97 protein-coding genes, 3 pseudogenes and 1 riboswitch (2 of these 101 only partly in view) are annotated in these 114,479 nt (G+C 70.8%); of the genes and pseudogenes, 51 read left to right on the top strand and 49 right to left on the bottom strand.

The annotated features are described in order from the left end of the window. The 7 genes from rsrA to AB0J12_RS04180 all read left to right on the top strand — a co-directional run. Positions 1–213, top strand: partial view of a mycothiol system anti-sigma-R factor gene (gene rsrA / locus AB0J12_RS04210; RefSeq protein ID WP_363262621.1) — the 3' portion only. It extends 90 nt beyond the left edge of the window; the window shows 213 of its 303 coding nt (coding positions 91–303); the start codon falls outside the window, past its left edge; it ends in the stop codon at positions 211–213. A gap of 114 nt (positions 214–327) precedes the next feature. Further along, positions 328–1,635, top strand: coding sequence for an HD-GYP domain-containing protein (locus tag AB0J12_RS04205; RefSeq protein ID WP_363262620.1), 1,308 nt, complete (start codon positions 328–330; stop codon positions 1,633–1,635). A gap of 172 nt (positions 1,636–1,807) precedes the next feature. After that, positions 1,808–3,046, top strand: a complete 1,239-nt coding sequence (locus AB0J12_RS04200; RefSeq protein WP_363262750.1) for an HD domain-containing protein — start codon at positions 1,808–1,810, stop codon at positions 3,044–3,046. 100 nt (positions 3,047–3,146) lie between these two features. Beyond that, the gene (locus tag AB0J12_RS04195; protein ID WP_363262749.1) at positions 3,147–4,127 is read left to right on the top strand and encodes a hypothetical protein; all 981 of its coding nucleotides are present in this window, start codon (positions 3,147–3,149) and stop codon (positions 4,125–4,127) included. 152 nt (positions 4,128–4,279) lie between these two features. Next, positions 4,280–4,930: a peptide deformylase gene (gene def, locus AB0J12_RS04190; RefSeq protein ID WP_363262619.1), complete on the top strand. Its 651-nt coding sequence runs from the start codon at positions 4,280–4,282 to the stop codon at positions 4,928–4,930. Positions 4,931–5,209: 279 nt separating this feature from the next. Further along, entirely contained in the window at positions 5,210–6,307 is a 1,098-nt protein-coding gene (cyc1, locus tag AB0J12_RS04185; protein ID WP_363262618.1) for an epi-isozizaene synthase, read from the top strand. Next, positions 6,304–7,674 carry a cytochrome P450 gene (locus AB0J12_RS04180; RefSeq protein ID WP_363262617.1) on the top strand — a complete coding sequence of 457 codons (1,371 nt, stop codon included), beginning with the start codon at positions 6,304–6,306 and terminating at the stop codon, positions 7,672–7,674. The genes cyc1 and AB0J12_RS04180 overlap by 4 nt, the downstream gene beginning before the upstream one ends. A gap of 4 nt (positions 7,675–7,678) precedes the next feature. On the opposite strand, the gene AB0J12_RS04175 is transcribed toward AB0J12_RS04180, so the two are convergent. After that, entirely contained in the window at positions 7,679–8,644 is a 966-nt protein-coding gene (locus AB0J12_RS04175) for a helix-turn-helix domain-containing protein (protein WP_363262616.1), read from the bottom strand. 93 nt (positions 8,645–8,737) lie between these two features. On the opposite strand from AB0J12_RS04175, the gene AB0J12_RS04170 reads away from it, so the two are divergent. Then, positions 8,738–8,950: a hypothetical protein gene (locus AB0J12_RS04170; RefSeq protein WP_363262615.1), complete on the top strand. Its 213-nt coding sequence runs from the start codon at positions 8,738–8,740 to the stop codon at positions 8,948–8,950. Between the two features lie 50 nt (positions 8,951–9,000). Beyond that, a complete protein-coding gene (locus AB0J12_RS04165; protein WP_363262614.1) occupies positions 9,001–9,789 on the top strand; it encodes a hypothetical protein in 789 nt (262 codons plus the stop codon). 7 nt (positions 9,790–9,796) lie between these two features. Here AB0J12_RS04165 and AB0J12_RS04160 read toward each other — a convergent pair whose 3' ends face one another. From AB0J12_RS04160 to AB0J12_RS04125, 8 genes are all read right to left on the bottom strand, one after another. Further along, positions 9,797–10,810: a ribonucleotide-diphosphate reductase subunit beta gene (locus AB0J12_RS04160; RefSeq protein WP_363262613.1), complete on the bottom strand. Its 1,014-nt coding sequence runs from the start codon at positions 10,808–10,810 to the stop codon at positions 9,797–9,799. Beyond that, positions 10,807–13,170, bottom strand: a complete 2,364-nt coding sequence (locus AB0J12_RS04155) for a ribonucleoside-diphosphate reductase subunit alpha (protein ID WP_363262612.1) — start codon at positions 13,168–13,170, stop codon at positions 10,807–10,809. Before AB0J12_RS04155 ends, AB0J12_RS04160 begins: the two co-directional genes overlap by 4 nt. Before the next feature lie 122 nt (positions 13,171–13,292). Beyond that, positions 13,293–13,425: riboswitch (cobalamin riboswitch) on the bottom strand. Between the two features lie 45 nt (positions 13,426–13,470). Next, positions 13,471–13,977: a GNAT family N-acetyltransferase gene (locus AB0J12_RS04150; protein ID WP_363262611.1), complete on the bottom strand. Its 507-nt coding sequence runs from the start codon at positions 13,975–13,977 to the stop codon at positions 13,471–13,473. Between the two features lie 72 nt (positions 13,978–14,049). Next, positions 14,050–15,681 carry a monocarboxylate uptake permease MctP gene (gene mctP, locus AB0J12_RS04145; protein ID WP_363262610.1) on the bottom strand — a complete coding sequence of 544 codons (1,632 nt, stop codon included), beginning with the start codon at positions 15,679–15,681 and terminating at the stop codon, positions 14,050–14,052. Next, a complete protein-coding gene (locus AB0J12_RS04140; RefSeq protein ID WP_363262609.1) occupies positions 15,678–15,944 on the bottom strand; it encodes a DUF3311 domain-containing protein in 267 nt (88 codons plus the stop codon). The genes mctP and AB0J12_RS04140 overlap by 4 nt, the downstream gene beginning before the upstream one ends. A gap of 150 nt (positions 15,945–16,094) precedes the next feature. Beyond that, on the bottom strand, positions 16,095–16,853 hold the full coding sequence (locus tag AB0J12_RS04135) for a GntR family transcriptional regulator (RefSeq protein WP_363262608.1): 759 nt from the start codon (positions 16,851–16,853) through the stop codon (positions 16,095–16,097). Positions 16,854–17,037: 184 nt separating this feature from the next. Beyond that, positions 17,038–17,823 (bottom strand): glucosamine-6-phosphate deaminase, encoded by a 786-nt coding sequence (nagB, locus tag AB0J12_RS04130; protein WP_363262607.1) that lies wholly within the window; start codon positions 17,821–17,823, stop codon positions 17,038–17,040. A gap of 304 nt (positions 17,824–18,127) precedes the next feature. Further along, positions 18,128–18,880 carry an SDR family oxidoreductase gene (locus AB0J12_RS04125; RefSeq protein ID WP_363262606.1) on the bottom strand — a complete coding sequence of 251 codons (753 nt, stop codon included), beginning with the start codon at positions 18,878–18,880 and terminating at the stop codon, positions 18,128–18,130. A 108-nt stretch (positions 18,881–18,988) separates the two neighbouring features. On the opposite strand from AB0J12_RS04125, the gene AB0J12_RS04120 reads away from it, so the two are divergent. Further along, the gene (locus tag AB0J12_RS04120) at positions 18,989–19,639 is read left to right on the top strand and encodes a TetR/AcrR family transcriptional regulator (protein ID WP_363262605.1); all 651 of its coding nucleotides are present in this window, start codon (positions 18,989–18,991) and stop codon (positions 19,637–19,639) included. 392 nt (positions 19,640–20,031) lie between these two features. After that, positions 20,032–21,507 (top strand): PAS domain-containing sensor histidine kinase, encoded by a 1,476-nt coding sequence (locus tag AB0J12_RS04115; RefSeq protein WP_363262604.1) that lies wholly within the window; start codon positions 20,032–20,034, stop codon positions 21,505–21,507. A gap of 261 nt (positions 21,508–21,768) precedes the next feature. Here the strand turns inward: AB0J12_RS04115 and AB0J12_RS04110 are convergent, their stop codons facing one another. Together AB0J12_RS04110 and AB0J12_RS04105 are read right to left on the bottom strand one after the other, a co-directional pair. Beyond that, positions 21,769–22,026: a WhiB family transcriptional regulator gene (locus tag AB0J12_RS04110; RefSeq protein ID WP_003992873.1), complete on the bottom strand. Its 258-nt coding sequence runs from the start codon at positions 22,024–22,026 to the stop codon at positions 21,769–21,771. 321 nt (positions 22,027–22,347) lie between these two features. Continuing rightward, positions 22,348–23,316 carry a diacylglycerol kinase family protein gene (locus tag AB0J12_RS04105; RefSeq protein ID WP_363262603.1) on the bottom strand — a complete coding sequence of 323 codons (969 nt, stop codon included), beginning with the start codon at positions 23,314–23,316 and terminating at the stop codon, positions 22,348–22,350. Between the two features lie 164 nt (positions 23,317–23,480). Here AB0J12_RS04105 and AB0J12_RS04100 point away from each other — a divergent pair, with 164 nt between their 5' ends. Beyond that, on the top strand, positions 23,481–23,927 hold the full coding sequence (locus AB0J12_RS04100) for a hypothetical protein (RefSeq protein ID WP_363262602.1): 447 nt from the start codon (positions 23,481–23,483) through the stop codon (positions 23,925–23,927). A 64-nt stretch (positions 23,928–23,991) separates the two neighbouring features. Here AB0J12_RS04100 and AB0J12_RS04095 read toward each other — a convergent pair whose 3' ends face one another. From AB0J12_RS04095 to AB0J12_RS04085, 3 genes are all read right to left on the bottom strand, one after another. Next, on the bottom strand, positions 23,992–25,143 hold the full coding sequence (locus tag AB0J12_RS04095) for an RNA polymerase sigma factor SigF (RefSeq protein ID WP_363262601.1): 1,152 nt from the start codon (positions 25,141–25,143) through the stop codon (positions 23,992–23,994). Continuing rightward, complete coding sequence (locus AB0J12_RS04090) at positions 25,140–25,556, bottom strand: anti-sigma regulatory factor (RefSeq protein ID WP_363262600.1); 417 nt, start codon at positions 25,554–25,556, stop codon at positions 25,140–25,142. The genes AB0J12_RS04095 and AB0J12_RS04090 overlap by 4 nt, the downstream gene beginning before the upstream one ends. Positions 25,557–25,883: 327 nt before the next feature. Then, positions 25,884–26,144, bottom strand: coding sequence for a UBP-type zinc finger domain-containing protein (locus tag AB0J12_RS04085; RefSeq protein ID WP_361631102.1), 261 nt, complete (start codon positions 26,142–26,144; stop codon positions 25,884–25,886). Positions 26,145–26,205: 61 nt separating this feature from the next. Between AB0J12_RS04085 and AB0J12_RS04080 the strand changes: the two genes are divergently transcribed. Further along, positions 26,206–27,804, top strand: coding sequence for a Na+/H+ antiporter (locus tag AB0J12_RS04080; RefSeq protein WP_363262598.1), 1,599 nt, complete (start codon positions 26,206–26,208; stop codon positions 27,802–27,804). Between the two features lie 37 nt (positions 27,805–27,841). Here AB0J12_RS04080 and AB0J12_RS04075 read toward each other — a convergent pair whose 3' ends face one another. Further along, on the bottom strand, positions 27,842–28,738 hold the full coding sequence (locus tag AB0J12_RS04075) for a pyridoxal-phosphate dependent enzyme (RefSeq protein WP_363262597.1): 897 nt from the start codon (positions 28,736–28,738) through the stop codon (positions 27,842–27,844). A gap of 50 nt (positions 28,739–28,788) precedes the next feature. Then, positions 28,789–29,378 (bottom strand): annotated as a pseudogene (locus AB0J12_RS04070) (N-acetylmuramoyl-L-alanine amidase). Between the two features lie 294 nt (positions 29,379–29,672). On the opposite strand from AB0J12_RS04070, the gene AB0J12_RS04065 reads away from it, so the two are divergent. The 4 genes from AB0J12_RS04065 to AB0J12_RS04050 all read left to right on the top strand — a co-directional run bounded on the left by AB0J12_RS04065 (position 29,673) and on the right by AB0J12_RS04050 (position 33,661). Beyond that, positions 29,673–31,079: a family 2B encapsulin nanocompartment shell protein gene (locus AB0J12_RS04065; RefSeq protein ID WP_363262596.1), complete on the top strand. Its 1,407-nt coding sequence runs from the start codon at positions 29,673–29,675 to the stop codon at positions 31,077–31,079. Between the two features lie 65 nt (positions 31,080–31,144). Then, positions 31,145–32,200 carry a family 2 encapsulin nanocompartment cargo protein polyprenyl transferase gene (locus AB0J12_RS04060; protein WP_363262748.1) on the top strand — a complete coding sequence of 352 codons (1,056 nt, stop codon included), beginning with the start codon at positions 31,145–31,147 and terminating at the stop codon, positions 32,198–32,200. Between the two features lie 146 nt (positions 32,201–32,346). Continuing rightward, positions 32,347–32,955, top strand: coding sequence for a GNAT family N-acetyltransferase (locus AB0J12_RS04055; RefSeq protein ID WP_363262595.1), 609 nt, complete (start codon positions 32,347–32,349; stop codon positions 32,953–32,955). 370 nt (positions 32,956–33,325) lie between these two features. After that, entirely contained in the window at positions 33,326–33,661 is a 336-nt protein-coding gene (locus AB0J12_RS04050; protein WP_363262594.1) for a DUF952 domain-containing protein, read from the top strand. A 33-nt stretch (positions 33,662–33,694) separates the two neighbouring features. Here AB0J12_RS04050 and AB0J12_RS04045 read toward each other — a convergent pair whose 3' ends face one another. From AB0J12_RS04045 to AB0J12_RS04035, 3 genes are read right to left on the bottom strand one after another with little or no spacing between them, the layout of a single operon-like run. Then, positions 33,695–34,441 carry a VOC family protein gene (locus AB0J12_RS04045; RefSeq protein ID WP_363262593.1) on the bottom strand — a complete coding sequence of 249 codons (747 nt, stop codon included), beginning with the start codon at positions 34,439–34,441 and terminating at the stop codon, positions 33,695–33,697. Between the two features lie 11 nt (positions 34,442–34,452). After that, complete coding sequence (locus AB0J12_RS04040) at positions 34,453–34,863, bottom strand: VOC family protein (protein ID WP_363262592.1); 411 nt, start codon at positions 34,861–34,863, stop codon at positions 34,453–34,455. Between the two features lie 10 nt (positions 34,864–34,873). Continuing rightward, a complete protein-coding gene (locus tag AB0J12_RS04035) occupies positions 34,874–35,266 on the bottom strand; it encodes a helix-turn-helix transcriptional regulator (protein ID WP_363262591.1) in 393 nt (130 codons plus the stop codon). Positions 35,267–35,431: 165 nt separating this feature from the next. On the opposite strand from AB0J12_RS04035, the gene AB0J12_RS04030 reads away from it, so the two are divergent. From AB0J12_RS04030 to AB0J12_RS04005, 6 genes are all read left to right on the top strand, one after another. Continuing rightward, a complete protein-coding gene (locus AB0J12_RS04030) occupies positions 35,432–36,922 on the top strand; it encodes a right-handed parallel beta-helix repeat-containing protein (protein ID WP_363262590.1) in 1,491 nt (496 codons plus the stop codon). 130 nt (positions 36,923–37,052) lie between these two features. Next, positions 37,053–38,114, top strand: a complete 1,062-nt coding sequence (locus AB0J12_RS04025) for a substrate-binding domain-containing protein (RefSeq protein WP_363262589.1) — start codon at positions 37,053–37,055, stop codon at positions 38,112–38,114. 143 nt (positions 38,115–38,257) lie between these two features. Continuing rightward, positions 38,258–39,610 carry a sugar ABC transporter substrate-binding protein gene (locus tag AB0J12_RS04020; RefSeq protein WP_363262588.1) on the top strand — a complete coding sequence of 451 codons (1,353 nt, stop codon included), beginning with the start codon at positions 38,258–38,260 and terminating at the stop codon, positions 39,608–39,610. Continuing rightward, positions 39,610–40,557 carry a sugar ABC transporter permease gene (locus AB0J12_RS04015; RefSeq protein ID WP_363262587.1) on the top strand — a complete coding sequence of 316 codons (948 nt, stop codon included), beginning with the start codon at positions 39,610–39,612 and terminating at the stop codon, positions 40,555–40,557. Before AB0J12_RS04020 ends, AB0J12_RS04015 begins: the two co-directional genes overlap by 1 nt. After that, on the top strand, positions 40,554–41,462 hold the full coding sequence (locus AB0J12_RS04010) for a carbohydrate ABC transporter permease (RefSeq protein WP_363262586.1): 909 nt from the start codon (positions 40,554–40,556) through the stop codon (positions 41,460–41,462). Before AB0J12_RS04015 ends, AB0J12_RS04010 begins: the two co-directional genes overlap by 4 nt. Positions 41,463–41,503: 41 nt before the next feature. Continuing rightward, on the top strand, positions 41,504–42,484 hold the full coding sequence (locus AB0J12_RS04005; RefSeq protein ID WP_363262747.1) for a hydroxyacid dehydrogenase: 981 nt from the start codon (positions 41,504–41,506) through the stop codon (positions 42,482–42,484). 137 nt (positions 42,485–42,621) lie between these two features. On the opposite strand, the gene sodN is transcribed toward AB0J12_RS04005, so the two are convergent. After that, positions 42,622–43,017: a superoxide dismutase, Ni gene (sodN, locus tag AB0J12_RS04000; RefSeq protein ID WP_103781377.1), complete on the bottom strand. Its 396-nt coding sequence runs from the start codon at positions 43,015–43,017 to the stop codon at positions 42,622–42,624. A gap of 145 nt (positions 43,018–43,162) precedes the next feature. Between sodN and sodX the strand changes: the two genes are divergently transcribed. After that, complete coding sequence (gene sodX / locus AB0J12_RS03995) at positions 43,163–43,606, top strand: nickel-type superoxide dismutase maturation protease (RefSeq protein ID WP_363262746.1); 444 nt, start codon at positions 43,163–43,165, stop codon at positions 43,604–43,606. Here the strand turns inward: sodX and AB0J12_RS03990 are convergent. Beyond that, the gene (locus AB0J12_RS03990; RefSeq protein ID WP_363262585.1) at positions 43,510–44,139 is read right to left on the bottom strand and encodes a CGNR zinc finger domain-containing protein; all 630 of its coding nucleotides are present in this window, start codon (positions 44,137–44,139) and stop codon (positions 43,510–43,512) included. The two genes, sodX and AB0J12_RS03990, sit on opposite strands and share 97 nt — an antisense overlap. 176 nt (positions 44,140–44,315) lie before the next feature. Between AB0J12_RS03990 and AB0J12_RS03985 the strand changes: the two are divergent. Beyond that, positions 44,316–44,426: pseudogene (locus tag AB0J12_RS03985) on the top strand (SAM-dependent methyltransferase); the annotation flags it as partial. 83 nt (positions 44,427–44,509) lie between these two features. Here the strand turns inward: AB0J12_RS03985 and AB0J12_RS03980 are convergent. The 3 genes from AB0J12_RS03980 to AB0J12_RS03970 form a co-directional block, all read right to left on the bottom strand. Further along, entirely contained in the window at positions 44,510–45,271 is a 762-nt protein-coding gene (locus AB0J12_RS03980; protein WP_363262745.1) for an amino acid ABC transporter ATP-binding protein, read from the bottom strand. 77 nt (positions 45,272–45,348) lie between these two features. Beyond that, on the bottom strand, positions 45,349–46,287 hold the full coding sequence (locus AB0J12_RS03975; RefSeq protein ID WP_363262584.1) for an amino acid ABC transporter permease: 939 nt from the start codon (positions 46,285–46,287) through the stop codon (positions 45,349–45,351). A gap of 36 nt (positions 46,288–46,323) precedes the next feature. Then, a complete protein-coding gene (locus tag AB0J12_RS03970; RefSeq protein WP_363262583.1) occupies positions 46,324–47,289 on the bottom strand; it encodes an ABC transporter substrate-binding protein in 966 nt (321 codons plus the stop codon). Positions 47,290–47,873: 584 nt separating this feature from the next. Here AB0J12_RS03970 and AB0J12_RS03965 point away from each other — a divergent pair. The 4 genes from AB0J12_RS03965 to AB0J12_RS03950 all read left to right on the top strand — a co-directional run bounded on the left by AB0J12_RS03965 (position 47,874) and on the right by AB0J12_RS03950 (position 51,454). Next, complete coding sequence (locus AB0J12_RS03965; RefSeq protein WP_363262582.1) at positions 47,874–49,097, top strand: NADP-dependent malic enzyme; 1,224 nt, start codon at positions 47,874–47,876, stop codon at positions 49,095–49,097. A 511-nt stretch (positions 49,098–49,608) separates the two neighbouring features. Beyond that, positions 49,609–50,574 (top strand): zinc-binding dehydrogenase, encoded by a 966-nt coding sequence (locus tag AB0J12_RS03960; RefSeq protein WP_363262581.1) that lies wholly within the window; start codon positions 49,609–49,611, stop codon positions 50,572–50,574. A 104-nt stretch (positions 50,575–50,678) separates the two neighbouring features. Continuing rightward, the gene (locus AB0J12_RS03955) at positions 50,679–50,888 is read left to right on the top strand and encodes an HTH domain-containing protein (protein WP_363262580.1); all 210 of its coding nucleotides are present in this window, start codon (positions 50,679–50,681) and stop codon (positions 50,886–50,888) included. After that, on the top strand, positions 50,888–51,454 hold the full coding sequence (locus AB0J12_RS03950) for a Clp protease N-terminal domain-containing protein (RefSeq protein ID WP_363262579.1): 567 nt from the start codon (positions 50,888–50,890) through the stop codon (positions 51,452–51,454). The genes AB0J12_RS03955 and AB0J12_RS03950 overlap by 1 nt, the downstream gene beginning before the upstream one ends. 13 nt (positions 51,455–51,467) lie before the next feature. Here AB0J12_RS03950 and AB0J12_RS03945 read toward each other — a convergent pair whose 3' ends face one another. Together AB0J12_RS03945 and AB0J12_RS03940 are read right to left on the bottom strand one after the other, a co-directional pair. Next, positions 51,468–52,514 carry a helix-turn-helix transcriptional regulator gene (locus tag AB0J12_RS03945; protein ID WP_363262578.1) on the bottom strand — a complete coding sequence of 349 codons (1,047 nt, stop codon included), beginning with the start codon at positions 52,512–52,514 and terminating at the stop codon, positions 51,468–51,470. Position 52,515: 1 nt separating this feature from the next. After that, positions 52,516–53,469 carry a DUF4097 family beta strand repeat-containing protein gene (locus AB0J12_RS03940; protein ID WP_363262577.1) on the bottom strand — a complete coding sequence of 318 codons (954 nt, stop codon included), beginning with the start codon at positions 53,467–53,469 and terminating at the stop codon, positions 52,516–52,518. 130 nt (positions 53,470–53,599) lie between these two features. Between AB0J12_RS03940 and AB0J12_RS03935 the strand changes: the two genes are divergently transcribed. Further along, positions 53,600–54,451: a hypothetical protein gene (locus AB0J12_RS03935; RefSeq protein WP_363262576.1), complete on the top strand. Its 852-nt coding sequence runs from the start codon at positions 53,600–53,602 to the stop codon at positions 54,449–54,451. Positions 54,452–54,515: 64 nt separating this feature from the next. Here AB0J12_RS03935 and AB0J12_RS03930 read toward each other — a convergent pair whose 3' ends face one another. From AB0J12_RS03930 to AB0J12_RS03910, 5 genes are all read right to left on the bottom strand, one after another. After that, positions 54,516–54,695 carry a DUF6104 family protein gene (locus AB0J12_RS03930; protein WP_003992906.1) on the bottom strand — a complete coding sequence of 60 codons (180 nt, stop codon included), beginning with the start codon at positions 54,693–54,695 and terminating at the stop codon, positions 54,516–54,518. Between the two features lie 85 nt (positions 54,696–54,780). Continuing rightward, on the bottom strand, positions 54,781–58,617 hold the full coding sequence (locus AB0J12_RS03925) for a multifunctional oxoglutarate decarboxylase/oxoglutarate dehydrogenase thiamine pyrophosphate-binding subunit/dihydrolipoyllysine-residue succinyltransferase subunit (protein WP_363262575.1): 3,837 nt from the start codon (positions 58,615–58,617) through the stop codon (positions 54,781–54,783). A gap of 291 nt (positions 58,618–58,908) precedes the next feature. Then, positions 58,909–60,018, bottom strand: a complete 1,110-nt coding sequence (locus tag AB0J12_RS03920; RefSeq protein WP_363262573.1) for an ATP-binding protein — start codon at positions 60,016–60,018, stop codon at positions 58,909–58,911. After that, positions 60,015–60,752 (bottom strand): response regulator transcription factor, encoded by a 738-nt coding sequence (locus AB0J12_RS03915; RefSeq protein WP_103781389.1) that lies wholly within the window; start codon positions 60,750–60,752, stop codon positions 60,015–60,017. The genes AB0J12_RS03920 and AB0J12_RS03915 overlap by 4 nt, the downstream gene beginning before the upstream one ends. A 124-nt stretch (positions 60,753–60,876) precedes the next feature. Beyond that, positions 60,877–61,554 carry a spermidine synthase gene (locus AB0J12_RS03910; RefSeq protein WP_363262572.1) on the bottom strand — a complete coding sequence of 226 codons (678 nt, stop codon included), beginning with the start codon at positions 61,552–61,554 and terminating at the stop codon, positions 60,877–60,879. Positions 61,555–61,830: 276 nt separating this feature from the next. Between AB0J12_RS03910 and AB0J12_RS03905 the strand changes: the two genes are divergently transcribed. After that, the gene (locus tag AB0J12_RS03905) at positions 61,831–62,652 is read left to right on the top strand and encodes a rhomboid-like protein (RefSeq protein ID WP_363262571.1); all 822 of its coding nucleotides are present in this window, start codon (positions 61,831–61,833) and stop codon (positions 62,650–62,652) included. A 72-nt stretch (positions 62,653–62,724) separates the two neighbouring features. Here AB0J12_RS03905 and AB0J12_RS03900 read toward each other — a convergent pair whose 3' ends face one another. Next, on the bottom strand, positions 62,725–63,372 hold the full coding sequence (locus AB0J12_RS03900; RefSeq protein WP_363262570.1) for a GNAT family N-acetyltransferase: 648 nt from the start codon (positions 63,370–63,372) through the stop codon (positions 62,725–62,727). Positions 63,373–63,579: 207 nt separating this feature from the next. Between AB0J12_RS03900 and lon the strand changes: the two genes are divergently transcribed. Further along, a complete protein-coding gene (lon, locus tag AB0J12_RS03895; RefSeq protein WP_363262569.1) occupies positions 63,580–65,994 on the top strand; it encodes an endopeptidase La in 2,415 nt (804 codons plus the stop codon). 73 nt (positions 65,995–66,067) lie between these two features. Here lon and AB0J12_RS03890 read toward each other — a convergent pair whose 3' ends face one another. Then, positions 66,068–66,889, bottom strand: a complete 822-nt coding sequence (locus AB0J12_RS03890) for a lysozyme (protein ID WP_363262568.1) — start codon at positions 66,887–66,889, stop codon at positions 66,068–66,070. Positions 66,890–67,133: 244 nt separating this feature from the next. Between AB0J12_RS03890 and AB0J12_RS03885 the strand changes: the two genes are divergently transcribed. After that, a complete protein-coding gene (locus tag AB0J12_RS03885) occupies positions 67,134–67,625 on the top strand; it encodes a MarR family transcriptional regulator (protein ID WP_363262567.1) in 492 nt (163 codons plus the stop codon). Positions 67,626–67,653: 28 nt separating this feature from the next. Here the strand turns inward: AB0J12_RS03885 and AB0J12_RS03880 are convergent, their stop codons facing one another. Next, on the bottom strand, positions 67,654–68,445 hold the full coding sequence (locus AB0J12_RS03880) for a protein phosphatase 2C domain-containing protein (protein WP_363262566.1): 792 nt from the start codon (positions 68,443–68,445) through the stop codon (positions 67,654–67,656). Positions 68,446–68,814: 369 nt separating this feature from the next. Here AB0J12_RS03880 and AB0J12_RS03875 point away from each other — a divergent pair, with 369 nt between their 5' ends. Genes AB0J12_RS03875 through AB0J12_RS03855 form a run of 5 tightly spaced genes read left to right on the top strand, consistent with a single transcriptional unit; the run spans position 68,815 to position 74,465 of the window. Beyond that, positions 68,815–71,631 carry a nitrate- and nitrite sensing domain-containing protein gene (locus AB0J12_RS03875; protein ID WP_363262565.1) on the top strand — a complete coding sequence of 939 codons (2,817 nt, stop codon included), beginning with the start codon at positions 68,815–68,817 and terminating at the stop codon, positions 71,629–71,631. Then, positions 71,628–72,134: a roadblock/LC7 domain-containing protein gene (locus tag AB0J12_RS03870; RefSeq protein ID WP_363262564.1), complete on the top strand. Its 507-nt coding sequence runs from the start codon at positions 71,628–71,630 to the stop codon at positions 72,132–72,134. Before AB0J12_RS03875 ends, AB0J12_RS03870 begins: the two co-directional genes overlap by 4 nt. Positions 72,135–72,139: 5 nt before the next feature. Continuing rightward, positions 72,140–72,553 carry a DUF742 domain-containing protein gene (locus AB0J12_RS03865; protein ID WP_363262744.1) on the top strand — a complete coding sequence of 138 codons (414 nt, stop codon included), beginning with the start codon at positions 72,140–72,142 and terminating at the stop codon, positions 72,551–72,553. Further along, positions 72,534–73,190: an ATP/GTP-binding protein gene (locus AB0J12_RS03860; RefSeq protein WP_363262563.1), complete on the top strand. Its 657-nt coding sequence runs from the start codon at positions 72,534–72,536 to the stop codon at positions 73,188–73,190. Before AB0J12_RS03865 ends, AB0J12_RS03860 begins: the two co-directional genes overlap by 20 nt. A 24-nt stretch (positions 73,191–73,214) precedes the next feature. Next, positions 73,215–74,465, top strand: a complete 1,251-nt coding sequence (locus AB0J12_RS03855; protein WP_363262562.1) for a styrene monooxygenase/indole monooxygenase family protein — start codon at positions 73,215–73,217, stop codon at positions 74,463–74,465. Positions 74,466–74,485: 20 nt separating this feature from the next. Here AB0J12_RS03855 and AB0J12_RS03850 read toward each other — a convergent pair whose 3' ends face one another. From AB0J12_RS03850 to AB0J12_RS03835, 4 genes are all read right to left on the bottom strand, one after another. Beyond that, complete coding sequence (locus tag AB0J12_RS03850) at positions 74,486–75,727, bottom strand: NlpC/P60 family protein (RefSeq protein WP_363262561.1); 1,242 nt, start codon at positions 75,725–75,727, stop codon at positions 74,486–74,488. A gap of 103 nt (positions 75,728–75,830) precedes the next feature. After that, entirely contained in the window at positions 75,831–76,160 is a 330-nt protein-coding gene (locus tag AB0J12_RS03845; RefSeq protein WP_363262560.1) for a hypothetical protein, read from the bottom strand. 10 nt (positions 76,161–76,170) lie between these two features. Next, positions 76,171–76,821 carry a helix-turn-helix domain-containing protein gene (locus tag AB0J12_RS03840; RefSeq protein ID WP_363262559.1) on the bottom strand — a complete coding sequence of 217 codons (651 nt, stop codon included), beginning with the start codon at positions 76,819–76,821 and terminating at the stop codon, positions 76,171–76,173. Positions 76,822–77,466: 645 nt separating this feature from the next. Continuing rightward, complete coding sequence (locus AB0J12_RS03835) at positions 77,467–78,405, bottom strand: diiron oxygenase (RefSeq protein WP_363262558.1); 939 nt, start codon at positions 78,403–78,405, stop codon at positions 77,467–77,469. Positions 78,406–78,573: 168 nt separating this feature from the next. Between AB0J12_RS03835 and AB0J12_RS03830 the strand changes: the two genes are divergently transcribed. Beyond that, positions 78,574–79,689 carry a ferritin-like domain-containing protein gene (locus AB0J12_RS03830; protein WP_363262557.1) on the top strand — a complete coding sequence of 372 codons (1,116 nt, stop codon included), beginning with the start codon at positions 78,574–78,576 and terminating at the stop codon, positions 79,687–79,689. A gap of 30 nt (positions 79,690–79,719) precedes the next feature. Then, complete coding sequence (locus AB0J12_RS03825; RefSeq protein ID WP_363262556.1) at positions 79,720–80,562, top strand: hypothetical protein; 843 nt, start codon at positions 79,720–79,722, stop codon at positions 80,560–80,562. A gap of 1 nt (position 80,563) precedes the next feature. Here AB0J12_RS03825 and AB0J12_RS03820 read toward each other — a convergent pair whose 3' ends face one another. The 7 genes from AB0J12_RS03820 to AB0J12_RS03790 all read right to left on the bottom strand — a co-directional run bounded on the left by AB0J12_RS03820 (position 80,564) and on the right by AB0J12_RS03790 (position 87,975). Beyond that, the gene (locus AB0J12_RS03820; RefSeq protein ID WP_363262555.1) at positions 80,564–81,085 is read right to left on the bottom strand and encodes a DUF3291 domain-containing protein; all 522 of its coding nucleotides are present in this window, start codon (positions 81,083–81,085) and stop codon (positions 80,564–80,566) included. 44 nt (positions 81,086–81,129) lie between these two features. Then, positions 81,130–82,587 (bottom strand): penicillin-binding transpeptidase domain-containing protein, encoded by a 1,458-nt coding sequence (locus AB0J12_RS03815; protein ID WP_363262554.1) that lies wholly within the window; start codon positions 82,585–82,587, stop codon positions 81,130–81,132. Further along, positions 82,584–83,981: an FtsW/RodA/SpoVE family cell cycle protein gene (locus AB0J12_RS03810; RefSeq protein WP_363262553.1), complete on the bottom strand. Its 1,398-nt coding sequence runs from the start codon at positions 83,979–83,981 to the stop codon at positions 82,584–82,586. The genes AB0J12_RS03815 and AB0J12_RS03810 overlap by 4 nt, the downstream gene beginning before the upstream one ends. Before the next feature lie 73 nt (positions 83,982–84,054). After that, complete coding sequence (locus AB0J12_RS03805; RefSeq protein WP_363262552.1) at positions 84,055–84,678, bottom strand: SH3 domain-containing protein; 624 nt, start codon at positions 84,676–84,678, stop codon at positions 84,055–84,057. Between the two features lie 616 nt (positions 84,679–85,294). Next, positions 85,295–86,551, bottom strand: a complete 1,257-nt coding sequence (locus tag AB0J12_RS03800) for a HAMP domain-containing sensor histidine kinase (protein ID WP_363262551.1) — start codon at positions 86,549–86,551, stop codon at positions 85,295–85,297. Beyond that, positions 86,548–87,339, bottom strand: a complete 792-nt coding sequence (locus tag AB0J12_RS03795; protein WP_363262549.1) for a hypothetical protein — start codon at positions 87,337–87,339, stop codon at positions 86,548–86,550. The genes AB0J12_RS03800 and AB0J12_RS03795 overlap by 4 nt, the downstream gene beginning before the upstream one ends. A 129-nt stretch (positions 87,340–87,468) precedes the next feature. Next, on the bottom strand, positions 87,469–87,975 hold the full coding sequence (locus AB0J12_RS03790; RefSeq protein WP_363262548.1) for a dual specificity protein phosphatase family protein: 507 nt from the start codon (positions 87,973–87,975) through the stop codon (positions 87,469–87,471). A gap of 116 nt (positions 87,976–88,091) precedes the next feature. On the opposite strand from AB0J12_RS03790, the gene AB0J12_RS03785 reads away from it, so the two are divergent. Further along, complete coding sequence (locus tag AB0J12_RS03785) at positions 88,092–88,895, top strand: nuclease-related domain-containing protein (RefSeq protein WP_363262546.1); 804 nt, start codon at positions 88,092–88,094, stop codon at positions 88,893–88,895. A gap of 4 nt (positions 88,896–88,899) precedes the next feature. Here the strand turns inward: AB0J12_RS03785 and ligD are convergent, their stop codons facing one another. Then, the gene (ligD, locus tag AB0J12_RS03780; protein ID WP_363262544.1) at positions 88,900–89,781 is read right to left on the bottom strand and encodes a non-homologous end-joining DNA ligase; all 882 of its coding nucleotides are present in this window, start codon (positions 89,779–89,781) and stop codon (positions 88,900–88,902) included. 71 nt (positions 89,782–89,852) lie between these two features. Here ligD and AB0J12_RS03775 point away from each other — a divergent pair, with 71 nt between their 5' ends. After that, on the top strand, positions 89,853–90,899 hold the full coding sequence (locus AB0J12_RS03775; protein WP_363262543.1) for a Ku protein: 1,047 nt from the start codon (positions 89,853–89,855) through the stop codon (positions 90,897–90,899). Positions 90,900–90,939: 40 nt separating this feature from the next. Here AB0J12_RS03775 and AB0J12_RS03770 read toward each other — a convergent pair whose 3' ends face one another. The 3 genes from AB0J12_RS03770 to AB0J12_RS03760 all read right to left on the bottom strand — a co-directional run bounded on the left by AB0J12_RS03770 (position 90,940) and on the right by AB0J12_RS03760 (position 94,745). After that, positions 90,940–92,724 carry a beta-ketoacyl-[acyl-carrier-protein] synthase family protein gene (locus AB0J12_RS03770; RefSeq protein WP_363262542.1) on the bottom strand — a complete coding sequence of 595 codons (1,785 nt, stop codon included), beginning with the start codon at positions 92,722–92,724 and terminating at the stop codon, positions 90,940–90,942. 204 nt (positions 92,725–92,928) lie between these two features. Beyond that, a complete protein-coding gene (locus tag AB0J12_RS03765) occupies positions 92,929–94,248 on the bottom strand; it encodes a hypothetical protein (RefSeq protein WP_363262541.1) in 1,320 nt (439 codons plus the stop codon). A 206-nt stretch (positions 94,249–94,454) separates the two neighbouring features. Then, on the bottom strand, positions 94,455–94,745 hold the full coding sequence (locus AB0J12_RS03760) for a hypothetical protein (protein WP_363262540.1): 291 nt from the start codon (positions 94,743–94,745) through the stop codon (positions 94,455–94,457). A 145-nt stretch (positions 94,746–94,890) separates the two neighbouring features. Between AB0J12_RS03760 and AB0J12_RS03755 the strand changes: the two are divergent. The 9 genes and pseudogenes from AB0J12_RS03755 to AB0J12_RS03715 form a co-directional block, all read left to right on the top strand. Continuing rightward, a pseudogene (locus AB0J12_RS03755) lies at positions 94,891–95,110 on the top strand (site-specific integrase); the annotation flags it as partial. Positions 95,111–95,283: 173 nt separating this feature from the next. Continuing rightward, the gene (locus AB0J12_RS03750) at positions 95,284–95,565 is read left to right on the top strand and encodes a hypothetical protein (RefSeq protein ID WP_363262538.1); all 282 of its coding nucleotides are present in this window, start codon (positions 95,284–95,286) and stop codon (positions 95,563–95,565) included. 336 nt (positions 95,566–95,901) lie between these two features. Continuing rightward, positions 95,902–96,588, top strand: a complete 687-nt coding sequence (locus tag AB0J12_RS03745; protein WP_363262536.1) for a DUF6308 family protein — start codon at positions 95,902–95,904, stop codon at positions 96,586–96,588. Between the two features lie 441 nt (positions 96,589–97,029). After that, positions 97,030–98,856: a DUF262 domain-containing protein gene (locus AB0J12_RS03740; RefSeq protein ID WP_363262535.1), complete on the top strand. Its 1,827-nt coding sequence runs from the start codon at positions 97,030–97,032 to the stop codon at positions 98,854–98,856. Then, a complete protein-coding gene (locus AB0J12_RS03735; protein ID WP_363262534.1) occupies positions 98,856–99,899 on the top strand; it encodes a CBS domain-containing protein in 1,044 nt (347 codons plus the stop codon). Before AB0J12_RS03740 ends, AB0J12_RS03735 begins: the two co-directional genes overlap by 1 nt. A gap of 169 nt (positions 99,900–100,068) precedes the next feature. After that, on the top strand, positions 100,069–101,307 hold the full coding sequence (locus AB0J12_RS03730; RefSeq protein WP_363262533.1) for a serine/threonine-protein kinase: 1,239 nt from the start codon (positions 100,069–100,071) through the stop codon (positions 101,305–101,307). A 141-nt stretch (positions 101,308–101,448) separates the two neighbouring features. Beyond that, positions 101,449–104,664, top strand: coding sequence for a DEAD/DEAH box helicase (locus AB0J12_RS03725; RefSeq protein WP_363262532.1), 3,216 nt, complete (start codon positions 101,449–101,451; stop codon positions 104,662–104,664). Continuing rightward, entirely contained in the window at positions 104,661–110,294 is a 5,634-nt protein-coding gene (locus AB0J12_RS03720) for a hypothetical protein (RefSeq protein WP_363262531.1), read from the top strand. The genes AB0J12_RS03725 and AB0J12_RS03720 overlap by 4 nt, the downstream gene beginning before the upstream one ends. Further along, positions 110,291–114,479: the 5' portion of a DEAD/DEAH box helicase gene (locus AB0J12_RS03715; RefSeq protein WP_363262530.1), read on the top strand. The gene runs 2,633 nt beyond the window's last position; 4,189 of the gene's 6,822 nt are visible here — the first part of the coding sequence; the start codon lies at positions 110,291–110,293; its stop codon lies beyond the right edge, outside the window. The genes AB0J12_RS03720 and AB0J12_RS03715 overlap by 4 nt, the downstream gene beginning before the upstream one ends.

The raw sequence follows: 114,479 nt of genomic DNA, 5'->3' as shown, positions 1-114,479 counted from the left end.
CGCGACAAGTTCAAGCAGCACTTCAAGGAGTGCTCGCCGTGCCTGGAGAAGTACGGCCTGGAAGAGGCCGTGAAGAAGCTGGTCAAGCGGTGCTGCGGGCATGACGACGTACCGATCGACCTGCGCGCCAAGGTCCTGGGCCGGCTGGATCTGATCCGCTCCGGACAGGCCGTGCCCGAGCACGACGTGACGGCCACGCCGCAGGAGTCCTGACCGCCTCGCCGTCACCCGAATGTGCTAATCCGCGGGTCATACGCCCGCGGAGCCCCCTGACACCGCCCTAGGCTCCGAAGACCTGAGGTGGCACGGCCGGGGGGAGGGGCGTTCATGGACACGGTTCCGGCACGAGCGCGCGTGTACGTGGCCGGTGTCGTGGTGTGCGCGCTGCTCTGCCTGCTTCCCCTGGGGTCCCTGACAGCGCCCTGGCCCGCGGTCGTCCTGCTCGCGGCGGTGTACGCCGTCGGAGAGCGCGTCGCCCGCCGTCGCTTCGCCGGAACGTTCTACCCGGTCCTGCTCGCCGGGGCCCTCCTGCTGCCGGCGCCCGCGGCGGCGCTCGTGCCGCTGCCCGGCGCCCTGCTGGCACCGGTCGAGCGGCGTCCCGTGCTGCTGCGCCGGCTCTGGCGCGCCGCCCAGCTCGCCGTCGGGGCCTGGGCGGCGGCCCGGGTGCACGGCGCGCTCGGCGGCCTCGACGCGGTCGCCGACTGCCACTTCCCGTACGTCCTGCTGCCCGCCGGCGCGGCCGTGCTCGCCTTCTGCCTGGTCCTCGTCCTGCTCGACGGGGGCATCCGCGCCCTCGCCGAACGCAGGCCGCTGCGCCGCGCCTGGCACGGCCTGTTCCTGCGCTCCCTCGGCCCGCTCGCCGTGCACGGGCTCGCCGGGCTGATGATGGCCGTCCTCTGGCGCAGCCCCTACGGTCCTGTCGCCGCCCTCCTCGTCCTGCTGCCGATGGGCGTGTCGTGGTGGGTCTTCGCGCAGTACCACCGGCAGCGCGCCGCCCATCAGGCCACGATCCGCGCGCTGGTGCAGGCCGTGGACATCAAGGACGGCTACACCCGCGGCCACAGCGAGCGCGTCGGCCAGGCGTCCATGATGATCGCCCGCGAACTCGGCATGAGCGACGAACGCGTGGAGGTGCTGCGCTTCGCCGGTATCCTGCACGACGTCGGCAAACTCGGCGTCCCCACCCGGCTGCTGCGCAAGGACGGCCCGCTCACCCCTGAGGAACGCCGGATCATCGAACTGCACCCCGAGTACGGCCATGACATCGTGCGCGGCATCTCCTTCCTCGGCGAGGCCCGCTCGGCCGTGCTGCACCACCACGAACGCCTCGACGGCAGCGGGTATCCCTACGGCCTCAGCGGCGGCCAGATCCCCGAGCCGGCCCGTGTGGTGGCGGTCGCCGACGCCTTCGACGCGATGACGTCCACCCGCTCCTACAGCAGGGCCCGGCCGGTCCCGACCGCGCTGACGGAACTGCGGCGGTGCGCGGGCACCCACTTCGACCCGCAGATGGTCGAGGCCCTGGTCCGGGCGGTGGCCCGCCAGGGCTGGCACCCGACGGTCACGGCCGAGGAGACCGCCGCGGGCACGCTGCCCGTCCCGCGTTCCGGGTCGAACCGAGGGGTGCACCGGTGAGGGGACCCGGTCTGTCGTGCGCGTGCCGGGCGGAGGTCCGGCGGGGCACCGGTCTGTCGTGCGCGTGCGGGGCGGTGGCCCGGCAGGGCGCCGGTCTGTCGTGCGTGGGCGGGGCGGTGGCCCGGCGGGGCCGCCGGGCGGGAACGCGCCGGTGAGCGGGCGGCCGGCCCCGGTGACGCTGCTCTGTGTGCATGCCGGTGCCGGGCTGCTGGCGGTCCTCTGTCTCGCCGGCACGCTGCACGCCGGTCTCGTCGACCGGCCCATCGCGCTCGCCTTCGGCGCGCTCGTCGCCGTCGGTGAACTCACCCGCTGGAGCGGCCACCGTCTCCGGGAGCCCGCGCCGCTCGGTGCCGCCGGAGCGCTGTCGTACGCCCTGCTCGGGCAGTGCGCCGGGCGGCCGACCGGGCACGGGGTCGCCCAGGTCGTCGCCGTCATCTGCGCGGCCGCCCTGCTCGGCGCGGTGCCGCACATCGCGCGCGGGCACGGGCCGACGCTCGACGACCTGGCCCGGCGCACCCTGACCGCCGGCTTCGCCGCCGCCTGTTTCCAGCCGCTGTACAACCGGGGCGTCTTCGACGCCTGGATCGGCCCCGCCTACGCCCTGCTGCTGCTCGCCCTGCTGGCGCTGACCGCGCTGTGCGACGCGGTGCTCGCCGCCGCCCTGGCGCACGCGCGCACCCGCTGGCCGTTCGGGCCGCTGCTGCGCGACCAGTTGCGTGCGCTGCCCGGCGTCGGCTCGGCGGTGTGCGCCACCGGGGCGGTGATGGCCCTGGCGGTGGCCGTCGCGGGCCTGTGGGCGCTGCCGGTGTTCTGTCTGCCGCTGCTGCTGACCCAGCTGGCCTTCCGCCGGTACGCGGAGGTGCGCGCCACCTACCGGCAGACCATCGCCTCGCTGGCCCGGGCCACGGAGATCGCCGGGTACACGCCCGCCGGGCACGCCCGCCGCGTCGCCGCGCTCAGCGAGGCGGTCGGGCGGGACCTCGGGCTGAGCGAACCGGAGCTGACGGTGCTGGAGTACGCGGCGCTCATGCACGACATCGGGCAGCTGAGCCTGCTCGACCCGGTCCCGGACGGTGCCACCGCCCACCTGCCGGCCGAGGAGCAGCGGCGGATCGCGCTGCTCGGCGGCGCCGTCGTACGGCAGACCGGGGTGAGCCGGCAGGTCGCCACGGTTGTGGAGCGGCAGGCCGACCCCTGCTGCGAGCAGCCGCTCGCCGCGCGGATCGTGCGGGCGGTCAACGCCTACGAGGAGAAGGCGCGGGGCGCCGGACCGGGCGGGGCGCTGGCCGCCCTGGAGGAACTGCGGCTCGGGACGGCCGGGGACTACGCGCCGGACGTGGTGGAAGCGCTGGCCCGGGTGTTGTCCCGACACCGGTCTGACCCGGCCCCGAGCTGGGTAACCCATGGGTAATGAGCGCCCCTCCCGGCGTACGTGGTTGGATGCGAGGGAGAGGGTGTCCGGGGGCGTGAGCCAGCCCACTTTCCGGAACTGGAACTGGCAGGCGGGAATCGTGAGGATCTTCGGCAAGGGACGGCACCGGCCCTCCGCCTCCTGGCGGCAGGCCACGGACCGCGCGTTCACGCTGATCGGTGACGGCCGGTACGAGGACGCGGGCGCGCTGCTGACACGCGCGGCGGATCTGGAGCCCTGGCTGGCCGAGTCCTGGTTCAACCTTGCCCTGCTGCACAAGTTTCGGCACGACTGGGAGCAGGCCCGGGCCGCGGGTCTGCGGGCCGTGGCGCTGCTGGAGAAGGAGACCGGCGCGCCCGACTGGTGGAACGTCGGTATCGCCGCCACCGCGCTGCAGGACTGGCCGCTGGCCCGCCGCGCCTGGCAGGCGTACGGGCTGCACGTGCCCGGCGGCGCCACCGCGGCCGGCGAGCCCCTCGGCATGGACCTGGGCAGCGCGGCCGTACGGCTCTCTCCGGAGGGCGAGGCCGAGGTGGTGTGGGGCCGGCGGCTCGATCCGGCGCGGATCGAGGTGCTGTCCATTCCGCTGCCGTCGTCCGGGCGGCGCTGGGGCGAGGTCGTCCTGCACGACGGGGTCCCGCACGGTGAGCGGACCACCTCCACCGGGCACGCCTTCCCGGTGTTCGACGAGATCGAGCTGTGGGCGCCCTCGCCGGTGCCGACCTGGGTCGTCCTGATCGAGGCGGCCACCGAGGCCGACCGCGACGCGTTGGAGCAACTCGCCGCGGACGCCGGGTTCGCCGCGGAGGACTGGTCGTCGTCGGTGCGGCTGCTGTGCCGGATGTGCTCGGAGTCGCGGATGCCGTCGGACGAGGGAGACGGTGTCCACCTCGACCCCCACGACCACAGCGAGCCGGGTCACCCCGGCCCGCTCGGGCACCGCACGGACGGGCAGCTGTGGGTGCCGGAGCGGGAGTGCGGCGTGGCTGCGCCGGCTTCCCTGGTGCGGGGGCTCTTGGACGGATGGGTTGCCGACAGTCCGGATTCCCGTGATTGGCGGGATCTCGAGGAGGTCTGCTAGGCCGTCGTCCGGCTGCGGCGCCGTGGTGGCTGGTCGCGCCCGCGCGGGGGAGCCGCATATCGGACACCGCCCCGCGCCCGTACCCGTGCGCCTCCCCGTACCCTGTATCAAGCACCACACCCTGTTTTTGTTGAGGAAGGCTTACGTCGGTCATGGCGCAGCAGGACACCGATCAGCAGCACGTGGGCGTGCTCCCCGTCGACGACGAGGGGTTCGTCGTCGACTCGGAGGACTGTGAGGAGCGCGAGACCGCCTGGCGTGAGCGCGGCACCTCGCGGCCGATCACGGTCGTCGGCAACCCGGTCCTGCACAAGGAGTGCAAGGACGTCACCGACTTCGGCGACGAGCTCCAGCAGCTGGTCGCGGACATGTTCGCCTCGCAGCGCACCGCCGAGGGCGTGGGCCTGGCCGCCAACCAGATCGGCGTGGACCTGAAGGTCTTCGTCTACGACTGCCAGGACGACAACGGCGTGCGGCACGTCGGCGTGGTCTGCAACCCCAAGCTGGTCGAGCTGCCCGCCGACCGGCGCAGCCTGGACGACAGCAACGAGGGCTGCCTGTCCGTGCCGACGGCGTACGCGCCGCTCGCGCGCCCCGACTACGCCGAGGTCACCGGGCAGGACGAGCGGGGCAACCCGATCAAGGTGCGTGGCACCGGCTACTTCGCGCGCTGTTTGCAGCACGAGACCGACCACCTGTACGGCTACCTGTACATCGACCGGCTCTCCAAGCGTGAACGCAAGGACGTGCTGCGGCAGATGGCCGAGAACGAGCCGCGCTACCCGGTCGTCGCGAACGACTGACGCGGCCCACCAGCCCCACCAACGGCGTCCGTTCGGGCCTCACCGCCCGCACGGGCGCCGTTCGTCTGTTCGTCGCACGTTCGATCCTCTGTGCACGTCCCTTGATCGATAAGCAGTCACACAGGGGGAGATTCTCGGCACGTTGGGGTGGTGAATCAAGCAAATCCGTTCCCAGGACGGTCAGTTGTGGTGCTGAATGGAGAGTGCGGGGATACGCGACGGCGCACGCCCGGTACGACAGGAGGGGTGTGCGCGAACGGCGGCTGAGAGGGGTAGTTCGTGCACGCTCTCCCGTACAGCACCACACGCGGCGCCGGTGCGGCGCCGAAGGCGGTGGCGGTGCCGCCATCGCTTACTCTTCCGGTGATCGAGGCGGCGTTTCCCCGGCGGTTGCACCCGTATTGGCCGACGCTGCAGGAGAAGACCCGAACCTGGTTGCTGGAAATGCGGCTCATGCCGGCGGACAAGGTCGAGGAATATGCCGACGGCCTGTGCTACACCGACCTCATGGCGGGCTACTACCTGGGCGCCCCCGACGAGGTGCTCCAGGCCATCGCCGACTACAGCGCCTGGTTCTTCGTCTGGGACGACCGTCACGACCGCGACATCGTGCACCGCAGGCCCGTCGCCTGGCGCCGCCTGAAGAGCCGGCTGCACACTGCCCTGGACGCGCCCCAGGACCATCTGGACGACGAGGATCCGCTGGTCGCGGGGCTGGCGGACAGCGTGGGGCGGTTGTACTCCTTCCTCCCGGGCGGCTGGAACGCCCGCTTCGCCCGGCACTTCCACGCGGTCATCGAGGCCTACGACCGAGAGTTCCACAACCGCACCGAGGGCATCGTTCCGACGGTCGCGGAGTACCTGGCCCTGCGCCGGCTCACCTTCGCGCACCGGATATGGACCGATCTGCTCGAACCGGGCGCCGGCTGTGAACTCCCCGACGCCGTACGAAAGAACAAGGCGTTTTCGCGTCCGGCCCTGCTGAGTCAGGAGTTCGCCGCCTGGTACAACGATCTGTGCTCGCTGCCGAAGGAAATAGCGGGCGACGAGGTGCACAATCTCGGAATCAGTCTCATCACCCACGAGGGACTGACTCTGGAAGAGGCGGTACGCGAAGTCCGGCGCCGTGTGGAGGAATGCATCACGGAATTCCTCGACGCGGAACAGGACGCTTTACGGTTCGCCGACGGACTCGACGACGGAACGGTGCGCGGAAAAGAACTGAGCGCCGCCGTGCGGGCCTGCGTCGGGAACATGCGGAACTGGTTCAGTTCCGTCTACTGGTTCCACCACGAGTCCGGCCGGTACAGGGTCGACAGCTGGGACGACCGGTCCACGCCCCCGTACGTCAACAACGAAGCGGCAGGTGAGAAATGACCGTCGAGTCGGTGAACCCCTCGGTGTCCACGGCCCCCGAACCGGGCGAGCCACCCCTGGCGGGCGGCGGTGTCCCCGTCCTCGGCCACGGCTGGAGACTGGCCCGTGACCCGCTGCAGTTCATGTCCGCCCTGCGCGACCACGGCGACGTCGTCCGCCTCAGGCTGGGCCCCAAGACGCTCTACGCCGTCACCACTCCGGATCTGACCGGCGCCCTCGCGCTCAGCCCCGACTACCACATCGCCGGTCCCCTGTGGGAGTCCCTGGAAGGGCTGCTCGGCAAGGAGGGCGTGGCCACCGCCAACGGCCCCCAGCACCGCCGGCAGCGGCGCACCATCCAGCCCGCGTTCCGGCTCGACGCCATCCCGGCCTACGGGCCGGTCATGGAGGAGGAGGCGCACGCGCTCGTCGAGCGCTGGCGGGACGCCGGGACCATCGACTGCACCGGTGAGTCCTTCCGGGTCGCGGTGCGCATCGCCGCCCGCTGCCTGCTGCGCGGCGACTACATGGACGAGCGCGCCGAGCGGCTGTGCACCGCCCTCGCGGTCGTCTTCCGCGGCATGTACCGGCGGATGGTGGTCCCGCTCGGGCCGCTGTACCGGCTGCCGACGCCGGGCAACCGCGAATTCAATCGGGCGCTGACCGATTTGCATCTCCTGGTCGACGAGATCATCGCCGAGCGACGCGCATCTGGTCAAAAGCCGGACGATTTGCTGACGGCATTGCTGGACGCGAAGGACGAAAACGGCGAGCCCATCGGGGAGCAGGAGATCCACGACCAGGTGGTCGCCATCCTCACCCCCGGCAGCGAAACTGTGGCATCCACCATCATGTGGTTGCTTCAGGCACTTGCCGAGCACCCCGAACACGCCGACAAGGTGCGCGACGAAGTCGAATCCGTCACCGGCGGACGGCCTGTCGCATTCGAGGACGTGCGCAAGCTGCGGCACACCAACAATGTCGTCATCGAGGCCATGCGTTTGCGGCCGGCTGTATGGATATTGACCCGGCGGGCGGTCGTCGACACGGAACTCGGTGGCTATCGCATTCCGGCCGGGGCCGACATCATCTACAGCCCGTACGCCATCCAGCGCGACCCCAAGTCGTACGCCCGCAACCTCGAGTTCGACCCGGACCGCTGGCTTCCGGAGCGGGCCAAGGACGTGCCGAAACACGCCATGAGCCCGTTCAGCACCGGCAACCGCAAGTGCCCCAGCGACCACTTCTCGATGGCGCAGCTGACGCTCGTCACCGCCGCGCTCGCCGCGCGGTACCGCTTCGAGCAGGTGCCCGGCTCGAACGACGCCGTCCGGGTCGGCATCACTCTGCGCCCGCACCGGCTGCTGGTGCGGGCGGTGCCGCGCTGAGCGCTCAGGCGGCCTGCGGGCCGCGGAAGGTACGGCGGTAGGCGTTCGGGGTGGTTCCCAGCGCCCGCGTGAACTGGTGGCGCAGCGCCGCCGCCGTACCGAACCCGGTACGCCAGGCGATCGCGTCCATCGTCTCGTCCGTCGCCTCCAGCAGCCGCTGCGCCAGCAGCACCCGCTGGCGCAGGATCCACCGGTACGGCGTCGTGCCGGTCTCCTGCTGGAAGCGCCGGGCGAAGGTGCGCGGCGCCATGTGGGCCCGCGCGGCGAGCTGTTCGACGGTCACCTCCTGGTCGAGGTGCTGCTCCATCCACGCCAGCACCTCGCCGACGGTGTCGCAGGAGTCCTTCGGCAGCGGGCGCTCGATGTACTGCGCCTGCCCGCCGTCCCGGTGCGGCGGCACGACCATGCGCCGGGCGATCTTGTTGGCGACCTCCGGCCCCTGCTCCTTGCGTACCAGGTGCAGACAGGCGTCGATGCCGGCGGCGGTGCCCGCCGAGGTGATCACGGGGTCCTCGTCGACGTAGAGCACGTCCGGTTCGACGACCGCCCGCGGGTACTGCCGTCGCAGCTCCTCGACGTGGTGCCAGTGCACCGCGCAGCGCCGCCCGTGCAGCAGCCCGGCGGCGCCCAGCACGAACACGCCGGAGCACACGCTCAGCACCCGTGACCCGCGCTCCACCGCTCGTACCAGGGCGTCCAGCAGCGCCGGCGGATAGATGCGGTGCGTGAAGTCGTCGCCGGCCGGGACGGCGATCAGATCCGCCTCCTCCAGCCGGTCCAGGCCGTACGGCGTGGACAAGGTCAGCCCGCCGACGTGCGTGCCCAGCGCCGGGCCCTCGGCGGAGACGACGGCGAAGTCGTACACCGGCAGTCCGTCGTCGCTGCGGTCGAGTCCGAAGACCTCGCACACGACCCCGAGTTCGAAGGGATGCACACCGTCGAGCAGGACGGCGGCCACGTTTTTCAGCATGCTGCCAGTGTGCCTCGCCGGTGGCAGTAATTCGAGGGTCTGCGGCAGTACTGCCACTCACGGTAAGGAGTGTCCCGCGCGAGAGTGGTGTCCATGAACGGAAACCAGATCGAAGGCCTGATCGGAATGCTCTTCACCCTCGGGATCCTGGTCCTCCTCGTCCTGCCGTCCGTGCTCGGCGTCGTGCGCGACCGCCGCATGGACCGGCAGATCCGGGAGGCCGCGCACCCCGCTCCCCGCGCGCAGAGCCCCCGCCGGACCAGCCCGCGCATCCAGGCACACCGCACTGTCCGACCCCGCATGTAACGTCCCGCTGACGCAATCGATCACGGTGATCGAGCGCAGGGGAGGGAAACATGAGCAACGGCATCCGGCGAAGAGCGGCCTGGGCCACGGCGAGCGGCGCCGCGGCCCTCGTGCTCCTCACCGCGACCGGCGCCCACGCCGAGGGGCGGGGGGACATCCGGGTGGTGGGGGCCGTCGTCAACGGCGGTCACCCCGTGGGCATCGGGACCGCGAAGGAGATCACGTTCCCGGTCGTCCTCACCATCCGGGACGACTCCGGGGTGAAGGGCGTCAGCCGCGTCAGCACGATGAACGTGTCGAACGCCTACGGCTTCATCGAGTGGTCCGGCACGACCTGCGCGAAGAAGTCGGCGACCACCTCGGTGTGCACGGCCACCATGAAGGCCACGCCCGCCTGGATGCCGGCGAGCGACGACATCGACACCAACCGGGTCGCCGGCCTCTGGCAGGTCAACGCCACCGTCAAAGCGAACGACGGCGACTACTGGATCTCCGACAACATCGCCCGGTACTCCGTCAAGCGGGCCACGACACTCACCGACGACGCAGCGCCCGAGCCCGTGCGCAAGGGCGGACAGCTGACCGTCACCGGAACGCTCAGCCGGGCGAACCGGGAGAGCCTGAGGTACCAGGGCTACGCCGGGCAGCCGGTCCAGCTCCAGTTCCGCAAGGCCGGCACCACCCGCTACACCACGGTCAAGACCGTGACAACGGGCAGCACCGGCCGGCTCAGCACCACGGTCACCGCCTCCGCGGCCGGCGACTGGCGCTGGTACTGCCCCGGCACGTCGACCACCATGCTCGCCGTGTCGGCCGGGGACACCGTGGTCCTGAAGTAGCCGCGGCTCAGAAGTCCTCGTCCAGGTCGACGGTGCCCTCCACCGCCACCTGGTACGCCGAGGGGCGGCGCTCGAAGAAGTTGGTCAGCTCCTGAACGCCCTGCAGCTCCATGAAGGAGAAGGGGTTCTCCGAACCGTAGACGGGAGCGAAGCCGAGGCGGGTGAGGCGCTGGTCGGCGACGCACTCCAGGTACTGGCGCATCGAGTCGGTGTTCATGCCGGGGAGGCCGTCGCCGCACAGGTCGCGCGCGAACTGCAGCTCGGCCTCCACGGCCTCCTCGAGCATGTCGGTGACCTGCTGCCCGAGCTCCTCGTCGAAGAGGTCCGGCTCCTCCTTGCGGACGGTGTCGACCACGTCGAACGCGAACGACATGTGCATGGTCTCGTCGCGGAACACCCAGTTGGTGCCGGTGGCGAGACCGTGCAGCAGGCCCCGGCTGCGGAACCAGTAGACGTACGCGAAGGCGCCGTAGAAGAACAGGCCCTCGATGCACGCGGCGAAGCAGATCAGGTTCAGCAGGAAGCGGCGCCGGTCGGCCCTGGACTCCAGGCGCTCCAGCTTCTCCACCTCGTTGATCCACTTGAAGCAGAACCCGGCCTTCTCCCGGATGGAGGGGATGTTCTCCACCGCGTCGAAGGCGGCCGCCCGGTCGTCCGGGTCGGGCAGATAGGTGTCCAGCAGCGTCAGATAGAACTGGACGTGCACGGCCTCCTCGAAGAGCTGCCGCGACAGGTACAGGCGCGCCTCGGGGGAGTTGATGTGCTTGTACAGCGTCAGCACCAGATTGTTCGCGACGATCGAGTCGCCCGTCGCGAAGAACGCCACCAGCCGGCCGATGAGGTGCTGCTCCGCCGGCGTCAGCTTCGCGAGGTCGGCGACGTCCGAGTGGAGGTCGACCTCCTCCACGGTCCAGGTGTTCTTGATGGCGTCCCGGTAGCGCTCGTAGAAGTCCGGGTAGCGCATGGGGCGCAGGGTCAGCTCGAAGCCCGGGTCGAGGAGGTTCGTGTTACGGGTGGTCACTGGCAGGCCTCGCAGGACTCGGGGTTTTCCAGGGAGCAGGCGACGGCCTCTTCGGAGGTCACCTGCTGGACGGGAACGGGGACGGTGGCCTGCGCGCGGGCGGCGCGGGCGATGCGCGTCGCCGGGCGCGAGCGCAGGTAGTACGTCGTCTTCAGCCCGGACTTCCAGGCGTAGGCGTACATCGAGGAGAGCTTGCCGATCGTCGGCGTCTCCAGGAACAGGTTGAGGGATTGCGCCTGGTCGAGGAAGGGGGTCCGTGCCGCCGCCATGTCGATCAGACCGCGCTGCGGGATCTCCCACGCGGTGCGGTACAGCTGCCGCACGTCCTCGGGGATCCAGGCGAAGTCCTGCACCGAGCCGCTCGACTCGCGCAGCGCCTCACGGGTGCGGGCGTCCCATACGCCGAGCTTCTTCAGCTCGGCCACCAGGTAGGAGTTCACCTGGAGGAACTCGCCGGACAGCGTCTCGCGCTTGAACAGGTTCGACACCTGCGGCTCGATGCACTCGTACACGCCCGCGATGGAGGCGATGGTGGCGGTCGGCGCGATGGCCAGCAGCAGGCTGTTGCGCATGCCGGTCCCGGCGATCCGCTCCCGCAGCGCCGCCCAGCGCTCCGGCCAGGTCAGCTCCACGTCGTAGTGGTCGGGGTGCAGCACACCCCGCGCGGTGCGGGTCTTCTCCCAGGCCGGCAGCGGGCCGTTGCGCTCGGCGAGGTCGGCGGAGGCCTCGTACGCGGCGAGCATGACCCGCTCCGCGATCCGGGTGGACAGCGCCTTGGCCTCGGGGGAGTCGAACGGCAGCCGCAGCTTGAAGAAGACGTCCTGCAAACCCATCGCGCCCAGGCCCACCGGGCGCCACTTGGCGTTGGAGCGGCCCGCCTGCTCCGTCGGGTAGAAGTTGATGTCGACGACGCGGTCGAGGAAGGTGACGGCGGTGCGGACGGTGGCGTCCAGCCGCTCCCAGTCGATGTCCCCGTCGGCCACGAACGCGCCGAGGTTGACCGAGCCGAGGTTGCACACGGCCGTCTCACCGTCGTCGGTGACCTCCAGGATCTCCGTGCAAAGGTTGGAGGAGTGGACGACGTGGCCCGGCAGCGCGGTCTGGTTGGCGGTGCGGTTGGCGGCGTCCTTGAAGGTCATCCAGCCGTTGCCGGTCTGCGCGAGGGTGCGCATCATGCGGCCGTACAGCTCACGGGCCGGAAGCGTCTTCTTCGCCAGCCCCGCGTCCTCCGCCTTGCGGTACGCGGCGTCGAACTCCTCGCCCCACAGGTCCACCAGCTCCGGCACGTCGGCCGGAGAGAACAGCGACCACGACGCGTCGGCGCCCACCCGGCGCATGAACTCGTCCGGGACCCAGTGCGCGAGGTTCAGGTTGTGCGTACGGCGCGCGTCCTCACCGGTGTTGTCGCGCAGCTCCAGGAACTCCTCCATGTCGGAGTGCCAGGTCTCCAGGTACACCGCGGCCGCGCCCTTGCGCCGCCCGCCCTGGTTCACCGCGGCGACGGAGGCGTCCAGCGTCTTCAGGAACGGCACGATGCCGTTGGAGTGCCCGTTGGTGCCGCGGATCAGCGAACCGCGGCTGCGGATACGGGAGTACGACAGCCCGATGCCGCCGGCGTGCTTGGAGAGCCGGGCGACCTGGTGGTAGCGGTCGTAGATGGAGTCCAGCTCGTCGAGCGGGGAGTCGAGCAGGTAGCAGGACGACATCTGGGGGTGCCGGGTGCCGGAGTTGAAGAGGGTGGGGGAGGAGGGCAGGTAGTCGAGGCGGCTCATGAGCCCGTAGAGCGCCGCGACCTCCTCGGCGGAGCGGACGGTGTCGTCCTCGGCGAGCCCGCTGGCCACCCGCAGCAGGAAGTGCTGGGGCGTCTCGATCACCTTGCGGGTGATCGGGTGCCGCAGCAGATAGCGGCTGTGCAGGGTGCGCAGGCCGAAGTAGCCGAAGCGGTCGTCGGCGTGGGTGTCGATCAGCGCGTCCAGTCGCTCGGCGTGCAGCCGGACGAAGTCGGCGGTCCGGTCCGCGATGAGCCCCTCGCGGTGGCCGACGGCGACCGACCCGGTGAACGACGTGACGCCCTGGGAGGCCGCCTCCGCGCGGATGGTGAGGGTGAGCAGGCGGGCGGCGAGCCGGGAGTAGGCGGGGTCCTCGGAGATGAGTCCGGCGGCGGCCTCCGTGGCCAGCTCCCGCAGCTCCGCCTCGTCGGCGTGCGCCGAGCGGCCGCGCAGCGCGGCGGCGGCGACCCGGCCGGGGTCGGCGTCGGGGAGGTCGGTGGTCAGCTCGGTCAGGGTGCGCAGCAGCGCGGCACCGGGGCCGTCGTGCTCCCGCTGGCCGGCTGAGGCCGGATCGGCTGGCGCGATGGTCACGTGGGGCTCTCCCTCGCTCGGCACGGGGCCTTGCGGAGGGCAGGGGGCAGCACACGAGCGCACGCGGCGTCGCGTCCACCGGCCCATCCCACGAGGCCCGGACGTCAGGACACACCGGCCGGGTGGCCGGGTGCACTGTCGGCAGGTCCTCGGACTGAACCAGCGTGCGCGAAGCACGCATGTACACCGTTGCGGGACAGTTCCGGATTCGCACCGGATTCCCCTGCGGCGACAGCGAGCATGAGCATACATCTAGTGCCGGGCTGTCGTCTCACCCCCAGATGTTGTGTCCCGGTGGCTTCACAGCGTCAGCTCGTAGGTGAGCAGGGTGATGTCGTCGAGTTCCGGCAGGGGATTCCAGTCCCGCTCGGGCGTACGGACGAAGCCCAGCCGTTCGTAGAGGCGGTGGGCGGTGTGCATGGTCCGCTGGGTCGACAGGACGAGCCGACCGCAGCCGTCGACGGCCCGGGCCCGCTCGACGCAGGCCCGTACGAGCGCCTCGCCGACACCCCGGCCGCGGGCCGCGTGGGCGACGGCCAGCATGCGCATCTCGGCCTCGCCGGGACGCGCGATGTCGACCATGGGCCCGCCGGCCGGTACGAAGGTGACGCCGCCGAGGACGGTGTCGTCCGCTGTGGCGGCCAGGACCTCGGCCGCGGCGGCGCGCTTGGCGACGTCGCGCAGCTCGCCGAGGTAGGGGTCGCTCGCGGCGAAGTCCAGGAGCCCGTCCTGGAGATAGGCCTGGGCGGTGATCTCACCGAGGGCGGCGTGTTCGTGGGGTGCGACGGGCCGGATCACGATGTCCATGACGGCGAGTGTGCCCCACGGGTACGACGACGGGCCGCCGGATTTCTCCGGCGGCCCGTCGGGATTCCGCTGTCAGTGACCTACGGCGCCCGCCGTGGCCGGGGGGAGTTCGGTCTGGACGCCCGGGTCGCCGGCGTCCGCCGTGTAGTCCTCCGGGCTGGTCTCGTCGACGCCCTCGGGGGCCTTCACGGCCTTCAGGACGAAGGTGAGGACCACGGTCACCACCACGTTCAGCACGAACGCCGTGAGGCCGATGTAGCCGATCTCGCCGATGCCGGGGATCTCCTTCGCGGAGCCGCCGAAGTGCTTCTGCGTCGGCGAGGCCACCCCGTACGCGGCCAGCGTGCCGTAGACCATGCCGACCGCCCAGCCGGCCAGCAGCGCCCAGCGGTGGAACCAGCGCGTGAACAGGCCGCCGACCAGGGCCGGGAAGGTCTGCAGGATCCAGATGCCGCCCAGCAGCTGGAAGTTGATGGCGACCGTCTTGTCCATGGTGAGGACGAAGACCAGCGCGCCCACCTTCACCAGCAGGGAGACGATCTTGGAGACCTGGGCCTCCTGCTTCGGCGTGGCGTCCTGCTTGATGAAGTCCTTGTAGATGTTGCGGGTGAACAGGTTCGCCGCCGCGATCGACATGATCGCCGCCGGCACCAGCGCGCCGATGCCGATCGCCGCGAACGCGATGCCCGCGAACCAGTCCGGGAACATGTTCTCGAACAACTGCGGAATGGCCAGCTGAGTGTTCTGCACCTTGACGCCGGCCGCGATCGCCATGAAGCCGAGCAGCGCGAGCAGGCCCAGCATCAGGGAGTACAGCGGCAGGATGGTGGTGTTGCGCCGGATCACCTCACGGCTGCGCGAGGACAGCGTCGCGGTGATCGAGTGCGGGTACATGAACAGCGCCAGCGCCGAGCCGAGCGCCAGCGTCGCGTACGTCCACTGGCCGGCCTCCGGCGGGGCGAGCGCGCCGCGCGGCTTGCCGGTGGCCGGGTTGACCTGGCTGAACGCGTGGCCCGCCTTGGCGAAGATGTCGTCGAACCCGCCGAGTTTGATCGGGATGTAGATGATCGCCACGGCGATGACGATGTAGATCAGCGCGTCCTTCACGAACGCGATCAGCGCGGGGGCGCGCAGACCCGACGAGTAGGTGTACGCCGCCAGCACGCCGAACGCGATCAGCAGCGGCAGGTCCTTGACGAACCAGTTGGTGTTCTCGCCGCCGCCGACACCCATCACGTCCAGCACGGCCTGGATGCCGACGAGCTGGAGCGCGATGTACGGCATCGTCGCGAGGATGCCGGTCAACGCCACCGCCAGCGACAGCCCCTTGGAGCCGAAGCGGCCGCGCACGAAATCCGAGGTCGTCACGTATCCGTGCTTGTGCGACACCGACCACAGCCGGGGCAGGAACGTGAAGATCAGCGGGTAGACGAGGATCGTGTACGGCACCGCGAAGAAGCCGGACGCGCCCGCCGCGTAGATCGCCGCGGGCACGGCGACGAACGTGTATGCCGTGTACAGGTCACCGCCGAGCAGGAACCAGGTGATCCAGGTGCCGAACGACCGCCCGCCCAGGCCCCATTCGTCGAGACTGTGCTCGTTCTCGGCCTTGCGCCAGCGCGCGGCCAGGAAGCCGAGCACGGTGACGAGCAGGAAGAAGAAGATGAAGACGCCGAGTGCGACGCCGTTCACGCCGTCCTTCACTTGTCCGCACCGCCCTTCTGGGAAGCACGGGCGCGCTGGTCACGCCGCCACAGCTGGTAGGCGATGACCGTCAGCGCCGTGGAGATGATCACCCACAGCATCTGGTACCAGTAGAAGAAGGGGATCCCGATGAACGCCGGGTCCACCTTCGCGTAACTTCCGACCCACAGCATCGCCACGAAGGGCGCGACAAGGCAGAGGGCGATGACGACGCGCACGGGCGTCACCGTCGCCGGTCTGGACACATCTGGCGCATTCGTCATCGCGCGGTTCCGTCCCCTCACTGATCACCTGTGCAATGCGCAGGAAATCTAGGTCAGGTGCAGCAGGAACGGAACCCCTCGTCCGCATAACGGGCGTTGACGGTCTGGACCGTTATCCGACCGCGACTCCGGCGGAATATGACGGAGCCTTTAAGGCCGCTTCAGGCGCGCCACGAACTTGTAGCGGTCCCCGCGGTAGACCGACCGCACCCACTCCACCGGCTCGCCCTGCCGGTCGAAGGAGTGCCGCGAGAGCATCAGCATCGGCAGGCCGACGTCGGTGCCGAGCAGACCGGCCTCGCGCGGGGTGGCCAGCGAGGTCTCGATGGTCTCCTCGGCCTCGGCGAGATGGACGTCGTAGACCTCGGCCAGCGCGGTGTACAGGGACGTGTACTTCACCAGGGAACGGCGCAGCGCCGGGAAGCGCTTGGCCGAGAGGTGGGTGGTCTCTATGGCCATCGGTTCGCCGTTGGCCATGCGCAGCCGCTCGATGCGCAGCACCCGGCCGCCGGCGGTGATGTCGAGCAGGTCGGCGAGATGGTCGTCGGCGGTGATGTAACCGATGTCCAGCAGCTGGGAGGTGGGCTCCAGGCCCTGGGCGCGCATGTCCTCGGTGTACGACGTCAGCTGCAGCGCCTGCGAGACCTTCGGCTTGGCGACGAACGTGCCCTTGCCCTGGATGCGCTCCAGCCGGCCCTCGACCACCAGCTCCTGCAGCGCCTGGCGGACGGTCGTGCGGGAGGTGTCGAACTCCGCCGCGAGCGTCCGCTCCGGCGGGACCGGGGTGCCGGGCGGCATCGTCTCGGTCATGTCGAGCAGGTGCTTCTTCAGGCGGTAGTACTTGGGCACGCGCGCGGTACGGACGGTGGCGCCACTGTCGTTCTCCGCACTGCTGACGTCGGTGCTCATGCTCTGCCTTCCCGGCTCCGGTGCCGAAGCGGCCGACTCGCCATCGGCCGCGGGCTCACATCGTGGCACGGCTTTGTGCGGTGTGACCTCGGTGGGCGCCTCCGCACGCTCCGTGATCTCCTCTGTATACCGTTGGCACCCTCGCTGGTCTAGTCCAGCGAGGACGCTCGTGCGTCCGCTCCGGTCAGATGCCCTGCCACTCCGGCTTGTTCGCGTAGGTGTGCCGGAAGTAGTCCGCCAGCTTCAGCTTGGACGCCGCCGCCTCGTCCACGACCACCGTCGCGTGCGGGTGCAGCTGCAGCGCGGAGGCCGGGCAGATGGCCGCGACCGGGCCCTCGACGGTCGCGGCCACCGCGTCCGCCTTGCCCTCGCCCGTGGCCAGCAGGACCAGGTGGCGGGCCTCCAGGATGGTGCCGATGCCCTGCGTGATCACGTGGTGCGGTACCTGGTCGATGTCACCGTCGAAGAACCGGGCGTTGTCCACCCGGGTCTGCTCGGTCAGCGTCTTGATCCGCGTACGGGAGGCGAGCGAGGAGCACGGCTCGTTGAACCCGATGTGCCCGTCGGTGCCGATCCCGAGGAGCTGGAGGTCCACCCCGCCGGCCTCGGGCAGCGCCCTGTCGTACGCCTCGCACGCCGCCTGCACGTCCTCGGCGGTGCCGTCCGGGCCGAGGAACCGCTCCATGCCGATCCCGAGCGGCTCCAGCACCTCGCGGCGCAGCACCGAGCGGTAGGACTCGGGGTGCTCTGCGGGCAGCCCCACATACTCGTCGAGCTGGGCGACCCGGGCCCGGCCGGTGTCCACGGCAGCGGAGCGCACCTTGGCCTCCAACGCCCGGTAGATGGGCAGCGGGGTCGAGCCCGTGGCGACGCCCAGCAGGGCGTCGGGCTTGCGCCGCAGCAGCTGCGCCATGGCCTCGGCGATGAGCTCGCCGCCCGCCTCGGCGTCCGGAACGATGACAACTTCCACGCTGGCCTGCCGTTTCGAAGAGGGGACTCGGGGAGGGGCCGGGGTGGCCGGCATCGGGGAGGCACTGGGTGACCCGCCGGGGGCCCGGTGCCCGGAATCGGGCAATGTGGTTTAGACCAATCTAACAGAGGCGGGCACCCGTCTCCCAGGGTCTCCGCACCATTCCCTGCCCGCCACCGCCCGGCAGCACGGGGCACGCCCGCCCGTCGCGCGACCCCCGTGGCGCACCCTCGCCGCCGCCTTCCGAGGCGCGCCCTCGGGGCCCGGGGCCCCGGGGCCCGGGTGCCGGTCAGGTCACGTCAGGTCAGGTCAGGGACCCTCCCGTCGCGTCGAGCCAGTGGCCCGTCACCCAGCGGCCGTCGTCCGAGGCCAGGAAGGCCACCGCGTCGGCGATGTCCGCCGGCGTGCCCACCCGGCCGAGCGCCGAGTACGCGGCGGCGCCCTGCCACGCCTCGTCGCTCGTCCGCAGCCATGCGGCGTTGACGTCGGTGTCGACGATGCCGGGGGCGACCGAGTTGACCGTGATCCCGCGCGCGCCGAGCACCTTGGACAGGTCCCGGGTGAAGACGTCGAGGGCGCCCTTCGTCATCGAGTAGGCCATCAGCTGCGGCATCGCGGCGGTCCGGGCGAGGCCCGAGGATATGTTGATCACCCGCCCGCCGTCCCTGAGCCGGGGCAGCCCGAGCCGGGTGATGAAGTGCGGCGCCTTCACGTTCACCGCGAAGAGGCGGTCGTACTCCTCCCCGTCGATCTCCTCGAACGGGCGGGAGGTCCCGATCCCGGCGTTGTTCACCAGGATGTCCACCCCGTCCGCATGCCGGTCGAACTCGGCCCACAAGCGCTCGGCGTCCCCCGGCATGCCCAGCTCCGCCCGGATGGCGAAGGCCGAGCCGCCCGCCGCCTCGATCGCGGCGACCGCCTCCTCGGCCGCCGTGTCGTTGCTGCCGTAGTGCACCGCCACCCGTGCCCCGTCGCGCGCCAGCCGCTCCGCGACCCCGCGTCCGATGCCCCTGCCGGCCCCCGTCACCAGAGCCGTCCTGCCTGTCAGTACGCCCATGCCGGCGCCCCCTTCGCTCTGTCGCCGCATTTGTCTAGCGGTCGATACAAAAAAGACCGTACACCGGTCCGCTGACATTTCTCTAGTGCCCGCTATAAAATCCCGCCCATGGGTGACCAGCGAACAGACAAGGCGAGCTCCGGCAGCAGCGGTACCGCGGCCCGCACCCCCCGTCCCCGCGGCCGCCCGCGCGCCTTCGACCGCGCGACCGCACTGGAGAAGGCGGTCATGGCCTTCTGGGAGCGGGGCTACGAGGCGACCTCGGTCTCCGACCTGACCCGGGTGATGGGCATCGGCGCCCCCAGCCTGTACGCCGCCTTCGGCGACAAACGCGCGCTCTTCGAGGAGGTCGTGCAGGTCTACGGCGCCACGCACGGCTCCTTCGCGCGGCGCGCACTGGAGGAGGAGCCGACCGCCGAGGCGGCCGTGGCGCGGCTGCTGCGCGAGGCCGCGGCCGAGTTCACCGGCCCGGGCCACCCGCACGGCTGCCTCGTCATCCACGCGGCCACCAACTGCTCGACCCCCGAGGTCGAGGAGGCCCTGCGCCGGCAGCGCGAGGCCAATGTGCTCGCCATCGAGGACCGCATCCGGGCCGATGTCGCCGCCGGCCGGCTGCCGCCGGACACCGAGGCGGGCGTCCTCGCGCGCCATGCCGCCGCCGTGTTCCAGGGCATGTCGCAGCAGGCACGGGACGGGGCGAGCCGGGAGGAACTGGAAGCGCTCGCGGAATTTGCCATGACCGTGTGGCCCCGTTGCTGACCAGGGCGGGCTAGGCTGCGGTGCATCAACTTCACACAGGCTGCGCGAACGATTCGCCCCGGCGCATGGACAGGCCTAGTGGTCTAGTCCAGAATGCGTCAGGACGGCGCGAGCACGACCGAGCGCAGCGATCACAGCCTCCGTCTTCCCCGCACAGGAAGACGGATCGAGGAACCGGAGCTCTCTGCCCTGACTGCCCCGGCTCCTCACCTTCGGCCGACCGGGACCGCACACCCCACGGCCGATGTTGCTCCGGGCTGCGGTGCCGGGAGGGTTGAGGGTCCCTCCCAGGCGCCGCGGCCCGCGGGTGTTTCCGGGCCCGCCCGTCCCACGGCCGCAGGTCCGCGCCGTACATTTCAGGGCCGTACAAACCGCCAGGTACGCTCGCACCCGTGCCCTCCATGAACGAACTGGTCCGCCAGCACACCGCCCTCGACGACTCCGACCTCGAGTGGTTGCACCTGCTGGTGTCGGAGTGGCAGCTGCTCTCCGACCTCTCCTTCGCCGACCTGGTCCTGTGGGTGCCCACCCGCGACGGCACGCGGTACGTCTCGGTCGCGCAGATGCGGCCCAACACCGGCCCCACCTCCTACCAGGACGACATGGTCGGCCACCTCGTCCCGCGCGGCCGCCGGCCCCTGCTGGACGCGGCGCTCGACGAGGGCCGGATCGTGCGCGAGGGCGACCCGGAGTGGCGCGAGGAGGTCCCCGTCCGGGTCGAGTCGATCCCCGTGCGGCGGGAGGGCCGCGTCCTCGGCGTGATCGCCCGCAACACCAATCTGCTCACCGTGCGCACCCCGAGCCGGCTGGAGCTGACCTATCTGCAGAGCGCCTCCGACCTCGCGCAGATGATCGCGGCCGGCTCCTTCCCGTTCCCGAACCAGCAGGTCGACATGGACGCCTCGCCGCGCGTCGGCGACGGCCTGATCCGGCTCGACGCGGACGGCATCGTCCAGTACGCCTCCCCGAACGCGCTCTCGGCCTACCACCGCATGGGCCTCGCCTCCGACCTCGTCGGCCAGCACCTGGGCCGGACCACCGCGGAACTCGCCCCGACCCGGGGGCCGGTGGACGAGGCGCTCGCCAAGGTCGCCAGCGGCTGGGCCCCGCGCGAGTTCGAGATCGAGGCCAGCGACGGGGTCATCCAGTTCCGGGCGATCCCGCTCAAGCCGAAGGGCACGCGCATCGGTTCGCTGGTGCTGCTGCGGGACGTGACGGAACTGCGGCGCCGCGAGCGTGAGTTGATCACCAAGGACGCCACCATCCGGGAGATCCACCACCGGGTGAAGAACAACCTCCAGACGGTCGCGGCCCTGCTGCGGCTGCAGGCCCGGCGCATCGAGTCCGATCGGGGCAGGGAGGCGCTGGAGGAGGCGGTCCGCCGGGTCGGCTCCATCGCCATCGTGCACGAGACGCTGTCCCAGAACCTGGACGAGCGGGTGGAGTTCGACGAGATCGCCGACCGCGTGCTGGCCATGGTCGCGGAGATCTCCCCGGGCAAGGTCACCGGCCGGCGCACCGGCCGCTTCGGCATCCTGGACGCCGAGGTCGCCACGCCCCTGTCGATGGTGCTCACCGAGGTCCTGCAGAACGCCCTGGAGCACGGCTTCCACCAGGGCGACACCGGCACGGTCGAGGTCTCGGCGGTGCGCGGCGGTACGACGAAGGAGGCGCGCCTGCTGGTCACGGTCCAGGACGACGGCATCGGCCTGCCCGAGGGCTTCGATCCGCGCACCGCTGGAAACCTCGGGCTGCAGATCGTCCGCACCCTGGTCGAGGGCGAGCTGGGCGGCACCTTCGACATGGTCCCGGCGCCCGAGGGCGGCACCCAGGTGATCCTCGACATCCCGGTGCGGGCGCAGAAGTAGTACCGGACGGCAGCGGTACGGGCGCGAGCAGCCGACGTCACAGAGAGTGAGTGGCCCTGGTCATGAAGGATAAGTGGCCCGCGCCACGCGGCAGTTGAGGGCCGCGTCACAACGGCCGGCGGACAGCAAAAAGCCCCGGACCGCCATTGGTCCGAGGCTAGTGCTCGACTTCTTCGTTCACTGCGCGCTGCGGCTCGGGGGCGGGAGATGCGCACACGATGTGCGCGCCGCCAAGCTCAGGCTGTCAGCAGGGGTGGGTCGTCAGGCGGAGGCCTGACGGGCCCGGTTGCGGGCGGCGCGGCGCTTCATGGCACGGCGCTCGTCCTCGCTGAGACCACCCCAGACGCCGGAGTCCTGACCGGACTCGAGCGCCCACTGCAGACACTGCTCGATCACCGGGCAGCGACGGCAGACGGCCTTGGCTTCCTCGATCTGCAGCAGCGCAGGACCGGTGTTGCCGATGGGGAAGAAGAGCTCGGGGTCTTCCTCGCGGCAAACGGCGTTGTGACGCCAGTCCATGGCTGCTACCTCTCCTTGGTATGACTGTGCAAGTTGCTTGTGAATGTGAACGCTTTCACGAATCCCTCAACAAGTGAAGGGCCGACCGCCGAGTCTTCCCGGCGTGGTCCTGTGTTTTGGAGAGGGGTTCTGGTGATCAGTGGAGGCCGGTCTTGCGGGCCGTCCCGATCGCCACGTAGAGACTCGCAAACCTCAGCGGCGGATACAACCCCTTCAGGAAAGTTTTTTTTGATTCTTCGGTGTCGACTAGGTCACAGCCGTACTTCCATGGGGTGGATCCTGGCCTAAACGTTCGAGTGAAAGGACTTTAGCCCCTTCTGCTCACACAATCACACGCAGTGCACGGCGTACACCTGTGAACGTCACGCTGGTACGCAGCCCCAGATGGTCACCGTCCATCTGGAGGGGCAACGGCACCTTCGAATGCAAGGTGAAGCGGTCCAGATCGTGCAGTTCGACGGCGTGCTTGCCGCGTGGTCCGCGCTCCGGGGACGAAGTGAGCAACTGGGTGCCATACCGGGCAACCGCGGCCGTGGACAGACGGCTGAGACCGAACACATCGAGCCCCGTGTCGAACGAGGCCCGCGGGGAGGCGTAGATCGGGCGGTTGCCGAGGAACGTCCACGGCGAGGTGTTCGAGACTATGGACAGGACGAGATCCGTGAGCGGCTCCTCACCCTCCCGCTCCAGCGTGATCGCACCGTGCCGGCGATTCGGCTCGCCCAGGAGCTGACGCACCACCTGGCGCACGTACAGCGCGTGTGTCGACTTCTTGCCGCGCTCGCGGTGCTGCTCCACCCGGCCGACCACACCCGCGTCGAAGCCGAGCCCCGCGTTGAAGGTGAACCAGCGCTGCGGCACCGCCTCGTCCTCCGTGCCCGGCGTTCCCGAGGCCAGACCGAGGCCGACCGTGCGCTCGCTGCCCTCGCGCAGCGCGTCCAGCAGGGCGCCGGTCGCCTCGACGGCGTCGTTGGGCAGGCCCAGCGCGCGGGCGAAGACGTTCGTGGAACCGCCGGGCACCACCGCGAGGCCGGGCAGCCGCGCCGGATCGGGGCCGGCGTGCAGCAGGCCGTTGACCACCTCGTTGACCGTGCCGTCGCCGCCGAGCGCCACGACCAGGTCGATGTCGTCCCCGACAGCGGCCTGCCGGCCCAGGTCGCGCGCGTGCCCGCGGTACTGGGTGGTGACCGCCTCCAGCTTCATCTCACTGGCGAGTGCGTGGATGAGCACGTCACGTGTGCGCGCACTGGTAGTGGTTGCCGCCGGGTTGACCACGAGAAGTGCACGCATGACGTGCAGCGTACCTACTGAGCGGTACTCGGACGAGGGCGAGGTAGGGAACAGGTAAGAGGGGGGCGCGCCTCGACGCACCGCTCGCGGGGGCAGTCCTCGATGCGCCACCCGAGGGTGAGGCTCGCCCCGGGGGCGCGATGGGTGAGGGCTACCCTTCAGGGGTGAGCAGTGAGCAGACCCCCACCCCCACGCAGACCCAGGACACCGCCGGCCCGCGCCCGCGGCGTCTGACGTACGCCGCGGTGCTCGCCGGCCTCGAAGGGCTCGCGCTGCTCGTCGGCGGGGTGTGGATGCTCGTCCTCGCGCTGACCGGCGCCCCGGACGACCGGCAGCAGGCCGTGACCGGCGGAGTGACCATCGTCGTCCTCGCGCTGCTGCCGCTGCTGGCCGCGCGCGGACTGCTGGCCCGCCGCAGCTGGAGCCGCGGCCCGGCCGTCATCACGCAGATCATCGCGCTGCCGGTGGCCTACAACCTGATCCACGCCGACGGCGCCGCCATCCCGGCGGGCATCGCGCTCACCGCCGTCGCCGTCGCCGCGCTGGTCCTCCTGGTCAACGGCGAGACGACCCGGGCCCTCGGCATCCGGGGACCGGGCGCGCAGAAGTAACGGCGACGGCCCCCGTGGGCGCTCACGCCCGCACCGGGAGCCGTCACCGACACCGAACCGCTCGTCACTCCTCCACGAGCAGCTTCTCCCGCAGCTGCGCCAGGGTCCTCGCCAGGAGCCGGGACACATGCATCTGGGAGATGCCGACCTCCTGCGCGATCTGCGACTGGGTCATGTTGCCGAAGAAGCGCAGCAGCAGGATCCGCTTCTCGCGCGGCGGGAGGCCCTCCAGCAGCGGCTTGAGCGACTCCCGGTACTCCACGCCCTCCAGCGCCTCGTCCTCGGCGCCCAGGGTGTCGGCGACCGCCGGGGATTCGTCGTCGGTGTCCGGGACGTCCAGCGACAGCGTGGAGTACGCGTTGGCCGACTCCAGGCCCTCCAGGACCTCCTCCTCCGAGATCGCCAGCTTCTCGGCGAGCTCGTGGACCGTGGGCGAGCGGCCGTGCAACTGCGACAGCTCCGCCGTGGCCGTCGTCAGCGACAGCCGCAGCTCCTGCAGCCGGCGCGGCACGCGCACCGCCCAGCCCTTGTCGCGGAAGTGCCGCTTGATCTCGCCGACGACCGTCGGGGTCGCATACGTGGAGAACTCCACGCCGCGGTCCGGGTCGAAGCGGTCGACGGACTTGATCAGCCCGATGGTGGCGACCTGGGTGAGGTCGTCGAGCGGCTCGCCGCGGTTGCGGAAGCGGCGCGCGAGGTGCTCGACGAGCGGCAGGTGCATCCGGACCAGCCTGTTGCGCAGCTCGGCGTACTCCGGGCTGCCCTGATTCAGCGCGCGCAGCTCGATGAACATCGCCCGCGCCCCGCTGCGGTCCTGCGGGCCGTGCGGCGTGATCCGCACCTCGCGCACGGCCTGCCCGTCCGGCGCCTGTTCCTCGGCGTCTCGCTCGTGCTCGCTCATCGTCCCGCCCGTTGCCCTGCCCCGAGCCCCGGCTTCCGCTGGGACAGGGGTGCCCCCGTTCCGCCGGCCCCGGGGATTGCCCCGTCCGGCGCCTTCCCTCTGCCGCGGGCCGCCGTCGGCGGTGCCCCGCAGGCCGGCGTCCACGGCCCCGGCCCGGGAGGACTCGTCCTCCGGATGCGGCCGGGCCTGCTCGGGGATGCCGTCGATGCCGTCCGCCGTACGCCGGGAAGCACCCTGAGCGCCCAGGGCGTTCTCGGGCGGCAGTTCCCTGGTGTCGCGCTCTTCGTCCCGCACCGGCCCGTCCCCGTTCCTCACGCCGGCCCGGGTCCCGCGCCGCGCTGTTTGTAGAGGCTGATCGAAACGGTCTTGTCCTCGTCCACGGCGGAGGAGACCTTGCCCGCGAGGGCGGACAGGACGGTCCAGGCGAACGTGTCCCGCGAGGGGGCGTGCCCGTCCGTGGTCGGCGCCGAGACGGTGACCTCGAGTGAGTCGTCGACGAGCCGGAAGACGCAGGAGAGCACCGAGCCCGGCACGGCCTGCTGCAGCAGGATCGCGCAGGCCTCGTCCACGGCGATGCGCAGGTCCTCGATCTCGTCCAGGGTGAAGTCCAAACGGGCCGCGAGACCGGCCGTGGCCGTCCGCAGCACCGACAGGTAGGCACCCGCAGCCGGCAGCCGGACCTCCACGAAGTCCTGGTTCACCACGGGCTCGCCTGCGATCTGGGACACCCTCACCTCCAAGGTGGTACAAGCTGTTCGGGGCCGAGGGTCGCCCCCCGGGTCAACGCGAAGTGTGGTACTGCGGTGACGCTATCGCGCCCAGAAGTTTCCTGTCCCGGGGCCCCAACCCCTTGCCGTCACTCATAGTAAAGCTCCGGATACGCTCCGTGGCTAGAGGGTGGGCGGGTCCAATTGGGAACAGCGCGCGCCGGATTGACGTACCCAGGCGTCAGACGCTCGAACCGTACCCGGTACGGTCCCTTCCGGTCTCCTCCCGCAGCCCGTTTTCCGCCGGTACCGGGCCGTTCACGGCGGCTTCCACCGATGACCGACCGCTCATACCAGCACGTGGTCGACGAAGCACCAGCGCCAGTCCTCGCCGGGTTCGAAGGTCCGCATCACCGGATGACCGGTTTCCTTGTGGTGCCCGGTGGCGTGCCGGTTCGGCGAGGAGTCGCAGCAGCCCACGTGGCCGCACGTCAGACACAGCCGCAGCTGCACCGGGTGGGTGCCGTCCCGCAGGCACTCCGGACACGTCTCGCTGAGCGGAGTCGGTTCCGGACGCGGCAGCGCGTCGGCGTGCGTGCACTGTTTCATGATTGCCAGGTTACGACGGGCGTGCGGCGAGCGGCGCGGAGAACGAGGGTGGGCGAGGACGATGGACGTGATGCCACTGCTGTTGCTGGTGGCGGGCAGTGCGGCGGTGGCCGCGGCCGCCCGGCGCACCCCGGTGCCGGCGCCGCTGCTGCTGGTCGCGGTCGGCCTCGCGGTGGCGTACGTCCCCGGCATCCCCGACTACCGGCTCGCCCCCGACGTCGTCCTGCCCCTGCTGCTGCCGCCGTTGCTCTACACCTCCGCCGTCGACAGCTCCTACCTGGACCTCAGGGCGCAGATGCGGCCCGTGGCGCTGCTGTCGGTCGGATACGTCCTGTTCGCGACCGTCGTCGTCGGCTGGGCCGCGTACGTCCTGGTGCCCGGCCTGCCGCTGACCGCGGCGCTGGTGCTCGGCGCGGTCGTCGCGCCGCCGGACGCGGTGGCCGCGACGGCGGTGGCCCGCCGGGTCGGGCTGCCCTCCCGGATCACGACCATCCTCCAGGGCGAGTCCCTGCTGAACGACGCCACCGCGATCACCGCCTACAAGGTGGCCCTCGCCGCCGCCGTCGGCGAGGGCGCCTCCTGGGCCGGCGGGATCGGCGAGTTCCTGCTCGCGGCGGTCGGCGGCGTGGTGGTGGGCCTGATCCTGATGGCGCCGATCCACTGGCTGCGCACTCACCTCAAGGAACCCCTGCTGCAGAACACGCTCTCCCTGCTGATCCCGTTCGTCGCGTACGCGGCGGCCGAGCAGGTGCACGCGTCGGGCGTGCTCGCCGTGGTCGTCGTCGCCCTCTACCTCGGCCACCGGAACTGGGAGGTCGACTTCGCCACCCGGCTGCAGGAGGAGGCGGTGTGGAAGATGGTCGCCTTCGTCCTGGAGTCGGCCGTGTTCGCGCTCATCGGCCTGCAACTGCCGGTCGTCCTGCAGGGCCTCGGGGAGTACAAGGGCGTCGACGCCGTCTGGTACGCCGTCGCCCTCTTCCTCGTGGTCGTCGCGGTCCGCTTCCTGTGGGTGTACCCGGCGACCTTCCTGCCCCGGCTGCTGTCGGCGCGCATCCGCGCCCGCGAGGACAACCCGACCTGGCGCGCCCCCGTGGTCATCGCCTGGGCCGGGATGCGCGGCGTGGTCTCGCTGGCCATCGCCTTCTCCATCCCGCTCCACCTGCACGACGGCGAGCAGCCCTTCCCGCACCGCAACCTCGTCCTCTTCCTGACCTTCACCACGGTCATCGGCACCCTCGTGGTGCAGGGCCTGTCCCTGCCGCCGCTGATCCGGCTGCTGAAGTTCCCCGGCCGCGACGCGCAGGCCGAGACCCTCGCCGAGGCCAACGCCCAGGCGCAGGCCTCCCGCGCCGCCGAACGGCGCCTCGACGACCTGTTGGCCGACGAGCGCAACGCGCTGCCGGGACCGCTCGCCGACCGGCTGCGCAGCGTTCTGGAGCGCCGCCGCAACGCCGTGTGGGAACGCCTCGGCCAGGTCAACCCGATCACCGGCGAGACCGCCGACGACACCTACCGGCGGCTGTCCGGCGAGATGATCGGTGCCGAGCGCGAGGTCTTCGTGAAACTGCGCGACGGCCGCTACATCGACGACGAGATGCTGCGCGCCCTGCTGCGCCGGCTGGACCTGGAGGAGGCGGCGGCGTACCGGGAGGCGACCTAGCTAGTCGCCGGCGGCGCGGTGGTCGTGGCCGGGCGCGTCACTCGGGAAACGGGCGGCCGGTGATCACCGCCGCGAGGGTGGTGCCCTTCGGGAACGCGCCCTCCTCGGTGAGGGTGAGGAGTCCGTACAGCATCTTGGCGACATAGAGACGTTCGACGGGCAGCCCGTGGCGGTCTTCGAAGTCGTCGGCGAAGGCGTCGAGCGCGGGGGGCACGCGCGCGTAGCCGCCGAAGTGGAACCGGTCGTCCAGCAGCCAGTCGCCGCGCGGCCCGCCGAAGGCCCGCTCCTGCAGCGCCCGGATGTCGTCGAGCAGGAAGCCCCCCTTGAGGACGGGGACGCCCACCGCGCGCTGCCCGGGGCCCAGCCCGGCGGCCAGCCCGGCCAGCGTGCCGCCGGTGCCGCAGGCGAGCGCGACCACATCGGCCCGCCCGCGCAGCTCCGCCCCGAGCGCGACGCATCCTCGTACGGCCGCCGCGTTGCTGCCTCCCTCGGGGACGACACACGCCTCCCGGGCGTCCACGGCGTCCAGCACCGCGGCAAGAATGTCCGGATCCGTCTTACGGCGATACGTCGACCTGTCGACGAAGTGCAGCCGCATACCGTCGGCGGCGCAGCGGGCGAGGGAGGGGTTGAGGGGGCGCCCGGCCAGCTCCTCGCCGCGGACCACGCCGATCGTCGGGACGCCGACGAGACGGCCCGCTGCGGCCGTGGCCCGCAGGTGGTTGGAGTACGCGCCGCCGAAGGTCACAATCGGCCGGCCTGCCGCCGCGTCCAGGTTCGGGGCGAGCTTGCGCCACTTGTTGCCGATCAGCTCCGGGTGGATCAGATCGTCGCGCTTGAGCAGCAGCCGGACGCCGTGCCGGGCGAGGCGGTCGTCCGCCGCCTCGTCCAGGGGCGAGGGCAGGAGTGGGTGGAGGGCGTCCAGGCTGGTCACGGCACCATTGTCGAACGCCCGTCCCGCCGTCTGCCCGCCGTACCCCGCTCCTACTTCAGCCGGTCGCGGATCCGCTCCCGCAGCCACGCCATCGTGAAGCCCCGCGGGTCCACCTTCCCCGGCTGCCACTCCAGGTGCCCGATGACCGACCGCTGCGTCCATCCGTGCCGGCGGCAGATCGCCGCCGCGGCCTTCTGGATCGCGATCAGCTGAGCCTCGGGCCAGGGGTCCTCGCCGTCGCCGAGGTTCTCGCACTCGAAGCCGTAGAAATGGCGGTTGCCGTCGGTGTTCGCCTCGTTGTCGTGCGGCAGCGCCTTCTCCGCGATCACCGCGCGCAGGACGTCGTCGTCGCCCAGGCCTGCGTGGTTGGGCGGCCGTAACCGACCAGGTGGACCGTGCCGTCCTTGGTGATCACACCGTGGCACAGCGGCCCCGGCAGCCCGGGGTGGCCGTCCCGGCAGATCTCCACCGTGCGCGCGCTGCCCCGGGTCACCGTGTGATGGATCATCACGCCGTGCACCGGTCCCCAGGGACCCTTGTGGTTGCGATGGTGATGCCTCCAGTCGCCGACCTCGACGACTTCCAGGCCCTCGGCTCTCAGCGCGGTGAGAAAGTCGCTCGCGGACAGGGGTGAGGCCATGTCGCCTCCTTCGTGCTGCTGTCCCGGGGCCACGGGGCGCGGCCGCCGTCGTACACCGCTTCTACCGAAACCGGACGAGTTGGACTACATCGCTCGCACGATGTGCGAGCCGATCCGGACACGCCGACTTGAGGCCGGGCGGCTGGGAGGGCTGTTGAGTTTTCCCTTCGGGGAGTGAGCCAACCCCGCTCGTTCGTGTAATAGCACCGGCACGCTCCGTGATGGGAGCCTGGTCACCAGATCGAATGCCTGGCGCGGTTCGGAGCCAGCGCAGCACTGAGAGGGCAATTCTCTATGTCGGTAGGCGAAGAGGTCCGCACGGAAGAGACCAGGCCGCAGCAGAGCCTCGGCACCGCGGCCGCGCGGAACCTGGCCACCACCACCAAGTCCGTTCCGCAGATGCAGGAGATCAGCTCGCGCTGGCTGCTGCGGCTCCTGCCGTGGGTGGACGTGCAGGGCGGCACCTACCGGGTGAACCGGCGGCTGACCTACGCGGTCGGCGACGGCCGCGTCACGTTCGTGAAGACCGGAGACCGCGTCGAGGTCATCCCCGCGGAGCTGGGCGAGCTGCCCGCCCTGCGGGCCTACGAGGACGAGGAGGTGCTGGCGGAACTGGCCCAGCGCTGCCGGCAGCACGAGTTCGCCCCCGGCGAGGTGATCGCCTCCTTCGGCAGCCGGGCCGAGGAGGTGTACCTGCTGGCCCACGGCAGGGTGGAGAAGGTCGGCACCGGCCCGTACGGCGACGACCAGGTCCTCGGCGTGCTCGCCGACGGCGCCTACTTCGGCGAGCAGGCGCTGATGTCCGGCGACGCCATCTGGGAGTACACCGCCCGCGCGGACACCGCCTGCACGGTACTGATCCTCTCCCGCCAGGACGTCGAGCAGGTCGCCGAGCGCGCCGAGTCGCTGCGCGAGCAGCTGCGGCAGGCGCGCTCCGTTCCGGCACAGCGCACCAACAAGTACGGGGAGAAGGAGGTCGAGCTCGAGGCCGGCCACTCCGGCGAGCCGGACATCCCGCACACCTTCGTCGACTACGAGACCCGGCCCCGTGAGTACGAACTGAGCATCGCCCAGACCGTCCTGCGCATCCACTCGCGCGTGGCCGACCTGTACAACCAGCCGATGAACCAGACGGAGCAGCAGCTGCGGCTCACCGTCGAGGCGTTGAAGGAGCGCCAGGAGCACGAACTGGTCAACAACCAGGAGTTCGGGCTGCTCCACAACTGCGAGTACGACCAGCGGATCCAGCCGCACGACGGTGTGCCCAGCCCCGACGACCTGGACGAGCTGCTCAGCCGGCGGCGCGGCACCAAGATGTTCCTCGCCCACCCGCGGGCGATCGCCGCGTTCGGGCGCGAGCTGAACAAGCGCGGGCTGGTCCCGGAGACCATCGACGTGGGCGGCAACCGCATCCCGACCTGGCGGGGCGTGCCCATCTACCCGTGCAACAAGATCCCGGTGACCGAGGCGCGCACCACCTCCATCATCGCGATGCGTCTCGGCGAGCAGGACCAGGGCGTCATCGGTCTGCGGCAGTCGGGCATCCCGGACGAGATCGAGCCGAGCCTGTCGGTGCGGTTCATGGGCATCAACGAACAGGCGATCATCAAGTACCTGGTCACGGCCTACTACTCGGCCGCCGTGCTCGTGCCGGACGCGCTCGGTGTGCTGGAGAACGTCGAGATCGGCCGCTGGCGGTGACCCTCCCCGTCCAGGGGCCCCGTGCCCGCCCCGCCGCCGCGGGGCGGGCACACCCTTCGGCCACACTGCCCGCCCAGGGGGGACCGGCCGGACCGGCCGACACAGCCGAGGCGGCGGCGCTGCTGGAGCAGACGCGGGCCCTGGTCGATCCCGAGCTGCGCGCGGCGATCGGCTCACTGCCGGGGCCCGTGCGGCGCGTCGCGCGCTACCACTTCGGGTGGGAGCAGCCGGACGGCAGCCCGGCGGCGGGTCCCGCGGGCAAGGCCCTGCGTCCCGCGCTCGTGCTGGCGGCAGCCGACGCCCTGGGCGGCACACCGGCCCGGGACAGCGCGGTGCGGGCGGCAGCGGCGGTGGAGCTGGTGCACAACTTCACGCTGCTGCACGACGACGTGATGGACCGGGACGTCACCCGCCGGCACAAGCCGACCGCATGGGCCGTGTTCGGCGACGCCGACGCGATCCTCGCGGGCGACGCGCTCCAGGCGCTCGCGCTCAAGCTGCTCGCCGAGGATCCGCATCCGGCGTCCGCCGCGGCCGCCGCCCGGCTCGCGGCGTGCGTGGTGGAGCTGTGCGCCGGGCAGCACACCGACACCGCGCTGGAGCGGCGATCGCCCGGTGACGTGGACCTCGACGAGGTGCTCGCCATGGCCGAGGCCAAGACAGGGGCGCTGCTGGGGTGTGCGTGTGCCGTCGGTGCGCTGTACGCGGGTGCGGCCGCCGAGGACGTCGACGCACTGGACGCGTTCGGTCGCGAGGCCGGGCTCGCGTTTCAGCTCATCGACGACGTGATCGGGATCTGGGGCGATCCCGGGCGCACCGGCAAGCCGGCCGGTGCGGATCTCACGGCGCGCAAGAAGTCGCTGCCGGTGGTGGCGGCCCTGGTCTCCGGCACCACGGCGGCCGTCCGGCTGGCCGAGCTGTACGGGGCGCCGTTCGAGCCGGACGACGTCGAGTGCACGGTGCTGGCGGTCGAGCGGGCCGGTGGCCGTGACTGGGCGCAGGAGGAGGCCGCCGATCGGATGTCCCGCGCGGTCTGCGCCCTGGCCCGCGCCGTGCCGGAGCCGGAGCGGGCGGGGGGCCTGCTGAGCCTGGCGGAGTTCGTGACCCGGCGCAGTGCGTGACGGGTCGTGGGGGCGAGAGGCCGAGAGGCCGACAGGGCGAGAGGAGGGGATCGAAAGGAACGGACGGAGAGGGGACGGAGAAGGGGCGGACAGAGGATGGATAGGGTCAATCCCCGTAGACGACAGGTGCGTTGAAGGGGGCCGGGATGGGTGTGGCGATACGGCGGGCGGGCACGGGCGACCGGGAGGCGGTCGTACGGCTGCTGGACGAGGCCTTTCGGGACGATCCGGTCAGCGCCTGGGTGTTCCCTGGTGAGGAGTACCGGCGCGGCACCCACCACCGGCTCATGGCGGCGTTCACCGACATCGCTCTCGGTGACGGCTGGATCGACGTCACCGAGGACGGAGCGGCATGCGCGCTGTGGCTGTCCGTGCCGGGCGGGGACCATGACGAGGACGCCGGGGACGACGGTCCCGCCGAGCTGCGCCGGGCCGTGGACCGGGACAACGAGCGGGTGGAGCTGATCGGGCGGCTGACGGCCGGGATCCACCCCGCGGACCGCCCGCACGCCTATCTGTGGATGATCGGCGTCGCGCCGCAGCGGCAGGGTGCGGGACTGGGCACCGCGCTGATCGAGCACGTCCTCGAGCGGTGCGACCGCGAAGGGCGGCCCGCGTATCTGGAGGCCAGCAACGCGCGCAGCCGGGCGCTGTACGAGCGCCTCGGCTTCACGGTCATGGACGGCGTGCTGGACCTGCCCGACGGCCCGAGGATGTGGCCCATGTGGCGCGAGCCCCGCCGCGGGAAGCGCTGAACCGCGCATCGCCCTACGCTGAAGACGTGGGCAGCGACGAACCCGTCTGTCCCGTCTGCGGACAGCGCGTCGAGACGGTGGTCCGGCGCCACAAGACGCTGGGCGCCTGGGTGCCTGGGTGCCTGTGTGGGTGCCCGGGCCCTGCCGCAACGCCGGGTGCCCGGCTTATGCCGAGCCGTCCACCGCGCGGGCGTCCCGCAGCGAGCCTCCGGTCGTCGCCGCCCCGAACGAGGACGGCGACGCCTCCGGCGCGGCCGGGACATCCGGGATATCCGGGGCGTCCGCAGGGGACGAACCCTGACGGCTGTGCAGGGAGGCCGCCCGCCGCGCAGCCGTGGGCGGGAGGCCCTTCACCGCATAGCGTGGGTGCATGACCGACGCGCCGCACATCCTCCACCTCACCGAACGCTCCCTCTGGGAGGCCGCCCGCGCCGAGGGCCGGTACACCCTGTCGACCCGCGGCCGCACGCTGGAGCAGGAGGGGTTCATCCACTGCTCCACCCGGGAGCAGCTCGCGCCGGTGGCCGATTTCCTGTACGGCGGCTACGACGGTCCGGACGAGCTGGTCGTCCTGGTCGTGGACCCGGCACGGCTGGACGTGCCGCTGAAGTACGAGGCCGCCGTACCCGGCGGCGAGGAGTTCCCGCATGTGTACGGGCCCATCCCGGCGGAGGCGGTCGTCTCCGTGGAGCCGTGGCCGGCGTGAGCCCGCGCCCTCACCGAGGGGGCAGTCCGCCCGTCACCGAGGGGGCAGTCCGCCCGTCTCGGGGTCGCGGGCCGTGAGGCAGTACAGGCCGCCCGCCGGATCCCGCATGACCGTCCAGTGGGCGCCTGCGGAGACGACGGTGGCGCCCAGCTGCTCGTGCCGGGCACGGGTCGCCGCCCGGTCGGCGCAGGCCATGTCGAGGTGGGCGGAGGCGGGCCGTTCCTCGCCCAGACGCTGGAGCAGGATGCGGACCGGCAATCCGTCGGGCGGGGCGATCACATGGAACTCGGGGCGGGAGCCGGGCCGGGACGTCCACTGCGGCAGCAGCGCGCCGAAGAAGGCGACTTCGGCGCCGTAGGCCGAGGGCGGCACATCGAGGCACACCTGGTCGAGGCGGCTGCCGTGGACGACGGGCGGGCGCCGGCGCTCGCCGTGCCACGGCACCGCGCAGAACAGCTGCCCGGCGGGGGAGCGCAGCACCGCCCAGCCCTCGTGCTCCGCCTCGACGCGTGCGCCCAGCCGCAGCGCCGACGCCGTGAATCCCGGCACGTCGGCCACGGCGAAGTCGAGGTGGGCGCCGCCCGGGCCCGCCGTGACCCCCTGCGCCTTCAGGCACGCGTCGGCGCCGTCGTCCGGGAGCAGGGTGGTGAACTCCCCCCGCTCACCGCGCGCCGCGGACAGCCGGGTGCCGGTGGCGGCCGTCCAGAACGCGCAGGCGCGGTCCAGGAGTTCGGCCGGGCGGTCGACGAAGGCGTAGGTCCACCGGACGTGCCGGTCCATGGCGGGAATGATCAGCTCTCCGCTCGCTGCATGAACCGCAGCAGATTGCCCGCCGGGTCCCGGAAGGCGCAGTCGCGGACTCCGTAGGGCTGGTCCATCGGTTCCTGGAGGATGTCGGTGCCGGCCTCGCGGACCTTCTCGCACAGGGACTCGCAGTCCGGGGTGGTGAAGATGACCCCGCGCAGCACCCCCTTGGCCAGCAGCCGGGTCAGCGTCTCCCGGTCGGCGGGGGAGGCGTCGGCGGCCGGCGGCTCCAGGACGATCTCCACGTCCGGCTGGAGCGGGGAGCCGACGGTGAGCCAGCGCAGTCCCTCGAACTCCACGTCGTTGCGCAGCTCGAGGCCGAGGACGTCCCGGTAGAAGGCGAGTGCCTTGTCGGGGTCGTCGACGGTGATGAAGCACTGCTTCAGTTTCACATCCATGACGGTCACCCTAGGGTCGGCGCGGTCGCGTGAGCCTGCGCACCACGCAGGGCGGGATCTGCGCGGCCGCCTCGTGCGGACGGGCCCGGTACGCGGTCGGTGTCATGCCCACGAGCTGGGTGAACCGGGAGCTGAACGAGCCCAGGGAGGTGCAGCCGACGGCGAGGCACACCTCGGTCACGCTCAGATCCCCGCGCCGCAGCAGCGCCTTGGCGCGCTCGACCCGGCGGGTCATGAGGTAGCCGTAGGGCGTCTCGCCGTAGGCCTCGCGGAAGCTGCGCTGGAAGTGACCCGGGGACATCAGAGCCGTACGGGCGAGCGCGGAGATGTCCAGGGGCTCGGCGTACTCGCGGTCCATACGGTCGCGTGCCCTGCGCAGCCGCACCAGGTCCTCGGGGGTCACCTGGCCAGCATGCCACGCCGAACCGGCCCCGGACCCACCGATCAGTCGATCGATAATTGAGCGAATAGCGATCGTTTGATACATAACCATTGACGTGATCCGTGTGTCTCCCTAGCTTCGGGCGTCGTCCCGGTCCCCTGAGCCACCAAGAAAGGTGGACGCGTCATGAGGATCACCCCCGCCCGGCTCCGGCGGGCCGTCGTCGCGCTCGTCGTGATGGGTACGGCCGCGCTGCCCGCCGTATCCGCGTCGGCCGCCGGCACCACCACCTACGTCGACTGTTCGCGGGCCACCGCGGGCGACGGCAGCCAGGCCGCCCCCTTCACCAGCCTCGCCCAGGCAAGCGCCCGCGCCTACGGCCCCGGCGACACCCTCGCCCTGGCCGCCGGTACGACCTGCACCGGCACCCTCACGCCCCGCGGCAGCGGCACCGCCGCCGCCCCGGTCACGCTGACCGCGTACGGGTCCGGGGCCCGCCCCGTGATCGACGGCGCCGGCGCGCCCGACGCCGTCTCCTTCACCGACCAGGACCACTGGATCATCCGGGGGTTGAAGATCACCAACCCTGCCCCGACCCTCGCGCGCCGGACCGGCCTGCGTGTCTCCGCGACCGACGGCCACGCGCACTCCGGCTTCGACATCGGTGATCTCGTCGTCGACCGGGTCGCCGGGCAGACGAACAAGAACAGCCCGACGACCGACGACTACGTGCAGTCCGCCGGCATCGTCACCGGCGCGAGCGGCACCGGGTCCGCGCTGAACGACATCCGCGTCCACGACAACGCGGTCGGCAACACCGGCGGCGGGGGTGTGAAGGTCCGGGTCGGCTCGATGGCCCTCAAGGGCACCGGGGTGCTGATCGAGCGGAACACGATCACCGACGTCGGCGGTGACGGTGTCATCGTCAGCTACGCCGAGGCGCCGATGATCCAGTACAACACCGCAGCGGGGGTCGGCAACGGTGTCTATCCGTTCTCCGGCGGGAACTTCGCCGGGATCTGGGTGCTCGGCGACCACAACCCGGTGATGCAGTTCAACGCCGTCCACGACATCACGCGGATGTCCGTCTTCGACAGCGAGTCCTTCGACTGCGACTGGGGCAACACCGGCACCTGCACGGTCCAGTACAACTTCAGCCGCGACAACATCGGCGGCTTCTTCCTCGACTGCGACGGCTGCGGCACCAGCGGCGCGGCGACGCAGGTCATCCGCTACAACGTCTCCGAGAACGACTGCCGTATCGTCCACGCCTCGGGCGGCCGGTCCGCGCTGCGGATGTACAACAACGTCTTCTACTGCCCGGACAAGAAGTTCGACGTCACACTGCCCGCCACCGCTCTGGTGGAGAACAACATCTGGGTCGGGACCGCCGACTCGCGGCTGCCCACCGGCTCCGGGATCTCCTGGCTGTGGAACGTCTTCCAGGGCGTGCCCCGGCCCACCGCCAACGGCATCGTCGGCGACCCGCAGTTCACCGCGCCCGGCACCGGCGGCGACACCCTCACCTCCGCCGCGGGCTACCGGCTGAAGGCGGGCTCCCCGGCGCTCGGCAACGGCGGGGTCGTCCAGGACAACGGCGGCCGTGACTACTGGGGCAACCCGGTCTCCGCGACCGCCAAGCCGCACCGGGGCGCGTACAACGGGCCGGGCCTGTGAGAGGCGTTCTCGGGAGATGAGCGAATTGATCAGATGACCACGATGTGATCGGATACCGTGAGGACGGGAGGTCGTGAGCCCCCGAAGCAGAGGGCGACGGGCGCCACCGCGCCAGGATCAGGAGGACCCGATGGCCGCATCGGCGCAGGAACGCCGTACGCGCATCCTCGAGGTGGTGCGGGAGGCCGGATCCGTCCGGGTCGTGGAGCTGGCCGAGCGCCTGGGCATCCCCGCCGTCACGGTCCGCCGCGATGTGGCCGCGCTGGCCGACGAGGGCCGGCTGGAGCGCACGCACGGGGCGGTCTCGCTGCCGGCGGGCGCGTCGGTGGCCGGGTCCGGTGGGCAGGGGCGGGTGATCGGCATGCTGGTGCCGTCCGTCGGGTCGTACTTCGACGAGGTCGTCGCGGGCGCCAGTGCCGCGGCGACCGCCGCCGGGGCGCGGGTGGTACTCGGCATCGCCCCCTACGAGACGGACAGCGACCACGCCCAGGTGGAGCGGCTGCTGGAGTCGGACGTCGACGGGCTGCTGCTCACCCCCAACTGGTCGGCTCAGGGAGGCCTCGTCGGCAGCGACTGGCTGGGTGGCCTGCCCGTCCCGGCCGTTCTGGTCGAGCGCCGGGCCGCCCCCGCGAGCCCGGCCGCAGGGCTCGACGCGGTCTGCTCGAACCACCGCCACGGTGTGCTCCTCGCCCTGCGCCGGCTGGCCGAGCGCGGCCATACGTCCGTCCTGCTCGCCGCCCGTTCCGACACCCGCACCGCGCACGAGGTGCGCGCCGGGTACGCCATGGCGGTCGAGGGGCTCGGGCTCGCCGACCTGCCGGTGATCGACGTGCCCACACCGGCCGCCGCGCATCCCGCGAGCGCCCATCAGGAGCTGGCCGCGCGGATCGCCGAGGCCGCGGCCTCCGGTGTGCGGGCCGTGCTGGTCCACAACGACCAGGACGCCATCCAGCTGCCGCCGCTGCTGCGCGCCCACGGCCTGACCGTCCCCGACGACCTGGCCCTGGTGTCGTACGACGACGTGTACGCCAACCTCTCCGACCCGCCGCTGACCGCGGTGGCCCCGCCCAAGCGGGCCGTGGGCGCGGAGGCGCTCAGGCTGCTGCTGCGCCGGCTGGAGGAGGGCGACGCGCTGCCCGTGCACCAGATCGAGCTGCTGCCGACGCTCACGGTGCGCGCGTCCTGCGGCTGACGGTGCGGCCCGTGCGGCGCCGGGCACGGCTCTTCGGCAGGCTTGTCTGATCACTTCAGATCATTTGATCGAAGAGTATTGACTCCGATCAAATGGCGCTTGAGGATGTCACTCGATCCCGCCCCGTTCAAGGAGCTGCGCCCATGACTTCCTCCGCCACCTCTCCCAGAGCCACCTCACGCAGAGTCCGCTCCACCGCCCTCGCCGTCGCCACCGCCCTGTCGCTCGCCACGCTCGCCGCCTGCGGGCCGGGCGAGGACGCGGACGCCGGCGCCGCCGGCAAGAACGGTCCGGTGACGATCACGTTCTGGGGCTGGGCCAAGGGCACCAAGGACGTCGTGGATGCCTTCAACGCGGCGCAGCAGGACGTGAAGGTGCAGTTCCAGGAGATCCCTTCCGGCAACGCCGGCGGCTACGCCAAGATCTCCAACGCGGTGAAGGCGGGCAACGCACCCGACGTGTTCAACGTGGAGTACCCGCAGCTGCCGGACTTCGTCAGCCAGGGCGCCGTCAAGGACATCAGCACACTGGTCCCCGCCGGCCTCAAAGCCAAGTACCTGCCGCAGGCCGTGCAGCTGACCACGCTCGGCGGATCGACCTGGGCGCTGCCGCTGGACGCCGCGCCGCAGACCTTCTACTACCGCAAGGACGTCTTCGCCACGGCGCACATCACCGCGCCGCCCAAGACGTGGGCCGAGTTCCGCGCCGACGCCGAGAAGATCAAGAAGGCCGACCCCAAGGCCCGTATCGCCACCTTCTTCCCCGACGACCCCAGCACCTTCGAGGCGATGGCCTGGCAGGCGGGCGCGCAGTGGTTCAAGACCGAGGGCGACTCCTGGAAGGTGAACTTCACCGACTCCGCGACCCGGCAGACCGCCGACTACTGGCAGAAGATGATCGACGACGATCTGATCGACGTCGCCCCGTCCTTCTCCCAGCAGTGGACCGCCGCCCTGCAGAAGGGGCAGACCGTCGGCTACCTCGGCGCCAGCTGGGGTGCCGGCGTGCTCGGCTCCACGCTGCCGGACCAGACCGGCAAGTGGGCGGCCGCGCCGATCCCGACCGCCGACGGCAACCCCGCCGGCGGCATGCTCGGCGGCTCCACCTTCGCCGTGTCCAAGGACAGCAAGAAGGCCGAGGCCGCGGTGAAGTTCGCCGAGTGGGCGACCACCACCGAGGCCGGCATCAAGGCCCGTATCGCCAGTGGCACCTCCTCCGCCTACCCGGCCGCGCCCGCGCTCGTCCCGGTCGCCAAGGGCTCCTTCAAGGGAGCGCTGTTCGCCGGGCAGGACGTCTACACGCTCTTCCAGGACGCCGCGAAGTCCATTCGAACCGACTGGAGCTGGGGCCCGGCCATGGGCGTCACCAACAACTCCCTGAAGGACTCCTTCGCCGGCATCAAGGGCGGCAAGGGCAGCATCTTCGACAGCGTCACGGGCGCCCAGACCGCGACCACCAAGGAACTGGGCAACCGCGGCATCAAGGTGACCGGCTGATGGTCGCCCCGACGCTGCCCCGCGGCAGCGCCCCTGCCTCCCGCCCCGCCCGCCGGCGCGGGAGGCCCGGCGCCCCGGCGGTCCTGCTGCTGCCGTTCTTCCTGCTCTTCACCGCCTGCACGCTCGTCCCCATCGGCAACGCCGTCTACCTGAGCCTCTACCGCGAGCGCCGCTCCGGTCTCGGCTTCGGCGGCGTACGGCGCGTCTTCACCGGCCTCGGCAACTACACCGACGCCCTCGGCGACGCCGCCTTCCGCGACGGCTTCCTCAACCTGGCGCTGTACTGCGCGCTGTACATCCCGCTCATGCTGGGCCTGTCCCTGCTGCTGGCGCTGCTGCTCGACTCCACCCTCGCCCGTGCCCGGCGCTTCTTCCAGCTGGCGCTGTTCCTGCCGCACGCCGTGCCCGGCATCATCGCCGCCCTGGTGTGGATGTACCTGTACACGCCCGGTGTGAGCCCGGTGATCGGCGCCCTGAACTCCGGCGGCATCGAGGCCGACCTGCTCGGCCACCCGGTCCCGGCGGTCGTCAACATCGCGCTGTGGGAGTGGGCCGGCTACAACCTCGTCATCTTCTTCGCCGCGCTCCAGGCCATCCCGCGCGAGGTGCTGGAAGCCTCGGTCGTCGACGGCGCCGGCCCCCTGCGCACCGCGCTGAGCATCAAACTCCCGCTGATCCGGCCCTCGCTCGCCATGGTCGGCCTGTTCACCGTGATCGGCTCGCTCCAGCTGTTCACCGAGCCGACGATCCTGCACGGCGCGGCCCCCGGCGTCGTCACCACCTGGACGCCCAACATGTACGCCTACACCGCGGCCTTCGAACGCAACGACTACGGACTCGCCGCGGCGGCCTCCGTCCTGCTCGCCCTCGCCGCCGCCGTGCTGTCCTTCGTGGTCACCCGGCTGACGGGCGGCCGCGGCGCCAAGCCGAAGGGAGCGAAGGCATGAGCACCGCCGCACCCGTACGGCCGCAGCCGCTGAAGACCCCCGCGCACGACACCCCGGCGCCCGGCCGCAGCCCCTGGTCGCTGTCCAAGGCGGCCGTCAACGGCATCCTGCTGCTGGCCACCGCCTACACCCTCTTCCCGCTGCTGTGGCTGCTGACCGCCGCCGCCAAGAACACCGGCGACCTGCTCGGCGGGCGGACCCTGTCGCCGTCGCGCCGGCACCTCGGCGACAACCTCGCGAACCTCGCAGCGACCGGCGACGGCGTGTACTTCCGCTGGTACCTCAACTCCCTGCTGTACGCCGGTGCCGGCGCGCTGCTGTGCGGGCTGATCTGCGTCGCGGCGGGGTACGCCTTCCACGTCTCGCGTTTTCCCGGCAAGGAGAAGCTCTTCGGCCTCGTGCTGCTCGGCGTGCTGGTGCCGACCACCGCGCTCGCCCTGCCGATGTATCTGCTCGCCTCCAAGACGGGCCTGGTCAACACGTTCTGGGCGGTGTTCCTGCCCTCCCTGGTCAACCCGTTCGGCGTGTACCTGGCCCGTGTCTTCTGCGCCGGATACGTGCCCGGCGAGGTGCTGGAGGCCGCGCGCATGGACGGCGCCGGTGAGCTGCGGATCTTCTGGTCGATCGGGCTGCGGATGGTGATGCCGGGGTTCGTGACGATCTGCCTGTTCCAGTTCACGGCGATCTGGAACAACTTCTTCCTGCCGCTGGTGATGCTGTCCGACACCAAGCTCTTCCCGGTCAGCCTCGGCCTGTACGCCTGGAACACGCAGACGCACTCGTTCCCCGAGTACTACCCGCTCGTGGTGACCGGTTCCCTGCTCGCCGTGATCCCGCTCGTCGTCGCCTTCGTGGCGCTGCAGCGGTTCTGGAAGGCGGGCCTGACCGCGGGGGCCGTCAAGTGACCTTCTTCCCGGACCGCCGCCGCCCGCGAGCCCTGCTCGCCATGCACGCCGACCTGGCGGCCAAGCTCATCGACCCACCGACCCTGACCCGGCTGACCGACCTCGCGGACCTCGACCCCAAGCTGGTCGTCGAGGACTTCACCGAACCCCGGGCGGCGGCCGTGCTCCGGGACACCGAGGTCATCGTCAGCAGCTGGGGCTGCCCGCCGCTGACGGCGGAGGTGCTGGCCGAGGCTCCCCGGCTGCGGGCGGTCGTCCACGCGGCCGGCTCCGTCAAGCACCACATCACCGAGGCCTGCTGGCAACGCGGCCTCCAGGTCACGTCCGCGGCCTGGGCGAACGCCCTGCCGGTCGCGGAGTACACCGTCGCCCTGATCCTGCTCGCGGGCAAACAGCTCCTGCGCATCCGCGACGACTACCGGCGCCGCCGCGCCCCGCACGACTGGCAGGGCGCCTACGCACAGGCCGGCAACCACCGCCGTACGGTCGGCATCGTCGGCGCCTCCCGCATCGGCCGCCGCGTCCTGGACCTGCTGCGCCCGCACGACCTGGACATCCTCCTGTACGACCCCTACGTCCCGCCCGCCGAGGCCAGGGCGCTGGGTGCGCGGGCGGTCGGCCTCGACGAGCTGTGCGCCGCGTCGGACGTGGTCAGCGTGCACGCCCCGGAACTGCCCGAGACCCGGCACCTGATCGACGCGGACCGGCTGGCGCTCATGCACACCGGCGCCACGCTCATCAACACCTCCCGCGGCTCCCTCGTCGACCAGGACGCGCTGACCGAGGAGCTGACCGCGGGCCGCCTCGACGCGGTCCTCGACGTGACCGTGCCGGAGGTCCTGCCTCCCGACTCCCCGCTCTACGACCTGCCCAACGTGCTCCTGACCCCGCACATCGCGGGCTCCCTCGGCAACGAGCTGCACCGCATGGCCGCGGCCGCGGCGGACGAACTGGAGCGCTACGCCACGGGCCGCCCCTTCGCCCACCCCGTGAGCCGGGCGGAGTGGCACCGCTCGGCGTGAGCGGGCACTTCGTGAGCGCCGTGATGAAAAAAGACCGCACCCGGGCCGTCAGGGCGCCTGTGCGGCGCGCTGCGGACCGGGTGCGGGCAGGAGACGCTGCGGCCGAAACGACCGCAGGTCAGAAGGCGTAAGAAAGATCAGGCCTTCTTGGTCTCCCAGAAGATCTTGTCGATCTCGGCGATCAGCTCCAGGGCCTTCTCACCGGTCTTCGGGTCGGTGGAGGCCTTGGCGGCCGACAGGGCCTTCAGGGTGTCGTTGACCAGCTGGTGCAGCTGCGGGTACTTCTCGAAGTGCGGGGCCTTGAAGTAGTCGCTCCACAGCACGGAGACGTGATGCTTCGCGAGCTCGGCGCGCTGCTCCTTGATGACCGTGGCACGAGCCTGGAAGTGCGGGTCGTCGTTGCCGGCCATCTTCTCCTGCACGGCCTTCACCGACTCCGCCTCGATGCGGGCCTGGGCCGGGTCGTACACGCCGCAGGGCAGGTCGCAGTGCGCGCTGACCTTGACCTTGGGGGCAAACAGGCGGGAAAGCATGGAGCATTCCTTCCTCGTGATCGTCTTCTCAGGTGGGACATTACTCCCTGTGGCACGGGTTTTCGCGGGTGCCCCCTTGGGCTTAGGACAAAAGTCCAGGGTCAGACTGGGACTGGTGGACGATCGGACCGGGGAGGTACGGGTGATGCCGGAGCTGTCGCAGGGCACCGAGCAGGGCAGGGGCGCCGAACCGCCCTTCGGCTGGGTGGAGGTCACGGGCCCGTCGATGGTGCCGACGCTGTACCACGGCGACCAGCTGCTGGTGCGGTACGGGAGCCGGGTCCGCCCGGGCCACATCATCGTCCTGCGCCATCCGCTGCAGCAGAACCTGCTGGTGGTCAAGCGCGCGGCCGAGCGCCGTGAGGGCGGCTGGTGGGTGCTCGCCGACAACGCCTTCGGCACGACCACCGACAGCGAGGACTTCGGCGTCGTACCGGACGAGCTGATCGTGGGCCGGGTGCTGTTCCGCTTCCGCCGCCCGCCCGAGCCGGATCAGCGTTCGCCGCTGGCCGTGGTGCGCTGGGCGGTGTCGGCCGCCAGGCCCGTGTTCGCCGACCGGTCGGCCTCCAGGCGCTTGCGGGCCCGGTAGGCGGCGACGTTGGCGCGGGTGGCGCAGCGGTCGGAGCAGTAGCGCCGGGAGCGGTTGGTCGAGGTGTCCAGGAAGGCGTTGCGGCAGGGCGCGGCCTCGCACAGGCCCAGGCGGTCCACGCCGTACTCCGTCAGGTGGAACGCCAGGCCCATCGCGGCGATGGCGGCGTAGCCGGCCGTCGCGTTGGACGGGTGGTCGGCCAGATGCATGTGCCACAGCGGGCGGCCGTCGTCGTCGCGGTGGTCGTGGCCGGAGACCTGGGGGCTGACCGGGAACTCCAGCAGCAGCGCGTTCAGCAGGTCCACCGCACGGGTCTCGTCGCCCTCGTCGGCGGCCTCGAAGACCGCGCGCAGCCGCGCCCGTACCGAGCGGAACCGGGTGACGTCCGCGTCGGTGGCCCGGCGGGCCGCCGACTGGTTGACGCCGAACAGCTCCCGGACGGCCTCCACCGAGGTCAGGCAGTCCTTGCCGCGGGCCGGTTCCTCGCTGTTCACGAGCCGTACGGCGTAATCCGAGTAATAGGCCAGTTCCACCTGTAGTCCTTACGAAGGCGCTCTATGGTCGTGGGTGCGGTCGGGTAACAGCCGGTCGTGGTTACAGGGTATTACGGTCATCCCGGACGGAGGGGCGGCGATGACGGACACCGGCTCGCCGGCCGGGCGGCCGAGATCCCGGCTGCGCCGGCCCCTGCCGGCCTTCTGGCGGCAGCCTCGTCCGGCGCGGCGGCGTCTTCCTCGACGCGGACCACATGATCGACGACGGCACGCCCAGGATCAACGCGGACGAGGGGATCCGGCGCCGCGCCCGCACGGATCAGGCCATGCGCCCGTAGCCGGGAGACGCCGAGGGGCGGTACGGCCAGGCCGTACCGCCCCTCGCGCATGCGCGCCTACAGCACCTCGCCTACAGCACCTTGGACAGGAAGGACTTCGTCCGGTCGTGCTGCGGGTTGGTCAGGACGTCGCGCGGGTGGCCGGACTCGACCACCACACCACCGTCCATGAAGACCAGGCTGTCGCCCACCTCGCGGGCGAAGCCCATCTCGTGCGTGACGACGACCATCGTCATGCCCGACTCGGCCAGGTCCCGCATGACGTCGAGGACGTCACCCACGAGCTCGGGGTCCAGCGCCGAGGTCGGCTCGTCGAACAGCATCAGCTTCGGGTCCATCGCCAGCGCCCGGGCGATCGCCACCCGCTGCTGCTGGCCGCCGGAGAGCTGCGAGGGGTAGCTGCGCGCCTTGTCGGCCAGGCCCACGCGCTCCAGCAGCTGCAGGGCGCGCTCCCGCGCCTGTGTCTTGCCGGCGCCCTTGACCTGCATCGGCGCTTCCATGACGTTCTCGACGGCCGTCATGTGCGGGAAGAGGTTGAACCGCTGGAACACCATGCCGATGTCCCGGCGCTTGCGCGCGACCTCGCTGTCCTTCAGCTCGTACAGCTTGTCGCCCTTCTGGCGGTAGCCGACCAGCTCGCCGTCGACGTAGAGCCGGCCGGCGTTGACCTTCTCGAGGTGGTTGATGCACCGCAGGAAGGTCGACTTGCCCGAGCCGGACGGGCCGATCAGGCAGAACACCTCGCCCTGCTTGACCTCGAGGTTGATGCCCTTGAGCACCTCGAGCGCGCCGAAGTTCTTGTGGACGCCTTCGGCCTTCACCATCGGGACGATGGATTTCTTGGGGGCGGCGTCCGCCTTGTCGGTCTTCACCGTCTCGTTGGCCTTGTCGGTCTTCGCGATCTTCTCGGTCATGCCGTGGCTCCCTTCCGGCCGGACAGGGAGAGCACGTTCGCCTTGACCTTCTGCCACGGCGTGGCCGGCAGCTGGCGGCTGGAGCCGCGGGCGTAGTAACGCTCCAGGTAGTACTGGCCCACGCTGAACACCGAGGTCAGCAGCAGGTACCAGGCGGCGGCCAGGAACAGCATCTCGGCCGGGGCGCCTGAGGTCTGGCCGATGTCTTGCGCGACGCGCAACAACTCGGAGTACTGGACGACCGAGACCAGCGAGGTCGTCTTCAGCATGTTGATGACCTCGTTGCCCGTCGGCGGCACGATCACGCGCATCGCCTGCGGGATCACGATCCGGCGCAGCGTCTTGCTGTGGCTCATGCCCAGCGCGTGCGCCGCCTCCGTCTGGCCCTCGTCGACCGCGAGCAGACCGGCGCGGCAGATCTCCGCCATGTACGCGGCCTCGTTGAGGCCGAGGCCGAGCAGCGCGGTCAGGAACGGGGTCATGAAGTCCGACCACTCGTCCTTGTAGATCGGCCCGAGGTTGATGTACTCGAAGACCAGACCCAGGTTGAACCAGACGATCAGCTGGACCAGGACCGGGGTGCCCCGGAAGAACCAGATGTAGAACCACGCGATCGACGAGGTCACCGGGTTCTTCGACAGCCGCATCACCGCGAGCACGATGCCGCCGACCACGCCGATGAGCATCGAGAGGATGGTCAGCAGCAGAGTGTTGCCCACGCCGGTGAGCACACGGTGGTTGAAGAAGTAGTCCGGGATCGCGCCCCAGTTGATCTTGCCCTGGGAGAACGCGTAGACGATGCCGCCCAGCAGGGCGACTGCGATGACGGCCGAGATGTACCGCCCGTAGTGACGGACCGGGATGGCCTTGATGGCCTCCGGGCCGGCCGGCGGGGTGGCCGCCGGTTCCGTCGTCTTGTCTATGTCAACAGTCACGGGTGCTGCCTTTCAGTGCCCGCAGGAATCGAGCGGTCACTTGCCGCCGTTGACGGTGGCCTGCTTCACGGCGCCGGCCGTGACGCCCCACTTCTGGAGGATCTTGTTGTAATCGCCGTTCTTGATGATCGCGTCCAGCGCGGTCTTCAGGGCGTCGCGCACCTGCGTGTTGGCCTTGGCGACGGCGATGCCGTACGGGGCGGCCTCGACCTGGCCGCCGACGATCTGGAAGTCGTTGCCACCGCCGGAGGTCTTCACCGCGTACGCGGCGACCGGGAAGTCGGAGGAGCCGGCGTTGGCGCCGCCCGCGCGCAGGCGGGTCTGGGCCTGCTGGTCGGTGTCGAAGGCCTCGATCGACAGGGTCTTGCCGGCCGGGCACTTCTTCGCCTCGCCCTTGGCGAGGTCCTCGGAGGTCGTGCCGCGCTGCACCACGATCTTCTTGCCGCACAGGTCGGCCCAGGACTTGATGCCCTGGTCCTTGCCCTTCTGGGTGTAGATCGAGACACCGGCGGTGAAGTAGTCGACGAAGTCCACGCCCTCGCCGACCTTCTTGCCGGTGTCGGAGTCGATGCCCTGCTGGCGGTCCTTGGTGTCGGTCATCGCGGACATGGCGATGTCGTAGCGCTTGGAGCGCAGACCGGTGATCAGGGTGTCGAAGGTGCCGTTCTGGAACTCGAACTTCACGCCGAGCTGCTTGCCCAGGGCGTCGGCGATGTCCGGGTCGATGCCGGCCGTGTTGCCGGAGCTGTCCCGGAACTCCACCGGCGCGTACGCGATGTCCGAGCCGACCTTGATGACACCCTTGTCACGGACGGCCTTGGGGAGCAGATCGGCGAGCGGGGCGTTGGTGGTGGAGGCCCCGCCGCTGCTCTGGGAACCGGTGTCCTTCTTGGTCTGGTCACCACAGCCGGTGAGCAGCAGTGCGCCTGCGACCGCGATCGCACCGACCGCTGCTAGCCGTGAGTGCGCGGCGGTCGTACGACGGGTGGAGCTTGCGGTCATCGTGGGTTCCTCCGGCGGGATGGATGGTGCCGATGGTTGACGGCAATGCCGATGGGTCGACGAGAACACACACCTTCGAGTGTCGCGACCTCGTGTGATTACGGCATCTTGCCATTCGGACTCCGACATTCAGGTGACTCGCCATGTCAAAATCGGATAACGGGCGACACCCGAACCGCACCAGTCCGGTACATCACGGCGCACCTTCTGCGGGAATCTGGGCTTCCGGCCGGAAGATCTTCGGTCCATCTCACCATGCGGGCGCCCGCCTCGGCGTGATCGTGTCCGTTTGAGTGCGGGTTGAGCATTTGTCCAGACCTTGTCCGCATATTCGGCCATCAGCGAAGTCGCGCCATGCGGCTGACGTGTGACCTTCGCGGTATCGACTCGTCGGCGACACCGTCCGTCGGGTAAGAAGGTTCTTTACACCCCTCATCCGGGGCTCAGGGCGCGTGTGCGGCGCGCCCGTCGCGTAGGTGCCCGTACGCATCAGTCAAACCGGGCCGTACGCGGTGCCCGCCCGCCCCTCACCAGGGGCGGTTACAAAACCCTCAAACCATGAATACTTAAGGGGTAAAGAGAAAGTGGCAGCGGAGATCGTCAATCCTCGCAGCGAGAGCAAAGCGGATCAGGAGGGCGGTGCGGAGCCCCTCGATTCCTTCGATCCTGCGTTCGCCCTGCACCGCGGCGGCAAGATGGCCGTGCAGGCCACCGTGCCGATCCGTGACAAGGACGACCTGTCCCTCGCGTACACCCCCGGCGTCGCGCGCGTGTGCACCGCGATCGCGGAGCAGCCGGACCTTGTCAACGACTACACCTGGAAGTCGTCCGTGGTCGCCGTGGTGACCGACGGCACGGCGGTGCTGGGACTCGGGGACATCGGCCCCGAAGCCTCCCTTCCGGTCATGGAGGGGAAGGCGATCCTCTTCAAGCAGTTCGGCGGCGTCGACGCGGTGCCGATCGCGCTCGCCTGCACCGACGTCGACGAGATCGTCGAGACCGTGGTGCGCCTCGCGCCGTCCTTCGGTGGTGTGAACCTCGAGGACATCTCGGCGCCGCGGTGCTTCGAGATCGAGCGGAAGCTGCAGGAGCGGCTGGACATCCCGATCTTCCACGACGACCAGCACGGTACGGCCGTGGTGACGCTGGCGGCGCTGCGGAACGCCGCGCGGCTGAGCGGGCGGGAGATCGGGCAGCTGCGCGCCGTCATCTCCGGCGCGGGTGCGGCCGGTGTGGCCATCGCGAAGATGCTGATCGAGGCCGGGATCGGGGACGTGGCCGTCACCGACCGCAAGGGTGTCGTGTCCGCGGACCGCGAGGACCTGACGTCCGTGAAGCGGGAGCTGGCCTCGTTCACGAACAAGGCCGGGCTGAGCGGATCGCTCGAGGAGGCGCTGGCCGGCGCCGACGTGTTCATCGGCGTCTCCGGCGGCACGGTGCCGGAGGCCGCTGTGGCGTCCATGGCCGAGGGTGCGTTCGTGTTCGCCATGGCCAACCCGAACCCGGAGGTCCACCCCGACATCGCGCACAAGTACGCGGCGGTGGTGGCGACCGGTCGGTCCGACTTCCCGAACCAGATCAACAACGTGCTGGCGTTCCCGGGCATCTTCGCGGGCGCGCTGCAGGTGCGGGCCACGCGGATCACGGAAGGCATGAAGATCGCGGCGGCTGAGGCGCTGGCGGCGGTGGTCGGGGACGACCTGGCCGCGGACTACGTCATCCCGTCGCCCTTCGACGAGCGGGTGGCTCCGGCCGTCACGGCGGCGGTTGCGGCTGCGGCTCGGGCGGAGGGGGTGGCGCGGCGGTAGCGCTGCGCTGGCTTGACCGGGTTGACCGGCTTGGCTGATGACCCCGTCCTGGGTGGGCGGGGTCATTTCGTTGCCGGGGGTCGTTGGTCGTCTGCGGTTGTCGTTGTGGCCGGTCGCGCCGTTCCCCGCGCCCCTTTTTGTGCCTGCGGCGGCCCGTTGCGGTGTGTGGGTGGCTGGTGTCGCGCCTGTGGTGCGTTGTGGGTCGGGGCCGGGGTTGGGGGGGTGTCCGTCCTCGGTCCGGCCGCCCGTTTCCGACGAGGGGCGCCCTGTGCCGGTGCCGGCCGCTGCGGGCGGACACCCCCCACCCCGTCCCCTTCCCGCCGTACGCGGGTGCGGCAACGCCGTGGCGCGCGCCATCGGCGCAGCCACCCCCGGCCAGGTGGGGCAGAGGGCGCCACGAGATGCCGCGTGCGCAGGTCAACACGTCCGTCGTGGTGGTTGTGCGCAAGAGGGTGTGTGTCACAGCGTGCTGTGGTTCCACGCGGGGCGTGGGGAACCTATCGTCGGGGGCATGTTCGCTGTCTATGCCGCTCGAATTGACCGCGACCAGCCGTTGAACGGTCTGGAGTTGGGGGAACGTCCCGCTCCTGAGGTCCGTCCCGGGTGGAGCACCGTCAACGTCAAGGCCGCCTCCCTCAACCATCACGACCTGTGGTCCCTGCGCGGCGTGGGCCTCGCAGAGGACAAGCTGCCGATGATCCTCGGCTGTGACGCCGCCGGTGTCGACGAGGACGGCAACGAGGTCGTCCTGCACTCCGTGATCGGCCAGAGCGGTCACGGCGTCGGGCCCAAGGAGCCCCGGTCGATCCTTACCGAGCGGTATCAGGGGACCTTCGCCGAGCAGGTGGCCGTACCGACGTGGAACGTGCTGCCGAAGCCGAAGGAGCTGTCGTTCGAGGAGGCCGCCTGTCTGCCGACCGCCTGGCTGACGGCCTATCGGATGCTGTTCACCAATGCCGGTGTCCGGCCCGGTGACTCCGTGCTGGTGCAGGGTGCCGGTGGTGGTGTCGCCACCGCCGCGATCGCGCTCGGCAAGGCCGCGGGGCTGCGGGTCTTCGCGACCAGCCGGGACGAGGCCAAGCGCAAGAGGGCGCTGGAGCTGGGGGCCGTAGAGGCCCTGGAGTCCGGGGCGAAGCTGCCGCAGCGGGTGGACGCGGTGATCGAGACCGTGGGCGCCGCCACGTGGTCGCACTCCGTGAAGTCGCTGCGGCCCGGGGGCACGCTCGTCATTTCCGGGGCCACCAGCGGGGACCGGCCCTCGCACGCGGAGCTGACGCGGATCTTCTTCCTCGAACTGAAGATCGTCGGGTCGACCATGGGGACCAAGGACGAGCTGGAGGATCTGCTCGCCTTCTGCGCCGCCACCGGGGTCAGGCCTGTGATCGACGAGGTGCTGCCCATGGAGCGGGCCCGTGAGGGCTTTGAGCGGATCGAGTCCGGGGAGCTGTTCGGGAAGGTCGTGCTCGCCAACTCCTGAGGTTCGGTTCGACTGAGGCGGGTCCGCGTTCGGGCCCGCCTTTTTCGTGCCCTTGGTGTCAACTGTCGTTGACAAGGTCGGGGTGTCAACGTAGGTTGACTGGCATGAGTGAAGCCACCGATCTCGCCGAGCGGGCGGGAGACCGGGACCCGCGGGTGGGCCTGCGGGCCGTCGCGGCGCTGCGTCGGCTACTGGAGCAGTTGGAGGCGGTGCAGGTGCGCAGCGCCCGGAATCAGGGCTGGTCGTGGCAGGAGATCGCCGCGGAGCTCGGACTCAGTAGGCAGGCCGTGCACAAGAAGTACGGGAGGCGTTGATGTTCGAGCGGTTCACCAAGGACGCCCGGGGTGTGGTCCAGGGGGCGGTCGCCTGTGCGGGAAGGGAGGGCGCGCAGACGGTCGGTGCCGGGCATCTGCTGCTCGCGCTGCTCGATCAGGAGGGCAGCCGGGGATCGTTCGCGCTTGCGGCTCTGGGGGGCGATGACTGGCGGGAGTCGGTACGGCGGGACCTGGGGGAGGCGCGGCGGCGGGCCGGGCTGACCCGGGCCGACGCGGACGCGCTGGCGGGGCTGGGTATCGACGTGGAGGAGATCATCGCCCGGGTGGAGGAGGCCCACGGGGTGGGGGCCGTGGCCGGCGACACCAGGGACGGGCGGTGGTGGTCCGGGCAGCGGCCGCGCTTCAGCCGCGAGGCCAAGGACGTACTGGAGAAGTCGTTGCGGATGGCCCTCGCGCGGCGCGACCGGCACATCGGCGACGAGCATCTGCTGCTGGCCCTGACCGTACTGCCGGGGGTGCCGGCCGAGGTGCTCGCCGATCACGGGGTGACGCATGCGTCGGTGACCGGGGTGCTGTACGGCGGGGGAGAGGCGAAGGCCGGCTGAACCGGCCGTCGCGTCATGCCTTCGGGGTGCGCAATATCGCTCCGATGTGGGCCGCCGCCGTGGACAGATGGCGGCGGGCGTCGCGCAGCTGGTCGGCGTCGACGCCGTGGTCGCGGGCCGCGTCGCGGATGTCGTCGCGGAAGCGGTCCAGGAGCCGGTCGAGGTCGCGGGCCGGCTCACCCGTCAGGGGCTCGTGGGCCCAGGAGGGCTCGTAGACGGCCGGGAAGTCCTCCGGTGTCTGCTCGTACTCGGGCTGCGCGTACGGCCTGTCGGAGGCCGTACGGCCCCAGGCGAAGTCCTTGCCGAAGTCGCCGAACTCCTTGGCCAGCTCGGTCAGCCCCTCCTTCACGCCCGTCGGCCAGTCGCCCCGCGCGAAGTGGTCCTGCACCTGCTCCTGCACCCGGCGTGCGGCGCGCTGCAGCTCCTCCTGCGCCTGGGCGCGGGCCCGCTCCTGGGCCTCCTTGGCCTGGCGCCGGGCGCGCTGGGCCTCCTCGCGGGCCCGGCGGCTCTCGTCCTTGGCGCGCCGGGCCTGCTCCTTCCACTCCTGCTTGACGCGGCGCATCTCCTCCTTGGCGGCGCGCCACGCCTCCTTGTCGTCGGCGTCGGCGTCGGCGTCGGCGTCGGTGAGCCCGGACATGTCCGGGGTGTCGTGGGCGCGGCTCGTCCGGCCGCGGCGGGCCTCGCTCGCCGCCGCGCGCATCTCGCGGCGCAGGTCTCCCGCGGCGCCGCGCACGTCGGCGCGGATCTCGGCGGCCAGCTCGGCGACCGACTCGCGGATCTCCAGCTCCAGATCGGCCAGTTCACCGCTGCGGTCGGCCAGCTCGGCGCGGCCGGCGTCGGTGATGGCGTACACCTTGCGACCGCCCTCGGTGGTGTGGGTGACCAGGCCCTCGGCCTCCAGCTTCGCCAGGCGCGGGTAGACGGTGCCGGCCGACGGCGCGTACAGCCCCTGGAAGCGCTCCTCCAGGAGGCGGATCACCTCGTAGCCGTGGCGGGGTGCCTCGTCCAGGAGCTTCAGCAGGTACAGACGCAGGCGGCCGTGGGCGAAGACGGGAGGCATGTCAGAGCACCTTCTTGTCGGTCGTGCCGTCGGCCGGGGCGCCGAAGTCACCCGCGCCCGGACCGGAAACGGAATTGTCCCCCGAGGTGCCGCCGGCGCCGGAGGCCGGGCCGTTGTCGTGCGGCCGCGCCTCCCAGGGCTCGTCCTCGGCCAGGGGCCGCCGCAGCAGGGCGATGGAGCCGGAGACGGTGGTCGCCTTCAGCCGGCCGTTGCCCGCGCCGAGCCGGCCGGTGATCCGCTTGGCGCCCCACTGACCGGTGACCCGCAGGTCCTCGAAGGCGTTGGAGACCGAGCCGCTCGCGGTGTTCGCCTCCACCCGGGTGTCCGCCGGGTGGGGCAGGCGGATCGCGATCTCGCCCGAGACACTGGTCAGGCTGACGTCGGTGGGGTGGTCCGCGGGGTCCAGGTCCACGATCATCGAGCCGCTCACCGAGTCCGCCCTGACCGCGGAACCGGAACCGTCCAGCACGGTCAGGTCGCCGGAGACGGAGTTGAAGCGCAGCTCGCCGCGCAGGGCCTGCGCCTCCACATTCCCCGAGACCGTGTCGGCGCGCACCGGGCCGCCGAGATCGACCAGGGTGGTGTCCCCGGTGACCCCCTTGACCTCGGCGCGGCCGTCGACGCCGGAGAGCACGGCTTCGGCGCCGACCACGCCCACCTCCACGCGCGTGTGCGGGGGGACGGCCAGGGACACGACGGCGCTGCGCCGCCGGCCCTTGCGGTCGAGCCACTTCAAGAAGCCCTTCCAGGGCAGGTCCTCGTACGCCACCGTCAGGGTGCCGCCCCGCTGGGTGACGAGCAGGGGCGGGCCCTCGATCTCGGAGACCTCCAGGCGGGCGGCACCCTCGTCCGCGCCCACCACGTTCACCGTGCCGTTGACGATACGCACGTGGAGCTCGCTCACCGGCTCGTCGAAGGTGAGCTTCTGCGGCTCTGCGACGGACCACTCGGACATGGAAGACCTCCTCGACACGCCATATCGCGTCTTACGAGATTCACGATATATCGCGGTGTCGGGAAGTCAAGACACCCGTTCTGGTGATCAGGGGGAGCGGACGGCGGTGACGCGGCCTTAGCGTGGGGACATGCCGACGGAAGACGCCCACGGTCGCAGCCGCCCGTCCGGCGGTGCCGCGTCCGGCGCGCTGCTGCTGTGCCGTGCCGCGCCCGCGGCCGTCGCCCCCACCGCCCGGCTGCTGCGCGATCCCATGCTGCTCGCCGAGGCGGGCGAGGGATGGAGCGTCCTCGTGCCCGAGGGAGGTCCCTGGCGGCACGGCGGCGAACCGGTTGACCGGGTCCTCACCGGCTGGGCCACCGCCCTGGCCGTCGCCGCGACCTGGCCCGTGCTCGCCCTGTGGTGGGACACCGACCGCACGGGCTACACCCTCGCCGCGGGGTTCCGCCGCCCTGTCGGCTACGTCTGGCTGGCCAACGGAACCGCCGCAGGGGAGGACGAGGCGATGCGCACCTTCGCCGCCCGGCTCGGCCTCGACCCGGTCCTGGACGTGCAGGCCCTGGAGCAGCTCACCCGCCCCGACGCCTCCGCCGACGCCCGCGCCCGGCTGCGCGGCCTCCTGGCGGTCCTCACCCGAGCAGGCGTCGCCCTGCCGCCCGGCCTCGATCCGGGCGCCGCCACCGACCGGCTTCGGGAAGCCGCCCTGAGGCGTCATGGCGTCCGCGAGCTGGACCGGCACGGCCTGCGCGAGACGCTGCGCGGCGAACTCGACGCCGTCGAGCGCGCCGCACTGGCCCCCTGGCTTCCCTGGTCCGCCACCCCGCAGGCCCGCGCCCTGGGCGCCGCCCAGCTCACAACGGGCCTCTCGCTCGCCCTGTGGGGCCTACGACGGCACAGAGGCGGCTGGGCGGCGGTGGGGGCGCTGCTGCTGGCCCACGGCGCCCTGGGCCTGACGTACGGAATCACCCACCCCCGCGACTGACCCGAGAAAAGCCCCCAGGGCGGCACAGGGCGCCCGAGAGCGCCCCGCCGATGCCCGCTAGGTGTTACTCGTCGTCCTCGTCGTCCAGCCGCGCCAGCCACGTCGCCAGGCGTTCCACCGGGACCTCGAAGTCCGGGTTCAGATCGACGAACGTCCGCAACTGCTCGGCGAGCCACTCGAAGGTGACCTCCTCCTCGCCGCGCCGCTTCTCCAGTTCTTCGATGCCTCGGTCGGTGAAGTACATGAGGCCAAGGATAAGTGGGCGCAAACGGCCGGGCCGCACCCCTGAGCAGGGGTGCGGCCCGGTCATGTACGACCCGCGGGAGCGGTTACGCGTCGAACACCTCGCGCACGAGCTGCTCCTGCTCGGCCTGGTGCCGCTTGGCGGAACCGACGGCCGGGGACGAGCCGTGCGGACGCGAGATGCGGCGCAGGCGCTCGCCGGCCGGGATGTCCGCGCCGACCGCCAGGTCCAGGTGGTCGATCAGGTTCAGGGCGATGAACGGCCAGGCGCCCTGGTTGGCCGGCTCCTCCTGGGCCCACAGGTACTTCTCGGCGTTCGGGTACTTCGCGATCTCGGCCTGCAGCTCGGCACCCGGCAGCGGGTACAGGCGCTCCAGACGGATGATCGCGGTGTCCGTGACGCCCCGCTTCCTGCGCTCGGCGTCGAGGTCGTAGAAGACCTTGCCGGAGCAGAAGACGACCTTGCGGACCGCGCTCGCCTCCACCGAGGTGTCGCCGATCACCGGCTGGAACTGACCGGTGGTGAAGTCCTCCGCCTTCGCGGCGGCGGCCTTCAGACGCAGCATCGACTTCGGCGTGAAGACGACCAGCGGCTTGTGGTGCGGGTTGTGCACCTGCCACCGCAGGAGGTGAAAGTAGTTCGCCGGAGACGTCGGCATGGCGACCGTCATGTTGTTCTGCGCGCACAGCTGCAGGAACCGCTCGGGGCGGGCCGAGGAGTGGTCCGGGCCCTGGCCCTCGTAGCCGTGCGGCAGGAGCAGGACGACGCCGGAGGTCTGGCCCCACTTCTGCTCGGCGGAGGAGATGAACTCGTCCACCACCGTCTGGGCGCCGTTGACGAAGTCGCCGAACTGGGCCTCCCACAGCACGAGCGCGTCCGGGCGGGCCAGCGAGTAGCCGTACTCGAAGCCCATGGCCGCGTACTCGGACAGGAGGGAGTTGTAGACGTTCAGCCGGGCCTGGTCCTCGGAGAGGTACTGCAGCGGCGTGTACTCCTCGCCGGTGCTGCGGTCGATGATGACCGCGTGGCGCTGGCCGAAGGTGCCGCGCTGGGAGTCCTGGCCCGCCAGACGGACCGGCACGCCCTCCAGCAGCAGCGAACCGAACGCCAGGGTCTCGCCCATGCCCCAGTCGATCGTGCCGTCCTCGACCATGGCCGCCCGGCGCTGCAGCTGCGGCTGCAGACGCGGGTGGACGGTGATGTGGTCGGGCACGTTGACCTGGGACTCGGCGATCCGCTTGACGACCTCAGTGGAGATCGCGGTCGGGACCGCGACCGGGAAGCCGTCCTGCGGCTCGGCGGAGTCGACACCGGCCGGCTGCGAGGTGGCCTCGCGGACCTCGGTGAAGACCTTCTCCAGCTGGCCCTGGTAGTCCTGCAGCGCCTGCTCGGCCTCTTCCAGGGTGATGTCGCCGCGACCGATCAGGGACTCGGTGTACAGCTTGCGCACCGAGCGCTTCTTGTCGATCAGGTCGTACATCAGCGGCTGGGTGAAGGCCGGGTTGTCCGACTCGTTGTGACCGCGGCGGCGGTAGCAGATGAGGTCGATCACCACGTCCTTGTTGAACGCCTGGCGGAACTCGAACGCCAGCCGCGCGACACGGACGACGGCCTCGGGGTCGTCGCCGTTCACGTGGAAGATCGGGGCCTCGATCATGCGGGCCACGTCCGTCGCGTACATGGAGGAACGCGAGGACTCGGGGGCCGCGGTGAAGCCGACCTGGTTGTTGATGACGATGTGGACCGTGCCGCCGGTGCGGTAGCCGCGCAGCTGCGACATGTTCAGGGTCTCGGCCACCACGCCCTGGCCCGCGAAGGCCGCGTCGCCGTGGATCGCCACCGGCAGAACGGTGAAGTCCGTGCCGCCCTTGTTGATGATGTCCTGCTTGGCGCGGGCGACGCCCTCCAGGACCGGGTCGACGGCCTCCAGGTGGGAGGGGTTCGCGACCAGGGAGACCTTGATCTGCTCGCCGTCCAGGCCGGTGAAGGTGCCGTCGGCGCCCAGGTGGTACTTCACGTCGCCGGAGCCGTGCATCGACTTCGGGTCGAGGTTGCCCTCGAATTCGCGGAAGATCTGCGCGTACGACTTGCCGACGATGTTGGCCAGCACGTTCAGGCGGCCGCGGTGGGCCATGCCGATGACGACCTCGTCCAGGCGCGACTCGGCCGCGGAGTCGATGACCGCGTCCAGCAGCGGGATGACGGACTCGCCGCCCTCCAGGGAGAAGCGCTTCTGGCCGACGTACTTCGTCTGCAGGAACGTCTCGAAGGCCTCGGCGGCGTTCAGGCGGCGCAGGATCCGCAGCTGCTCCTCGCGCTCCATCCTGGAGTGCGGGCGCTCCACGCGGTCCTGGATCCACTTGCGCTGCTTGGGGTCCTGGATGTGCATGAACTCGATGCCGGTGGTGCGGCAGTACGAGTCGCGCAGCACGCCGAGGATGTCGCGCAGCTTCATCATCGACTTGCCGGCGAAGCCGCCGACGGCGAACTCGCGCTCCAGGTCCCACAGGGTGAGGCCGTGCTCGACGATGTCCAGGTCGGGGTGCTTGCGCTGCTTGTACTCCAGCGGGTCGGTGTCGGCCATGACGTGGCCGCGGACCCGGTAGGAGTGGATCAGCTCGAAGACGCGGGCGGCCTTGGTGACGTCGTCGTCGTGGCTGGCGTCGATGTCCTTGAGCCAGCGGACCGGCTCGTAGGGGATGCGCAGCGCCTCGAAGATGTCGTCGTAGAAGCCGTTCTCGCCGAGCAGCAGGTTCGCGACGATCCGCAGGAACTCGCCGGAGGCGGCGCCCTGGATGACCCGGTGGTCGTAGGTCGACGTGAGCGTCATGACCTTCGAGATGCCGAGCTTGTTCAGGGTGTCCTGGCTGGTGCCCTGGAACTCCGCCGGGTAGTCCATGGAGCCGACGCCCATGATCACCGACTGGCTGGGCATCAGCCGCGGCACGGAGTGGACGGTGCCGAGACCGCCGGGGTTGGTCAGCGAGACCGTGACGCCGGTGAAGTCGTCCATCGTCAGCTTGCCGTCACGGGCGCGGCGGACGATGTCCTCGTAGGCCTGCCAGAACTCGAAGAAGTTCAGCGTCTCGGCCTTCTTGATCGCCGCGACGACGAGCTGGCGGTCGCCGTTGGGCTTGACCAGGTCGATGGCGAGACCGAGGTTGACGTGCTCCGGCTTGACCAGGGTGGGCTTGCCGTCCTTGAGCTGGTACGACCAGTTCATCGCCGGCATGGCCTTGATGGCCTGCACCATCGCGTACCCGATGAGGTGCGTGAAGGAGATCTTCCCGCCGCGGGCGCGCTTGAGGTGGTTGTTGATGACGATGCGGTTGTCGAACAGCAGCTTCACCGGGACCGCGCGCACCGAGGTGGCGGTCGGCATCTCCAGCGAGGCGTCCATGTTCTTCGCGACCGCGGCGGACGGACCGCGCAGCGTCACGAGCTCCGGACCCGCGGGGGCCTCCTTGGCGGGCTCCGCCTTCGCCTGGGGCTGAGCGGGCGCCTGTGCGGGACGCGCCGGCTGAGCCTGGGCGGGGGCGGGCTTCGCCGCGGGGGCGGGAGCGGGGGCCGGCGCCGGAGCGGCGGCCGCGGGCTTCGCAGCCGCGGGAGCCGGGGCAGCGGGCTGTGCCGGAGCGGCCGGCGCGGCGGCCCGGGGGGCCGGGGTGGGCGCCTGGGTGGGGGTCTGCGCGGCCCCCGCGGCCGCGCTACCCGACGCAACCGGGGCTCCTGCCGCCCCCGGCTTGTAGTCGGCGAAGAAGTCCCACCAGGCACGGTCTACCGAATTCGGGTCCTGGAGGTACTGCTGATAGATCTCATCGACGAGCCACTCATTGGGACCGAACGCGGCAGCGGGGTTCTTTCCCGCTTGGTCGGCGTCGGTCGTAGGTGCGCTCGATGCGTTACTGGGGGACTGTGGCGACACGGCGGCAACCGCCCTCTTCCGCTTCACAAGGTGATGGACAGCGGGAATAAAGGCTACGCCTCCCTGAGGGTGAAGGTCAGGTCGGGCCCGTTCATCGTCGCGTAAGTCACATCTCAGCCCGTGTTTCGGCGCTTGAAATGGCGGGAAACAAGCGTGGTTCCGGTGTGAAAGAGGCGTGCCGGGGTACGGCGACGGGGGCCCTGCACGCGGGGCGTGCGGACGTGTGCCTGATCACACGTGTCCGTCGGCGCGAACGCTCGTGGATCTTGAGGCTCCGCTCCGAACCCTACGTCAACTTTGGACGGTCGGCTCTCCTGGAAGAGTGACAAGAATCCGGCAACCTCGCTCGGATTCGGCCACGCCGATGCGGCCCCCGTGCAGGTCCACGGCCCAGCGCGCGATCGCCAGGCCGAGCCCGGTGCCGCCGTCGCTGCCGGGACCGTGCGGCCGCGCGACCACACCCCGGTTGAACCGCTCGAAGACGCGGTGCCACTCCGACTTCGGGATGCCGGGCCCCTCGTCCAGGACCTCCAGCTCCAGCGAGCCGGGTGCCTTCCCGCTCCGCGCCTTGACCGTGACCCGGCCGTGCGGCGGGCTGTGCTTGACCGCGTTGTCGATGAGGTTGGCGACGACCTGGTGGATGCGCTCCGGGTCGGCGTGCGCGGTCAGGTCGCTCGGGAAGACATCCAGGTGCAGATGGACGTCGGCGCGGGTGTGGCTGCCGGAGCCGGAGGCGATGCCCGCGCGCGCCGAGGCGACCATGTTGGCCTCCTTCAGCACGCCGGACAGATACGGCCACACCTCGAAGCGACGTTTCTTCAGCGGTACGACGCCGTTGTCCAGCCGGGACAGGTCCAGCAGCGTCTCCACCAGTCGGCCCAGCCGCTCGGTCTGTTTCAGCGCCGTGCGCATGGTCTCGGGGTCGGCCTCGGTGACGCCGTCCACGATGTTCTCCAGCACCGCCCGCAGACCCGCGATGGGGGTGCGCAGCTCGTGCGAGACGTTCGCCACCAGCTCTTTGCGCTGGCGGTCCTGCGCCTCCAGCTCGTCCGCCATCACATTGATCGTCTGGGCGAGGTCGCCCAGCTCGTCACGACGGCTCTCCCGCACCCGGCGGGTGTAGTCGCCCTGCGAGATCGACCGGGCCACGGTGTTCATCTCGTCCAGCGGCGCGGTCAGCGAGTGCGCCACGAACTGCGTGATCAGCAGTGTGGCGATCATGGAGAAGACCGTGATGAAGCGCAGCTCCGTCCGGGTGCGCATGGCGATCATCATCAGTCCCGTGGTGATCAGCACCGCGATGACGACCAGCACACCCAGCTTGGTCTTGATCGAGAACGGGCGTACGCCGCCCCAGGGATCCCCGGGACGCCGCCGTGCGGCCGGCCGCCCGTCGCTCATGGCGTCGGCGTCTCCAGCGCGTAGCCCACACCGTGCACGGTGCGGATCCGCTCGGCACCGATCTTCCGGCGCAGCGCCTTGATGTGGCTGTCGACCGTGCGGGTGCCCGAGGCGTCCGCCCAGTCCCACACCTCCGCCAGCAGTTGCTCACGGGAGAGCACCGCGCGCGGGGTGTTCGCCAGGCACACCAGCAGGTCGAACTCGGTGGGCGTCAGATGCACGTCCTCCGACTTCACCCGGACCCGGCGCTGCGCGTGGTCGATCTCCAGCTCGCCCAGGCGCATCACACCGCTGCGCGGCGTGGCGGCGGCCAGCGCGGCCCGCTCCACCCGGCGCAGCAGCACGTGCACGCGGGCGGCCAGCTCCCGCATCGAGAACGGCTTGGTCATGTAGTCGTCGGCCCCGACGCCCAGCCCGACCAGCATGTCGGTCTCGTCGTCGCGGGCGGTGAGCATCAGCACCGGAACCGGCCGCTGCGCCTGCACCCGCCGGCAGACCTCGAGCCCGTCGAAGCCGGGCAGCATGATGTCGAGGATCAGCAGATCGGGCTGCCAGGCCTCGGCGGTGTCGACGGCCGCCGGGCCGTCACCCGCGGTTTGCACGAGAAATCCCTCGGCGCGCAGGCGGGCCGCGATGGCGTCGACGATCGTCGGATCGTCCTCGACGACCAGGACCCGCCGCTGCGCGCCGGGGGTCGCCGTCGTGCCGCTCTGGGAGGTGTGTGTCTGCTCCATCGCCCGCCCCTGAAGTGTGCTTTCCGGAATCAGTGGGGTGATCCCTCGGTCTGCGCGTGACTGCGATTGACGCTTGAATGATCCGCGCCAGGGAAGCAGCGTACGGGGAGTCACCACGGCTTTGCTATTCAGGGCGGATCCCGAGGTGCACGACGTCGGGAACGCCTCGGGCAACGGGGATCTCTTCCGTACGCACCTGCTGGAACCCGACATTCCCCAAGGTTTCTTCGAAATCCGGTGACGGCTGGGCCGACCACACCGCGAGCACCCCGCCGGGTCTCAACACCCTTGCGCAGCTTGCCAGTCCGGCCGGTGAGTACAGTCCGTCATTGCCGTCCGTGACGGTCCAGCCGGGGCCGTTGTCGATGTCCAGGCACAGGGCGTCGAACGTGGCGGATGTCTCATTGACGTAGTCCACCAGGTCGTCGTGGACGACTTCGGTGCGCGGATCGGCCAGCGCCTCGCGGGAGAGCCCGCCGAGCGGCCCGCCGCGGTGCCAGTCGATGACGGCGGATTCCCTTTCCACCACGGTGATCCGGCCCCACCGCGAATTCGCAGCCGCATGGGCCAGCGAGAAGCCGACGCCCAGCCCGCCGATCAGCACGTGCGGCGCCGGGCGGTCGCCGACCGCCTCCAGCGCGGCGTCGACCAGCAGCCGCTCGCTGCGGCCGTCGGAGGTGTCCATCAGAAAGCACCCGTTGGCGATGATCTGCAGCAACTCGCCGTGCCGCCGCAGCACGACCTCGCCGTAGGGACCCTCGCGGCGGTCCAGGACCTCGGGACTGTCGTACGTCGTGGACATGGATCCCATCCTGCATGAACGGGGCTTTGCGGGAACGGGAATTACGGGAGCCGGCGGGCTCGGACGGCGCCGGAGCACCCGTTCGTGGGACGCAGCGCGCGGGACACGGGACGCCGGGGCGGGTACGCCGGAACGCGCGCCGGGGCGACGGGGATCGGCGGCGGACGCGTAAGAACCTTGAGAGGTTGCTGAGAATCCGGTCACGCGTGGCGTGGATCACAGACAGCGGGTGGGTGGGACCCGAAAGGTTAGGTGCGACGGAAGGAGCGCCTCACCGTGGAACGCACTGCGAGGGTCGACAGGACGCCTCCCGACGCGCCTCTTCCGGCCGATCTGCCGGACCTCACGCGACTGCTGGACGGCATGCCCGGCCAGCCGCGGCGCGGCGGCCCGCAGGCACCCGTCGCGCCGTCCGCCGCTGCCGCCGAGGCCACGCCGGCTCCCCGCGGGCGGCTGCGGGCGGTACGCCCCTGGCGGCTGCTGCCCACTCCCCGGGCGACCCCCTTCACCTTCGTCTACGCCGTCGTCCTCGCCTTCACCTCGCTCGTCGCCGCGTACGCCGACCCCGCCGTCGTGCAGGCGCTGCAGCAGGGGTCCAGTACGGACGTGGCGCACCTGGCGCGGCACCCGGTGCTGGTGCTCGTCGGCAGTGCGCTGTGGATCGCCGGCGGGGTGCTCTCGCCGTACGCGCTCGGTTTTCTGCTCGTCCTGACCGCGCTGGAGCGGCGCGTCGGCGGTCTGCGCACGGCCGGCGTCTTCCTGTGCGGGCATGTGCTGGCGACCCTCGCGACCGAGGTGCCGGTCGGGTTCGCGGTCGCCACCGGTCACCTGCCGGACACCTCGCTGCACCGCCTCGACTACGGCATCAGCTTCGGTGTCGCCGCGGGCGTGGGCGCGCTGGCCGGCCTGCTGAGGCCGTGGCTGCGCTGGCCCCTGCTGGCCTGGGTCGCGCTGATCATCGGTCAGGACCTGCTGTCCCCCTACGACCCGCTCACCAGCTGGGGTCACGCGATAGCGCTGACGATCGGCATCACCACCTGGCCCCGCCTGCGCCGCTGGGCGGCCACCGCGCAGCCCGGCGGGCCGTCGCGGGCGTGAAGGGGCGCGGGGAACAGTCCGAACCCACGCGACGTACCGCGGGGGAGGGGTGGCCCCCGCGTCCCCGCCCCCTCAGTCCTTCACCCGCCTGGCGCTCGTCAGCGGCGCGAGCGTCCGCCACCCCAGCGTTTCGTACAGCGCCCGCCCGTCCGGCGTCCCGGCCAGCACGCCCGTTCGCGCGCCCGCGTCCGCCGCACCTCGCTGGAGGGTGCGCATCACGAGGGTGCCCAGGCCCCGGCGGCGGTGCTCCGGCGAGGTCTCGATCATGTCCGCCACCGCGGTCGGACCAGTCGGCGCGATCTGCCCGCTCGCGGCCCAGGAGCCGTCCGGCGCGGTGACGAGGGCACGCAGCACACCGCCACGCGTCCACGTGCGCAGCCGGTAACCGTCCGGGACGGCGGGCGCCGGGGCGGACGCCGGCAGCGGGACGGACATCAGCCAGCCCGGCTCCGGGTCGATCCACCAGCCGTCGCCGAGCCAGCCGCCGACCTCGGCCGGATCCCGGAACGCCTTGAACTGCACCCCCGCCCCGGTCACCGTGTCCGCCACCTTCCGTACGGCCGTCTCCGCGACGGCCTCGCCGACGCCGCCGAACACGTGCCGGCTGACGTGGTCCGGCCGTCCGACGTCGATGGTCCAGCCCCACTCCCGTGCCGCCGGCGGAGCCGCACCCCGCGACACGACCCACCCCTCCACCCAGGACCGCACGATCGTGTCCACTCCGGTCTCCCGTCCGCCGTGCCAGAATCGCAGTAATAGTCACCAGCCCGCATAGACTATTACCTGACGGGTCGGTGCGCGACCCCCTCCCGTGACCTTCGGGCGCCCGTGTCCTTGATCGCTCACAGCGAACACCGGCTTGGGAACATCTACCGACTCCCAAGCATTGAGTCGGTACAACTCAACTTGACTGCCGAAAGGGAGATCATGGCTTCGACGTCCGCATCGCTCACCCTGCCTGTGCTGCCGCTCGACGACGAGGTCGTGCTGCCCGGGATGGTGGTTCCGCTGGACCTGAGCGACTCCGAAGTGCGCGCCGCGGTGGAGGCCGCGCAGGCCGCCGCCGGCTCCGAGGCCGGAAAGCCCAAGGTCCTGCTCGTGCCACGCATCGACGGGACCTACGCGAGCATCGGTGTCCTCGGCACCGTCGAGCAGGTCGGCCGGCTGGCCGACGGCGACCCCGGCGCCCTGATCCGCGGCCGCAGCCGCGTCCGGATCGGGGCCGGGACCACAGGCCCGGGTGCGGCGCTGTGGGTCGAGGGCACACAGCTCGACGAGACACAGCCGGACCCCGTCCCGGGCCACGTGCAGGAACTGGTCAAGGAGTACAAGGCGCTCGCCACCACCTGGCTGAAGAAGCGCGGCGCCTGGCAGGTCGTCGACCGCGTCCAGGCCATCGACGACGTCTCCGCCCTCGCCGACAACTCCGGCTACTCACCCTTCCTCACCACCGCGCAGAAGGTGGAGCTGCTCGAGACCGCCGACCCGGTCGCCCGCCTCAAGCTCGCCACCCAGCAGCTGCGCGACCACCTCGCCGAGCAGGATGTCGCCGAGACCATCGCCAAGGACGTCCAGGAAGGCGTCGACAAGCAGCAGCGCGAGTTCCTGCTGCGCCGCCAGCTGGAGGCCGTCCGCAAGGAACTGCGCGAGCTGAACGGCGAGAAGGAGGGCGAGGAGTCCGACGACTACCGCGCCCGCGTCGAGGCCGCCGACCTCCCGGAGAAGGTCCGCGAGGCCGCCCTCAAGGAGGTCGACAAGCTGGAGCGCGCCTCCGACGCCTCGCCCGAGGGCTCCTGGATCCGCACCTGGCTCGACACGGTCCTGGAGATGCCGTGGAACGAGCGCACCGAGGACGCCTACGACATCCAGGGCGCCAAGGCCGTCCTGGACGCCGAGCACGCCGGGCTGAACGACGTCAAGGAACGCATCACCGAGTACCTGGCCGTGCGCAAGCGCCGCGCCGACCGCGGCCTGGGCGTCGTCGGCGGGCGGCGCGGCGGTGCCGTCCTCGCGCTCGTCGGCCCGCCCGGCGTCGGCAAGACCTCCCTCGGCGAGTCCGTCGCCCACGCCATGGGCCGCAAGTTCGTCCGCGTCGCCCTCGGCGGGGTGCGCGACGAGGCCGAGATCCGCGGTCACCGCCGTACGTACGTCGGGGCGCTGCCCGGCCGGATCGTGCGGGCCGTCAAGGAGGCCGGCTCCATGAACCCGGTCGTCCTGCTCGACGAGATCGACAAGGTCGGCTCCGACTTCCGCGGCGACCCCGCGGCGGCCCTGCTCGAAGTCCTCGACCCGGCGCAGAACCACACCTTCCGCGACCACTACCTGGAGGTCGAGCTCGACCTGTCGGACGTCGTCTTCCTCGCCACCGCCAACGTCCTGGAGGCCATCCCCGAGGCGCTCGCCGACCGCATGGACATCGTCCGCCTCGACGGCTACACCGAGGACGAGAAGGTCGTCATCGCCCGCGACCACCTGCTGCCGCGTCAGCTGGAGCGGTCCGGCCTGAACAAGGACGAGGTCACCCTCGACGAGGGCGCCCTGCGCAAGCTGGCCGGCGAGTACACCCGCGAGGCCGGTGTGCGCACCCTGGAGCGCTCCATCGCGCGTCTGCTGCGCAAGGTGGCCGCCCAGCACGAACTGGGCGAGCGCGAGGTGCCCTTCACGGTCACCGCGGACCACCTGCGCGACCTGATCGGCCGCCCGCACCACGTTCCGGAGTCCGCGCAGGACCCGGCCGAGCGCCGCACCGCCGTCCCCGGTGTGGCGACCGGCCTCGCGGTCACCGGCGCCGGCGGTGACGTCCTCTTCGTCGAGGCGTCCCTGGCCGACCCGGAGACCGGCGCGGCCGGACTGACCCTCACCGGTCAGCTCGGTGACGTGATGAAGGAGTCCGCACAGATCGCGCTGAGCTTCCTGCGCAGCCACGGTGCGGAACTGGAGCTGCCGGTGGGCGACCTGAAGGACCGGGGCGTGCACATCCACTTCCCGGCCGGAGCGGTCCCCAAGGACGGCCCCAGCGCCGGCGTCACGATGACGACGGCCCTTGCGTCCCTGCTCTCCGGCCGCCTGGTCCGCACCGACGTGGCGATGACCGGCGAGGTCTCGCTGACCGGCCGGGTGCTGCCCATCGGCGGCGTGAAGCAGAAGCTGCTCGCCGCCCACCGCGCCGGGGTGACCACCGTGATCATCCCCAAGCGCAACGAGCCCGACCTGGACGACGTCCCCGCCGAGGTGCTGGACAAGCTCGACGTCCACGCGGTGACCGACGTGCGCCAGGTCCTGGAACTGGCCCTCGCGCCCGCCGCGAGCGAGGCGGCGCCGGAGGTTCCGGTGGCGGCGTGACGGACGCCGCCGGATGAGGGGAGGCCCGGGTCCCGTGAGGGAGACCCGGGCCTTCGCCGTACGAGCGGCGATGTCAGCCGTTGGCGAGTGCCTGGAGCCGGTCGTAGGCCCCGTTGAACTTGTCGTGGTCACCGACCGTCGGGCCGGAGGAGGTGTACTGCCACATCGTGTAGTAGCCCCAGCCGGCCGGCAGTGTGCCCGGGTCGGTGGCGTACCGGGCGATCCACAGGGGGTTGGTGGTGGCGAAGCCGGCGTAGTTGCCGGTGCACTGGGTCCACCAGCTGGTCGCCGTGTAGATCATGGCGTCGCGGCCCGTACGGGCCTTGTACTGGTTCAGGAAGTCGCGGATCCAGGTGACCATCCCGCTCTGTGTCTTGCCGTAGCAGGCGGCGCCGTAGGGGTTCCACTCGATGTCGAGGGCGCCGGGGAGGGTCTTGCCGTCGCGGGACCAGCCGCCGCCGTGGTCGACGAAGTAGTTGGCCTGGGTGGCGCCGCTGGTGGTGTCGGGTGTCGCGAAGTGGTACGAGCCGCGGATCATGCCGACGTTGTACGAGCCGTTGTACTGCTGCGCGAAGTAGGGGTTCGTGTAGTACGTCCCCTCGGTGGCCTTGACGTAGGACCACTGCACGCCGCTGCTCCACAGGGTGGACCAGGCGACGTTGCCCTGGTGGGCGGAGACGTCGACGCCTTCCGTCTGGGTGGCGTCACCGGTGCTGGGCGTGCCGCTCTGGCCGTCGTGGGCCAGGACGCCCATGCCCATGTAGGCGGAGCCGCGGGCGGGGACGTCGGCACTTCGGGCGGACGCGGGCAGGGCGAGGGAGAGGACCGCGAGGCCGGCTGCCGCGAGGGGGGCGAGCAGGCGGCGGCGTGCAAAACCGGGTCTGTGCACGGGCATGACGTGCCTCCGAAGGCGTCGGTGGGGAACGCTGGACGACGTGCTGCACAGGTTGGCCCGATAACCACTGGCGTGGGCATGCCAGTAAGGGCCTGGTAAAAGAAGCTACGCACGTAGACCGTACGGAGGGAAGGGGTCCGAACGCTGCCGTTGGTCTAGCCCTGCGAAATACTGACCAAGCTGCGGCGATGGCGGGCGCCTGGCGGAAACTTTCAGGATCGGGAAACCGGATCAGGGGACTGACGTGCACGAGGACGCGAACGGCGCGGAGCATCGGGGCGAACCCGGGACGTCGCCGAGTGGTGTGGACCAGGAGTTCCTGGCGCTGGAACGCGAGCTGACGGTCTTCCTGCGCCGGGCCCGCGCCAGCCAGGGGGAGATGGCCCGCGAGGTCCACCCGGACCTGGAGTCGGCCGCCTACGGCCTGCTGGTCCGGCTGGACGAGTGCGGTCGGCAGCGCGCCACCGAACTGGCCGCCTACATCGGCATCGGCAAGGCCACCATGTCCCGCCAGCTCAGGGCCCTGGAGGAGCTCGGCCTGGTGGCCCGCGAACCGGACCCGGCCGACGGCCGCGCCTGGCTGGTCCACCTCACGGAGGAGGGTCACCGCCGGGTCGGCAGCGTCCGTGACGCCCGCCGCGCCCGCTACGTCAGCAAGCTCGCCCACTGGAACCGCCGCGAGGTGGCGGAACTGGCCCGGCTGCTGAACCAGTTGAACCGGGGGATGGAGAAGTGACGGGCCTGCCCCAGGGCGCTCCCGTGCCTCACAGCTCCGCGTAGACCACCGTCGCGTCGTCGTGGGTCTTGCTGCCGCCCAGGTGGGTGCGCGCGTGTGCGTCCGTGCGTTCCAGGGAACGGACGCGCGCGACCAGGGCCTGGGCGCCCTCCTTCTGGATCAGCCCGAGGCAGTCCGCCCAGTCGCCCTCGCGGAACGTCTCCACCCAGCGCGTCGCCCCGTCCGTCAGCGCGGCCAGCGCGGTCACCTCTTCGCGCGGCAGGGAGCCGGTGACCGCGCGGTCCGCCACCGAGGGGTCGGCCGCCGCCGTGAAGAAGCCGCCCTCCTTGTTGCGCAGGTGCGCGTCGATCATCTCGTCCGTGGCCAGCGCGGCGCGCGGCAGCCGGGCCAGCCGGTCGTCCAGAACCGCCGTGACCGTGCCGTGCGGAGACTGCACCAGCAGCGCTGAATCGGACAGCACCAGGTACTCGACGGACCGTGCGGACCAGCGGGCCAGGACCACGGTTGCCTGCGGGGTGCGCGGGTGAGAAAGGTCACAGGTTCCCGCGTGTGCGGCGGAGGTACGCGCGATGGCGCGGGCGAGGGCCTCGGCCAGGGGAACATCCGGGAGCGAAACGGTCAGTTCGGTCAGCGCTCCGCCGAGCCGTGCCGTGTACCAGGGGACCGAATGCAGACATCCCGTGCCGCTCTCCCGGGGCGGGGTCACCCCGTCCAGGGCGACGAGCGACGCGCCCTGTCCGGAGGCGGGTACTCCGATGCCGGCGAAGTCCTCGTTGGGGCGAAGCGGGTCGCCGGGTTCCGAGACGAGTTCCGTACGCATCCGGCCAGTCTGCACCAGCCCTTCACATGCTCGGCGAACGGCCTGCAAGCGTCGCGGGTTCGTCGTGCCGGCGCGGCCACGACGTCGGTTTTGGGGTGGAATGCTTCACTCCGCCAAGGCGTGGCGGCGAATCCTGCCAAAGCGCGCCGCCGACGTCCAACCGGCCCGCCGCGCAAGGCCACTGCACGCGCCAGAGGAACTTGCCCGCCAACTCTCTCCCGATGTTCACTCCTTCGGGTGGCGGGGCAGGTGATGCCCGCCCGCTGCCCACCGGCACTGGGAGGGTCGGGAACCGTACCGGACGTGCGCGCCGATTGACGGGGCGTCATCCGGTCCCATGGCTATACGAGTACAGGAATGCGAGCACCGGTGCAGAAGACGCGGCCTCGGCGCACAGGCAGGCAGTCGGCCCCCGAGGGTGGCGCCCAGCCCCCCGTCGTAGGCAAGGGCCGACCCACCCACGTACGCAATCGGCTGATCGTCGCCGTGGCGGTGGTGGCGGCCGCCATCGCGGGCGCGGGCGCGCCGTCCGTCATCGCAGCCTCCGGGCAGCTGAAGGACACCCAGGACCTGGTCACCCTCGCCGGGCAGACCCAGGAGGCGCTGACCCTCGCCCACGCCCTCGCCGACGAACGTGACGACGTCACCTCGTACGTCGCGGCCGGCCGGCCCAAGTCCAAGGCGCCCGACGAGCAGCGCAGCGCACGCGTCGACCGGCAGGTCGAGGAACTGCGCGCCGACACCGACCTGCCCGCCGCCCTGCGCACCGACCTCGACGGCATCGCCGCGGTCCGCCGCGCCGCGCTCACCGGACAGAGCAGCGCGCTCGAGGCCCACCAGGCGTACTCGGCCGCGATCACCGAGCTGCACCGGCTCACCGAGCAGCTCGCCCAGCAGAGCCCGCCGCGCGCGGGCTCCGGCGCCTACGCCCTCGCCGAGCTGGACTCCGCCGTCCAGCAGGCCGCCGCCACCCGCGGCCTGCTGCTCGCCGCGCTGAACGCTCCCGGCGGCACGCAGAGCACCATCGACCCGGTCACCGGCCTGCCCCGGACCGGCTCCGGCTCCTCCTCGTCCGCGGCCAAGCAGCGCGACGCGCTCACCGCCGCCGCCCAGCAGGCCCGGCTGCGCTCCGACGCCGCCCTCGCCGACTTCCACGAGTCGGCACCCCGGCAGGCGGTGACGTCGTACGACTCCACCGTCACCGGACCGGAGACCACCACCGCCGAGAAGTACCTCGCCCGCCTCACCGACCAGCCCGCGCTGGACGACGACGAGCTCGACACCAGCACCCGCAAGCTCGACGCGGCCCTGTCCGCGCGGATCGAGCTGATGCGCGGCGCGGAGTCCGCGCTCTACCAGCACCGCACCCAGGCGCTGGAGCAGCTGCGCGACGACGATGTCACCGCGCTGGAGATCCGTGTCGCGATCCTCGGCGCGCTGATCCTGCTCGCCGTCGGCATCGCCACCGCCATGGCCCGCAGCCTGACCCGCCCGCTGTCGGCGCTGCGGCGCGGCTCCGCCCGGCTGGCCGAGGCCGAGGACCCGGTCACCCAGGAACCGGTGAAGTTCACCGGCCGCAACGACGAGTTCGCCCAGGTCGTCCGCTCCGTCAACGCCCTGCACGCGCACGCCGTCACCCTCGCCGAGCGGGTCGGCACGCTGGAGTCCGACCGCAAGCACCTGGTCGGCCAGCGGCAGAAGATGGCCGACGCCCGCGAGGAACTGCGCGCCGAACTCGCCGAGTCCGCGGCCCAGCTCGACCGGCTGCGCACCAGCATCGGCTCCACCTTCGTCAACCTCGCCCTGCGCACGCTCGGCCTGGTCGAGCGTCAGCTCGCCGTCATCGAGGGCCTGGAGGAGCGCGAGCAGGATCCGGAGCGCCTGGCCACCCTGTTCAAGCTGGACCACTTCGCCACGGTCATGCGCCGGCACAGCGAGAACCTCCTCGTCCTCGCCGGCACCGAGCACGTCCAGCAGCACGCGGGTCCCGTCCCGCTGGTCGACGTGGTCCGCGCGGCGGTCAGCGAGATCGAGCGCTACGAACGCGTCCGTATCGCGGCCCTCCCGCCGCATGCGCACGTGGCCGGATTCGCCGCCGACGACCTCTCCCACCTGCTGGCCGAACTCATGGAGAACGCCACCGCGTTCTCCCCGCCCGACATGCCCGTCGAGGTCTCCGGCTGGCTGCTGGAGAACGGCGAGGTCATGCTCTCCGTCCAGGACGAGGGCATCGGCATGACGGGCGAGCGGATGGAGCGGCTCAACGCCCGCCTCACCGCCTTCGACCCGAACACGCCGTACGACCAGGAGGGCGAGGAGGGCCTCGGGCTCGGCCTCTACGTCGTCGCCCGTCTCGCCCACCGGCACGGGGTGCGGGTGCAGCTGCGCGAGCAGAAGCAGGGCGGTACGGCCGCGGTCGTCGTCCTGCCGCAGTCGCTGCTGGCCGCCGCCCCGCCGGCCGCGGTCGCCCCGCCCGCGCACTCCGCGAGCACCACCCAGACCTTCTCCCTGCCGGGCGCCGACGCCGAGGCCAACTCCAACGTCCTGCACAGCCGCTCGAGTGACGGCGACCGCCTGGTCGCCCTCGCGGAGAAGGCGGTACGGGAACGGGAGCAGGCGGAGGTGGAGGCCCGGGAGCCCGAGCCCGAGCAGCCCACGGCGGAGCAGCCGGCGCAGACCGGGGAGCCGGCGGCGGCCGAGGAAGCCGTATCGCGGCCCGCGCCGCCGGCGGAGTCCCCGGCCGAGATGACGATGGAGCTGCTGATCCCGTCCCCGAAGGCGGAGGAAGCGGCCCCCGAGCCCGCGCCCGAGCCCGCCACGGTGCCGGCGCCCACCCACGAGGCCGCGGCCGCCGACGCTGACCAGCCGGCCGAGGCCGAGGCAGAGGCGGAGCACCAGCGCACCGCGGACGAGGAAGACGAGTACACCGCGAAGGGCCTCCCCAAGCGCACCCCCAAGATCACCGCCCCCGCCCAGGCGGAGCGCCCCCGCACCAAGTCCGTGGACGCCGAAGCCCTGCGTCGGCGGCTCGGCGGCTTCCGCCAGGGCGCCACCGCCGGCTACCGCGACGCCCGGGCGGAGATCGCCGAGCAGACCGGCCAGACCAGGACACCCGCGGCACAGCCCGCGGAGCGCCGACCCACACAAGACGCCACGGGGGGCACAGTCGAGGAGGCAAGCAGTTGACCGCGCCCAGTACCTTCGGTCTGAGCAGTGAAGCCCGCAACCTGCACTGGCTGTTGAGCAACCTCGTCGAGGAGGTCCCCGGCATCGTCTCGGTCGCCGTGGTCTCCTCCGACGGTCTGCTGCTGCTCTCCTCCGACCAGGACCGCAACCTCGAGGCCGGGCAGGCCCAGCAGGCCATCCTGCCCGCCGGCCCCCGCGGCTCCGCCGCCGACCTCGCCACCATCGTCTCCGGCATCGGCAGCCTCACCATCGGCGCGGCCAAGCTGATGGACGGCGGCGCGGTGAAGCACACGATGGTCGCCATGGAGGAAGGCAGCCTGTTCGTGATGTCGATCAGCGACGGCTCGCTGCTCGGCGTGCACGGCTCCGCGGACTGCGACATGAGCGTCGTGGCGTACCACATGGCCCTGTTCGTGGGCCGCGCCGGCCATGTCCTGACCCCCGAACTCCGCAGTGAGCTACGCAAATCCCTGGAGTCCTCCTCGATGGGGAGCGAGCGATGAGCAGCATGTCCCACGCCGCGAAGGGCCAGTTGCCGGTCCGCGGCGGCGACCGCAAACCGGCCCGTGTGCGCCCCTACTCGCTCACCGGCGGCCGTACCCGCTTCGGTCACGTCCTGCTCGTCGAGACGTTCGTGGCCGCACTGGAGGCCCCGGAGGAGCGCAAGGAGCTGACGAACGGTAGTCTCGCCACCCGCGTGATGCCGGAGATGCGGGCCATCGTCGAACTGTGCCGCCGTATGCGCACGGTGGCCGAGATCGCCGCGCTGCTGAAGATGCCGCTCGGCGTGGTCCGCGTCCTGCTGAGCGACCTCGCGGACCAGGGAAAGATCCGCGTGTACGGAACGGGCACCGGCCACGGCACGGGCCGGCCGGACCGCGCGCTGCTGGAAAGGGTGCTGAGTGGACTCCGTCGTCTCTGACGCCGCTCGTGGCGTCTCCCCGTTCGCCGAGGCGGCCCGTGTCGCCCAGCCCGACGAGGATGTGAAGTCCTGGCAGACGGACCGCACCCGCGCCCCCATCGCCACGAAGATCGTCGTGGCGGGCGGCTTCGGTGTCGGCAAGACCACCCTGGTCACGTCCGTCTCGGAGATCACGCCTCTGCAGACCGAGGCGCTGATGACCGAGGCCAGCCAGGAGACCGACGACCTCACGGCCACGCCGGGCAAGCTGACCACCACCGTCGCCATGGACTTCGGCCGGATCACGCTCGACGACGACCTGGTGCTGTACCTGTTCGGTACGCCGGGTCAGCAGCGGTTCTGGTTCATGTGGGACGACCTGGTGCGCGGTGCGATCGGCGCCGTCGTACTGGCCGACACCCGTCGGCTGAAGGACTGCTTCCCCGCGCTGGACTACTTCGAGAGCTGCGGGCTGCCGTACGTCGTCGCGGTCAACCACTTCGACGGAACCGAGCTGTTCGAGCCCGAGGACGTGCGTGAGGCCCTCACGATTCCTCCGCACATACCTGTCATGATCATGGATGCGCGGCGCCGCATCTCGGTGATCGAGACGCTCCTCGCCCTCGTGGCCCACGCGCTCGAGGAAACCCCCGAGTAGTTCCACCTAGGAGAGACATTCCGCATGCGGAAGATACTCGTCGTAGGGGCCGGACAGTCCGGCCTCCAGCTCGCCCTCGGCCTGCAGGCGCACGGCTACGAGGTCACCCTGATGTCGAACCGGACCGCGGACGAGATCCGCTCCGGCCGGGTCATGTCGACGCAGTGCATGTTCCACACGGCACTGCAGCACGAGCGTGAGCTCCAGCTGAACTTCTGGGAGTCCCAGGCCCCGAAGATCCAAGGACTCGGCGTCTCGGTGGCGGCCCCCGGCTCCTGGGCCGAGGGCCCGGCCGCCCGCGCCATCGACTGGGTGGGCCGGCTCGACGGGTATGCGCAGTCCGTGGACCAGCGCGTGAAGATGGCCGGCTGGATGGAGACGTTCGCGCAGCGCGGCGGCCAGCTGGTCATCCACGGAGCGGCGGTCTCCGACCTCGACTACTTCTCCCGCGCCTACGACCTCGTCCTGGTCTCCGCCGGCAAGGGCGAACTGGTGTCGATGTTCGAACGGGACGCCTCCCGCTCCCCGTACAGCGAGCCCCAGCGCGCGCTGGCCGTGGCCTACGTGCACGGCCTCGGCCCGCGCCCGGAGCACCCGGAGTTCGACGCGGTCCGCTGCAACCTGGTGCCCGGCGTCGGCGAGCTGTTCATCATGCCGACGTACACCACCTCCGGCCGCGCCGACATCCTGTTCTGGGAGGGCATACCCGGCGGCCCGCTCGACGTCTTCAAGGGCGTCAAGGACCCGGCAAAGCACCTCTCCCTGACCCTGGAACTCATGGAGCGGTACACCCCCTGGGAGTACGCGCGGGCCACGAAGGTCGAGCTGACCGACGCGGGCGGCACACTGGCCGGCCGCTACGCCCCGACCGTGCGCAAGCCGATCGGGCACCTGCCCGGCGGCGGCGCGGTCCTCGGCGTCGCCGACGTGGTCGTCGCCAACGACCCGATCACCGGGCAGGGCTCCAACTCGGCGTCCAAGTGCGCGGCCGCCTACCTGGCCGCCATCCTCGAGCACGGCGACAAGCCGTTCGACGAGGACTGGATGCAGCAGGCGTTCGACCGCTACTGGCAGACGGCGCAGCACGTCGTGAAGTGGACCAACGCGATGCTGGCGCCCCCGCCGGAGCACGTGCTGAACCTCATCGGCGCGGCCGGCCAGCTCCAGCCGGCGGCCGACCGGTTCGCGAACGCGTTCAACGACCCGGCCGACTTCGAGAACTTCTTCTACGAGCCGGAGAAGACGGCGGCGTATCTCGGTTCGCTGGCGGGTTAGGGCCGTTCCGTTTCAGCCTGTCAGAGGGCGGTCGGCTTCTCCGGGGGGCGGAGCACCGGGTTCCTCGGGGCCGGGGGTGCCTGCTCCTTGGGGGCCGGGCGTGCCGGGTTCGCCGGGAGCGGGCTTGCCGGGTCCGTGGGGAGCGGGCGTGCCGGGGTCTTCGGGTCCGGGCGTACCGCTCCCAGGATCGGGTGGGCCGCGATCGGGGAGAGTTTGATCTCCTCGCCGGTGCGCGGCGCCTCGATCACCCTCCCACCGCCCACATACATCGCCACGTGCGTGGCCTGCGGGAAGTAGACCACCAGGTCCCCGGGGCGCAGCCCGCGCAGCGGGACGTGCCGCAGCCGCGCCCACTGCTCCTGGCTGGTGCGCGGGATCGGCGTACCGGCGGCCTGCCAGGCCTGCGAGGTCAGGCCGGAGCAGTCGTACGACGTCGGGCCCTCGGCGCCCCACGCGTACGGCTTGCCGATCTGCCGCTCGGCGTACCGGACGGCCCGCTCGCCCCCGGTGGACGACGGCTTGTCGTCGCCGTCCAGCGCGCCGGAGGCGACCAGGCTGCGCTGCGCCTCGGCGGTGCCGGTGCGCTCCAGCGCGGTCAGGGCGGTCAGCTGGTCGGCGGTGAGCGAGGCCAGCAGCCGTTCGACGTCGGACAGGCGGCGGCGGACGTCGTCGCGCTGCTTCTTCTGCCGCTCGATGAGCGTCAGCTGCTGGTCGAGGGCGGTACGGGCGCGGCGGGCGAGGTCCGCGGCCTGGCGTTCGCTGCCGGTGAGGCGGCCGATGGTCTCGGCGCGCTCGCGTGCCAGCCGGCCGATCACATGGCCTTCGTCGAGGGCGTGCTCGGGGTCGGACGTGAGCAGCAGGCGCAGGTACGGGGAGAGGTCGCTGCTGTTCTGGTACTGCTGCCGGGCGAGCCGGCCGGCGGCGCCGCGGCCGGCGTGCAGCGACAGCCGGGCCTTGGCCAGCGCGGTGTCCAGCCGGGCCAACTCGGCGCGCTTTTTCCTCAGTGCCTCCTCGGTGGCGTTGTAGGCCTCGGTGGCCTGTTCCGCCTGCTGGTACAGCGTCTGAAGCTGCGTCAGGAGGGTGGGCAGGGACTTCGGGGTGTCCGCGGGTGCCTCTTGGGGTGCGTCCGCGGGTGGTTGCCGTTGCGCGTCCGCGGGCGGTTGCTGTGCGGGGTCGGGTACGGCTGCGGCATGAGTGGGTGCGAGCGCTAGTTGCGCCGCCGCCATCGTCGTACCGACGAGACGCAGCAGCTTTCCTGACACGTCATCACCTCCGGTGCGGGGCAGCCCCTCTGCCTCGCACCGTGAGCTTGGGACGGGTCGGCGAGGTGCGCGCGCCGGGCGTGCGCGGACCGGCGCAAGGGTGTCACTCGTGCGGGTCGTGCGGGTTGCCGTCCGGCGTGGCGTCTGGCGTGCGGTGGGGCCGGGGGGCGGGCTTCGACCACGGCCAGCGCAGGCGGCCGGTGGTGGTGTCGCCCGTGGGGTCGAAGGCGTACTTCCAGCCCTGGGTCAGGCCCAGGCGCTTGCTGTGCCCGCGGGGGACCCGGCGGTAGACCAGCACGGTGGGCGGGCCGCCGGCGGCGTCCGGGACCGGGATGCGGTACGTCTTCGGGGGGTGGCCGGTGGGGCCGACGAGCACGGGGAGGACCCGGCCGTCCATGGGGCCGCCCTCGAAGGGGGTGTCTTCGCTCTTCACGCCACCAGTGTCAGACATCGCCGGAGAGCGCGGCGAGCACGTCGGCGGTCTGCGGGTCGCGGCCCGCGGTCACGCCGAGGGCGGCGACGAACTGCTCCACGAGCCAGTCACGCAGTTCGGCGGCGGGGGGCTGCTTGTCGTCGTCGAGCCACATGAGGGAGGCCGCTTCTACGGCGGTGATCCACATGCGCACGGTCATGCGCAGGCGGGGGCCGGGGGTGCGCACGCCGAGGTGGCTGTAGATGTGGTCGGCGGCGGCGCGGCGGACTCCGTCCACGATGGCGGTGGTGCGGGACGTCTCGACGACGCTGCCGCCCTGGAGGAGGGCGCTGAAGCCGGCGTCGTGCTCGTCGACGAAGGCGAGGTAGCGGTCGAGGGCGCGGGAGAGGCGGGTCAGGCGCGGGCCGGTGCGCGGTTCGTCGAAGCAGAGCTGGAGCTGGTCGGCGGCGGAGCGGAGGGCTGCCTCGTAGAGCTGCTGCTTGCCGCCGGGGAAGTAGCGGTAGACCAGGGGGCGGGAGACTCCGGCGGCTTCTGCCACGTCGTCCAAGGACACCTCCTCCGGGGCCCGGTGCGCGAACAGCGACAGGGCGGCGGTGAGCAGCTGACTGCGGCGTTCCTCGACGCTCAGGCGGCGGTAGGCGGGGGTGGCGGAGGGGGTCATGCTTCGCAGCGTAGTCGCGTCCGCGTGGGGGTGGGGGTGGGTGGTCTTTCGGGTGCGGGGTGTGTTGTGGCTGGTCGCGGGTGCGTGCGGCGCGTGGCCGGTTTTTGGTCTGCGGGTGCGTGGGGGCTGGTCGTGGTTGCCTGCGGCGGTCTGTGCGGGGTGCGTTGTGGCTGGTCGCGCAGTTCCCCGCGCCCCTTTTTGTGCCTGCGGCGGCCCGTTGCGGTGTGTGGGTGGCTGGTGTCGCGCCTTCGGTGCGATGTGGGTCGGGGCCGGGGTGGGGGGTGTCCGTCCTCGGTCCGGCCGCCCGTTTCCGACGGGGGCGCTGTTGCCCGGTGCCGGCCGCTGCGGGCGGACACCCCCCACCCCGGCCCCTTCCCGCCGTCGGCGGGTGTCGGCCGTCGTCGCTCCCTGCCCCGCTGCGGGCCGCCGCGCGTGCGCGCGCAGCAGCGGGCGGCCGCCCTGCCGGTATAGCTGCGGGCAGTCGTGCCGCTGGGGCGGCACGGGTGGGCTGGGGGTCCCCCCTGCTCGAAGAGCTTGGGGGAGGCGCCCCGCCGGCGCCGGTGAGCGCACCCACCGGCCAGTGTCACTGCAGCGGCATCAGGAACCGCCGGGCGCGCAGCCCACCTCGTACCGCGGGACGCGGCGTTACGCCAGCAATCCCGAGGACTTCCACAGGCGGCGGCCGACTCCGCGGAGGACTCCGATGTCGTCCAGGAAGTCCGTCAGGCGTTTCGCGCCCGTCTGCATGACTTCGCGTCGGTGTCCGCTCGCCTTGACCTGCGCCAGGGCCTCCCGCTTGTCCAGGCCCACGTTCGTGTAGACGTCGGGGTTGATGAAGGCGATGGAGAAGACACGGGCGAACTCACCGGAGGTGACCCGTGTGAACTCCTGCGACCACTTCGGCGCCGTCAGCATCTGGCGGCGCAGTTCCTCGCGGGCGTAGCGCACATGGCGGGCCTCCTCCACGACGTGGATCCGCGTCACGCCGCGGATGAGGGGCTGGACCCGCTCGTCCGGGAAGGTCAGCCGCTGCATCCAGTCCAGGACCTCCTCGCCGAGCAGCGTCGCCGTGAAGGACCCCGGTGTGGTGGAGATCGTCTTGAACAGGCGGCCCAGGTTCTGGTGCGTGCGGCTGACCGGGTACCACGGGGTGCCGCCGCGGGAGATCACGCGCGCGAACATCTTCGAGTGCCGGCACTCGTCCTCGATCTCGGTGAGGGCGTACCGCACGTGCGCGCTGGTCGCCGCCTTGTCGTAGATGTGGCGGACGAGCAGCTGCATCAGGATCAGTTCGAACCAGATGCCGAGCGAGGCCAGCGCCGCGGCCTCGTGCTGGGAGAGCGCGATCCGCTGCTCCTCGCTCATCCGCTTCCACAGCGGTGTGTCGTACAGCGACACCAGCTCCGGCGGCCAGAACCACTTGCCCTCCTCGAAGGGCGCGTCCCAGTCCAGCTCCTTGTCCGGGTCGAAGGAGTGCTTCGCGGAGGAGGCGAGGAGGCGTTCGGCCACCTGTTCGCGGTCCTTGAGCAGGCCGAGCGCGTCGCGCAGGCCGTCCAGCGCCTCGGCTTCCGTCAGGGTCGTCATGGCAGATCCACCTCGTCGTACGGGGGCGTGGCGGAGTTACCCGCCGGTCACGTTCTCTTATGAGACTGCCTGTCAGCAAGCTCGTCAATCCCCCGTGCAGCAACTCGTGCTCGCGGTGTGCCGAGGAACTCGTTGACCCCGCGTCCACCCCGTGTGAGCCTGCCGTGCATGCCGACCTTCGACCTGTACGCCGACGATCCGGGCGCCTCGCACTGGGAGGTGCCCGCTTCCGGCGCGGCCCGCTTCGGCTGGGAGTACGACGACGGCCGCGACCGCCTGCTCGCCCTGTACCAGAAGGGCAAGGACAAGCAGTGGGACGGGGCCAAGCGCATCGACTGGGATCTGGAGGTCGACCCCTACGACCCGCTCGGGACGCCGGACGAGGCGATGTCCGTGTACGGCAGCCGGCACTGGGCGAAGATGTCCGACCGGGACCGCAGTGAGCTGCGGCGGCACTACGCCTCCTGGCAGTTCAGCCAGTTCCTGCACGGCGAGCAGGGCGCCATGATCTGCGCCGCGCGGATCGTGGAGTCGGCGCCGGACATGGACGCCAAGTTCTACTCCGCCACCCAGACCATGGACGAGGCCCGGCACGCCGAGATCTACGGCCGCTTCCTGCACGAGAAGATCGGGCTCGTCTATCCGATCAACGACAATCTGCAGGCGCTGCTGGGGGACACGCTGCGCGACAGCCGATGGGACATGCCGTACCTGGGCATGCAGGTGCTCATCGAAGGGCTCGCGCTGGCCGCCTTCGGGATGATCCGGGACACGACCGACAAGCCGCTGCCCAAGCAGATCCTCGCGTACGTGATGCAGGACGAGGCGCGGCACGTCGCCTTCGGGCGTATGGCGCTGCGTGACTACTACCGGCAGCTCACCGACGCCGAACTGCGCGAGCGCGAGGAGTTCGTCATCGAGGGCTGTCATCTGATGCGCGACCGGCTGCGGGGGACGGAGGTCCTGGAGAACTTCGGCATCCCCAAGGCCGAGGCCGAGCAGCTCAGTGAGAACTCGGAGTTCCTGCGCCTGTTCCGCAAGCTGCTGTTCAGCCGGATCGTGCCGTGCGTGAAGGACATCGGGCTGTGGGGCAAGCGCCTGCAGCAGGCGTATGTCGACCTGGGCGTCCTGGAGTTGGGCGACTCCGACCTGGACCTGCTCATGAACCAGGACGAGGAGATCGCCGAGCGGCTCGACGCCGAGCGCTTCGCGGCAGAGGAGAGGGAGCGGGTCGCGGAGGTGAGCGCGGCGATCCAGGAAGGGGAGGGGGCCGTCGAGGCCTGACGCCTCACCCTTGTGGAGTACCGTTCTGGCGTGTCCACGCCTCCCGGTAATCCTTACGGTCAGCAGCCCCAAAGCCCCTACGGCCAGAACCCGTACGGCCAGAATCCCTACGGCGCGCAGCAGCCCCAGGGCCAGTACGGGCAGCCTCCGGCCGCGGGCGGACAGCCGCCCTACGGCGCCTACGGCCAGCAGCCCCCCGGCCCCTACCCGCCGCAGCCGCAGGGCTGGGGCGCGCCGCCGCCGAAGAAGCGGCGCGGGCTCGTGATCGGCATCGTCGGCGGTGTCGTCGCCCTGATCGTGGTGGTCGTGGCCGCGCTGGCGCTGGTCGGCTCCAAGGGCGGTGGCTTCCCCGAGGCAAAGAACAAGCTCGTGCTGTCCAAGACGCTGCTGAACGGGCGCTACACGCTCAGCCAGGACCTGTCCGATTCCGAGGGAAAGAAGATCGAGGACGAGGCCGACGGCTCCTGGGACGCCAAGGACACCCACGCCGTCGTCGGCCAGTACTCCCTCGGCGGCGACCAGACCAAGGGCACCCTGGTGGTCTCCGGCATGTACGGGCGGTTCAAGCACCCCGACCAGGCCCGCGGCAACATGATGAAGGGCGCCGGCGAGGGTCAGGCCAAGGTCGTCGTGCCCCCGAAGGACTTCCACCCCGACAGCTCCGGGATCACGGTGACCTGCGAGGTCCTCACCCAGGTCCAGATGGGCACCACGCTGACCGTGCCGATGTGCGGTTGGGTCGACGACAACACCGGTGCCTCCATCGCCGAGATCACCGCCGAGACCATGACGCAGGACCCGCAGCAGGTCGACCTGGAGGCCGCCGCGAAGACCGCGCTCCAGGTCCGCACCGAACTTCTCAAGCCGGTCTGACCTACACCGGGCACTCCAGGTCCTCGGCGCTCACGCCCCGCGCAGGCGAGTCGCCGAGGACCGGCTCCGCGTGCTGCGCCGGGAACGAGGTGCGCAGCGTGAAGGCGTACGGCGTCGGGCCGTGGGCGCGCAGATGCAGCAGCCGGGCTTCCGCCTCGGCGACCGTCGGACGGTGCCCCGCCGGCACCCACCACAGCGTCACCATCGCCTCCCGCACCCGCTCGAACCACTCGCGGCGCCGGGACAGCAACTCCCGGTGGCGGCCCTGGTACATGAACGCCGTCAGCGCGTTGGAGTCCCGCCACACCGACATGTTGATGATCAGCCACTCGTCACCGAAGACGGCGATGTCGGTGGCGTCACCGCTCTCGCTCTGCAGCCGCCACACGAAGCCGTCCGCCGCGTCGGCGTCGGCGTTGACGGGATCGAGACCGTCGACGAAGTCCTTCAACTCCGGTGAGTCCAGCGGGAAGAGGAGGCGCGCGATGTTGACCTGGGCGAGTTCGTACGCGGCGTCAGTCATGACCGAACGGTAGGTCGGGCGTCCGCCTCGCAAAAAGCCCCGTCTCACGAACTGAGCACCGCCTGCATCACCGCACGGGCGATCGGCGCCGCCGTACCGCCGCCGCTGATCTCGCCGCGCACCGCGGAGCCGTCCTCCACCACCACGGCGACCGCGACCCGCGCCTCCATGTCCCGCTCGTCCTGCGCCCACGAGACGAACCAGGCGTACGGCGTCCCGGAGTTGCCGAGTCCGTGCTGCGCGGTGCCGGTCTTGCCGCCCACGACCGCGCCGGGGATCGCCGCGTTGGTGCCGGTGCCCTCGCGCACCACGCCCTCCATCAGCTTGCGCAGCTTCGCCGCCGTCGAGGGGAGCATCGCCTGCCGCGTCGGACGCGGGCCCGCCGTGGTGACCGTCGCACCGCCGCGCCGCGTGGTGCGCTCCACCAGATACGGCGTACGCAGCCGGCCCCCGTTGGCGACCGCCGCCGCGACCATCGCCATCTGCAGCGGCGTGGCCCGCGTGTTGTACTGACCGATCGACGACAGCGCCAGCTGCGCCTGGTCCACGCTCGTGTCGAAGGTGCTGGGCGCCACGGAGAACGGGATGCGCAGCCGCTTGTCGTTGAAGCCGAAGGACTGCGCCGTGCGCACCATCCGCGAGGCCCCGACGTCCACGCCGAGCTTCGCGAACACCGTGTTGCAGGACCACTCGAAGGCGTCCCGCAGCGATGCGTCCCGGCAGCCGTCGCCCTCGTTCGTCAGCAGGGTCGTCGTCCCCGGCAGCCGGTAGGGGTCCGGGGAGACGGTCGGCTCGTCCAGGTCCCTGATCACGCCCGCGTCCAGCGCCGTCGCCGCGGTGACCACCTTGAAGGTGGAGCCCGGCGGATACGTCTGCCGCACGGCCCGATTCAGCATCGGCTTGTCCGCATCGGCGTTCAGCCGCGCCCAGGCGCGGGCCGCCTGCGGACCGTTCCCGGACAGCACACCGGGGTCGTACGACGGAGACGTCACCAGCGCCAGGATGCGCCCCGTCGCCGGTTCGATCGCCGCCACCGCTCCCTTGCGCCCGCCCAGCCCCTCGTACGCCGCCCGCTGCGCCTGCGGGTCGAGGGTGGTCACCACGTCGCCGCCCGGGTCGCGGGCCCGGGTGAGGTCGCCCACCAGCGGCAGCGACGCCAGCAGCGGGTCGGTGCCGGCCAGCACGCCGTCCTCGGTGTGCTCCAGCAGGGTCGTACCGTACTCCTGCGAGGAGAACCCGGTGACGGGCGCGTACAACGGGCCGTCGGTGTAGGCGCGTTCATAGCGCAGCTGCTCGCCGGTGTCCCGGGAGCCGGTGACCGGCCGGCCGCCGACCATGATGTCGCCGCGGGGCTGGGCGTAACGGGCGATGGTGTGGCGGCGGTTGGCCGGATTGTCGTCGTAGCCGCCCGCGACGACGAGCTGGACGCGGGCGGCGTTGACCAGCAGGGCGACCAGCAGCAGGGCGCAGAAGGCGGCGGAGTGGCGGATCGTGCGGGTCATGGCGCCTCCGGGGCGGGCCGGCTCGTGGCGGACGACGGCCCCGTGGCGCCGGGCCGGCGGGCCGAGTCGCTGACCCGGATGAGCAGGGCGAGGATGGCCCAGTTGGTGACGACGGAGGAGCCGCCCTGCGCGAGGAACGGCATCGCCATCCCGGTCAGCGGGATCAGCCCGGTCACCCCGCCGGCGATGACGAACACCTGCAGCGCGACGATCGAGGCGAGTCCGACGGCGAGCAGCCGCCCGAAGGGGTCCCGCAGCGCCAGCCCGGCCCGGTACCCGCGCTCCACGAGCAGGCCGTAGAGCAGGAAGATGGCGGACAGCCCGGCGAGCCCCAGCTCCTCCCCGGCGGTGGCGAGGATGAAGTCGGACTTGGTGGCGAACCCGATGAGGACGGAGTGCCCGAGGCCGAGCCCCGTGCCGAGCACCCCGCCGGCCGCGAACGCGAACAGCGACTGGGCGAGCTGGTTGGCGCCCTGCCCGGCCTCGATGGAGGCGAACGGATGCAGCCAGTCCTCGATCCGCGCGTGCACATGCGGCTCCAGATGCCCCACGGCGACGGCCCCCAGCGCCGCGAGCACCAGCCCGACGGCGATCCACCCCGACCGCCCGGTGGCGACGTAGAGAAGGACGACGAACAACCCGAAGAACAGCAGCGAGGTCCCGAGATCCCGCTCCAGCACCAGCACCCCCACGCTCACCAGCCACACGGCGACGATCGGCCCGAGGACCCGCCCGGTCGGCAGCTGCATCCGCCACACCCGCCGTCCCGCGTACGTCAGCGCGGTGCGGTTGGCGGCGAGATACGCGGCGAAGAACACCGCCAGCAGCACCTTGGCGAACTCCCCGGGCTGGATGGAGAACCCGGCGATCCGGATCCAGATCCGGGCCCCGTTCACGGCGGGGAAGAGGATCGGCAGCGTCAGCAGCGCGAGCGCGGCGGCCACGCACACATAGGCGTAGCGCTGCAGCATCCGGTGATCGCGGAGCATGGCGACCACGACGATGAAGAACGCCACCCCGAGCGTCGACCACACCAGCTGCGTGGGCGCCGCCCGGTCACCCGGCGTCTCCAGATCGAGCCGGTAGATGAGCACCAGCCCGAGCCCGTTGAGCAGGACGCCGATCGGCAGCAGCAGCGGATCGGCGTACCGCGCCCGCAGCCGGACCATGACATGCGCCAGCAGCGCGAGAACGCCGAGCCCGGCGCCGTAGCCGGCGGCGCCGGGCGGCACGGCACCGGTGCGGGCCAGCCCCACCACGCAGTAGCCGCACACCGACAACAGGACGGCGACGACGATGAGGGCGAGTTCGACACCACGGCGCCGGGGCAGCGGGACCGGGGGAGCGGGGGTGTCCGCCACTGCCACGGTGATTCCGGTTCCGGCCTTCGTCATGTCCGGAACTTACCCAAACAGGGCGACTTGCGCCGCGCCTGGAGGGCGAGAGGGTGAGGGCGTGTCAGCGACGTCAGCACCAGCGGGGCGAGGACCCGAGGACCTGGATGTAGCGGGCGGAACCCCAGGCCCAGGTGCCGTCCGTCAGCAGGTACCACAGCCGGTTGCCCTCGACGCTCTGGCCGCGGGTCTGGCAGTAGATGGAGACGATCTCACCGCGGTGCGCGGTACGGATCACCTGGCTGCCCCGTTCGGGCGCGCTGCGCAGCAGCAGCGTCCCGGCGGTCACCCGCCCCCGGGCAAGCCGCGACTCGTGCCCGCCGCCGCCCTGCTGCCAGCTTCCACCGTCCCCGCCTTCGCCTCCCTGCTGCTGCGAGTTCCCGTCGTTGCCGCCGCCTTCGCCTCCCTGCTGCTGCGAGTTTCCGCCGTTGCCGCCGCCGTCCCCGCCCTGCTGCTGCCAGTTCCCGCCGTTGCCGCCGCCTTCGCCGCCCTGCTGCTGCGAGTTCCCGTCGTTGCCGCCGCCGTCCCCGCCCTGCTGCTGCCAGCTTCCGCCGTCACCGCCGCCCTGACTGGACGCGGAGGGGTCGTCCTGCCCCCACCCGTCATCGGCGAAGGCGGGCGTACCGGCAACGGCACTGACGAACACGACGGTGGCAGCGGCTATGGCGAACCGAGCGGGACGGGGGCGATGAGACATGGGGTACCTCCACGAGGAAACCTGAGGGGTCAAAACCTGACTAACCGCCACGTTAGGAGGGTGGGGAGGGGGGTGCGCGAAATGCTGGGCCATCGGGAGGGGGGTGGGGGCGGAGGGAGGGGAGGGAAGAGGGGGGGCGGGGAGGGGGGAGGGCTGGGGGCGGGGACGGGGCAGCGACGGGGGTGCGCTGGGGGTGGAGTGTCGGGGACGGGGCGGCGACCGGGGCGACCGGGGGGAGGGCGGAGTGTCGACGGGGTGCGCCGGTGAGGGCGCATCAGGGCAGGTGAGCGGTGTTGGTGTGTGCGCTGGAGGCCGAGCACCGGTCGGGGTGCAGGGGGCACAGCCCCCGCCGGGGTCAAGGGGCGGAGCCCCTGGTGGGGTCCGGGGCGGAGCCCCGCGGGGGTGCTTCCTGGCCGACCGAGTCGGGCGGGTCGGCGAACCCCCTGGGGTGCAGGGGGCGAAGCCCCCGCCGGGGTCAAGGGGCGGAGCTCCTGGTGGGGTCCGGGGCGGAGCCCCGCGGCGTGGCCTCCTGGCCGACCGAGTCGGGTGGGCAGGTGGGCAAACACCCCCCCCGCGGCCCGGGGCGAAGCCCCGCGTCGGCACCTCTCGCGCAACGTCACCCCACAACCGGCGGAGCCCAAGGCAGGGACAGCGTCGCCAACGCCCCACCCCCCACCGCGTTCGCGAACGTCAGCCGCGCGCCCAGCGCCTCCGCCTGCCCGAGCGCGATCGTCAGCCCCAGCCCGTGCCCCTTCGCACCACCCTCCGTGCGGAACCGCTGCGGCCCGTGCGCGACGAGGTACTCCGGATAGCCGTCCCCGTGATCCCGCACGGTCACCACCGGCCCGTCCACCGTCACCACCACCGGCCCCTTCCCGTGCCGGTGCGCGTTGGACACCAGGTTCCCCAGCACCCGCTCCAGCCGCCGCCGGTCCGTCTCCACGCGCGTGTCCCGCACGACCCGGACCTCCGTCTGCGTCCCCGACGCCCGCACCACCCGCTCGGCCAGTGCGCCCAGCTCCTCGCTGTCCACCTCCAGCCGCTCCCGCCCGGTGTCCAGCCGCGAGATCTCCAGCAGGTCCTCCGTGAGGGTGCGCAACGCGGCCACCCGGTCGCGCACCAGCTCCGTCGGCCGCCCCGGAGGCAACAGCTCCGCCGCCGCGTGCAGCCCCGTCAGCGGCGTCCGCAGCTCATGCGCCACATCCGCCGTGAACCGCTGCTCCGCCAGTAGCTTGCCCTGCAACGACGAGGCCATGGAGTCCAGCGCGGAGGCGACCGCCGCGACCTCGTCCTGCGGCCGTGACGGGTCCCCGGCCCGTGGGTCGTCCACCCGCGCGTCCAGGTCCCCGGCGCTGATCCGCCGCGCCACCCGCGCCGTGGCGTGCAGCCGCCGTGTCACCCGGCTCACCGCGAACGCCCCCACCAGCACGGTCGCCCCGATCGCCAGCGCCGACGACCACAGGATCGCCCCGTCCAGCCCCTGAATCGTGCGGGCCTGCTGCGCGTAGTCCACGCGTACGGCCAGCGCGTGCCCGCCCTCCACCGGCCCCGCCGCCCACATCGCCGGCTCCCCGCGGTGCTCGCCGACCATCGTGCCCCGCTCCCCGGACGCCGCCAGCGTCCGCAGCCGCGCGGGCAGGTCGGGGGGATCGACCCCGGCGCTGGGCAGCAGTGTGTCCCCGGCCTCGAAGGCCTGGGTGGCGTCCGCGAGCCGGGCCAGCGCCAGGTCGCGGGCCTGGCCGACGGTCTGGTTCGTCACCTGCACGTGCACCAGTACGCCGAGCAGAGCGGCCAGCGCACAGCACATCACCGTGATGAAGGCGGCCGCCCGCACCGCCAGCGCCCCGGACCACTGCGGCAGCACGGACCTCATCGCTCACCTGCCGACCCGGAGGCCGACGGCGAAGCGGACCCCGAGGCCGAGGGTGACGGCGCCGGCGACGAGGAGGGTTTCCGTGCCGGATGCCCCGGGCGCACCCCGCTTCCCGTGCGCACCATCTCGTCATGGGTGAGCAGCATCGCCTTCTGGTCCGGGTCCCAGGTCCACTCCAGCCGGTACTCGTAGCGCGCCAGATCGGACGGCGAGCTGAGCACGAGGGAACGCCCGGCCACCTCGACGGCGCTCACGGCGTCCTCCCATTTCATGATCTGCACCAGCCGGTGCCGGTCGACGGTGTACACCCGTACGGCCGTCATCGGCCCGGGCAGCAGCCGGAACCCGAGGGCCAGATCGTCGTGCCCGTCCCCGGTCAGATCCCGGTAGTACGGCTTGAGCACCGGGCACCGGCCCCGCTCGGGCCCCTGCCCGCAGGCGTCGCGCACCAGACGGGCCGTGTCGGGGAACGTCTCCCCGCTCTTGCCTCCGGCCTTGTACCGGTCGGGGTGCGCCGCGATCTCCGCGCGCACGATCTCCGCCGGATCGACCTTGCGGAGATCGTCGCCGGGCACGGACACGCCCTTGACGACCTCCCGCTCGACCTCGTCGATGTCGTACGCCGGAGAGGACGCCGGCGTCAGCTTCGGCCACAGCCGGGCCGGGCTGACCGCGACCTGCGTGGGCCCGGCGCCCGCCAGCGACCCGGTGTCACCGCAGGCGGTCAGGGCAGCCCCCAGCACGACGGTCAGGACGGCGAGCAGGGCACGCGGGCGGCGAGGGGGCACGGGACTCCTGTGGGTAGGGATGTTCGAGGGCCCCGTACACCATATTCGTAGGTAAGTCCTTTTTGCTGTTCGAGGGGTCCTGCTCGGCCTTGCCGATCGAGGGGGCCGCCCGCACGATGGTTCGGTGATCTACTCGGCGAGCTCCTCCAGCAACCGCACCGTCGGCAGGCCCGCCCGCAGATACGCCACGAACAGCTCGTTGTGCAGCGCCCACGGCGAGCGACGGGACCGTATCAGCCGTATGGCGTCCTCCGCCGAGCGGCCCCGGTGGATCAGCGCCTGCGCCACGACCAGGCCGGAACGGTTGTAGCCGTGGTAGCAGCGCACCAGCACCCGCCGGCCGTCGTCCAGCGCCTCGCCCACCGCTCGGGCCAGCCGCAGCACCCCCGCGAGCTGGGTGCCGTCCAGCGGTCCGTCCGGGATGTCCCACACGTGGTGCTCGACCCCGGGATCGGGCCCGTGCCCCGGCAGCCGCAGCAGCGTCTGCACCAGATCGAACTCGTCCCGCACAACGGCGAACTCCAGCCGTCCGGACGTCCCCCGGAACTCGTGCCCGCCCATCCACAGGCCTGGCACGATCTCGCTCCACGGACTGTCCGGAGCGGGCACGTCGGGCTGTTTCCCACGCGTACGCAACGGCGCCTCCCCAACCCCGCTCACCACTGTCCCGCCCGCGCAACTCCTTCCCAAGGTAGCCGCCTTCTTGCCCCGGGAGCACCCCGCCTGTTCCCATGGTCGTGGGGTGATGGGGCATGAGCCGACTGCGCGTCATACCGACCTACAGACACGGCCGCGAACGGCTGTACGTCTGCTCCACGGACGGACGGAACATCGCCTGGTACGACCGTGAGGCCGCCCGGGTGAACCTGCTCAGCGAAGACCACCGGGAGGACGTCCTGGACGCCCTCGGCCCGTTCCTGACCGGCCAGGTCGCGGTGGGCCCGCCCCCGGTCCCCACCCCCGCCGAGCTGGCCCGGCTCAGCCTCCACCCCGACGACGACCTCGCCCCCAACCGGCCCGGCGAGGCCCTGCTGGTCGCCCTGGAGCGCGACCCGGGCCCCGCGCACCGGCTGCGCCCGGACCCGCGCCGCCGGGCGCTGGAGGCGGAACAGTCCGTCGGCGAGGTGCTGGACCGGCTGGACGGCGCCGGCTGGCACGCGCTGCACTCCGTACCGCTGCCCGGCGGCGACCGCGTCCACCATCTGCTGATCGGCCCCGGCGGCCTGTTCGCCCTGCACGCCGTGCACGCCCGCAAGCAGAAGGTCACGGTCGACGGGCCGCTGCTCACCCTGGGCCGCCGCGACCCCCTGCCGCTGCCGCGCGACGTCCGCGCGGTCGCCGCCCGCGCCTCCTACGCGCTGACCGCCGAGGTCCGCCCGGTGCTGTGCCTGCTCGCCCCGGCGTCCGTGAACGTCGCCGCACCGCCGCGCGGGGTCCGGATCGTCACGGACACGGACCTGCCGGAGCTGGCCCGCCAGGGCGGCGTACTGAAACCGGCCGACGTGGAGGCCCTGCACGCGATGGCCCGCGACCGCACCACCTGGGCGCGCGTCTGACCGCTCAGGGAACCGAGCCCGTGCGCCCCGGGTCCAGCAGCGGTGCCAGCAGATCGCCGTAGTCCTGGAGCCGGGGCGCGATGTCACCGGCGCCGAACGCCAGCTGCTCCGGCGCCCCGCACTCCTCGATCTCCTCCCAGGTCACCGGCGCCGACACCCAGGGGTGCGAGCGGGCGCGCAGCGTGTAGGGCGTGGCGGTGGTCTTGCGGGCGGCGTTCTGGCTCCAGTCGACGAACACCTTCCCGGGTCTGAGGCTGCGCGTCATGCGGTGCAGCGCGAGGCGCGGCATGGCCTTCTCCGCCTCGACGGCGAGCTGCTTGGCGTACTCGGAGGTGCGGTCGGACGGCGCCGGGCGCACGGACGCCAGCAGATGCAGCCCCTTGGACCCGGACGTCTTGGCGTACGCCTCGATCCCGTCCCCGGCCAGCCGCTCCCGCAGCCACAGCGCGACCTCGCAGCACTCGACGACGGTCGCGGGCGGCCCGGGGTCGAGGTCGAAGACGATCCGGTCGGCCACGTCGGGCGTCTGCACCCGCCACTGGTGCGTATGGAACTCCGCGACCTGGTTCGCCGCCCACATCAGGCTCGCCAGATCCTGCACGACCACCATCCGCGCCGGCCCCTCCGAGCGGGGCACGGCGGCGGTCGTGACCCAGTCGGGCGTACCCGGCGGCACGTTCTTGGTGAAGAACCGCTGCCCGTCCGGCCCGTCCGGATAGCGCAGGAAGGACACCGCACGGTCCCGCAGATGGGGCAGCAGCGCCTCGGCCGTGGTCGCGTAGTAGTGCAGTACCTCGGCCTTGGTGAACCCGGTCGCCGGATACAGCACCTTCTCCAGGTTGCTGAGCGCGATCCGCCGCCCCTCCACCTCTGTGATCGGCGTCATACGATGAGAATTCCCCACAAATGGGAGATATCCGTACTTGTGCGGACCAACCCGACCGAAAGGGTGTGCACGTGAGATCCATTTGGAACGGCGCCATCTCGTTCGGCCTGGTCAGCATCCCGATCAAGCTGGTCAACGCGACCGAGAGCCACTCCATCTCCTTCCGCCAGATCCACACCGAGGACGGCGGCCGCATCCGCTACCGCAAGTTCTGCGAGCTGGAGGAGCGCGAGGTCACCCAGTCGGAGATCGGCAAGGCCTACGAGGACGCGGACGGCTCGATCATCCCGATCACCGACGAGGACCTGGCCAGCCTGCCGCTGCCGACGGCGAAGACGATCGAGATCGTCGCCTTCGTCCCGGCCGACCGGATCGACCCGCTCCAGATGGACGCCGCCTACTACCTCGCCGCGAGCGGCGCCCCGGCCGCCAAGCCGTACACCCTGCTGCGGGAGGCGCTCAAACGCAGCAACAAGGTCGCCATCGCCAAGTACGCGCTGCGCGGCCGTGAGCGACTCGGCATGCTCCGGGTCGTCGGCGACGCCATCGCCATGCACGGCCTGCTGTGGCCGGACGAGGTCCGCGCCCCCGAGGGCGTCGCCCCCGACGCCGACGTCACCGTCCGTGACAAGGAGCTGGACCTCGCGGACGCCCTGATGGACACCCTCGGCGAGGTGGACCTGGAGGACCTGCACGACGAGTACCGCGAGGCGGTGGAGGAGGTCATCGCCGCCAAGGTGTCCGGCGTTGCCCCGCCCGAAGCCCCCGAACCCGCGGCCGGCGGCACGGTCCTGGACCTCATGGCAGCCCTGGAGAACAGCGTGCGCGCGGCCCGCGAGTCCCGCGGCGAGAGCGGTACGGCGGAGAGTGCGGCGGCTGCGGAGGAGGAGGCCGAGGTCAGGCCGCTGCGCGGGCGCAAGACGGCGGCGAAGAAGGAGACGGCTTCGGCTTCGGCGAAGAAGGCACCGGCGAAGAAGACCGCCGCGAAGAAGACCGCGGCCTCGACGAAGAAGACGACGGCGAAGTCGGCGCAGAGCACCGGCGCGAAGAAGACGGCGAAGAGCACCGCGAAGAAGACCCCGGCGAAGAAGACGGCGTCCCGCAAGCGCAGTGCGTGAGGGGACGCCCGCCTTCCTACGCCGTATTCATGCGACGGACTCAGGCCACCCGCCGAAGCGCCAGCACGGCGTTGTGCCCACCGAACCCGAACGAGTTGCTGAGCACGAGATCGCCGTCGTGCGGCAGCTTCCGCGGGGCCCCGGTGACGACATCGAGCCCGATGGAGCGGTCGATCGACGTGCTCCCGACCGTCGGCGGTACGACCCCGTCGCGCAACGTGAGGACGGCGGCGACGGCCTCGACACCGCCGGCGGCACCCTGCAGATGCCCGAGGTGCCCCTTGAGCGCGGTCACCGGGACGGCCCGCGCCCCGAGCACGCCCCGCAGAGCGGCGGCCTCAGCGAGATCCCCCTCCACGGTCGCGGTGGCATGCGCATTGACGTGGACGACGTCGACGACATGCCCCCCGGCGTCCCGCAGGGCGCGCCGCAGCGCCAGCGCGACCCCGCTCCCGCTCGGATCGGGCGCGGCCATGTGGTGGGCGTCGGCGGACAGCCCCCACCCGGCGGCCTCGCAGTAGATCCGCGCCCCGCGGGCCCGGGCGTGCTCCTCGGCCTCCAGGACGAGCACCCCGGCGCCTTCCCCGTTGACGAACCCGTCGCGGTCGGAGCCGAAGGGCCGGGAGGGCGAGATCCCGTCCTCCAGCGGGTGCGTGGACAACGCCCGCATGGCGGCGAACGAGGCCATGATCGCCGGCGTGACGACGGCCTCGGCTCCACCGGCGAGGGCGACGTCGACCCGGCCGTACCGTATGCGGTCGATGGCCTCCCCGATGGCCTCGGTCCCGGACGCGCAGGCGCTGGTGACGGTCCGGGCCTCCCCGGTGATGTGCAGATCGAGGGAGACCTGCGAGGCGGCCTGCGAGGGCACGGTCATGGGAGTGGTGAGCGGCGAGACCCCGCGGGCCCCGCGCTCGCGCAACTTCCGATCCCCGCCGACCAGCACCGACGCATCCCCGAGAATGGCCCCGAGACAGACCCCGACCCGCGAGGGATCGACCCCACTGGCGCCGGTGCCGCCCTCCTGGAATCCGGCGTCGGCCCACGCCTCCCGCCCCGCCAGCACGGCGAACTGGGCGGCCCGGTTCATCCGCCGCGCGACGGCCCGCGGCAGCACCTCACCCGGATCGACGGGTACGACGCCGGCGGTGCGCACGGGCAACGCGTCGAACTCGGGATCGTCGACCTCCCGTATCCCGTGCCGCCCCTCCATCAGGCCCCGCCACAACTCCCCGACCCCGAGCCCGAGCGGAGTGACGGCCCCGAGCCCGGTGACAACGACCCGCCGGGGCCGCGGAACGAAGCCCTCCGCGCGGGGCCTCGCCCGATACCGCACGACGACCTCATCACTGTGCCGGGCATCACGCGCCCACGCGCGCACGTCCTCGTCGGAGTGAGCGACGCCACTCCCGTCATCGAGATTCCGGTGCCACACCCCCCACCGCCGCACGTAGACCTCCTCAACGCCCCCCGGATCGACGACCCGCAACACCCCGACCCGATCCCAGTCCCGGAACTGAGCCTCCGCCACATCGTCGGACTCGAGGACCGGCACGCTCACGGGATCGACCCGCGCCCCGGCGACGGTGACCAGCGCTTGCCGCGCGACGAGATGCTCCCGCTCCCTCCCCCCGAGCGCGGGCTGCAGGGTGAGCCGTATCCACTCGGGAGACTCCGGCAGCGTGTGCACGACGACGTACCAGCAGGCCTGCGCGGCCCCTTCGGGCGAGAGGTCGACGAGATCCCCGGGAATGACCTCGGCGGCGCTGACGGAGTGGGGGTTGAGGGCGAGTCGATTTTCCGACGTTTCGGGTGAATTGGACATGCTGCACCACACTTCCTGGTCCCGAACTGACGTAAAGCGGACGGGAATGAGTGAAGCGGGCGAACCCCCGAAAAGCCACAGTTGAATACTGAATCTGCGAACTGGGTCACATGGGTGGTGTAGACGCCTCTGTCCGATGAAATGTCACATATGTTCTGTATAAGATGAATTGCGTAAAACGACCCGAAAGGCCTGTGTCGGAAGTCACGTAGCCGTCGCGGGCAGGCAGCAGCGGTCGAGCAGCGCGTGGAGTTCCGCCGCGGACAGCGCCGGATTGGCCGCTGCTCCCTCCGCGGTGTCCGAGTCCTTCAGCAACCTCGCGATCAGCTCGGAGGACAGGAGCGGGTTGGCGGCTGCGGCCCGGCGTACGCCGGGGTCGGTGTCAGTGAGCAGGGGGAGGGGCGGCCGTTCCAGCGCGGGGTCGGCGGCGGCCAGTGCGCGCACCTCCGGGTCCGGGTGGTCGAGCAGATGCCGCAGCCCGGTGCGGGGCAGGCGGGGCAGCGTCAGGAGGAACGGGCGTTGTCGGGGCATGGCGACGAAGGCTTCGAGGACCGTGCCGGGCGGCGCGAGCGGGTGGTTGCAGGCGAGCAGGTGCCGCACCTCCGGGTCGGGATCGTCGGCCAGCCGGTCCACGAGCTCGAGGGGCAGCCCGGGACAGGTGGCGGCGACGCGGCGCAGCAGGGGGTGGGGTGACACGGCACACGCGCGGTACCAGTCGGCGTCCGGCTCCACCGGCAACTCCCGGACCGGCCCGATGTCGTCGGCGGTGGGGCCGGCGACCTGGTCAAGGGCCGCACGCTGCGCCCAGGTACGGGGCAGAGGGTGCACCCGGGCGCGGGTGCGCACGGTGTCGTCCGGGTCCTCGGCCAGCTCTTCCAGCAGCGCGGGATCGAGATCGGCGCGACCGGCCACGCACGCACGTATACGGGGATCCGGATGACGTGCGAGGCGGGCGACGGCACCGGCGGGCGTATGAGGGTTGTGCGCCAGGGCCCACAGGTCCCGTCCGTCGGCGAGACAGGCGTCGGCCACGGCCTGCGAGACCGCGTAGTTGACGAGCAGGAGCGACCGTTGATGGCAGTCGAACTCCGGCAGCTCGGCCTCCATGGCCGCGGGATCGAGGACCCGGCTGCGCTCGCGAGCGGCGTCACGCACGGCGGGAACGGGGTCGGCGAGCAGGGCTGCCCGCTGTGCGGGCGTGAGCCAGAGCCACCGCTCGGCTGCGTACGCCCGCAGGTCGGGGTCCGGGTGAGCCCACATCTCGCGATAGAAGGACATGGGCACTTGGAGGGAGAACACCAGCTGCTGCGCTATCTCGTCAGCCGTCACCGCCCGATCCCGAGCGCGATCGTCCCGCCCGGTCAGCAACCTCTCGATGACGCCGTCGAGAAGCGGCTCTACCCGCCCGAACCACGGATGAGGCCCACCGGCGAGGTCGGCGACGACGAAGGAGTCGGGGTCGTCGACCAGCCGGCTCCGTTGCGCCGGGGCGGCATACCGATTGCGGGCGAAGGCCCGACGCACCGCGCGCTCCGGATGCCCGACCACCGCATCGACCACGTCACCGGGAAGCCCCCGCGCCTGACACAACACGGTCCAGGCCGCACGCCCGGCCGGGTGCAACAGGCGGAGCAGAACGTCGGACGGCGCGGCGGGATTGGCGGCAACACCACGAAGCCATGCTTCGGCGAGGGATGAGGACACCGAAGCATGGTGCCAGTTATCACCGCTCAGAATGCCGCTGTCACCACGGCAGCGATCAAGAGGTAAGTGAGCAAGGCGCCGATGAAGACTCCCACCATGGAGAGAACTTTCCAAGTAGGGGTCAGCTCGGCGCGGGCTATTTTGAGGTTGGTGACCGTGCCGAGTGCGCCAGTGAGCCCGCCGATCAATCCACCGATGAAGAGCAAACCCAAGGGGAGGGCCGCGAGTATGCCTTGCCATGTGGGAAGACTGCGGATTTGGGTAAACCAGTCATCCTTCTTTGGGGCATCCAGGCGGAGATCGGGCATGTCGGCCATGTGAACTTCCTCGGCGGCAGGGGAGTTGAGAGTGTGAAGATCCTAGAACTGCCGTACCGCACGTGGAAACGGCCTATCGACGATCAAGCGGAGTCAGGAGTCCTCGCGTGCGCTCGTCGCTCCCCGGGCGGAAGTTCGGCTCCCGGCGTTCCCGCCGGCCGTCGCGGCCTCGCCGATCGCGAGCAGGAGGTACGACCTTCGGCACTCGGCTCTGTGGACGTGGCCGAACGCAGGCGTCGATCCGGCCGAGGTGGCGAGCGTGCCGGCGTCAGCGTTGAGGTCCTGCTGGCCCGTTACGCAAGCGTCTCGACGGGCGGCGGGAGGTCGCCAACCGCAAAATCGAGGAGTTGTTGCGCGAGTACGAGTCATCCCGTGCGGCGCTAGGCTTCAAGCCCCTCGATCCTTCCCGGGGCTTTGCCGTTGAAGGGCGGGAAGCCCGTGAGCAACTGGCGGATGGGCTTCCGGTGTCTTGGTCGGGTTTGGTTGCTGTGGTCGCCCTCAAGAGAAGACCGCGCCTGTGATCTTCGGGAGATATGCCATGAGCTTGCTTGGGGTCCTCGACGAAGCGGTGGCCGTTCTCAAGGCTCCTCTGGATGAGCACGACCGGGTACAGGGCTGGACCGATGATCTCCGAAGAGAGGTGCAGGAAGAGATCTCGATCAATCGCTCAGTGCTGCGTCGCCACGGGATAGGCATGGTCCGGCACCTGCGTCCTCGCTTCGACGAGTGGATGGAACACGAGGGCGTGCAGCCCGGACGCCTCCGGGACCTGGTGGGCGACGTGCAGCGGTCGCTCGTGGAGGCTCGGGCCATGGCGTGAGAAACGCCCGCCGACCTGGCGTTCGTCGCCCGCTGCCAGTCCACGAATTAGTCCACAGACTAGGACATACGGCCGCTACGAGCGGCATCCGCCTGCACATACGCGAAGACCCCGGCCTCAGCGTTTCCGCTGGTGACGGGGTCTTTGGGTACCTCATACAGGGTGCCCCCGGCAGGATTCGAACCTGCGCACACGGCTCCGGAGGGGGATTGCCTTGCAGGCATCGTCGCAGGCCACAGCCCTATGAGCGGCTGTTAGACGAGTATGGGTCCACACATGGTCCACAGCTCGTAGCATGCGCATGAGCATTGCTCTGATCGGAGCGGCGGCGCTGCCGTGCGAATCGTCGAGGCCGCGGGGGGCTACGTGAGGACCATTGGATCACTGCGCGGTTGTGCGGAGAAGCACCTGCAGGACTACACAGATCCCCGGGGGCCCAGAGCCTTTCGCACGTATGACTGGCAAGGCGATCCGGAACGACTGAGTCCGTTGGACTGCTTGGCGCCGGCTCTGCTGAGCGTCCGCATCGACTACAAGCAGGTAGTCCCGTTGTTCCGCCCTGACGGCCCGGGGGCTGAAGTCCTGCAGGCCATGGAAGCGGTGCTTGCGAACAAGGCTTGCGCGACGGCGGATTTCTTGGATGTGACGCTGGATCCGGCGACGGAACCGTGGTCTCTGGTCGATCGAGCACTGGTCGCTACAGGTGAAGCGGGCGGTACTGGGCTGACCGGCTTCAAGGCCGTTGCCGTCACCAAGATCCTCCACCGCAAGCGGCCTAACCTAGTGCCGATTTTCGACAGCAGCATCTACCAGTTCTACCTCGGCCAAAAGCCAGTTCCCGGAGCCTACAAGGACACCTCCCGGCGCTTGTGGCCGCTCCTGCAATCAGACCTACGCCGTCACCGGGATTGGATCCAAGACCTCATCGTCCCCATCCGCACGCCTGACGAGAGGCCCCTCAGCCTTCTTCGAGCGGCAGACATCATTATCTGGGAGCACACGGCCAGCGGATGCGACACGTGAGGCTACGCCTAGCTGACCTCTGATGGCCCCCGCGGCGACGGCGCCAACCACGTCGGCACCGTGCCTCGCTTCAAGGGACTGGAATACCAGCGCCTCGTCATCGTCGGTCTTTAGGACTGCCTCGTGCCGAGGATGGAGGCCATCGACCGGTAAGCCTGGCCGTGGGGCGGCGTGAACGCGCTGCTCTTGCAGGGGCCAGCCTCGCTGTCTTGCTGAGTAATCAGCTTGGCGAGGCCGCCACAAGAACCGCGCAGTCGCCGTCACCGTCGCTGGAACGAGATCAGCGCAGCTGGCACCGCATGACCGCTAACAGCGCGGGCTGGGGGCTGCTGGCGACGCATCAGAGTCCATGATGCTCAATCAACTAACTGTTGACCGCACCTAGTTCCCTTGGTCCAATGTCTTGTTCGCAACGCACGTGAGGGTGGGGGTACGGGGCACGTGGCAGGACTAGACAGCGCAAACCTGAAGACGCTTCTGGGCGATGTCGCCTCGGGAAGGCTTCAGCTTCCCGACTTCCAACGGGAGTGGAAGTGGGACGACGACCGAATACGAGCCATCATCGCGACTGTGACACTCGATTACCCCCTGGGTGTCACGATGACGCTGGAGGCCGGCGGTGCCTCCCGCTTCCGTACCAGGCCGCTAACGGGTGCGGAGTCAGTCGCCGCGCGGGAACCTAGTCTCCTGTTGCTGGACGGCCAGCAGCGTCTGACGTCGCTCTTTCAGGCTCTCTACGTGGCCGAAGCGCCGGTGCGGACCGTGGACACACGCGGCAGATCGGTCCGCCGCTGGTACTACGTCGACATAGCGAAGGCGACTGGCTCACCGTCCGACCGTGACGAGGCGATCGTCTCTGTGCCGGAGGACCGGATCCTGCGCAGGGACTTCGGGCGCAAGGTCGTGCACGACCTCAGCGACACCTCGGGTGAATGCGCCGCGGGGCTGTTCCCCCTGCGGATCGTGTTCGACACGCAGAGGGTCAATGCGTGGCGTCGCGAGTACGAGAAGGCCGACGAGGCGCAGAACTTCGACTTGTGGATCAAGTTCGAGGACCAGGTGCTGCACCCCGTCAGGTCGTTTCAGGTGCCGATGATCAATCTGTCCTCGTCGACGTCCATGGACGCCGTTTGTGCTGTCTTCGAACGGGTCAACACCGGAGGTGTCCCCCTCAACGTCTTCGAATTGCTGACCGCCACCTATGCCGGGGATCGGGAGTACACGAGTCGCACAGGTGATTACTACGACCTCCCCTCGGTCTGGCGTTCGATCAAGGAGCAGGTGGCGGAGCGCTACCCGGTCCTCGGCCGCCTTGAGGTGGACCTCGACGATGGTCTGACCAATAGCGATTTCCTCCAGGCGGTGGCCCTGGTGCGGACGTGGAACCGCAAGCTGCTCGATTCCACGGTGGGCGTCTCGTGCAAGCGGCGCGATCTGCTAGAGCTCCCGCTGGGGGACTTCCAGGAGCTTGCCCCCCGTCTCAAGGACGCGTTCGAATGGGTCGGAGAGTTCCTGTTCACCCAGTGCATCGTCCACGCCGCGGACCTTCCGTACCGAACCCAGGTGGTTCCCCTGGCTGCGGTCCGGGCGATCCTCGGTGAGGAACTCGATACCCCGGCGGCAGCTCAGAAGGTCACACAGTGGTACTGGTGCGGTGTTCTCGGTGAGATGTACGGCGGCTCGACGGAGACCCGTTTCACCCGTGACGTGGAGCAGTTGATCGCGTGGATCCGTGACGACGGCGAAGTCCCCGACACCATCGCCGACTCCTTCTTCGTCCCCGAGCGCCTGCTCACCCTCAAGACCCGCAATAGCGCCGCGTACAAAGGCATCTTCGCGCTCTTGATCCGGCAGGGCGCTGTGGACTGGCATTACACCGACGGTCCGATGGCTCCGGGCACGCTGGTTGAGTACGGCGTCGACGTGCACCAGATTTTCCCGAAGAACTGGGTACGTCGGAACCTCGACGAGCGCTACCCGGCCAACTCCATCATCAACAAGACGCCGTTGTCGCTCCGCGCGGCCCAGGCCCTAAGCGGCGCTCCGGCCGCGTACTTGGAGCCCCTCGCGGCGGCGGCCGACATGCGCTCCGAGTGGTTCGATGATGTGATCTCGACCCATCTCATCGACGCGAAGGCTTTGCGGGCCAACGATTACGTCGCGTTCTTCGAGGCGCGTGCCACCGCGCTGGAAGACCTGGTGTACCAGGCCATGGGCAAGCGCACCACCGTTGTCCGAGGCATGGCGGACGAGGAGGGGGAGCGCTGATGAAGAAGCCGACAACGGCAGAGCTGATCGCCCTCAAAGGTGCGGAACTCGCCCTGGCTGAGCTGCTGGGGCTGTATGCGGTACGGGTGCGGCAGGCCGGCGTCATCCGGGAAATAAGCGAGTCGCTGGCCGCCGCCGGGCTGACGACGCTGCCCGACTTCTCGACCTGCCCGTCGCTCGCCCGGGTACGGCTCGTGCCGGTCGCGACCACCATGACGGGGGCACCCGAGGAGGATCCGGCCGTGCCGGCTGATCCGCTGCCGCCGGGAGCACTGCCGCAGCGCCTGCTGCTGGGAGACCTGCCCTCGGCCGTGGTCGGTCTCCAGTGCGTCTCGCCTGGCGCCGAACTGAGCCACGCCACCTATCTCATGCGTTATGAGGGTTATAACCAGATCCCCGTGGTCAGCAACATGACCGAGCTCCACGGGGTGGTCACCTGGAAGTCGATCGCCCTCATGTACGAGAACGGCTGGGATCTGACTCTGGAGAACGCCATGCAGCAGGAGTCGCTGCCGGTGTTCGACAGTAGGGAAGATCTGTTCAGCTGTCTGCCCATGCTCGTCGATCATGGGTACGTGCTGGTGCGAGGGCAGGACGGCCGAATATCTGGCATCGTCACTTACCAGGAGATCGTCCGCCGGTTCCAGAACACCGCCCGGCCCTTCTTCCTTCTCGGGGAGATCGAGTCGCTGCTACGCCGCTGGCTGGGCGCCCGTCTCAACGCCGAAGCAGTCATCGCCGTGCAGGCGACCAACCGCAAGCCGGAACACCGCACCGGCAAGGTGGAGGACCTGATGTTCGGCGACTACGTCCTGCTCCTGGATGGCACGCAGCAGAAGAAGCCTGCCCTCGCGCAACGTGCGGACGCCAATTGGATCGCCCTAGGCCGTCCTGGACTGGACCGCGGCCAGTTCGTCCACCATCTCCAGCGCGTGCAGGCCATCAGGAACAGGATCGCCCACTTCGACGACGATCCGCTGCCGCCGGAGGACATGAGGGACCTGACCTCGTTCGCCCGGCAGCTTCGTGACTGCGTACGGTGAGCAGTGGCCGAAGGCGGGCGTGATGCCGTTCCTGGCGGGCGGCTCCGCGTTCGCCGATGTCAAGGGCCGAGAACCCGATGACGGCACTCCGGCCGCAGCGATAGGGTGAATGTTCGGTGAAGGTGTGACACGCCGGGACAGGTGGGCACGAGAGGGTGACACGGCAGAGATGACTGAGGTGCCCACGCAGATCGGCCGCTATACGGTCGAGCGCGAGCTGGGCGCGGGGGGCATGGGGCAGGTCTATCTGGCCTACTCACCCGGCGGCGACCCGGTCGCGGTGAAGGTGATCAGGAACGACAGGCTGGATCAGGCCACCCGGGCGCGCTTCGAGCGAGAGGCGCTGATCGCCCGGACGGTCGTCGGAACCAATCGGGTGGCCCGTTTCCTCGACGCCGATCCCTACGCCGACGAACCGTGGATGGCCGTTGAGTACGTGCCCGGCCGGACCGTCCAGGAGCAGGTGGACAGCACGGGCGCCCTCCCGGTGGCGCTGGTCGCCAGCCTCGGAGCCCTGCTCGCCGAGGGTCTGGAGGCCGTGCACGCCGTCGATCTGCTGCACCGCGACCTCAAGCCGCAGAACGTCATGCTCGGCGAGTACGGTCCGATCCTGATCGACTTCGGGCTGGGCGCGTTCCTGGACGCGGGCAAGGACACCCTCACGCAGGACGGCATGATCATCGGCACGGTCCGCTGCATGCCGCCGGAGCAGGCCCTCGGCCGCTCCCGGGTGAAGACCCCAGCCGACGTGTACGGCTTGGGCACGGTCCTGCTGTACGCGGCGGCCGCCCACTATCCGTACGACGGCCGCGGCTGGCCGGCCATCGTCGCCCAGTTGGCCGACGAGGCACAGCCACCGGACCTGTCCGGCCTGCCCGAGGCGCTCGTCCCGCTGATCACGGCGATGCTCGCCCACGCTCCGGAGGACCGGCCTACACTCACGGAGGTCACCGACCAGTGCGTGGCGCTGATGAAGGACACGGGGTTCACACCCGTCGAGGCGCGGTACGCCTTGATCGACGCAGCGGCTCCCCTCAGCGGCGGGGACGGTCGCACCGGGCCCTCGTCGGCGGTGTGGGAGCGTATCGCGGTCCAGCACGGCGACGCGCTTGACGTGCACACGCAGGTCGTGGACGAGGACGGAGCCGACAGCCCGCTCGACCGTCCTGCACGCCCCGACCCAATCGAGGACGAGGAGCAGGCCCGTCCCTCCGGTGCGGAACAGGCGGAGGAACCTCCCATCAAGTCCGCAGTCGTACCGTCGGGCGACCGGGCGGAGCCCGGGGACACCTCCCGCCCCACCGAGCGGACGCCCGTCGAACCGCCCCGCAGGCCCGGACGGAAACCGGCCTCGCAGAAGGTGGCCGAGGAGCTGAGGGCCCGGTACGCGATGCAAGCCGCTCTGTGACCTGTGGTGACGGCAGGCGGGCAGGGCGGTTGCGGGAAGGCCGACCCGTTACACCGGGACACGCGGTGGGCGAGAAGACTGTGAAGCGGCGGTAGGAACGGTATGCGGGACGTCAGGGATGACGAGGGAACGGAGCGGTTCGTGAGCGGTGCGGGGGCGGGCGACGGCATGGTGCCCGAGGGGCAGGGAACCTTCGACTCGGTGGACGGCTCGGTGGTCCGCGACCGGACCTCACCGGACGCTGAGTCCGGTGTTGGGCCGCGTTCCCGACGCCCCGGGTTCGCCCCGGGCTCTCAGGTCCTGGTGCGCGACGAGCAGTGGCTGGTGAAGAAGGTCGAGCCGACGAAGTACGACGGCTGGATGGTCGAGGCCTCCGGCGTCTCCTCCCTGGTGCGCGGCATGGACGCCGTCTTCTACGAGAAGCTGGACCACATCGAGCCGATCGACCCCGACAAGACCCGTCTGGTCGCCGACCCCTCACCGAACCACCGCAAGGCGCGCCTCTACCTGGAGGCCGTCATCCGCAAGACCGCCCTGCCGCAGACCGAGCACGGGCTCGCGCTGGTCGGCAACTTCCTCATGGACCAGCAGACGCACCAGCTCCGCCCCGCCGAGCTGGCCCTGTCGCAGGAGAACCCGCAGCCGCGCGTCCTCATCGCGGACGTGGTGGGCCTGGGCAAGACCCTGGAGATCGGCGTCCTCCTCGCCGAGCTGATCCGCCGCGGGCGGGGCGAGCGCATCCTCGTGGTCACCCCGGCGCACGTCTTGGAGCAGTTCCAGCGCGAGCTGTGGACCCGCTTCTCCGTCCCGCTCGTCCGTCTCGACTCCACCGGCATCCAGCGCATCCAGCAGGACATTCCGGCCGGCCGGAACCCGTTCGCCTACTTCAAGCGAGCGATCATCTCTGTGGACACCCTTAAGAGCGACGTCTACGCTCACCACCTGGAGAACACCGAATGGGACGCCGTCGTCATCGACGAATCCCACAACCTGGTCAACCGGAACACGAAGAACAATGCCCTGGCCCGCCTCCTCGCCCGCCGCAGCGATGCCTTCGTGCTGGCCTCCGCCACCCCGCACAACGGGGACGCGCAGTCCTTTGCCGAACTGATCGGCATGCTGGACGAGGCCGCGATCGCCGATCCGTCGTCGTACGACGTGAAGGACCTCAAACACCTCTACATCCGCCGCACCAAGACGGACCGTGAGGTACGCGACTCCCTCAAGGGCGAGTGGGCGGATCGCGGCCCGTCCAAGCCGGTGTTCGCCAAGGCGACCGAGAAGGAGGAGGCGGTCCTGGCGGAGCTCGCCGCGCGCTGGATCCCGAGTGACCCGGCGGCCTCCTCCGTGTGCGTGGACTCGATGGTCGCCTACAACCTGCTGAAGGCGTTCCTCTCCTCCCACCGAGCCTTCCAGACTTCCGTCGCCGCCCGGACCAAGACCCTCGAAAAGCCCTTGAAGGGCCGCAAGGGCCAGGATGCAGCGCAGATGGAGGCCGCACGCCAGATCGAACGGAAGGCGATCGTCGACCTCGCCCGCCTCGCGAACGATCTTGGCGACGACGACTCGTCCAAGCTCGACGCCCTAGTCAAGGTCCTGGAGGAGATCGGCGTGGGTCCCGGTTCGGACACCCGCGTCGTCGTCTTCTCCGAGCGCATCCCCACCCTGAAGTGGCTGGCCGACACCGTTCCGGCCCGGCTCGGCTTCCCGCGGACGAAGCAGCTGGAGCAGGGGGAGAAGGAATCCAAGCCGTGGAAGGCGTACGGCGGGGTCGTCGAGGTCATGCACGCCGACGCCTCCGGCGAGGAGGAGCAGCAGCGCATCGTCGAGGAGTTCGGCCTGGCCACGAAGCCCGTCCGGCTGCTGTTCACCGGCGACGTGGCCTCCGAGGGCGTCAACCTGCACCAGCAGTGCAACGAACTGATCCACTACGACCTCCCCTGGTCGCTGATCCGCATCGAGCAGCGCAACGGCCGCATCGACCGCTACGGGCAGAAGAAGAACCCCCGGTTCCGGGCGCTGGTCCTCACCAGCGACGTGGAGTGGCGCACCGACGACACGACAGGCGAGCCCCTGCCGCTCGACGACCGCCTTGTCGGCGCGAAGCTGCTCGCCCGCGAGGAGGAGGCCCACCGCATCGAGGGCACCGCGGAGGCGGTCACAGGGATCTACAAGGCGAAGGAGGAAGAGGACCGCCTCACCCGCGACCTCATCGCCGGCCGCACCGTCGAGGAGTCGATCAAGCAGTCGTCGTCGACGGCGGGCGGCGGAGCGAAGGCCATGCTCGCCAGGGCGATGGGCAACGTCGGAGCGAAGAAGCCGACGGACGACATCCCCCGAGCCACCGTGCCCAGCCTCTTCGGCACGGTCGGCAGCAGCACGGCCACCTCCGACTACTTCGACGAGGCCCTCCGCCAGGTCTGCCACCCCAGCACCCCCGACATCGCCCTCAAGCTCCGGCGCGAAGGCGACGGAACCATCGCCTTCCAGCCGCCGCCGGACCTCCTCCACCGTTTGAAGGCCCTGCCCAAGTCCTATCTGACCGAGCAGGAGATCCTCCCTACGGCGAACAAGGAGGCGCGCATCCGCCTCACCTTCGACAAGGGTCTCGCCGGCAAGCGCCTGAAGGTGGCCCGCGAAGAGTCCGACAGCCAGTGGCCGAACGTCAGCTACGTCTCCGATGTGCACCCCGTCCTGGACTGGGTCACCGACAAGGCGCTCGCCGCGCTCCGCCACGACGAGGCGTTCGTACTCGCCTTCGACCCGGACCGCGACAGGGCGGCCGACATCGATCCGGAGCTGCCCGCCGCGCTCGACGGCCCGGTCTACCTTCTCCAGGGCATCTACTCGAACAAGGCCGGACGCCCCACCGTCGTCGAGTGGATGGCCGTCACCGGCCTGCCCGACGCCCCCCGCACCTACCGGATGGACAACGCCTTCCTCGCCGCCTGCCGGGTCGGCCCGAGCATGCCGGGGCGCGCCGCTCCGGTGAACAAGGACCTCCTCCAGAGCTGGGTGCCGGCCGCGGTCGGCGAGGCGCGGCGATTCCTGGAGGGTCGTGAAGCCGCGTATGCGCAGCAGATCGAGGCCGTGCTCGCACCCTTCGAGAAGCGCGTCACCGAGTGGAAGCAGGCCGCGCTGTTCACCGCGGAGGCACGTCGCTCCCAGAAGAAGAAGAACGACGTGAACCTCACGGCCGACCGGCGCCGGACGCTGATCCGCTCCCTGCGCACGTCCGGCGCCCCGCTGCTGCGGCTCCTCGCCGTCCTCGAACCGCTCGCCGCCACCCCTGTACCGCCCACCGCCGGGTCCGCCGCGACCGACCTGCCCGACGCCGGAGAGACGACCGCCCGATGAGCACCGACTTTGACTCCTTCTCCAACCGCGGCGAGTACCTGTCCGCGCACTACTTCGCCGAGCAGCTCGCCGACGGCCTGAAGAAGGGCGTCTTCGCCGTCTGGGCCGACCGCGAGTCCGACGAGAACGACAAGCGGGCCACGCCGCGCGTCGCCCTGCGCGGCCTGCGCTCCGTCTACCTCGACGAGAAGTACCGGGGGTTTTTCGCCGAGCAGGCTAAGGCGGACGCCGAGGACAATGAGTACCCCGACAAGGACGGCTTCGAGGAGCGCCTCAACACCTACGAGGACGAGGAGTGGCGCGAGCGCGTCACCGAGTGGCACCGCAAGGTCCTCACCGCTCTCGGCTACCCGGGGACCGACGCCGAGGACGGTCCGCGCGAGCTGACCGTCCACCGTGCCGGACGCGACCACACGGTGAAGGTCGCCTGGCACGGTGACGGCATCGTCGCCGTCGACTGCGGCTGGTCCGCGAGCAACGACACCGCCCTGGACGCCGACGGCTACGGCCGTCTGCTCCACCCGCTGCGGACGGTGGGCAACGGCGAGACCTACGAGTCCGGCCACGCGCTCGCCACCTGGCTGTTCCAGAGCGAACTGGGCGGCGAGGGCGGCAGCGCCCCGCGCTTCGTCCTGCTGCTCTGCGGCGGTGTGATTGTCCTGGCCGACCGGCAGGCGTGGGGCGAGGGCCGCTACCTCGCCGTCAACCTCGACGCCGCCCTGGAGCGCTACGACCGCAAGCAGTACGGCGAACTCGCCACGATCGCAGGTCTGTTCAGCCACGACGCGCTCGCTCCGGCCGAGGACGGCAAGGGGCCCGCCATCGACGCCCTGGTCAAGGCGTCCCGGGACAACGCGGTCGGGGTCTCCGGCGAGCTGCGCCAGGGACTCCAGAAGTCCGTCGAGATCATCGCCAACGAGGTGCTGGCCCGGCTGGAAGAGACCGGTCTCGCACCGCGCGACCTCGAAAACCCCGGGGAACCGTTCGCCCGACAGCTCACCCGCGAGGCACTGCGCTACCTCTACCGCATCCTCTTCCTCCTGTACGCCGAGGCCCGCCCCGAACTGGGCATCCTCCCCGCCGACGACGGCACGTACGAGGCCGGCTACTCGGTGGCGCGACTCCGCGAGATCGTCGAGCGGGACGCCCAGCTCACGGACGAGACCGCCCGCAACGGCACCCACCTGCACGACTCCCTCGACCTGCTCTTCAACAAGGTCAACTACGGGCACCGCGAGTACGGCACCGAACCGTGGGACGAGCGCGACGGCGACGACGCCGAGACCCGCAAGAAGAAGGCCAAGCAGCGCAGCGAGGGGCGCGGTCTGCGCTTCGAACCGCTGCGCAGCGAACTCTTCGAGCCGGCAGCGGTGAAGCTTATCGGCCGCGGCACCCGCGACCCGCGCGGCGACGAGGACAGCCCCGAGGGCCCGGCCTGGCTCGATCTGCGTCTGCGTAACCGCGCCCTGCACGAGGTGCTGCGCCTGCTCACCATGAAGAAGGCCAAGCGGCGGGGCGAACGCGGCGGCTTCATCTCGTACCGCAACCTGGGCATCAACCAGCTCGGAGCGGTCTACGAGGGCCTGATGTCGTACACCGGCATCATCGCCGAGGAGGAGCTGAGCGAGGTCGCCAAGGGTGGCGACCCGGAGAAGGGGTCGTGGCTCGTCCCCTCGCACCGGCTCAAGGAGTACGACGAGAAGACCTGGGTCCAGTACGACGAGCGGGACCGTGAGGAGAAGGGCCTGCGCGGGCCCAAGAAGTACCCGGCGGGCACGTTCGTCTACCGCCTCGCCGGTCGTGACCGGGAGACTTCGGCGTCCTACTACACTCCCGAGTCCCTGACGAAGGTCACCGTCGAACTGGCCCTGAAGCACCGCTTGGACCAGGATAACGACGAGGCCGGGAACGTCATTAAGACGCGGGCCTCCGAGCTGCTCAAGTACCGCATCTGCGAGCCGGCGCTCGGCTCCGGGGCGTTCCTCAACGAGGCGATTAACCAGGTCGCCGAGGAGTATCTGCGCCGGAGGCAGGACGAGCTGGGCCGCTCGATCCCGACCGCGCAGGCGCTGACGGAGAAGCAGAAGGTCAAGGCGTACATCGCGCTGCACAACGCATACGGCGTGGACCTGAACCGGACGGGCGTCGAGCTGGCCGAGGTCTCGCTGTGGCTCAACACCATGCACCCGGGGATGCGTGCGCCCTGGTTCGGGCTGCACCTGCGGCGGGGCAACTCACTGGTCGGCGGGCGGCGGGCGGTGTACGCGGCGGAGGATGTCGCCCCGCAGAAAGGCAAGCCCGGGTGGCTGAAGGACAACGGCACCCAGGCGCCGACGCGCCTGCCGTTCCGGGACAACGAGGCGGGCGGGCAGGAACTGCCGCTGCCGGACGGGGCGGTGCACCAGTTCCTGCTGCCGACGCCGGGCTGGGCGGCCGTGACGCGGGCGGGCGGTGACGCTAAGAAGCTGCTCGGGCAGCTCGCCGGCGATGGCGTGGAGCAGCTGCGGGATTGGAAGAAGGGCGTCCTTCAGAAGCCTGAGCGGAAGTACACGAAGGCCGGTACGCCGAGGATCGACCCGAAGACCAAGGGAGAAGTTGCCTCCCAGTACACCAGGCTGAGGGATGCGGCCCGGCGTGCGGAGTTCCTGTGGAAGCTCGTCGTCAAGCGGATGGAGCTGTCGGAGCGGGAGATCGCCCGCAGCATCGACGTCTGGGAAGCCGACCCGAAGGACGAGGAGTTCGCGTTCCTGCGCCGGGCCGAGAACGGCGGTGCGACACGGCTGTCGAAGGAGAAGGTCTATGCGGACCTCTTCAACGCCGTGGACACGCCGTACTGGCGGCTGAAGCAGGTGATGGACGCCTGGTGTGCGCTGTGGTTCTGGCCGGTGGACAAGGTCGGTCTGCTCGACGGTACGGACGGGGAGTACGCGGCGGAGTCCGTCGACGTGGAGGAGCTGCTGAGCGGGGTCGGGGATCCGGCGACGCCTCAGGCAGCGCCGCAGGAGGTACGGCCGAGTAGCGCCCCTGCGCCTGCTCCTGCCGCGAGCAAGCCCGCGCCCCGGTTCGCTCAGGCGGGGTTGCTCTTTCAGATGGCCGGTGATCAGCCCTCCTTCGATGACGCGAACATGGAGGCGGAGGGGGACTACTTCTACGAGGTGCAGAAGGCCGGCGGGGTCCCGAAGCAGCGCAAGAAGCCGACCGGTCCCGCGCCGAAGCGCCGCCGCCCTGTCATTCCGCTCAAGGACCTGAACGACTGGCTGGACTTCTTGGAGTCCATGCTCGGGGTTGGTCCGGTGCCGGACGGCAGTATTGGATCCGACCTTGACAACCTCAAGGACTTGGGGGAGTACGAGAAGCTGCTCCTCGACGAGATGTGGATGGACCGCACTGACCCCGAGGCGCGCTATCCCTGGATGGGGGTTGTGAGGGAAATCGCGGAGGAACAGGGCTTCCTGCACTGGGAGTTGGACTTTGCGCACGCCTTTGTGGAGGGGGGCGGGTTCGATCTTCAGGTGGGGAATCCGCCGTGGGTGCGGCCGGAGTGGAAGGAGAACTCCGTCATCGCGGAGTTCGAGCCGTGGTTCATGCTGACGGAGAAGCCTCCGGCGGCTGAGAAGCAGCGGCGACGGACGGCTGAGCTGGCCAAAACTGAGGTGGTCACGTACGCACTGGGTGAGGTGACGACCACGGCGACGATGGCAGACTATCTGGCGGCGCCGGAGGTGTATCCGCTGGTTTCGGGTCAACCGGATTTGTACCGCGCGTTCATGTGCCAGGTGTGGGACCACACCGCTGCCTTCGGCAGCGCGGGATTGATCCATCCTGACACCCACTTCAACGGAGACAAGGAAGCCGACCTCCGTGAGGGCGCCTACCGCAGACTGCGGATGCACGGCGACTTCGTCAATGCGGGCAACCGGTTCTTCCCACCACCCGTCGGCCGGTCCAGTCACTTCGGCGTCCACATCTACGGCACTTGTGGGGAGATCGATTTCCAGCACCTGTCCTGGCTCTTCTCGGTTGACGCGTTCCGGCTGTCCGCAGCACACGACGGCAATGGAGATGTGCCGGGTGTGAAGTTCGACGGCGACTGGGACGAGCGACCGCACAGCAAGCGGGTCGTCCGGGTCACCACAGCCACCCTGGCGCGCTGGCAGAAACTTTCGGGTGAGCAGGACGTTCCGGTGGAACGAGCACGACTTCTTACCCCGGTCAGTACGGCTGAGGACCCTGCCATTGACGCGCTCGCGGGGTATCCGCTGCGGCTCGGCGCTCTGTCACCGCAAATTACGCGCGGGTTTGATGAGAGCGGCGCGAAGAAGTCCGTCTACGGTCCCGATAAGGACAAGCCCCTGATCGACTACAACAAGAACCTCGCGGACAGTGAGGACTTCCAGGCAGACACCTGGAAGGACGTCATTCTCAAGGGACCGCAGATCGGTGTTGCCAACCCGTTCTTCAAGCAGCCCAGCCAAGGCGGTGGCGAGGTACGTGGGCTCAACCACCTGGAGCTGTCTTCTGACGCGATTCCGGAGTCGGAGTACCGACGGGTAGTTGACGACGCCACGTATCGGGGTGAGCAGGACCGGTGGCTGGACCATGCAGAGCTGGAGCGGTTGCGTTCTTCGGATGACGAGATCCGCGCGGTTAAGGGGACGCTGGCTGAAAAGGTGGGGTGCCTGCCGCGGGAGGTCCCGTTCGAGTTGGTGGACCAGGTATTCGTGGCGCGGGCGACGAAGCCTTACACGGAGTTCTACCGCTTGGCGTGGCGAAACCAGATTGCGCCGGACACTGAGCGGGCGCTCTACGTGTCGCTACTTCCCCCCAAGCCCAGTCATGTAGGCGGCTTGCGGAGTGCTTCTGCGGTGAACAACGCTGGAACGGCGCTTGTCAGCGGCATGTGGTCGTCACTTCCACTGGACTATTTCTTGCGCACCACCAATGTTTCCCATCTGCACGAAACCCGCTCGAAGTCGCTGCCAGCACCCCAGAGCGACCACCCCCTAGCCCCCGCCCTACTCCTCCGCAGCCTCCGCCTGAACTGTCTCACCACCGCCTACGCCGACCTCTGGAAGGAACTGCACGACCCCACCTGGGCCGACCACGAGCCCTGGGCACGCCCCTGGCCTCTGATGTCGACGAAACTCAACGAGACCACCCCCACCTGGCAGCGCGACACCCCCCTTCGCACCGAGTACGCCCGCCGCGCCGCCCTCGTCGAGATCGACGCCCTCGTAGCCGTCTGGCTCGGCATCGACGCCGACACGCTCATCACCATGTACAGGGCCCGCTTCCCGATCATGCAGGACTTCGACCGCGTGACCTGGTTCGACGCCGCCGAGCGCAAGATCGCCGGTGACCGCTACACCTACGGCCACGGCCAGGACAGGGACCACTGGAAGCAGTTCGAGAAGTACATGGCCGACCCTGGCTTCAAAGCCCACCAGGAAGACCCGGCCAACAACCCTGCCCCCCAGACCCCCGTCCCCGACGGCTACACCGCCCCCTTCTACAAGGCCGACCGCGAGACGGAAATGCGTGAAGCCCACGCCTACTTCAAAAAGCGGCTGGACGGCGCCGTGGCCGCAGGCCAGTGGGATCCGGTCAAGCAGGAGGTGCCGAAGCCGTGAGGCCGACGCTCGAAGCGGAGGGGTTGAAGGAGAGCCTGCTCCAGTACCTCTCCACCACCTACGCGCTGACCGACGAGGGCGCGCGGAAGGCGCTGCACAGGTTCCTCGGGGACGACAACTCCGGCATGTTCCGGGGACCGTTCCTCCGCCTGCGCACGCCCTTCGTCCAGGCCGACGCCTCGTGGGAGCAGTACCTCGACTGGCGACGCACGGACGACTGGACGCCATACGCCCATCAGGCCGTAGCCTTCGAGCGACTGTCCTCCGCCGGCGGCCGGATACCCCGGCCGACCCTCGTCACCACCGGTACCGGATCCGGTAAGACGGAGTCCTTTCTCTACCCGGTGCTCGACCACTGCGCCCGCGAACGAGCGGCCGGGCGCGGCGGTGTCAAGGCCGTGTTCCTGTACCCGATGAACGCCCTCGCCACCGACCAGGCGCAGCGCATCAACGGGCTCCTCACCGACCACCCGGAACTCAGCAAGGTCCGGGCCGGTCTCTACATCGGTGAGCGCGCGGCCACCCGGTACGGGCGGGTGTACACCGACCGGTACGACATGCAGGTCACGCCGCCGGACATCCTCATCACCAACTACAAGATGCTGGACCTGCTGCTCCAGCGCGCCGACGACGCCGCGATGTGGGCGGGTTCCGACATCCGGTACGTCGTCGTCGACGAGTTCCACACCTACGACGGCGCGCAGGGCACGGACGTGGCCATGCTCCTGCGCCGGCTCGCCTCCGCCGTCGGAGCCTCCGAGAAGGGCCGCCCGCTCGGGCATATCTGCCCGGTCGCCACCTCGGCGACCCTCGCCTCCGGTACGGATGCCGACGGGGCGCGGCAGTTGCTCGACGTGGCGACCCAGGTGTTCGGCACCGAGTTCACTCCCGACGCCGTCGTCGGTGAACAGCGTCTCACCGTCGACGGGTTCGTACCCAGCGGCGACTTCGACCCGCTGCTGCCCACGCCGACCCCCGACGAGTTGGCGGCCCTGCCCGACCCCACGCTCGGCGAGGACGAGTTCGCCGCACTCGCCGAAGCCGTCACCGGCAGCCGGGACACCGATCCGTTCACGCTCGGCCGGGTGCTGAAGCGACACGCCCTGACCGCCGCCGTACTGCACGCCTTGGACGGGCAGGTGCGTACCGTGCCCGAGATCCTCGACCTGATGTGGCGCCGCGGCGCCCAGGCGTGGGGCCGCACCATCACCCTGCGCCCCGAGGTCGCGGCCAAGGCGCTCGCCCGCTTCGTCGCGCTGCTCTCGGTCGCCCGCGATCCGGGGTCCACGCCCAAGGAGCCGCGTCCCTTCGTGCAGGTCGAGGTCCACCAGTGGGCCCGGTCGGTGTCCCGTCTCGTGCGGGGCGTGCTGCCGTGGCCCAAGGCCGAGTTCCAGTGGGACACCGCCGGCGCCCCCGAGACTTCCGAGGAAGCGACGGGGCGCACCGCGCCCGTCACCACGGCGACAGAGGGACAGTCCGCGAACCTGTTCCTGCCCGCGGTGTACTGCCGTGATTGCGGGCGTTCCGGCTGGGCGGTATTCACCCCGGAGTCCGACGACCTGGCCGTCGAGGTCGACACGCACAAGATCCGGCGGGCCTCGGTCAGCCAGGACAAGATGCGGGTGCGCAACCTCATCGCCGCCACCGACGGCGAGGCCCGGGAAGGCTCCGGAGCCGCGCCCATGGAAGGCGCGGGCCGCGCCGCCGGGCGCGCCGACGCCAACGCGCTCAGCGTGGCCGGGGCAGGTCAGCTCCGCGTCCTGGACGGTCCAAAGCGTCGGCTGCGGCTGCCCGATCCGGTGGCCGACTACGACCCCGAGACCGGCAGTCCCCGGCTGGCCGGTGCCGACTCGGCGTTCGTCCTCGTCTACCTGGGGGAGACCGCGACCACCGCCGCCGAGGAGGACTGGTGCCCGGCCTGCGGCTCGCGCAACACCGTCCGCTTCCTCGGTACCGGCGCCGCCGCGCTCGCCGCCGCCTCCGTCACCCAGCTGTTCACCGGAGGTGAGCTGGACAAGAAACAGGGCGAGACCAAGACCCTGATGTTCAACGACTCGGTGCAGGACGCCGCGCACCGGGCCGGTTTCGTCGCGAGCCGTTCGTACACCTTCTCCCTGCGCGCCCTGTTCAAGAGCCACCTCTCCGAAGACGCCCCGACCGCGCTCAACGACCTGATCGCCGACGTCGTCGCCGCGACCACCGACCGCATCACGCTCGCCGCCGTCGTCCCCACCGACCTGCACGACATCAAGGGGGTCAAGAAGCTCCTCTCCGGTCAGGGCCGAGGCGGGGACTACAAGACCTGGGACCTGATCGGGGAGCGGTTCGCGTTCGAGGCGCTGATGGAGTTCGGCTTCCGCTCCCGCAACGGACGTACGCTCGAACTCACCCGTACCGCCGCCGCCCAGGTACGCATAGCGGACCCGACCGCCGCCGTCGAGATCGTCCGCACCGCGCACACCGCCCCCTACGGCAAGGGCGGCCAACTACCCGTCCCCGACGCACTGGACGACGACCGGTACCTCGGGTTCCTGCGCATCTTCCTGGAACGGCTGCGGACCCGCGGCGCCATCGGCCACCGCTGGCTGGACGGCTACCTGAAGGAGGCGGGAACCAGCCGCTACTTCATCTGGGGCAAACGGCCCGTCGGTATGCGGGCCTTCCCCAAGGGCATCGCCGCGCCCGTGTTCCTGCTGAGCGCGCCGAAGTCGAGGAGCGAGTTCGACTTCGCCACCGGACGCCTCTCCTGGTACGAGCGGTGGGCCCAGCGCAGCCTCGGCCTGCCCCGTGAGCAGGCCGCCGAGTTCTGGTCCCGCCTGCTGCCCGAACTCGTCACCGCCGGGCTGCTCGCCGTACGCACGCCCGAGGACAGCAGTCTCCGGATCTACGGGCTCAAGCCGGGTGCCATCGACGTCCGGCTCCTGAAGGACGACGAGGTCAACGAGGCGTTCGTCCGCTGCCCGTCCTGCTTCTGGGAGCAGACCGTCCACCCCGACCTGCTCGGTCAGTGGGACGACCAGAAGTGCCCCGCCTACCGCTGCCGCACGGGCCGGCTCGTCGCCGGAACTCGGCCGGAAGGGCTCGGCCGGCACCAGCGCGACCGCGACTATCGCGAGGACTACTACCGCAGGCTCTACCGCAAGGCCGGCACCTACCAGGTGATCACCGCCGAGCACACCGGCATGCTCACCCGACCGGAACGCGAACGGGTGGAGGCGGCGTTCCGAGACGGCAGCGGGTTCAAGGACCCCAACGTGCTGTCCTGTACGCCCACCCTGGAGATGGGCATCGACATCGGCGACCTGTCGGCGGTCGTGCTGGCTGCCCTGCCCCGCCGCGCCGCCAACTACGTCCAGCAGGTCGGCCGCGCCGGACGGCGCACCGGCAACGCCTTCCTCCTCACCATCCCCGACCGCAGTCGCCGGGACCTGTACTACCTCGACCAGCCCCGCGAGATGATCGCCGGTCAGATCGTGCCGCCGGGCAGCCACCTGTCGGCCATCGAGATCCTGCGCCGGCAGTACCTCGCCCACCTCCTCGACCTCGCCGCACAGGGCAGGCTGAAGCGCCCCGACGGGCGGGCACTCGCCCCGATCCCCCGTGAGGCGCCCGCCCTCTTCGGCCCCACCGGATACCTCGAAGACCTCGTGGAGGCCGCCCTCGCCGGTGCTGCCGAGCACGTGGAGGCCTTCCTCAACCTCTTCCCCACCGGCGTCAGCCCTCAGGCCGCCGACGAACTGCGCGACTACGCCAAGCGCAGGTTGCGCGGCACTGTCGAGGAGGCCGTACGGCAGTGGAAGCGCGGGGAGGAGGAGCTGCGCCGCAGGCTCACCTTCATCGACGAGGCCGTCCGCGAACTGCACGAGGACGACGATGAGCAGCGCGTCCGCAAGGCGGAGCTCGAGGCGGAGCACCGGGCGGTCGGCCGGCGCCTGATGAAACGCGGCAACGTGACCGCCCAGCAGGCACTCTGCGACCTCGGCCTGCTGCCGAACTACGCCCTCCTCGACGCCGTCACCACCCTCAACGCCACGCTGTACTGGCCCGACGGCACCGACCCGAAGACGGGCCGGGAACGCTTCGACTCCAAGATGCGCCCGTACGAGCGGCCCCAACGCTACGCGCTGTCCGAACTCGCACCCGGCAACACCTTCTACGTCAACGGCTACAAGCACCAGATCACCG

This window comes from Streptomyces sp. NPDC049915, from assembly GCF_040656475.1.
In the GTDB taxonomy this organism is placed as follows: domain Bacteria; phylum Actinomycetota; class Actinomycetes; order Streptomycetales; family Streptomycetaceae; genus Streptomyces.
This window is presented reverse-complemented; position numbering and strand designations above follow the sequence as displayed.

What these genes read in the sequence shown, in the direction of transcription:
- AB0J12_RS04050 (WP_363262594.1), top strand. Translation starts at nt 33,326, where the DNA reads ATGACCGACGCGCCGCACATCCTCCACCTCACCGAACGCTCCCTCTGG.
- AB0J12_RS03970 (WP_363262583.1), bottom strand. Translation starts at nt 47,289, where the DNA reads ATGACCGCAAGCTCCACCCGTCGTACGACCGCCGCGCACTCACGGCTA.
- AB0J12_RS04055 (WP_363262595.1), top strand. Translation starts at nt 32,347, where the DNA reads ATGGGTGTGGCGATACGGCGGGCGGGCACGGGCGACCGGGAGGCGGTC.
- lon (WP_363262569.1), top strand. Translation starts at nt 63,580, where the DNA reads ATGGCTTCGACGTCCGCATCGCTCACCCTGCCTGTGCTGCCGCTCGAC.
- AB0J12_RS04105 (WP_363262603.1), bottom strand. Translation starts at nt 23,316, where the DNA reads ATGCGTGCACTTCTCGTGGTCAACCCGGCGGCAACCACTACCAGTGCG.
- AB0J12_RS04040 (WP_363262592.1), bottom strand. Translation starts at nt 34,863, where the DNA reads ATGGATGTGAAACTGAAGCAGTGCTTCATCACCGTCGACGACCCCGAC.
- AB0J12_RS04005 (WP_363262747.1), top strand. Translation starts at nt 41,504, where the DNA reads ATGCACGCCGACCTGGCGGCCAAGCTCATCGACCCACCGACCCTGACC.
- AB0J12_RS03835 (WP_363262558.1), bottom strand. Translation starts at nt 78,405, where the DNA reads ATGACGACCCTGACGGAAGCCGAGGCGCTGGACGGCCTGCGCGACGCG.
- AB0J12_RS04120 (WP_363262605.1), top strand. Translation starts at nt 18,989, where the DNA reads ATGGGTGACCAGCGAACAGACAAGGCGAGCTCCGGCAGCAGCGGTACC.
- AB0J12_RS03810 (WP_363262553.1), bottom strand. Translation starts at nt 83,981, where the DNA reads ATGACGAAGGCCGGAACCGGAATCACCGTGGCAGTGGCGGACACCCCC.
- AB0J12_RS04080 (WP_363262598.1), top strand. Translation starts at nt 26,206, where the DNA reads ATGGACGTGATGCCACTGCTGTTGCTGGTGGCGGGCAGTGCGGCGGTG.
- AB0J12_RS04020 (WP_363262588.1), top strand. Translation starts at nt 38,258, where the DNA reads ATGACTTCCTCCGCCACCTCTCCCAGAGCCACCTCACGCAGAGTCCGC.
- AB0J12_RS03890 (WP_363262568.1), bottom strand. Translation starts at nt 66,889, where the DNA reads ATGCCCGTGCACAGACCCGGTTTTGCACGCCGCCGCCTGCTCGCCCCC.
- AB0J12_RS03830 (WP_363262557.1), top strand. Translation starts at nt 78,574, where the DNA reads ATGCCGACCTTCGACCTGTACGCCGACGATCCGGGCGCCTCGCACTGG.
- AB0J12_RS03955 (WP_363262580.1), top strand. Translation starts at nt 50,679, where the DNA reads ATGAGTGAAGCCACCGATCTCGCCGAGCGGGCGGGAGACCGGGACCCG.
- AB0J12_RS04135 (WP_363262608.1), bottom strand. Translation starts at nt 16,853, where the DNA reads ATGAGCACCGACGTCAGCAGTGCGGAGAACGACAGTGGCGCCACCGTC.
- AB0J12_RS03935 (WP_363262576.1), top strand. Translation starts at nt 53,600, where the DNA reads ATGCCGACGGAAGACGCCCACGGTCGCAGCCGCCCGTCCGGCGGTGCC.
- AB0J12_RS03820 (WP_363262555.1), bottom strand. Translation starts at nt 81,085, where the DNA reads ATGACTGACGCCGCGTACGAACTCGCCCAGGTCAACATCGCGCGCCTC.
- AB0J12_RS04015 (WP_363262587.1), top strand. Translation starts at nt 39,610, where the DNA reads ATGGTCGCCCCGACGCTGCCCCGCGGCAGCGCCCCTGCCTCCCGCCCC.
- AB0J12_RS03785 (WP_363262546.1), top strand. Translation starts at nt 88,092, where the DNA reads ATGAGCCGACTGCGCGTCATACCGACCTACAGACACGGCCGCGAACGG.
- AB0J12_RS04140 (WP_363262609.1), bottom strand. Translation starts at nt 15,944, where the DNA reads ATGACGAATGCGCCAGATGTGTCCAGACCGGCGACGGTGACGCCCGTG.
- AB0J12_RS03940 (WP_363262577.1), bottom strand. Translation starts at nt 53,469, where the DNA reads ATGTCCGAGTGGTCCGTCGCAGAGCCGCAGAAGCTCACCTTCGACGAG.
- AB0J12_RS03730 (WP_363262533.1), top strand. Translation starts at nt 100,069, where the DNA reads ATGACTGAGGTGCCCACGCAGATCGGCCGCTATACGGTCGAGCGCGAG.
- AB0J12_RS04125 (WP_363262606.1), bottom strand. Translation starts at nt 18,880, where the DNA reads ATGGGCGTACTGACAGGCAGGACGGCTCTGGTGACGGGGGCCGGCAGG.
- AB0J12_RS03915 (WP_103781389.1), bottom strand. Translation starts at nt 60,752, where the DNA reads ATGGAGCAGACACACACCTCCCAGAGCGGCACGACGGCGACCCCCGGC.
- AB0J12_RS04170 (WP_363262615.1), top strand. Translation starts at nt 8,738, where the DNA reads ATGAACGGAAACCAGATCGAAGGCCTGATCGGAATGCTCTTCACCCTC.
- AB0J12_RS04030 (WP_363262590.1), top strand. Translation starts at nt 35,432, where the DNA reads ATGAGGATCACCCCCGCCCGGCTCCGGCGGGCCGTCGTCGCGCTCGTC.
- AB0J12_RS03760 (WP_363262540.1), bottom strand. Translation starts at nt 94,745, where the DNA reads ATGGCCGACATGCCCGATCTCCGCCTGGATGCCCCAAAGAAGGATGAC.
- ligD (WP_363262544.1), bottom strand. Translation starts at nt 89,781, where the DNA reads ATGACGCCGATCACAGAGGTGGAGGGGCGGCGGATCGCGCTCAGCAAC.
- AB0J12_RS03880 (WP_363262566.1), bottom strand. Translation starts at nt 68,445, where the DNA reads ATGCGTACGGAACTCGTCTCGGAACCCGGCGACCCGCTTCGCCCCAAC.
- AB0J12_RS03735 (WP_363262534.1), top strand. Translation starts at nt 98,856, where the DNA reads ATGAAGAAGCCGACAACGGCAGAGCTGATCGCCCTCAAAGGTGCGGAA.
- AB0J12_RS03865 (WP_363262744.1), top strand. Translation starts at nt 72,140, where the DNA reads ATGTCCCACGCCGCGAAGGGCCAGTTGCCGGTCCGCGGCGGCGACCGC.
- AB0J12_RS03910 (WP_363262572.1), bottom strand. Translation starts at nt 61,554, where the DNA reads ATGTCCACGACGTACGACAGTCCCGAGGTCCTGGACCGCCGCGAGGGT.
- AB0J12_RS04085 (WP_361631102.1), bottom strand. Translation starts at nt 26,144, where the DNA reads ATGAAACAGTGCACGCACGCCGACGCGCTGCCGCGTCCGGAACCGACT.
- AB0J12_RS04175 (WP_363262616.1), bottom strand. Translation starts at nt 8,644, where the DNA reads ATGCTGAAAAACGTGGCCGCCGTCCTGCTCGACGGTGTGCATCCCTTC.
- AB0J12_RS03840 (WP_363262559.1), bottom strand. Translation starts at nt 76,821, where the DNA reads ATGACCCCCTCCGCCACCCCCGCCTACCGCCGCCTGAGCGTCGAGGAA.
- AB0J12_RS03950 (WP_363262579.1), top strand. Translation starts at nt 50,888, where the DNA reads ATGTTCGAGCGGTTCACCAAGGACGCCCGGGGTGTGGTCCAGGGGGCG.
- AB0J12_RS03815 (WP_363262554.1), bottom strand. Translation starts at nt 82,587, where the DNA reads ATGACCCGCACGATCCGCCACTCCGCCGCCTTCTGCGCCCTGCTGCTG.
- AB0J12_RS03920 (WP_363262573.1), bottom strand. Translation starts at nt 60,018, where the DNA reads ATGAGCGACGGGCGGCCGGCCGCACGGCGGCGTCCCGGGGATCCCTGG.
- AB0J12_RS04205 (WP_363262620.1), top strand. Translation starts at nt 328, where the DNA reads ATGGACACGGTTCCGGCACGAGCGCGCGTGTACGTGGCCGGTGTCGTG.
- sodN (WP_103781377.1), bottom strand. Translation starts at nt 43,017, where the DNA reads ATGCTTTCCCGCCTGTTTGCCCCCAAGGTCAAGGTCAGCGCGCACTGC.
- AB0J12_RS04045 (WP_363262593.1), bottom strand. Translation starts at nt 34,441, where the DNA reads ATGGACCGGCACGTCCGGTGGACCTACGCCTTCGTCGACCGCCCGGCC.
- AB0J12_RS04150 (WP_363262611.1), bottom strand. Translation starts at nt 13,977, where the DNA reads ATGGACATCGTGATCCGGCCCGTCGCACCCCACGAACACGCCGCCCTC.
- AB0J12_RS04180 (WP_363262617.1), top strand. Translation starts at nt 6,304, where the DNA reads ATGACCGTCGAGTCGGTGAACCCCTCGGTGTCCACGGCCCCCGAACCG.
- AB0J12_RS04110 (WP_003992873.1), bottom strand. Translation starts at nt 22,026, where the DNA reads ATGGACTGGCGTCACAACGCCGTTTGCCGCGAGGAAGACCCCGAGCTC.
- AB0J12_RS03945 (WP_363262578.1), bottom strand. Translation starts at nt 52,514, where the DNA reads ATGCCTCCCGTCTTCGCCCACGGCCGCCTGCGTCTGTACCTGCTGAAG.
- sodX (WP_363262746.1), top strand. Translation starts at nt 43,163, where the DNA reads ATGCCGGAGCTGTCGCAGGGCACCGAGCAGGGCAGGGGCGCCGAACCG.
- AB0J12_RS04010 (WP_363262586.1), top strand. Translation starts at nt 40,554, where the DNA reads ATGAGCACCGCCGCACCCGTACGGCCGCAGCCGCTGAAGACCCCCGCG.
- AB0J12_RS03930 (WP_003992906.1), bottom strand. Translation starts at nt 54,695, where the DNA reads ATGTACTTCACCGACCGAGGCATCGAAGAACTGGAGAAGCGGCGCGGC.
- AB0J12_RS03855 (WP_363262562.1), top strand. Translation starts at nt 73,215, where the DNA reads ATGCGGAAGATACTCGTCGTAGGGGCCGGACAGTCCGGCCTCCAGCTC.
- AB0J12_RS03960 (WP_363262581.1), top strand. Translation starts at nt 49,609, where the DNA reads ATGTTCGCTGTCTATGCCGCTCGAATTGACCGCGACCAGCCGTTGAAC.
- AB0J12_RS04025 (WP_363262589.1), top strand. Translation starts at nt 37,053, where the DNA reads ATGGCCGCATCGGCGCAGGAACGCCGTACGCGCATCCTCGAGGTGGTG.
- AB0J12_RS03800 (WP_363262551.1), bottom strand. Translation starts at nt 86,551, where the DNA reads ATGAGGTCCGTGCTGCCGCAGTGGTCCGGGGCGCTGGCGGTGCGGGCG.
- AB0J12_RS03805 (WP_363262552.1), bottom strand. Translation starts at nt 84,678, where the DNA reads ATGTCTCATCGCCCCCGTCCCGCTCGGTTCGCCATAGCCGCTGCCACC.
- AB0J12_RS04065 (WP_363262596.1), top strand. Translation starts at nt 29,673, where the DNA reads ATGTCGGTAGGCGAAGAGGTCCGCACGGAAGAGACCAGGCCGCAGCAG.
- AB0J12_RS03750 (WP_363262538.1), top strand. Translation starts at nt 95,284, where the DNA reads ATGAGCTTGCTTGGGGTCCTCGACGAAGCGGTGGCCGTTCTCAAGGCT.
- AB0J12_RS03770 (WP_363262542.1), bottom strand. Translation starts at nt 92,724, where the DNA reads ATGTCCAATTCACCCGAAACGTCGGAAAATCGACTCGCCCTCAACCCC.
- AB0J12_RS03720 (WP_363262531.1), top strand. Translation starts at nt 104,661, where the DNA reads ATGAGCACCGACTTTGACTCCTTCTCCAACCGCGGCGAGTACCTGTCC.
- AB0J12_RS04165 (WP_363262614.1), top strand. Translation starts at nt 9,001, where the DNA reads ATGAGCAACGGCATCCGGCGAAGAGCGGCCTGGGCCACGGCGAGCGGC.
- def (WP_363262619.1), top strand. Translation starts at nt 4,280, where the DNA reads ATGGCGCAGCAGGACACCGATCAGCAGCACGTGGGCGTGCTCCCCGTC.